Source organism: Nocardia sp. NPDC055165 (assembly GCF_053606985.1).
The window spans coordinates 1-115,343 of record NZ_JBSGSS010000008.1 but is presented as its reverse complement, the minus strand read 5'-3'; the positions used below and the strand labels follow the sequence as shown (position 1 = coordinate 115,343).

102 protein-coding genes and 2 pseudogenes (1 of these 104 running past the window's edge) are annotated in these 115,343 nt (G+C 67.7%); 51 read left to right on the top strand and 53 right to left on the bottom strand.

Features of this window, described 5'->3' with window-relative positions:
• Nucleotides 1-1,617, top strand: partial view of an AMP-binding protein gene (locus ACWFRF_RS18240; RefSeq protein WP_452451357.1) — the 3' portion only. 6 nt of this gene lie to the left of the window's left edge; only the last 1,617 of its 1,623 coding nucleotides appear in the window; its start codon lies beyond the left edge, outside the window; the stop codon is at nt 1,615-1,617.
• Nucleotides 1,618-1,638: 21 nt separating this feature from the next.
• Here the strand turns inward: ACWFRF_RS18240 and ACWFRF_RS18235 are convergent, their stop codons facing one another.
• Nucleotides 1,639-2,301 carry a TetR/AcrR family transcriptional regulator gene (locus ACWFRF_RS18235; RefSeq protein WP_452451106.1) on the bottom strand — a complete coding sequence of 221 codons (663 nt, stop codon included), beginning with the start codon at nt 2,299-2,301 and terminating at the stop codon, nt 1,639-1,641.
• Nucleotides 2,298-2,618, bottom strand: coding sequence for a hypothetical protein (locus tag ACWFRF_RS18230; RefSeq protein ID WP_452451104.1), 321 nt, complete (start codon nt 2,616-2,618; stop codon nt 2,298-2,300). The genes ACWFRF_RS18235 and ACWFRF_RS18230 overlap by 4 nt, the downstream gene beginning before the upstream one ends.
• Nucleotides 2,619-2,850: 232 nt before the next feature.
• On the opposite strand from ACWFRF_RS18230, the gene ACWFRF_RS18225 reads away from it, so the two are divergent.
• On the top strand, nt 2,851-4,035 hold the full coding sequence (locus ACWFRF_RS18225) for an LLM class flavin-dependent oxidoreductase (protein WP_379312318.1): 1,185 nt from the start codon (nt 2,851-2,853) through the stop codon (nt 4,033-4,035).
• A gap of 2 nt (nt 4,036-4,037) precedes the next feature.
• Complete coding sequence (locus tag ACWFRF_RS18220; RefSeq protein WP_452451102.1) at nt 4,038-5,060, top strand: alcohol dehydrogenase catalytic domain-containing protein; 1,023 nt, start codon at nt 4,038-4,040, stop codon at nt 5,058-5,060.
• A 92-nt stretch (nt 5,061-5,152) separates the two neighbouring features.
• Here the strand turns inward: ACWFRF_RS18220 and ACWFRF_RS18215 are convergent, their stop codons facing one another.
• From ACWFRF_RS18215 to ACWFRF_RS18195, 5 genes and pseudogenes are all read right to left on the bottom strand, one after another.
• A complete protein-coding gene (locus tag ACWFRF_RS18215; RefSeq protein WP_452451100.1) occupies nt 5,153-5,926 on the bottom strand; it encodes an SDR family NAD(P)-dependent oxidoreductase in 774 nt (257 codons plus the stop codon).
• Between the two features lie 73 nt (nt 5,927-5,999).
• Nucleotides 6,000-6,831: pseudogene (locus ACWFRF_RS18210) on the bottom strand (SDR family NAD(P)-dependent oxidoreductase).
• A gap of 8 nt (nt 6,832-6,839) precedes the next feature.
• Complete coding sequence (locus tag ACWFRF_RS18205) at nt 6,840-7,334, bottom strand: nuclear transport factor 2 family protein (protein ID WP_452451099.1); 495 nt, start codon at nt 7,332-7,334, stop codon at nt 6,840-6,842.
• Between the two features lie 157 nt (nt 7,335-7,491).
• Nucleotides 7,492-7,878: a beta-sandwich lipoprotein gene (locus ACWFRF_RS18200; protein ID WP_378991765.1), complete on the bottom strand. Its 387-nt coding sequence runs from the start codon at nt 7,876-7,878 to the stop codon at nt 7,492-7,494.
• 174 nt (nt 7,879-8,052) lie between these two features.
• The gene (locus ACWFRF_RS18195; RefSeq protein WP_452451098.1) at nt 8,053-9,279 is read right to left on the bottom strand and encodes a PucR family transcriptional regulator; all 1,227 of its coding nucleotides are present in this window, start codon (nt 9,277-9,279) and stop codon (nt 8,053-8,055) included.
• A gap of 263 nt (nt 9,280-9,542) precedes the next feature.
• Between ACWFRF_RS18195 and ACWFRF_RS18190 the strand changes: the two genes are divergently transcribed.
• The 4 genes from ACWFRF_RS18190 (at nt 9,543) to ACWFRF_RS18175 (ending at nt 29,037) form a co-directional block, all read left to right on the top strand.
• Nucleotides 9,543-25,997 (top strand): amino acid adenylation domain-containing protein, encoded by a 16,455-nt coding sequence (locus tag ACWFRF_RS18190; RefSeq protein WP_452451096.1) that lies wholly within the window; start codon nt 9,543-9,545, stop codon nt 25,995-25,997.
• Between the two features lie 180 nt (nt 25,998-26,177).
• Nucleotides 26,178-26,924, top strand: a complete 747-nt coding sequence (locus tag ACWFRF_RS18185; RefSeq protein WP_452451094.1) for an alpha/beta hydrolase family protein — start codon at nt 26,178-26,180, stop codon at nt 26,922-26,924.
• A 98-nt stretch (nt 26,925-27,022) separates the two neighbouring features.
• On the top strand, nt 27,023-28,144 hold the full coding sequence (locus tag ACWFRF_RS18180) for a serine hydrolase domain-containing protein (protein ID WP_452451092.1): 1,122 nt from the start codon (nt 27,023-27,025) through the stop codon (nt 28,142-28,144).
• Nucleotides 28,145-28,257: 113 nt separating this feature from the next.
• Nucleotides 28,258-29,037 carry a MerR family transcriptional regulator gene (locus tag ACWFRF_RS18175; protein ID WP_452451090.1) on the top strand — a complete coding sequence of 260 codons (780 nt, stop codon included), beginning with the start codon at nt 28,258-28,260 and terminating at the stop codon, nt 29,035-29,037.
• Nucleotides 29,038-29,046: 9 nt separating this feature from the next.
• On the opposite strand, the gene ACWFRF_RS18170 is transcribed toward ACWFRF_RS18175, so the two are convergent.
• From ACWFRF_RS18170 to ACWFRF_RS18145, 6 genes are all read right to left on the bottom strand, one after another.
• Nucleotides 29,047-29,538 carry a hypothetical protein gene (locus tag ACWFRF_RS18170; RefSeq protein ID WP_452451089.1) on the bottom strand — a complete coding sequence of 164 codons (492 nt, stop codon included), beginning with the start codon at nt 29,536-29,538 and terminating at the stop codon, nt 29,047-29,049.
• Nucleotides 29,535-29,945: an NUDIX hydrolase gene (locus ACWFRF_RS18165; protein ID WP_452451356.1), complete on the bottom strand. Its 411-nt coding sequence runs from the start codon at nt 29,943-29,945 to the stop codon at nt 29,535-29,537. The genes ACWFRF_RS18170 and ACWFRF_RS18165 overlap by 4 nt, the downstream gene beginning before the upstream one ends.
• A gap of 98 nt (nt 29,946-30,043) precedes the next feature.
• On the bottom strand, nt 30,044-30,523 hold the full coding sequence (locus ACWFRF_RS18160) for a carboxymuconolactone decarboxylase family protein (protein ID WP_378991755.1): 480 nt from the start codon (nt 30,521-30,523) through the stop codon (nt 30,044-30,046).
• Nucleotides 30,520-31,599 carry an NAD(P)H-dependent amine dehydrogenase family protein gene (locus ACWFRF_RS18155; RefSeq protein WP_378991753.1) on the bottom strand — a complete coding sequence of 360 codons (1,080 nt, stop codon included), beginning with the start codon at nt 31,597-31,599 and terminating at the stop codon, nt 30,520-30,522. Before ACWFRF_RS18155 ends, ACWFRF_RS18160 begins: the two co-directional genes overlap by 4 nt.
• A gap of 49 nt (nt 31,600-31,648) precedes the next feature.
• Nucleotides 31,649-32,761 (bottom strand): winged helix DNA-binding domain-containing protein, encoded by a 1,113-nt coding sequence (locus tag ACWFRF_RS18150; protein WP_452451086.1) that lies wholly within the window; start codon nt 32,759-32,761, stop codon nt 31,649-31,651.
• A 66-nt stretch (nt 32,762-32,827) separates the two neighbouring features.
• Nucleotides 32,828-33,205, bottom strand: a complete 378-nt coding sequence (locus tag ACWFRF_RS18145) for a BlaI/MecI/CopY family transcriptional regulator (protein WP_378991750.1) — start codon at nt 33,203-33,205, stop codon at nt 32,828-32,830.
• A 215-nt stretch (nt 33,206-33,420) separates the two neighbouring features.
• Here ACWFRF_RS18145 and rox point away from each other — a divergent pair, with 215 nt between their 5' ends.
• The 5 genes from rox (at nt 33,421) to ACWFRF_RS18120 (ending at nt 38,104) form a co-directional block, all read left to right on the top strand.
• Nucleotides 33,421-34,860: a rifampin monooxygenase gene (rox, locus tag ACWFRF_RS18140; protein WP_452451084.1), complete on the top strand. Its 1,440-nt coding sequence runs from the start codon at nt 33,421-33,423 to the stop codon at nt 34,858-34,860.
• Nucleotides 34,861-34,965: 105 nt separating this feature from the next.
• Nucleotides 34,966-35,856 carry an RNA polymerase sigma-70 factor gene (locus ACWFRF_RS18135; protein WP_452451083.1) on the top strand — a complete coding sequence of 297 codons (891 nt, stop codon included), beginning with the start codon at nt 34,966-34,968 and terminating at the stop codon, nt 35,854-35,856.
• A gap of 91 nt (nt 35,857-35,947) precedes the next feature.
• Nucleotides 35,948-36,421: a flavodoxin family protein gene (locus ACWFRF_RS18130; RefSeq protein WP_452451081.1), complete on the top strand. Its 474-nt coding sequence runs from the start codon at nt 35,948-35,950 to the stop codon at nt 36,419-36,421.
• 33 nt (nt 36,422-36,454) lie between these two features.
• Nucleotides 36,455-37,690, top strand: coding sequence for a DNA polymerase IV (gene dinB / locus ACWFRF_RS18125; RefSeq protein WP_452451079.1), 1,236 nt, complete (start codon nt 36,455-36,457; stop codon nt 37,688-37,690).
• Between the two features lie 60 nt (nt 37,691-37,750).
• Complete coding sequence (locus tag ACWFRF_RS18120) at nt 37,751-38,104, top strand: PLD nuclease N-terminal domain-containing protein (RefSeq protein WP_378652648.1); 354 nt, start codon at nt 37,751-37,753, stop codon at nt 38,102-38,104.
• Nucleotides 38,105-38,135: 31 nt separating this feature from the next.
• Here the strand turns inward: ACWFRF_RS18120 and ACWFRF_RS18115 are convergent, their stop codons facing one another.
• Complete coding sequence (locus ACWFRF_RS18115; protein ID WP_378991739.1) at nt 38,136-39,215, bottom strand: class 1 fructose-bisphosphatase; 1,080 nt, start codon at nt 39,213-39,215, stop codon at nt 38,136-38,138.
• 126 nt (nt 39,216-39,341) lie between these two features.
• Between ACWFRF_RS18115 and ACWFRF_RS18110 the strand changes: the two genes are divergently transcribed.
• The 18 genes from ACWFRF_RS18110 to ACWFRF_RS18025 all read left to right on the top strand — a co-directional run bounded on the left by ACWFRF_RS18110 (nt 39,342) and on the right by ACWFRF_RS18025 (nt 58,394).
• Nucleotides 39,342-39,815, top strand: a complete 474-nt coding sequence (locus ACWFRF_RS18110) for a MerR family transcriptional regulator (RefSeq protein ID WP_378991738.1) — start codon at nt 39,342-39,344, stop codon at nt 39,813-39,815.
• Complete coding sequence (locus tag ACWFRF_RS18105) at nt 39,812-40,159, top strand: thioredoxin family protein (RefSeq protein ID WP_452451076.1); 348 nt, start codon at nt 39,812-39,814, stop codon at nt 40,157-40,159. Before ACWFRF_RS18110 ends, ACWFRF_RS18105 begins: the two co-directional genes overlap by 4 nt.
• A 69-nt stretch (nt 40,160-40,228) precedes the next feature.
• Entirely contained in the window at nt 40,229-41,371 is a 1,143-nt protein-coding gene (locus ACWFRF_RS18100; protein ID WP_452451075.1) for a hypothetical protein, read from the top strand.
• A 92-nt stretch (nt 41,372-41,463) separates the two neighbouring features.
• Entirely contained in the window at nt 41,464-41,865 is a 402-nt protein-coding gene (locus ACWFRF_RS18095) for an Rv3143 family two-component system response regulator (protein ID WP_378991733.1), read from the top strand.
• Between the two features lie 372 nt (nt 41,866-42,237).
• Nucleotides 42,238-42,618: an NADH-quinone oxidoreductase subunit A gene (locus ACWFRF_RS18090; RefSeq protein ID WP_452451073.1), complete on the top strand. Its 381-nt coding sequence runs from the start codon at nt 42,238-42,240 to the stop codon at nt 42,616-42,618.
• A 10-nt stretch (nt 42,619-42,628) separates the two neighbouring features.
• Complete coding sequence (locus ACWFRF_RS18085; protein ID WP_019047013.1) at nt 42,629-43,183, top strand: NuoB/complex I 20 kDa subunit family protein; 555 nt, start codon at nt 42,629-42,631, stop codon at nt 43,181-43,183.
• Nucleotides 43,180-43,932, top strand: coding sequence for an NADH-quinone oxidoreductase subunit C (locus ACWFRF_RS18080; RefSeq protein WP_452451071.1), 753 nt, complete (start codon nt 43,180-43,182; stop codon nt 43,930-43,932). The genes ACWFRF_RS18085 and ACWFRF_RS18080 overlap by 4 nt, the downstream gene beginning before the upstream one ends.
• A complete protein-coding gene (nuoD, locus tag ACWFRF_RS18075; protein WP_378629165.1) occupies nt 43,932-45,245 on the top strand; it encodes an NADH dehydrogenase (quinone) subunit D in 1,314 nt (437 codons plus the stop codon). The genes ACWFRF_RS18080 and nuoD overlap by 1 nt, the downstream gene beginning before the upstream one ends.
• A complete protein-coding gene (nuoE, locus tag ACWFRF_RS18070) occupies nt 45,242-45,958 on the top strand; it encodes an NADH-quinone oxidoreductase subunit NuoE (RefSeq protein WP_452451069.1) in 717 nt (238 codons plus the stop codon). The genes nuoD and nuoE overlap by 4 nt, the downstream gene beginning before the upstream one ends.
• On the top strand, nt 45,958-47,277 hold the full coding sequence (gene nuoF, locus ACWFRF_RS18065) for an NADH-quinone oxidoreductase subunit NuoF (protein ID WP_378992045.1): 1,320 nt from the start codon (nt 45,958-45,960) through the stop codon (nt 47,275-47,277). Before nuoE ends, nuoF begins: the two co-directional genes overlap by 1 nt.
• A complete protein-coding gene (locus ACWFRF_RS18060; protein ID WP_452451068.1) occupies nt 47,274-49,733 on the top strand; it encodes an NADH-quinone oxidoreductase subunit G in 2,460 nt (819 codons plus the stop codon). The genes nuoF and ACWFRF_RS18060 overlap by 4 nt, the downstream gene beginning before the upstream one ends.
• On the top strand, nt 49,726-51,516 hold the full coding sequence (gene nuoH, locus ACWFRF_RS18055; protein ID WP_452451067.1) for an NADH-quinone oxidoreductase subunit NuoH: 1,791 nt from the start codon (nt 49,726-49,728) through the stop codon (nt 51,514-51,516). Before ACWFRF_RS18060 ends, nuoH begins: the two co-directional genes overlap by 8 nt.
• Complete coding sequence (locus ACWFRF_RS18050) at nt 51,513-52,334, top strand: NADH-quinone oxidoreductase subunit J (RefSeq protein ID WP_379312089.1); 822 nt, start codon at nt 51,513-51,515, stop codon at nt 52,332-52,334. Before nuoH ends, ACWFRF_RS18050 begins: the two co-directional genes overlap by 4 nt.
• Entirely contained in the window at nt 52,331-52,630 is a 300-nt protein-coding gene (gene nuoK / locus ACWFRF_RS18045; protein ID WP_378991725.1) for an NADH-quinone oxidoreductase subunit NuoK, read from the top strand. The genes ACWFRF_RS18050 and nuoK overlap by 4 nt, the downstream gene beginning before the upstream one ends.
• Nucleotide 52,631: 1 nt before the next feature.
• Nucleotides 52,632-54,518: an NADH-quinone oxidoreductase subunit L gene (nuoL, locus tag ACWFRF_RS18040; protein ID WP_452451065.1), complete on the top strand. Its 1,887-nt coding sequence runs from the start codon at nt 52,632-52,634 to the stop codon at nt 54,516-54,518.
• Entirely contained in the window at nt 54,515-56,137 is a 1,623-nt protein-coding gene (locus tag ACWFRF_RS18035; RefSeq protein ID WP_452451063.1) for an NADH-quinone oxidoreductase subunit M, read from the top strand. Before nuoL ends, ACWFRF_RS18035 begins: the two co-directional genes overlap by 4 nt.
• Nucleotides 56,134-57,756, top strand: a complete 1,623-nt coding sequence (nuoN, locus tag ACWFRF_RS18030) for an NADH-quinone oxidoreductase subunit NuoN (protein ID WP_452451061.1) — start codon at nt 56,134-56,136, stop codon at nt 57,754-57,756. Before ACWFRF_RS18035 ends, nuoN begins: the two co-directional genes overlap by 4 nt.
• Nucleotides 57,756-58,394, top strand: coding sequence for a class I SAM-dependent methyltransferase (locus ACWFRF_RS18025; RefSeq protein WP_452451060.1), 639 nt, complete (start codon nt 57,756-57,758; stop codon nt 58,392-58,394). The genes nuoN and ACWFRF_RS18025 overlap by 1 nt, the downstream gene beginning before the upstream one ends.
• Nucleotides 58,395-58,551: 157 nt before the next feature.
• Here the strand turns inward: ACWFRF_RS18025 and ACWFRF_RS18020 are convergent, their stop codons facing one another.
• Complete coding sequence (locus tag ACWFRF_RS18020; RefSeq protein ID WP_379312084.1) at nt 58,552-59,034, bottom strand: GNAT family N-acetyltransferase; 483 nt, start codon at nt 59,032-59,034, stop codon at nt 58,552-58,554.
• 132 nt (nt 59,035-59,166) lie between these two features.
• Here ACWFRF_RS18020 and ACWFRF_RS18015 point away from each other — a divergent pair, with 132 nt between their 5' ends.
• Nucleotides 59,167-59,559, top strand: coding sequence for a VOC family protein (locus ACWFRF_RS18015; RefSeq protein ID WP_452451058.1), 393 nt, complete (start codon nt 59,167-59,169; stop codon nt 59,557-59,559).
• A gap of 56 nt (nt 59,560-59,615) precedes the next feature.
• Here ACWFRF_RS18015 and ACWFRF_RS18010 read toward each other — a convergent pair whose 3' ends face one another.
• The 3 genes from ACWFRF_RS18010 to ACWFRF_RS18000 form a co-directional block, all read right to left on the bottom strand.
• Nucleotides 59,616-61,124, bottom strand: coding sequence for a carboxylesterase/lipase family protein (locus ACWFRF_RS18010; protein ID WP_452451056.1), 1,509 nt, complete (start codon nt 61,122-61,124; stop codon nt 59,616-59,618).
• Between the two features lie 20 nt (nt 61,125-61,144).
• Nucleotides 61,145-62,584 (bottom strand): ArnT family glycosyltransferase, encoded by a 1,440-nt coding sequence (locus ACWFRF_RS18005; RefSeq protein WP_452451055.1) that lies wholly within the window; start codon nt 62,582-62,584, stop codon nt 61,145-61,147.
• A 249-nt stretch (nt 62,585-62,833) separates the two neighbouring features.
• Complete coding sequence (locus ACWFRF_RS18000; protein WP_452451054.1) at nt 62,834-63,415, bottom strand: TetR/AcrR family transcriptional regulator; 582 nt, start codon at nt 63,413-63,415, stop codon at nt 62,834-62,836.
• A gap of 80 nt (nt 63,416-63,495) precedes the next feature.
• On the opposite strand from ACWFRF_RS18000, the gene ACWFRF_RS17995 reads away from it, so the two are divergent.
• A complete protein-coding gene (locus ACWFRF_RS17995; RefSeq protein WP_452451052.1) occupies nt 63,496-64,530 on the top strand; it encodes a saccharopine dehydrogenase in 1,035 nt (344 codons plus the stop codon).
• A gap of 18 nt (nt 64,531-64,548) precedes the next feature.
• Here ACWFRF_RS17995 and ACWFRF_RS17990 read toward each other — a convergent pair whose 3' ends face one another.
• Nucleotides 64,549-65,685 (bottom strand): epoxide hydrolase family protein, encoded by a 1,137-nt coding sequence (locus ACWFRF_RS17990; protein ID WP_452451051.1) that lies wholly within the window; start codon nt 65,683-65,685, stop codon nt 64,549-64,551.
• Nucleotides 65,686-65,747: 62 nt separating this feature from the next.
• Between ACWFRF_RS17990 and ACWFRF_RS17985 the strand changes: the two genes are divergently transcribed.
• The gene (locus tag ACWFRF_RS17985; RefSeq protein WP_452451049.1) at nt 65,748-66,740 is read left to right on the top strand and encodes a helix-turn-helix transcriptional regulator; all 993 of its coding nucleotides are present in this window, start codon (nt 65,748-65,750) and stop codon (nt 66,738-66,740) included.
• A gap of 63 nt (nt 66,741-66,803) precedes the next feature.
• On the opposite strand, the gene ACWFRF_RS17980 is transcribed toward ACWFRF_RS17985, so the two are convergent.
• From ACWFRF_RS17980 to ACWFRF_RS17910, 15 genes are all read right to left on the bottom strand, one after another.
• Entirely contained in the window at nt 66,804-67,919 is a 1,116-nt protein-coding gene (locus ACWFRF_RS17980) for a serine hydrolase domain-containing protein (RefSeq protein ID WP_452451047.1), read from the bottom strand.
• A gap of 117 nt (nt 67,920-68,036) precedes the next feature.
• A complete protein-coding gene (locus tag ACWFRF_RS17975) occupies nt 68,037-68,465 on the bottom strand; it encodes a nitroreductase/quinone reductase family protein (RefSeq protein WP_379312107.1) in 429 nt (142 codons plus the stop codon).
• Between the two features lie 46 nt (nt 68,466-68,511).
• Nucleotides 68,512-69,339: an alpha/beta fold hydrolase gene (locus ACWFRF_RS17970; RefSeq protein ID WP_379312106.1), complete on the bottom strand. Its 828-nt coding sequence runs from the start codon at nt 69,337-69,339 to the stop codon at nt 68,512-68,514.
• A 287-nt stretch (nt 69,340-69,626) separates the two neighbouring features.
• Nucleotides 69,627-69,962 (bottom strand): hypothetical protein, encoded by a 336-nt coding sequence (locus ACWFRF_RS17965; RefSeq protein WP_379312105.1) that lies wholly within the window; start codon nt 69,960-69,962, stop codon nt 69,627-69,629.
• 91 nt (nt 69,963-70,053) lie between these two features.
• A complete protein-coding gene (locus tag ACWFRF_RS17960) occupies nt 70,054-70,254 on the bottom strand; it encodes a hypothetical protein (RefSeq protein WP_378629218.1) in 201 nt (66 codons plus the stop codon).
• Between the two features lie 224 nt (nt 70,255-70,478).
• Nucleotides 70,479-71,900: a three-helix bundle dimerization domain-containing protein gene (locus ACWFRF_RS17955; protein ID WP_452451046.1), complete on the bottom strand. Its 1,422-nt coding sequence runs from the start codon at nt 71,898-71,900 to the stop codon at nt 70,479-70,481.
• A 219-nt stretch (nt 71,901-72,119) separates the two neighbouring features.
• Complete coding sequence (locus tag ACWFRF_RS17950; RefSeq protein ID WP_452451044.1) at nt 72,120-72,710, bottom strand: DUF308 domain-containing protein; 591 nt, start codon at nt 72,708-72,710, stop codon at nt 72,120-72,122.
• Entirely contained in the window at nt 72,707-75,016 is a 2,310-nt protein-coding gene (locus ACWFRF_RS17945; protein ID WP_452451353.1) for an ATP-binding cassette domain-containing protein, read from the bottom strand. The genes ACWFRF_RS17950 and ACWFRF_RS17945 overlap by 4 nt, the downstream gene beginning before the upstream one ends.
• 139 nt (nt 75,017-75,155) lie before the next feature.
• Entirely contained in the window at nt 75,156-76,361 is a 1,206-nt protein-coding gene (locus ACWFRF_RS17940; RefSeq protein WP_452451042.1) for a GNAT family N-acetyltransferase, read from the bottom strand.
• A gap of 87 nt (nt 76,362-76,448) precedes the next feature.
• Nucleotides 76,449-77,060: a maltokinase N-terminal cap-like domain-containing protein gene (locus ACWFRF_RS17935; protein WP_449962460.1), complete on the bottom strand. Its 612-nt coding sequence runs from the start codon at nt 77,058-77,060 to the stop codon at nt 76,449-76,451.
• Between the two features lie 8 nt (nt 77,061-77,068).
• Entirely contained in the window at nt 77,069-78,517 is a 1,449-nt protein-coding gene (locus ACWFRF_RS17930) for a S8 family serine peptidase (RefSeq protein WP_379312100.1), read from the bottom strand.
• A 69-nt stretch (nt 78,518-78,586) separates the two neighbouring features.
• Nucleotides 78,587-78,859 (bottom strand): hypothetical protein, encoded by a 273-nt coding sequence (locus ACWFRF_RS17925; protein ID WP_378991692.1) that lies wholly within the window; start codon nt 78,857-78,859, stop codon nt 78,587-78,589.
• Nucleotides 78,856-80,406 carry a radical SAM protein gene (locus ACWFRF_RS17920; RefSeq protein ID WP_452451351.1) on the bottom strand — a complete coding sequence of 517 codons (1,551 nt, stop codon included), beginning with the start codon at nt 80,404-80,406 and terminating at the stop codon, nt 78,856-78,858. Before ACWFRF_RS17920 ends, ACWFRF_RS17925 begins: the two co-directional genes overlap by 4 nt.
• Before the next feature lie 5 nt (nt 80,407-80,411).
• Complete coding sequence (locus ACWFRF_RS17915; protein ID WP_378991691.1) at nt 80,412-80,810, bottom strand: hypothetical protein; 399 nt, start codon at nt 80,808-80,810, stop codon at nt 80,412-80,414.
• Nucleotides 80,807-81,562: a prolipoprotein diacylglyceryl transferase gene (locus ACWFRF_RS17910; protein ID WP_379312098.1), complete on the bottom strand. Its 756-nt coding sequence runs from the start codon at nt 81,560-81,562 to the stop codon at nt 80,807-80,809. The genes ACWFRF_RS17915 and ACWFRF_RS17910 overlap by 4 nt, the downstream gene beginning before the upstream one ends.
• A gap of 233 nt (nt 81,563-81,795) precedes the next feature.
• On the opposite strand from ACWFRF_RS17910, the gene ACWFRF_RS17905 reads away from it, so the two are divergent.
• Nucleotides 81,796-83,508, top strand: coding sequence for a glycoside hydrolase domain-containing protein (locus ACWFRF_RS17905; RefSeq protein ID WP_452451041.1), 1,713 nt, complete (start codon nt 81,796-81,798; stop codon nt 83,506-83,508).
• A gap of 4 nt (nt 83,509-83,512) precedes the next feature.
• On the opposite strand, the gene ACWFRF_RS17900 is transcribed toward ACWFRF_RS17905, so the two are convergent.
• Both ACWFRF_RS17900 and ACWFRF_RS17895 read right to left on the bottom strand, forming a co-directional pair.
• Nucleotides 83,513-83,698 (bottom strand): hypothetical protein, encoded by a 186-nt coding sequence (locus tag ACWFRF_RS17900; protein ID WP_378991687.1) that lies wholly within the window; start codon nt 83,696-83,698, stop codon nt 83,513-83,515.
• 10 nt (nt 83,699-83,708) lie between these two features.
• Nucleotides 83,709-84,698: a hypothetical protein gene (locus tag ACWFRF_RS17895; protein ID WP_452451039.1), complete on the bottom strand. Its 990-nt coding sequence runs from the start codon at nt 84,696-84,698 to the stop codon at nt 83,709-83,711.
• Nucleotides 84,699-85,469: 771 nt separating this feature from the next.
• Here ACWFRF_RS17895 and ACWFRF_RS17890 point away from each other — a divergent pair.
• Entirely contained in the window at nt 85,470-85,676 is a 207-nt protein-coding gene (locus ACWFRF_RS17890) for a hypothetical protein (RefSeq protein ID WP_452451038.1), read from the top strand.
• A gap of 96 nt (nt 85,677-85,772) precedes the next feature.
• Here the strand turns inward: ACWFRF_RS17890 and ACWFRF_RS17885 are convergent, their stop codons facing one another.
• Complete coding sequence (locus ACWFRF_RS17885; RefSeq protein WP_452451350.1) at nt 85,773-87,230, bottom strand: FUSC family protein; 1,458 nt, start codon at nt 87,228-87,230, stop codon at nt 85,773-85,775.
• 77 nt (nt 87,231-87,307) lie between these two features.
• On the opposite strand from ACWFRF_RS17885, the pseudogene ACWFRF_RS17880 reads away from it, so the two are divergent.
• Nucleotides 87,308-87,834: pseudogene (locus ACWFRF_RS17880) on the top strand (MarR family winged helix-turn-helix transcriptional regulator).
• A 73-nt stretch (nt 87,835-87,907) separates the two neighbouring features.
• Here ACWFRF_RS17880 and ACWFRF_RS17875 read toward each other — a convergent pair.
• On the bottom strand, nt 87,908-88,252 hold the full coding sequence (locus tag ACWFRF_RS17875) for a DUF1330 domain-containing protein (protein WP_449962480.1): 345 nt from the start codon (nt 88,250-88,252) through the stop codon (nt 87,908-87,910).
• Nucleotides 88,253-88,373: 121 nt separating this feature from the next.
• Nucleotides 88,374-89,825 (bottom strand): amidase, encoded by a 1,452-nt coding sequence (locus ACWFRF_RS17870; RefSeq protein WP_452451036.1) that lies wholly within the window; start codon nt 89,823-89,825, stop codon nt 88,374-88,376.
• 375 nt (nt 89,826-90,200) lie between these two features.
• Between ACWFRF_RS17870 and ACWFRF_RS17865 the strand changes: the two genes are divergently transcribed.
• Nucleotides 90,201-90,482 carry a hypothetical protein gene (locus ACWFRF_RS17865; RefSeq protein ID WP_378991678.1) on the top strand — a complete coding sequence of 94 codons (282 nt, stop codon included), beginning with the start codon at nt 90,201-90,203 and terminating at the stop codon, nt 90,480-90,482.
• A gap of 186 nt (nt 90,483-90,668) precedes the next feature.
• Complete coding sequence (locus tag ACWFRF_RS17860) at nt 90,669-91,403, top strand: ferritin-like domain-containing protein (RefSeq protein ID WP_452451035.1); 735 nt, start codon at nt 90,669-90,671, stop codon at nt 91,401-91,403.
• A gap of 1 nt (nt 91,404) precedes the next feature.
• Here ACWFRF_RS17860 and ACWFRF_RS17855 read toward each other — a convergent pair whose 3' ends face one another.
• A complete protein-coding gene (locus ACWFRF_RS17855; RefSeq protein ID WP_452451033.1) occupies nt 91,405-92,574 on the bottom strand; it encodes a macrolide family glycosyltransferase in 1,170 nt (389 codons plus the stop codon).
• 5 nt (nt 92,575-92,579) lie between these two features.
• On the bottom strand, nt 92,580-93,188 hold the full coding sequence (locus ACWFRF_RS17850; RefSeq protein ID WP_452451348.1) for a CatB-related O-acetyltransferase: 609 nt from the start codon (nt 93,186-93,188) through the stop codon (nt 92,580-92,582).
• A 176-nt stretch (nt 93,189-93,364) separates the two neighbouring features.
• On the opposite strand from ACWFRF_RS17850, the gene ACWFRF_RS17845 reads away from it, so the two are divergent.
• A complete protein-coding gene (locus ACWFRF_RS17845) occupies nt 93,365-93,985 on the top strand; it encodes a TetR/AcrR family transcriptional regulator (RefSeq protein ID WP_452451031.1) in 621 nt (206 codons plus the stop codon).
• Nucleotides 93,986-94,076: 91 nt separating this feature from the next.
• Here the strand turns inward: ACWFRF_RS17845 and ACWFRF_RS17840 are convergent, their stop codons facing one another.
• Together ACWFRF_RS17840 and ACWFRF_RS17835 are read right to left on the bottom strand one after the other, a co-directional pair.
• Complete coding sequence (locus tag ACWFRF_RS17840) at nt 94,077-94,721, bottom strand: DUF4097 family beta strand repeat-containing protein (RefSeq protein ID WP_452451029.1); 645 nt, start codon at nt 94,719-94,721, stop codon at nt 94,077-94,079.
• Between the two features lie 115 nt (nt 94,722-94,836).
• Nucleotides 94,837-95,355 carry a pyridoxamine 5'-phosphate oxidase family protein gene (locus ACWFRF_RS17835; RefSeq protein ID WP_452451028.1) on the bottom strand — a complete coding sequence of 173 codons (519 nt, stop codon included), beginning with the start codon at nt 95,353-95,355 and terminating at the stop codon, nt 94,837-94,839.
• 267 nt (nt 95,356-95,622) lie between these two features.
• On the opposite strand from ACWFRF_RS17835, the gene ACWFRF_RS17830 reads away from it, so the two are divergent.
• On the top strand, nt 95,623-96,519 hold the full coding sequence (locus tag ACWFRF_RS17830) for a sterol desaturase family protein (RefSeq protein ID WP_452451027.1): 897 nt from the start codon (nt 95,623-95,625) through the stop codon (nt 96,517-96,519).
• The gene (locus ACWFRF_RS17825; RefSeq protein WP_452451025.1) at nt 96,516-96,677 is read left to right on the top strand and encodes a hypothetical protein; all 162 of its coding nucleotides are present in this window, start codon (nt 96,516-96,518) and stop codon (nt 96,675-96,677) included. Before ACWFRF_RS17830 ends, ACWFRF_RS17825 begins: the two co-directional genes overlap by 4 nt.
• Nucleotides 96,678-96,766: 89 nt before the next feature.
• Here ACWFRF_RS17825 and ACWFRF_RS17820 read toward each other — a convergent pair whose 3' ends face one another.
• On the bottom strand, nt 96,767-97,849 hold the full coding sequence (locus ACWFRF_RS17820) for an epoxide hydrolase family protein (protein WP_452451023.1): 1,083 nt from the start codon (nt 97,847-97,849) through the stop codon (nt 96,767-96,769).
• 102 nt (nt 97,850-97,951) lie between these two features.
• On the opposite strand from ACWFRF_RS17820, the gene ACWFRF_RS17815 reads away from it, so the two are divergent.
• Entirely contained in the window at nt 97,952-98,431 is a 480-nt protein-coding gene (locus ACWFRF_RS17815; protein ID WP_449962505.1) for a MarR family winged helix-turn-helix transcriptional regulator, read from the top strand.
• 105 nt (nt 98,432-98,536) lie between these two features.
• Here ACWFRF_RS17815 and ACWFRF_RS17810 read toward each other — a convergent pair whose 3' ends face one another.
• The gene (locus ACWFRF_RS17810; protein ID WP_452451022.1) at nt 98,537-100,258 is read right to left on the bottom strand and encodes an N-acyl-D-amino-acid deacylase family protein; all 1,722 of its coding nucleotides are present in this window, start codon (nt 100,256-100,258) and stop codon (nt 98,537-98,539) included.
• Between the two features lie 60 nt (nt 100,259-100,318).
• On the opposite strand from ACWFRF_RS17810, the gene ACWFRF_RS17805 reads away from it, so the two are divergent.
• The gene (locus tag ACWFRF_RS17805; protein ID WP_452451020.1) at nt 100,319-100,906 is read left to right on the top strand and encodes a TetR/AcrR family transcriptional regulator; all 588 of its coding nucleotides are present in this window, start codon (nt 100,319-100,321) and stop codon (nt 100,904-100,906) included.
• 14 nt (nt 100,907-100,920) lie between these two features.
• Here ACWFRF_RS17805 and ACWFRF_RS17800 read toward each other — a convergent pair whose 3' ends face one another.
• The gene (locus ACWFRF_RS17800) at nt 100,921-101,634 is read right to left on the bottom strand and encodes a hypothetical protein (protein WP_452451018.1); all 714 of its coding nucleotides are present in this window, start codon (nt 101,632-101,634) and stop codon (nt 100,921-100,923) included.
• A gap of 309 nt (nt 101,635-101,943) precedes the next feature.
• On the opposite strand from ACWFRF_RS17800, the gene ACWFRF_RS17795 reads away from it, so the two are divergent.
• Nucleotides 101,944-102,384: a hypothetical protein gene (locus ACWFRF_RS17795; RefSeq protein ID WP_378991663.1), complete on the top strand. Its 441-nt coding sequence runs from the start codon at nt 101,944-101,946 to the stop codon at nt 102,382-102,384.
• A 36-nt stretch (nt 102,385-102,420) separates the two neighbouring features.
• Here the strand turns inward: ACWFRF_RS17795 and ACWFRF_RS17790 are convergent, their stop codons facing one another.
• Nucleotides 102,421-103,542, bottom strand: coding sequence for an acyl-CoA dehydrogenase family protein (locus ACWFRF_RS17790; protein WP_452451016.1), 1,122 nt, complete (start codon nt 103,540-103,542; stop codon nt 102,421-102,423).
• Nucleotides 103,543-103,659: 117 nt separating this feature from the next.
• Here ACWFRF_RS17790 and ACWFRF_RS17785 point away from each other — a divergent pair, with 117 nt between their 5' ends.
• Nucleotides 103,660-104,358 carry a winged helix-turn-helix transcriptional regulator gene (locus tag ACWFRF_RS17785; protein ID WP_452451014.1) on the top strand — a complete coding sequence of 233 codons (699 nt, stop codon included), beginning with the start codon at nt 103,660-103,662 and terminating at the stop codon, nt 104,356-104,358.
• 18 nt (nt 104,359-104,376) lie between these two features.
• Here ACWFRF_RS17785 and ACWFRF_RS17780 read toward each other — a convergent pair whose 3' ends face one another.
• A complete protein-coding gene (locus tag ACWFRF_RS17780; RefSeq protein WP_452451013.1) occupies nt 104,377-104,928 on the bottom strand; it encodes a hypothetical protein in 552 nt (183 codons plus the stop codon).
• A 174-nt stretch (nt 104,929-105,102) separates the two neighbouring features.
• Between ACWFRF_RS17780 and ACWFRF_RS17775 the strand changes: the two genes are divergently transcribed.
• Complete coding sequence (locus ACWFRF_RS17775) at nt 105,103-105,297, top strand: hypothetical protein (RefSeq protein WP_379314812.1); 195 nt, start codon at nt 105,103-105,105, stop codon at nt 105,295-105,297.
• Between the two features lie 76 nt (nt 105,298-105,373).
• On the top strand, nt 105,374-106,576 hold the full coding sequence (locus ACWFRF_RS17770) for a site-specific integrase (RefSeq protein WP_452451011.1): 1,203 nt from the start codon (nt 105,374-105,376) through the stop codon (nt 106,574-106,576).
• Between the two features lie 80 nt (nt 106,577-106,656).
• Here ACWFRF_RS17770 and ACWFRF_RS17765 read toward each other — a convergent pair whose 3' ends face one another.
• Nucleotides 106,657-107,139 (bottom strand): nitroreductase family deazaflavin-dependent oxidoreductase, encoded by a 483-nt coding sequence (locus tag ACWFRF_RS17765; protein WP_378991654.1) that lies wholly within the window; start codon nt 107,137-107,139, stop codon nt 106,657-106,659.
• Between the two features lie 110 nt (nt 107,140-107,249).
• Between ACWFRF_RS17765 and ACWFRF_RS17760 the strand changes: the two genes are divergently transcribed.
• From ACWFRF_RS17760 to ACWFRF_RS17750, 3 genes are all read left to right on the top strand, one after another.
• Nucleotides 107,250-107,795, top strand: coding sequence for a nitroreductase/quinone reductase family protein (locus ACWFRF_RS17760; RefSeq protein ID WP_452451009.1), 546 nt, complete (start codon nt 107,250-107,252; stop codon nt 107,793-107,795).
• Nucleotides 107,796-108,030: 235 nt separating this feature from the next.
• Nucleotides 108,031-109,353, top strand: coding sequence for a family 1 glycosylhydrolase (locus ACWFRF_RS17755; RefSeq protein ID WP_452451007.1), 1,323 nt, complete (start codon nt 108,031-108,033; stop codon nt 109,351-109,353).
• Between the two features lie 38 nt (nt 109,354-109,391).
• Entirely contained in the window at nt 109,392-110,114 is a 723-nt protein-coding gene (locus ACWFRF_RS17750; protein ID WP_452451006.1) for a TetR/AcrR family transcriptional regulator, read from the top strand.
• Nucleotides 110,115-110,132: 18 nt separating this feature from the next.
• On the opposite strand, the gene ACWFRF_RS17745 is transcribed toward ACWFRF_RS17750, so the two are convergent.
• The 4 genes from ACWFRF_RS17745 to ACWFRF_RS17730 all read right to left on the bottom strand — a co-directional run bounded on the left by ACWFRF_RS17745 (nt 110,133) and on the right by ACWFRF_RS17730 (nt 113,392).
• Nucleotides 110,133-111,131: an AurF N-oxygenase family protein gene (locus ACWFRF_RS17745; protein ID WP_452451005.1), complete on the bottom strand. Its 999-nt coding sequence runs from the start codon at nt 111,129-111,131 to the stop codon at nt 110,133-110,135.
• 121 nt (nt 111,132-111,252) lie between these two features.
• Entirely contained in the window at nt 111,253-111,846 is a 594-nt protein-coding gene (locus ACWFRF_RS17740) for a hypothetical protein (RefSeq protein ID WP_378991646.1), read from the bottom strand.
• A gap of 84 nt (nt 111,847-111,930) precedes the next feature.
• Nucleotides 111,931-112,671, bottom strand: coding sequence for a TetR/AcrR family transcriptional regulator (locus tag ACWFRF_RS17735; RefSeq protein WP_452451003.1), 741 nt, complete (start codon nt 112,669-112,671; stop codon nt 111,931-111,933).
• 7 nt (nt 112,672-112,678) lie between these two features.
• Nucleotides 112,679-113,392, bottom strand: a complete 714-nt coding sequence (locus tag ACWFRF_RS17730) for a MerR family transcriptional regulator (protein WP_452451002.1) — start codon at nt 113,390-113,392, stop codon at nt 112,679-112,681.
• Between the two features lie 99 nt (nt 113,393-113,491).
• On the opposite strand from ACWFRF_RS17730, the gene ACWFRF_RS17725 reads away from it, so the two are divergent.
• On the top strand, nt 113,492-115,219 hold the full coding sequence (locus tag ACWFRF_RS17725) for a GMC oxidoreductase (protein ID WP_378991642.1): 1,728 nt from the start codon (nt 113,492-113,494) through the stop codon (nt 115,217-115,219).
• Nucleotides 115,220-115,343 lie beyond the last annotated feature (124 nt).

The following is a 115,343-nucleotide window of genomic DNA, read 5'->3' as shown; positions in this document are numbered from 1 at the left end:
CTCGACCGGCTCGGCGACCAGCGGCTCGGCCTGCGCACCCGCGACGCAGAGTGGAGCTGGGATGCGGTGGTCCGGGAGTCGGCTGCCCGTGCGGAGCTTGCCCGCACCCTGCGCCGCGACGGCCCGTTCCATATCGGGGTGCTGTTGGACAATGTGCCCGATTTCGTCTTCTGGCTGGGCGCGGCGGCTTTGGCGGGTGCGACGGTGGCGGGTCTCAATCCGACCCGGGGCGACGCCCAATTGGCTGCCGATATCGGGTATGTCGACTGTCAGTTGATCGTCACCGATGCCGCGGGGATGGCGCGGCATCGGCAGCTGGATCTCGATCTGGCCGAGGATCGGTTCCTGCTGGTCGATGATCCAGGCTATGGCGCCCGGATCGATGCCTGCCGGGTGCCGCCTGCGGCGGTGGGTGGGCCGGACTCGCTGCTGCTGTTGCTGTTCACGTCCGGCACCACCGGTGCGTCGAAGGCGGTGCGGTGCACTCAGCGCCGTCTGTCGGTGGTTGCCTACGCGGCGACGGCCAAGTTCGGGCATGTGCGCGAGGACGTGGACTACTGCTGTATGCCGCTGTTTCACGGCAATGCGATCATGGCGTTGTGGGCGCCTGCGTTGTCGGTCGGTGCGACGGTCTGCCTGACGCCGAAATTCTCTGCGTCGCAGTTCCTTCCGGATGTTCGGTACTTCGGGGCGACCTATTTCACCTATGTCGGCAAGGCGCTGGGGTATCTGCTGGCCACGCCCGAAACCGCAACGGATTCCGACAATTCGCTGGTGCGCGGATTCGGTACCGAGGCGTCGGTGGCCGATCAGGACGAGTTCCGGCGCCGTTTCGACGCGCAGCTGTTCGAGGGGTACGGCTCCAGCGAGGGCCCGAGCCTGGCCGCCCTGGATCCGGCCGCGCCGCCCGCTGCGCTCGGCAGGCCGGCGCATCCCGGTGTGGCGGTGGTGAATCCGGATTCGTTGCGGGAGTGCGCACGGGCCGAGCTCGACGAGTACGGCCGGGTACTCAACCCTGATGAGGCCATCGGGGAGATGATCGACAAGGCCGGTGCGCTCGCGTTCGAGGGCTACTACAAGAACGAGGTCGCCGACGCCGACCGTCTGCGCAACGGCTGGTATTGGACCGGGGATCTGGGCTATATCGACACCGGTGGATTCCTGTACTTCGCCGGTCGCAAGGGCGACTGGATCCGGGTGGACGGCGAGAACACCTCGGCGCTGATGATCGAGCAGGTTCTGCGCCGTCATCCCGCTGTCATCGCCGCCGCCGTGTTCGGGGTGCCCGATCCGCGTTCGGGCGATCAGGTGATGGCCGCCGTCGAGGTCGCCGATCCGGGTGGTTTCGATGTCGACGCGTTCACCGAATTCCTCTGTGCGCAATCCGATCTCGGCGGCAAAGGTCTCCCCCGGCTGCTGCGCGTCTCGGCGAATCTTCCGGTGACGGGGTCGAACAAGGTGCTCAAACGCGAACTGCAAGAGCAGGCGTGGCGCACCGATGAACCGGTGTACCGGTGGGTGGGGCGTGGCCGACCGGTCTACGGGCGCATGACCGAGGCGGACCGGCGGTCGGTGGAGTCGGAGTTCGCCGCGCACGGCAGGCAGCGCATGCTGTGACCAGCTCGCGCCTGCGAGACCTCAGGTGAGTAGCCGGATCAGGCCGCCTGCCAGGTAGGTCACCTGGTCGTCGAAGAAGTGGACCAGGTCGTCGGCGCTGGGGATCGCGCCGCGGCGGTGGTTCCATTCCTCGGCTCGGCTCAGTGCCTGGAGGAAGACCATGAGCGCGGTGGCCCAGCGCTGTTCGAGCCGGATGGGGTCGGTGTCGGGAAAGGTGCGCCGGACCTGGTGCAGCAGCACCGCGCGCAGGTCTTGTTCGGCGGCGTCGAGCGCGGGGTGGTTCTGTGCCGACATCTGGGCGACGATAGCGATCCAGCGCATGCCGCGAGTGCGGTGGCGCGAGAGCAGTTCCCGGTACGGGTCGGTGACGGCGCCGACGAGTTCGTCGACGGTCGGCGCGTGCTCGCGGTCGGCGAGCGCGTCGACGTTGGCGCGGATGCGGTCGCGCACACCGGCTCCGAGGTCCAGCAGCACCGCGGCCAGCAGGTCGTCTTTCGTGCCGAAGTGGTAGTTGACCGAGGCGGGGCCCAGCCCGGCGGCGGCGTTGACCGCGCGGACCGAGACCGCGTCGACGCCGTGTGTGGCGAAGAGTCGCTCTGCGGTCTTCACCAAACGCGTGCGCGTCGCGTTTCCCTGGCGATTGGCGACCGGAGCGGTCGGATTCGTGTCGACTGTGCCGGTCATAGGGTCTGCCAGCGGCAGTGCGCGCGGACGCTCAGGCCGGACTCGTCGAACCAGCCCTGGGCCAGGGCGTAGTCGAGCATGGCGGTGAATCGTTCCCGCCAGGTCAGGTCGGTGCCGAAGTGGTCGCCGAGTTCGTCTTCGAGGCGCTGCGTGCTCAGCCACACGTGGGTGCCGTCGAATTCGCCCCAGCCGAGGAGTACATCGTGGAGGCGCACTGTTTCGGGTGTCGCGTGGACGAGTACCGACAGCGAGTCGAAGTCGGTGGACTGGGCCAGCGTGACCGGTGGCTTCCGCCGCGGATCGATGTCGAGAAACATGGTCGGACTCCTCGCGAATCGGCGCCGGTGACCGCCGGGAAAATTGGATCAACTGATCCAATCATCGACATCTGACACGGCCGGTGTCAACAGTCGGATCGGTTGCTTCTTCGGTGAATCGCAGCATTTCCCGCTGATCGGGAGAAGCACTTCTGGATCAGTTGATCCAAGTCGAAGCTGAGGACGACGCCGTGAGCCCGCTCACCGCACCGTTTCGATGAGGAGACGCACCATGTGGAGCCCCAGTTCGATCAGATTCGGCGCCTTTCTGGCTCCCTATCACCCGCTCGACGCCGACCCAGCCCTGCAGCTGCGTCGCGACATCGACCTGATGGAGCACCTCGACCATCTCGGATTCGATGAGGCGTGGATGGGCGAGCACCATTCCACCGGCGCCGAGATCGTGCCCGCGCCGGACCTTTTCATCGCCGCGTCGGCCGAACGCACCCACCGCATCCGGTTCGGTACCGGGGTGGTGTCGCTGCCCTACCATCACCCGCTGGTCACCGTCGACCGCATCACCCAACTCGACCTGCAGACCCGCGGCCGGGTCATCTTCGGCACGGGGCCGGGCAAGATCCCCCTCGACGCGCACATGATGGGCATCAACCCATCCGATCAGCGCCGTCGCCAGGGCGAAGCACTCGAGGCGATCCTGGGGCTGCTTCGTGGCGATGTCGTCGACATGCAGACCGACTGGTTCACCCTGCGCGATGCACGGGCCCAGCTGCCCACCTACGACCCGGCCGGTATCGAGGTGGCCACCGCGTCCACCATCTCCCCGAACGGATCGGTCCTGGCGGGAACGCACGGATTGTCGTTGCTGTCACTGGCCGCGGGTTCGCCGACCGGTTTCGCGGCGCTGGAACGCAATTGGGGCGTGTACGAGAAAACCTGTGCCGAGCACGGTCATCTCGCCGATCGGGCGAACTGGCGGCTGGTCACCCCGATGTTCTTGGCCGAATCGCGCGCCGATGCCGAGCGCGCGGTCTCGCGGCGCATCGGGTCCATGGCTGCTTACGTCAACCGGCAGACCGGGCAGCGCCCGGACTGGGCGCGGACCTCTCACGGGATCGTCGAGCAGTGGCGCAACGACACGCTCGGTGAGTTCGGGCAGGCCGTCATCGGCACACCGGACGAGGCCATCGCGCAGATCCAGCGGTTGATCGACAAGACCGGCGGATTCGGCACGTTGCTGATCCTGCACGTGGACATGGCCGATTGGGAGGACACCAAACGCAGCTACGACCTGTTCGCCTCCGAGGTCGTCCCACACTTCAAGAATCGCAATGCCGGACGCCGGGCCAGCCTCCAGTTCGCCGAGGATCACCGCGAGTTGCTGATCGGGCAGCTGGTCACCGCGATCACCGAGGCCACCACCGACTACTACGGCGCCGACGCCGTGACGGGAGCGTGAGGATGCGCGCCGTGCGATTCCTCGACGGAGAATTCACCGTCGGCGAGGTACCCGAACTGCCCGAGACCGGTCCCGGCCAGGTTCGCATAGCGGTGGCTGCCTGCGGAATCTGTGGCAGTGACCTGTCGGTGTCCAAGGATGCGTGCCGCTTCGTCGAAGTCGCCGAGGCGGGCGGGTACCCGCTGGCCGCGTTCGACACCGAACGACCGGTGGTGCTCGGGCACGAGTACGCCGGGGTGATCACCGAGCTCGGTGCCGGGGTCACCGATTTCGCGGTGGGCGACCGGGTGGCGGGTATCGGCTTGGCCACCGATGCCGCGACCGGTATCCCGACGATCATCGGCTACTCCAACACCTACCACGGGGCGTTCGGTGAGGCGATCATCGTCGATGCGTGCTGGGTGCGCGCAGTCCCCGACGACCTGCGACTGGACCATGCGACCCTCGCCGAGCCCCTGCACGTGGGTGAGATGCACGTCCAGCAGTCGGGGCTCACCGCCGCGGACTCGGCGCTGGTGATCGGCTGTGGGACCATCGGTTTGGGCGCCGTCGTCGCGGCCAAGGCTCGTGGCGCGAGGATGGTGATCGCCTCCGAGCCCTCGCCTCGGCGCCGGGAACTGGCGACGCTCATGGGCGCCGACATCGTCGTCGATCCGACCGAGCAGAATCCCATCGAGGTGTGGAACGCCCTGGTCGCCGACGCCGGCTCCGTTGTCGGTGCGGCCGCGAACGGAATCCTGATCGCCTACGAATGCAGTGGGCGTGCCGGGATACTGAACGAGCTCACCCATCAGATGCCGTTCAATTCGCGGATCCAGGTGCTCGCCGCCGGATTCACGGCCGAAACCATCACCCCGGTCGTGCCCCAATTCCGGCGCATCGCCGTCAATTTCGGTCACGGGCCCTACCAGGACGCCTATGACATCACGCTGCGGCGGCTGGCGGCCGGGTCGATCGACGCGGAGGCGATCATCACCGCGCGTGGATCTCGGCGGTGTCGCGGACGCGTTCACGACCCTGCGTAGCCCACAGGATCACGTGAAGATCATCGTCCGGCCCGGTCTTTCCGCGGACTGACGCCACCGTACGCGGGCAGACCGGGTCTGCCCGCGTCAGTTCAGATGCCGAAACCGCCGGAGACCGACAGTTGCTGACCGGTGATGTACCCGGCCTGTTCGGAGGCCAGGAACACGCAGGCGGCGCCGATGTCGGCCGCCGTGCCCCATCGCTTCATCGGCACGAAGCGGCGGGCTTCGGCCTCCCAGGCCGCGTCGACCACGCCCGTGGCTTTCAGCTCGAGGAACATGCCTGCCTCGATGACGCCGACCAGCACCGAATTGGCGCGGATATTGTGCCTGCCTTCCTCTTTCGCGATGCCGCGGACCAGCGCCTCGTTGGCGGCCTTGGGCAGCACGGACAGACCATCGAGCCGGGGCCACCACCGGTCACCGGCGGAGCCGAGGTGGATCACCGAGCCGCCGCCGTGTTCGCGCAGATGCGGCAGCACGGCGTGCACGGCGGTGAACATGCCGAGCGCTTCCACCTCGATCGACTGCCGGTAGCGGTCGGGTTCGGTGTCGGCGAGGGTGATCTGGTCGACGACCGGGCCGGCACCCCACACCAGCGTGCGGATCCGTCCGTGCTCGGCGACCACCTCCGCGATCACCCGGTCGACGGCGGCCGGGTCGCGGACATCGACCTGATGGGCGCTGGCCCGCACGCCGAGCGCACGCAATTCGGCCACGGTGGTCTCGGCCACGGATTGTTTGCTGCGGTAGCAGATCGCCACGTCACCGCCCGCCCGTGCGAAGTCCGCGGCGACGGCGCGGCCGAGGCCGCCACTGCCACCGAAGACCAGTGTGACACCGTCGAGAAGAGTCAGTTGCATCATGGGGGAAAGCATGCGGCGCCGTGTCTTTCGCCGCATGCGGGTCTCCCGCCCAGCGGGAGCCACGACTGCCGCCTCAACGGACGCCGAAGAGCGCACCGCCACCGAATGCCGCGCGATGCGAGACCGGTTGTCCGCCATCGATATCGGTGATCCCGTAGTCGACGGCGGCCTCGGCCGTGATCACCGTACTGCCGCTGCGCGCGCCGACCTCGGGATCGGTGGCCAGAGCCAGGACGACCCGGCCGACGAATTCCGGTGTCTCCGCGTCGGCGATCGGGAACCCCTCGATGTCCTCGACACCCAGTGCCAGGACCTGCTCGGTGCGCACGATGCCGGGGCCACAGCGACAGCGTGCTCACGCCGGTGTCGCGCAGTTCTACGGCCATGTCGGCCGCCATCTTGTCCAGGCCGGCCTTCGACATTCCGTACAGCACCGAGTGCAGGTAGCCGCGGGTGCCGAACGAGGAGATGTTGGCGATGACGCCGCTTCCGCGAGGCACCATGAGCCGTGCCGCTTCGACCGAGGCCACGTAGTGTGCCCGCAGGCCGACACCGATCAGGGTGTCCCAGTCGGCGACGGGCCGTCGCCAGAACGGATCACTGAATCCGGCGAAACCGTCGGGATTGGCCCAGACGTTGTTGACCAGCAGGTCGAGCCCGCCCTGCTGGGCGGTGATGCGAGTGAACACCGCGGCGATCTGCGCGTCGTCGCGGTGGTCGCAGCGCACGGCGATGCCGGCGCCACCTCGAGCGCTCACCTCAGCGGCCGCGACTTCCAGGGGGCCGCCGTCACCTTCGGTGCCGCGCCCGGTCAGATACACCGTCCAGCCTGCTGCGCCCAGTGCCAGCGCGATTCCCTTGCCGACGCCACGGCTGGCGCCGGTCACCAGAGCGATCTTCGACATGTCCGCTCCTACTGCGCGATCCGGGTGGCGTCATCGAGGGGGCGGGTGATCGCCCACAACTGGTGGAACGTGCATGTCGCGATCTTCCAGTGCCCGTCCTGCACCCGGTATTCGTCGGCGTACTCACCGGTGGCGACGGTTTCGGTGCACTCGATCAGGTTGACCTGGCGAAAGCGCAGTGTCCACCGGCCGCTGGCCGTGCCGTCCTCGCGCACGGTGATGTCGGGGTGCACGCCGTGGTGCATGTCGAGGATCGCGTTCTTGCCGTCCACCTGCTGCAGCGCGATCGACGCGAAGACCGCGGCCATGCCGTCGGCGTCGGTCGTACCGAGCGTGCCGTAGTCCAGCACCGAGCCGGCCGCGACGAAACAGTCACGGAACCCGGCCGGGTCTTTGGCATCGCAGGCACGGAAATAGCGGTGCTTGAGCGCGGTGATCGACTCGATCGCCGCCAACCGTGCGAGGTGGCGGGCCGGGTCGTCGGACGGCGGTGTTGCAGACATCGAGCTCCTTGGTCGAATCGACAGATCAGACGTGAAGAAGCTCGAGTGGCTGTGAGCGTCCGCTACGTCCCGCGGTCGCCACCGTAGGCCCGGAACGCGGTCACCGCCTGCCTGTCTTCCCGCTCATCGGGAACGCCCGCGGGCCTGTTGTACACGCTCAGGGGCGGTCGACGTCGGCGATGATGACCTCGGGCTTGAAGATGACCTTGTAGTGGTAGCGACTCACCTCGGCGGCCTCGAGCTGTTCGACGAAGTAGCTCACGTTGTCCGAGAGGCCGAGAAAGTGCTTCTTGTATTCGTCATCGCCGGTCTTGCACGTCACCTCGAGCTGGTTGTTCTCGTCCTTGATCGAGCACTTGCCCTCGATGGACAGCAGGTACTTGTCGGTGATCCCGTTGAAGAACACCACGCGTCGGTTGATCTTGAACTGGTCCGATTCCTTGGACAGGTTCTTGGAGACCACGTCGGCGTCGCTCGAGCACCCGGTCACTGCGATGGCACCCGCGAACAGCGCCGCGACAGCGGCGATCAGTTTCTTGTTCATTCCCCCACCTCGTTCGTCCTTCTTCAGACCATCATGAGTGTCTGCGGTCGAGATCGCCACTGTCAGTGCCATTCCCACCCGATTCGGGCGATGGCACGTCGTACGGCGTCGAGCTGATCACCGACCCGATGGTTGCACCCACCCGGCTGTGCATCCCGCACAAACCAGCTGGGCTCAGATTGTCCGAGTCAGGACGTGGGGGTACCAGCGGCAGATGCCCAGGGCGAAGCGTAGTTCGAAGGTGTCGGTGTCGACGGCGATGCCGTAGCGGCCGGTGACCTGTTGGATGCGGTACTGGACGGTGTTGCGGTGGACGTCGAGGACGCGGGCGGTGCGCGAGTAGCTGGCGCCTTCGGCGAGGAACACCTCGAGGGTGTTGCGCAAAAGTTCCACTTTGGCGCCGTCGCCTGCCAGCGATCCGAGGACGCGGTGGACGAGGCCGGTCAGCTCGTCGGGATCGTCGGACAGCAGCGCGAAGGGCGCGATCGTGTCGTAGTCGACCACAGTGGGCGCGGTCTCCCCGGCCGAGACGACGAGCGCCTTGGCCCGTGCCGCGCTGCGGGCCGAGCGCCGGAAGCCCGGCAGCCCCTCGCCGACCGGCCCGAGCGCTACCCGTATCGGCAAGCCGGAAGCCGCGAGCTGGGCGGTGAGTTCCTCGACCGCGCAGGGCTGTCCGGTCGGGAACCACAGGCACATGGCGCGGTCTCCCGACGCGGCGACCAATTCGGCGCCACCGGTACCCATCGCCGCGGCGAGCAGCTGTCGGGCCTGCTCGAGCGCGCGCACAGCCTCCGCGCCGGTGACCGTCGACCACACTTCAGTGGCGTAGTGCCACTGATCGAGTTGGTAGCCCAGCACTTCCTGGGCGGCGGCGACATCGACATCGTCGTTGTCGAGCAACCGTGCGATCCATTGCTGGCGTGCGGCTTGGCGGCTGCTGAGCCAGCGGTCCCGTTCGGCCTCGTAGATCCGCCCCATCGACGAATTGAGGCGATCCAGGTAGGTGCCCGCGAATTTGAGCAGTTCGGCGATCCGGGCCGGCTGATCAGGGCCGGGAACGGCCAGGACGAGCCCGATCGCGGCGTCGAGGATCCGGTACTGCCCCAGACCGTAGGCGCGCAGCAGGATCGTCAGCGGCACACCGCGCCGGGCCAGCCGTTGGGCGTAGGCGGCGGCCCCGGGGGGCGGGCCTGCGGTGGCCGGGTCGATGCCGTTCGCCAGCACGTACTGCACGGCGGCGATGTTCTCGGCGATGCTGGCGGCTCGCATCTCGGCCAGATCGGCGGCGACGTCGTTGAGCGGGATCATCTGCTCGGTCACCCGGATGAGGTCGGCGGTGATGGCGTCGACGCGCGGGCCCAGGGCCTGTCCCACCCACACCAGGGATCCGTATGCCGCCATGCGCGCTTCCGTCCGTTGAACAAAAACTGTCGACGGCATTGTGCCATCCGCACAAATTTCTGGTCGATTCGGTCTCGGCGTCGATAAACAAACCGGTCATGTGGTCGTGACAGCGTGACATGTGGTGTCATGGTCGCCGAACGCCCCGATATCGACTCCTTCTTGCTTGTTCGACACTGGTCCGCCCCGGTAGGCCGAATCCGACAGGGTTCGTGGGTCATCGCAGAGCTGTGGGCCGGTTAGCTGAAGGATGTTGTACTCGAATGCGTGAAGCGCGCACCTCTCCACGTGAAGTTCGTCGTGCGCCGCGCGGTCGAGGCAACCGAAAGTCGAGTGCTCCCCTCTTCCCTCAGCTGCTGACCGCGGCGGTCGACACCGCCGGTGATGCCGTCGCTGTGTCCTGTACCCCTGTCGACGGCGCACGCCGCGAACTCACCTACACCCAACTCGACGAGTACTCGTCCCAACTGGCCAGAGACCTGATCGCGCGCGGCATCGGTCCCGGCGATGTAGTCGCGCTCGGATTCACCCGGTCGATCGAGTCGGTGGCGGCGGTGTGGGCGGTGGCCAAGACCGGCGCTGCCTATGTCCCTGTCGATCCGGCGCTGCCCGCCGAGCGGATCGCCTATCTTCTCGAAGACTCCGGCGCCGTCCTCGGTCTCACCGGCACGCCACATCGGGAGATGCTGGGCGATTCGGTCGACTGGCTCGACATCGACGCCCCGGCCCAGCGCGACCGCATCGCCACCTACCCCGCCCACCCGATCTCCTACCTCGACCGAGTTCGTCCGCTGATCGATCAGCACCCGGCCTATGTCATCTATACCTCCGGTTCGACCGGGCGTCCCAAAGGCGTGGTCGTCACCCACACCGGTCTCGGTGCCTTGGTCGCGGCCGCCCGGGAACGCTATTCGGTCGACGAAGGCGACCGCGTGCTGCACGTGTGTTCGCCGAACTTCGACGTCTCGGTACTCGAGCTGCTGGTGGCATTCAACTCCGGTGCCACGCTGGTGGTCTCACCGGCGACGGTCTTCGGCGGCCCCGAACTCGCCGAGCTGCTGCGCCACGAACGCGTGACCCACCTGCTGATCACCCCGGCGGCGTTGGAATCTGTCGACCCCCGCGACCTGGATGCCCTGCGTGTCGTCGTCGTCGCGGGCGATGCTTTCGGCCCGACCCTGGTCGAGCGCTGGGCCGACGGGCGTGCCTTCTTCAACGGCTACGGCCCGACCGAGGCCACCATCCTCGCCACCGGCACCACCGCACTGCGGCCCGGACAGCCCATCACGATCGGCACGGCATTCGCCGGAGTCGGTGCGACAGTGCTGGATTCGCGCCTGCGCCCGGTTCCCGCGGGCGTGGCGGGTGAGCTGTATCTGTTCGGGCCCGCGCTGGCCCAGAGTTATCGGGGCAGGCCCGCGCTCACCGCTGAACGATTCGTCGCGTCACCTTTCACCGATTCCCGCATGTACCGGACCGGCGACCTGGTCCGGCGCACCGCCGACGGTGACATCGAATACCTCGGCCGCTCCGATTTCCAGGTCAAGATCCGCGGTTTCCGCGTCGAACTCGGCGAGATCGACGCCGCGCTCACCGCCCACCCCGACATCGAGTACGCGGTCACCCTCGGCACGAAAGCCGACTCGGGCGCGACCGTGCTGGTGTCGTATGTGCTTGCCCAGCAAGGCAAGTCGATCGACGCCGACGCGGTAGCGCGCTTCGTGGGCACCTCCCTGCCCGCCCATATGGTGCCGACCGTCCTGATGACCCTCGACGAGATCCCGTTGACCCCCAACGGCAAACTCGACCGCAACGCCCTGCCCGCACCGGTTTTCGGGGCTGTGGGTTCGCGTGAACCCGAGGGCCCGGTCGAGACCGCCATCGCCGAACTGTTCACCCAGATCCTGGGTCTGGAGCAGATCGGTGCCGAGGATTCGTTCTTCGCCGCCGGTGGCGACAGCATTCTGTCCATCCAGCTCGTGTCGCGCGCGCGCAATGCCGGCATCACGTTCACCCCGCAGGCCGTGTTCGAACACCGCACCGTCGCCGGGCTGGCGCGGGTGGCGGTGGTGGGTACCGAGTCCGCGCCCACGTTGACCGAACTGCCCGGCGGCGGTGTGGGCATGATGCCGTTGACGCCGGTGCTGGCCGCGTCGCTGGCCGGTGGGCGGGTGTTCGGCCGGTTCACCCAGCAGATGGTGTTGGCCCTGCCTGCCGGTATCGACCGAAATGCCCTGGTGGACACCCTCACCGCGGTGATCGACCACCACGACATGCTGCGGGCCGGTCTGCGACAGGTCGACGGGCAGTGGGAGCTGCACACTCTGCCGCCGGGCGCGGTGGACGTGGGCGACCTGCTCCAGCGCGTCGATGTCCCGGCGGGCACCGACGCGCTCGGTGAGATCGCCGACGCCGCGATGGATTCCGTGCTCGCGGCGCTGGACCCGCAGGCGTACCGGATGATCGGCTTCGCGTGGCTCGCTCGTCCGGACGGCCCCGACGGTTTGATCGTCGCGGCCAACCACGCGGCGATCGACGGAGTGTCGTGGCGAATCCTGTTGTCGGACCTGGTCGCCGCGGGGGCCCAGGTCGGCCGACGTGTCGTCCTGCCCCCGGTCGGCACGTCGTTTCGTCGCTGGGCGCACGGCCTGACCGAGGCGGCGCCGAACAGGCGCGAGGAACTCGACCACTGGCGCCGGACCCTGTCGGTACCCGACCCGCTGCTCGGCGATCGCCCGCTCGACTCCCGCGATACCGCCTCGACGGTGCGAACCATCAACGTCGAAGTTCGCGCCGACATCACCCAGGCGATCCTGACCGACCTGCCCACCCGGTACCGCGCGGGCGCCGAGGACGGCTTGCTCGCCGCCCTGGCCATGGCTGTGCGCACGTGGCGAGCCCGGCGCGGTGTCGACGCCCCCACGACCCGCGTCCGTCTGGAAGGCCACGGCCGCGAACAGTCCGCGGTCGACGGCGCCGATCTGACCCGCACGGTCGGCTGGTTCACCAGCATGTATCCGATCGCCCTCGACCTGAGCGAGGTCGAGGGCGACGCCGCGTGGCACGGTGGCGACGCCACGGCCGCCGTCGTCAAGGCCATCAAGGAACAGCTGCGTGCGGTGCCGCACAAGGGCATCGGTTTCGGCATGCTCCGCCATCTGGACCCGGAATCGGCATCGCGGCTCGACGGCCCCCTCGGCCAGGTCGGCTTCAACTATCTGGGCCGGATCACCGCGGGCGATCTCGGCGATACCGACCACAGCTGGCTACCCACCGCCGGGTGGGGCGAGCCCGTCGCCGAACAAGACCCCGATCTGCCCGCTGCCGCCGTCATCGACATCAACGCCCTGGCCACCGGTACCGACGCCGGCCTGACTTTGCGCGCGTCGTTCTCCTACGCTTCCGGCATCATCGACGAGGCGTCGGTGCGCGAACTGGCCGACTGCTGGACCGCGGCCCTGACGATCCTCGCCGAACACCTGCGCGATCCGGCAGCCGGTGGGCTCTCGCCCGCCGACGTGCCGCTGGTCCAGGTCACCCAGGCAGAACTCGACACCTGGCATCGCGAACGCCCGCACCTGACCGATGTGCTGCCCTTGGCGCCGCTGCAGCTCGGTCTGTTCTTCCTCGCCCAGGTGTCGCCGGCCGACCCGTATCTGGTCCAGCTCGCGGTCGAGCTGACCGGCGAGGTCGACACCGACCGCCTGCGCCGAGCCGCCCGAACCGTCCTCGACCGCCACGCGATCCTGCGCACGGCCTTCGGATCGTCGGCGGCGGGCACGCCGGTCGGTTTCGTGGCCGAGGGTGTTGCGGTGCCGTGGCAGATCATCGACACCGAACTCGACGATGCCGACGAGTTCCTGGCCGCCGAGGCGCGGATCGGTTTCGAACTCTCCACTGCGCCGCTGCTGCGCTTCACGCTGTACCGCCGCACCCACGGCATGCATCTGGTGTTGACCGCGCACCACCTTCTCGTCGACGGCTGGTCGATGCCGTTGCTGATGCAGGAACTACTGCTCTGCTACGCCACCGACGGCGCCCCGGCGGTGCTGCCGCGGGTACGCCCCTACCGTGACTACCTCGCCTGGCTCGCGGGCCGAGACCGTTCCGCCGCGTTGCGCGGCTGGCGCGAGGCGTTGACCGGGCACACCCCGACCCTGCTGACCACCGTGGTCGCGCCGCCGACCGAGCCGTGCGAGGGCCACGGGATGTGCACCGTCGAGCTGTCACCGGCGGAGGCCGGGGACTTGGCGGCCTGCGCCGCGGCCAACGACGTCACGGTCAACACCCTGTTCCAGGCGGCATGGGGTGTGGTGCTGGCCGGTGCGTTCGGCCGCGACGACGTGGTGTTCGGTGCGGTGGTCTCGGGTCGCCCGCCACAGTTGGACGGCGTCGACACCATGGTCGGACTCTTCGCCAACACCATCCCCGTTCGCGTCCGTGTCACCGAGTCCGAGCCGTTGCGGAACATGTTGTCGCAGCTACAGTCCGAGCAGATCGCCGTGCTGGACGGCCATCACCTCGGTCTCGCCGAGATCCAGCGGGCCGCGGGCACGGGCGAACTGTTCGACACGCTCATGGCCTACGAGTCCTATCCGGTCGACACCGAGGGAATGCGACGCGCGCACGGCTCCATCGACGGCCTCGAGATCGTCGATATTCGAGCCGCCAACGCCACGCACTACCCGGTGGCTGTGGGTGTCGAGGTGGGCGAGGGGATTCGCGTCGGCCTCCAGTACCGCCTGGACCTGATCGACACCGGCATCGCACAAGCTCTCGCGCACCGCCTCCGCGCCACCCTCGACGCCTTCGTCCACACACCCGACCAGACCGCCACACAGCTCCTGGACACCCTCGACCAGCACAACGATCCGATCGCGGAGGCCGGCTACTGGCATCGCGTCCTCGCGGACCTGCCTGCCGAACTGAACCTTCCGACAGATCGCACCCGGCCCGCGAGCCTCGTGTCGGCCGACGCCCGCGTCGGCTTCGAGATCCCCGCCGAACTTCATGACCGCATGCGGAATTTCGCCGATTCCCGCGACACGACGGTCTTCAGCCTCGTGCACACGGCCTTCGCGGTGCTGCTGGCCCGGCTGGCCAACACCGAAGACATCGCGATCGACACCCCGTGCCCGCAGTCTCCGGATGCCCGCCTGGTGTTGCGACTGCCGGTGTGCGGCGCGACCTGTGTCGACGAGCTGCTGGCTGAGGCGACCACGGTCGCCCGGCGAGCATTCAGGCGAAACGGGTTGTCGCACAGTAATCTCCAGGCCGTCGGCGACGCGGCGGGGCCACTGGTGCGGGTCACTGTGATGTCGGACGAATGCCCGACTGTGGCTGCCGTGGAGCGCGACCTCGTGCTGTCGCTGCGCGCCCCGAGCTCCGACGACCATCGACGATCAGGCGTCGCGGATGACCACCGACCAGGTGTCGCCGCCGCCAGCGACCGCCCGGCCGGTCCCATCACCGCCGAATTCGTTTACGCGAGTGCGCTGTTCGACCGGGCAACGGTCGACGTGTTCGCGCAGCGCCTGATTCGCCTGCTGGCGGACGCGATCGAGCGCCCGGACACCGCTGTCGGTGATCTCACCATCCTCGATGCCGCGGAAGAATCGGCCCTCACAGCGCGCAACACCGACACCGACACCGCCCTGTTCCCCGACCTGATCGCACGCGGCAACGCGCTGGGCCTCGACAGGATCGCCGTCCGGCACGAGGGCCGTTCGATCACCTACGGCGAACTGACCGAGCGGACAACCCGCTGGGCCCGCGAACTGATCGCACAGGGCGTCGGCCCCGAAGTCGCTGTCGCCGTTGCCCTTCCCCGGTCCTACGACATGGTCGCGGCCGCGCTCGCCATCGCCGCGGCGGGTGGGGTGTATGTGCCGATGGACCCGCGCAATCCCACACGTCGCCTCCAGCACCTGGTCACCGACTCGGGCGCGATACTCGGCATCACCGCCGCCGCGCACCTCGGCGACCTGCCCGACGAGCCCGCCTGGTTCACACCCGACGACCTCGACCGAGTCACCGCCACCCACCCGACGACACCGATCACCGACGCCGACCGCCGCGCACCCCTGCGCGTCGACCACCCCGCCTACCTCATCTACACCTCCGGCTCCACCGGTCTGCCCAAGGGCGTCACCGTGACCCACGCCGGTCTGGCACCGCTGGTCGAGGAGGCGGTCCGCCGCTACCGCCTCGAATCCGAGCACCGCTTCCTGCACATCTGCGCCCCCTGGTTCGACCCCTCCGTGCTCGAATGGCTGTGCGCCTTCACCACCGGCGCGACGCTGGTCGTCGTCGGGTCCGACATCGCGGGTGGGATCGAACTCGCGGATCTGCTGGCCGCCGAGTCCGTCACCCACGCCATCATCACCCCCGCGGTCCTGGGCACCCTCGACCCGGCCGGTCTGCACGCACTGGAGTCGTTGTCCGTCGGCGGCGACGTGAGCACCCCGGAACTGCTCGCGAAATGGCAGCCCGGCCGCCGCTACCTCAACGGTTACGGCCCCACCGAGACCACGATCATCTCGTCCTACGCCGAACTCACTGCCGGACACCCGATCTCGATCGGCGCCCCCGTGCGCGGCACACACGCGATGATCCTGGACGCCCGCCTGAACCCGGTCCCGCGGGGTGTCACCGGCGAGCTCTATCTGAGCGGGCGCGCGTTGGCGCGCGGCTACCGCAATCAGCCGACGACGACCTCGGCCCGATTCGTCCCCGACCCGTGGGGTGCGCCCGGCACCCGCATGTACCGCACCGGCGATCTGGTGCGCCTGCGCGACACCGGCGAGATCGACTACCTCGGCCGTGCCGACACCCAGGTGAAGGTGCGCGGTTTCCGGATCGAACCGGGCGAGATCGATGCCGTGCTCGTCAGCCACCCCGATGTCGAATTCGCGGTGACCGTCGGACGTCGGAGCCCCGCCGGATCGACCACGCTGGTGTCCTATGTGCTCGCGGCACCGGATCGTTGCGCCGACCCCCTCGTCCTCACCGCGTACGCCACCGACCGCCTGGCCGCGCACGCGGTGCCGTCGGCGATCGTGGTGCTCGACGCGCTGCCCCTGACCTCCAACGGCAAACTCGACCGCAACGCCCTGCCCGAACCGGTCGTCGCCACCGCGCCCACCGCGGCACCCATCGGTGCGAGTCAAACCCTGCTGGCCGAGCTGTTCGCCCGCGTCCTCGGTATACCGCGCGTCGGCGTGCACGATTCGTTCTTCGCGCTCGGTGGCGACAGCATCCTGTCGATCCAGCTGGTGTCGCTGGCCCGCGCCGCGGGCATCGTCTTCACCACCCGTGACGTGTTCGAACACCGCACCGTGGCAAAGCTGTCCGACATCGCCGCGCTCGACAGCCCCCAGTCGCCCGTGCTGGCGGAACTGCCCGGCGGGGGCATCGGCGATATCGCGTTGACGCCGGTCCTTGCCGAGTTCCTGACCACCGGTTCCAGCGACCGTTTCGCCCAGACCATGGTCCTGGCACTCCCCGAGAACATCGACCGCCCAGCTCTGGTCGCCATCATCGCCGCGGTCCTGCGCCACCACGACATGCTGCGCTCGCGCCTGCGACGCGACAGCGACGACTGGCAGTTCGAAGTCCTGCCACCCCATCGTGTCGACGCGGACTCTCTGATCACCGAGATCGACGCGTTCTCAGCGCTCACACCGGATGAGCTGACCCGAATCGGCACGGCCGCCATGGATTCGGCGCTCTCGGCGCTGGATCCCGCCACCGCCCGCATGATCGCCTTCACCTGGATCCGCAGGCACGGCGCTCGCGATGTCCTGGCGGTCGCCGCCCACCACTACGTCATCGACGGTGTCTCCTGGCGGATCCTGCTCCCCGACCTGGTCGTGGCCTGGGCCCAGTACGCAGCAGGTCAGCGGATCGCCCTGCCGCCGGTCGGTACGTCGTTCCGCCGGTGGGCGCACGGCCTCGCCACCGCCGAGCGCACCGCCGAACTCGACCACTGGCAACAGGTCCTGTCCACCCCTGACCCGCTGCTCGGCGCCCGCGCGGTCGACAGCAGCCTCGATACCGAGGCGACGATGCGGTCGATCACCGTGCAGATCCCCGCCGAGATCACCGAACCCCTGCTCACGACGCTGCCCGCGCAATACCGGGCAGGCGCCGATCACCCGCTGCTCGCCGCCTTGGCCTTGGCTGTGCGGGTCTGGCGTGCCCGGCGCGGTGTCGACGCTCCCACTCTGCGATTGCGACTCGAAGGCCACGGCCGCCAGGAGGACGCCGTCCCCGGCGCGGATCTGACCCGCACCGTCGGCTGGTTCACCACCGTCTACCCCGTTGCCCTGGACCTGTCCGCGATCACACCGGCGGTCTTCGACGACGAAGCCCTCGCCGCGACGGTGCGCACCGTCAAAGAACAGCTGCTGGCCGTGCCGGACAACGGTATCGGCTTCGGTGTGCTGCGCCGGAACCCGCACACCCGAAACCGGTTGTCCGGCACCATCGGCCAGATCGGCTTCAACTACCTGGGTCGCGCGAGCACCGCGGCCCGGACCACCGACGAGACCGCGTGGCTGCCCACCGCCGACCTCGGTGACATCGCCGTCGACTACGACCCCACCCTGCCCGCGCACACCGTTCTCGACATCAACGCGATCGCCGTCACCACCGACACCGGGCCGCGACTGCGGGCGGACTTCCGCTACGCCACCGGCATCCTGTCCGAGTCCGAGGTCCAGGAGCTGGCCGACGACTGGACGAGCTGGCTCACCGCACTGGCCGACCACACCCTCCACCCGTCCGCGGGCGGGTTGACCCCCTCCGATGTTGCCCTGGTACAGGTTTCGCAAAACGACCTCGACACCTGGCGCACGACCCACCCGGGTCTGTCGGATGTGCTGCCGCTGTCGCCGTTGCAGCACTCGTTGCTCGCGCTGGGCGAGATGCTCGACGAGTCGGTCCACGCCTATGTCATCCAGCTCATGGCCGAATTGACCGGCGAGCTCGACATCGACCGGCTTCGCCACGCGGCCGCGACGGTGCTGAACCGGCACGCCAACCTGCGCTCGGCCTTCGTCACCACCCCCGACGGCACCCCCGTTCAGCTCGTCGCCGACGCCGTCGAGGCACCGTTGCGGATCGTCGAAGCCACCGACACCGAGCTGCCCGCGCTGCTCGCCGCCGATCAACAGGCAGGTTTCGACCCCACGATCGCGCCGCTGCTGCGATTCACGGTGTACACCATCGGTTCCGGGCGCAGCCATCTCGTCCTGACCGGCCATCACATCCTCCTCGACGGCTGGTCCATGCCGCTGCTGATGAAGGAACTGCTCGTCCTCTACGCCACCCACGGCGACGCGACCCCGCTGCCGCCGGTGCGCCCCTACCGCGACTACCTCGCCTGGCTCACCCGCCAGGACCGCACCGCCGCGGAGCGCGCGTGGTCGGAGGTCCTCGACGGGGTGTCGGCGACGATGATCGCCCCCGAGCTCACCTGGCCGCCGGCGACCGGCCACGGCTACGGCCTGTGCGAGTTCGAACTCGACGCCGCGCGGACGTCCGCGCTGACCGCCGTCGCCGCGGCCGCCGAGGTCACCGCGAACACCGTGTTCCAAACAGCCTGGGGCCTGGTCGTCGCCGCGAGCACCGCACGCGAGGATGTCGTGTTCGGTGCGACCGTGTCCGGGCGCCCGCCCCAGCTGGACGGCGTCGGCGACATGATCGGACTGTTCGTCGACGCGGTCCCGGTGCGGGTGCGCATCGACCCCACCGCCACCGTCGGTGACCTGATCCGCGCCGTCCAAGCCGAGCAGGCCTCCCTGCTCGATCACCACCACCTCGGCCTCGGCGCGATCCAGCGCGTCGCGGGACCGGGCGAACTCTTCGACACCATGCTCGCTTTCGAGTCCTACCCCGTCGACGTCGAAGGTCTCCAACAGGCCGGCGGCGCGCTCGACGACCTGAGCATCGACGACCTGCACGGCGCCGACCACACCCACTACCCGATCACGGTCCTGGTCTTCCTCGGTGCCCGCACCCAGGTGCAGATCAAGTACCGCCGCGACCTCGTCTCCGATCCCGCGGCCCGCGCGCTCACCGACCGTCTCCGCACGGCGATCGACAATCTCGTCGCCGCCCCGACCACGGCTGTCGTCGACCTCGCCCACCAGCTCACCACCGACCCCGCCGACCCGATCACCCGATCCCGCTACTGGCGCCAGACGTTGGCCGACCTGCCGGCTCGCCTGGTCCTGCCCACCGACCACGTGGTCGTCGGCGGCGCACGCCCCGACCTCTCGCGCGTGCAGCGTGAGCACGGCGACAGTCGCCTCGGCGCCGAGCACGGTTGTGCCAGATCGACCGTCCCGACGACGGTGCACCGAGCCCTCCATGAACTCGCCGACACCGCGAACGTGAGCAGGCAATCGCTGGTCGGCACCGCCTTGGCTGTACTCCTCGCGCGACTCACGGCATCCGACGACATCGTGATCCGAACCCGCACTCCTGATCTGTTGCTGCGCATCACCATCGATCTCGCGGCGCCCTTCCTCGATCTGCTCACGCGGGCACACGAGGCCGAGACGCTGGCGCTGGCTCATGCGGGAATCCCGCTCGCGGACTTCGCCGAGCTGCTCGGCGTCGAGCCCCGCGCGCTGGGACAGGTGTCGCTGGAAGTACGGTCCACCGGCTCATCGGACGCCCCGTTGCCCGTGCCCGCCGCGGCGACGACCGCAGCCGGTTCGGATGCGCGGCACACCCTGCCCGGGGACGACGCCGTGACAGCCGGCGAACTCCTCGTGACGGTGCTCGAGACGACGTCGGGCGCGGCGATCGAGATGTCGTTCGCCCGAACCGTTTTCGATGACCACGAAGCGGACACGTTCGTGCGGCGCCTGGCCCGGCTGCTCACCGCGATCGCCGCCGACCCACGGATCCCGGCCGGTGATCTACCGCTGTCCGATCACGCCGAGTACACCTTCTTGACTCATCTCGGCGACGGCCCGACTCCGTCGGCCACCTCCACCCTGCCCGAGCTGCTCGTGCGCGGCACCGGCTACGGCCAGCATCGAATCGCCGTGCGCGACACCGCGAATACTTACACCTACGGCACCCTCGACGCCGATTCCTCACGTTTGGCCCGAGTCCTCATCGACGAGGGAATCGGCCCGGAAACAGTCGTCGCCTCGGCGATCCCGCGCTCCTACGAGTCGATCCTCGCGTTCTGGGCCATCGCCAAGGCGGGTGGCGTGTACCTCCCCGTCGACCCGAACTACCCCGAAGACCGTGTCCGTCACATGATCGCCGACTCCGGCGCCACCATCGGCCTCACCGTCGCCGCCAGGGCGAACAGCCTGCCCGGCTCGCTGCGCTGGCTGGCGCTGGACGAACCGGCCGCCCGGGCCCGTATCGCCGCCCGCTCGTCGACCCCGGTACGCGACCGTGACCGCCGAGCACCCCTGCGCCGCGACAACATCGCCTACGTGATCTACACCTCCGGCTCCACCGGCACACCCAAGGGCGTCTCGGTCACCCATGCGGGACTCGGCGCCCTCGTCACCCACTCGGCGGCCCTGATGCGCCTGCGCCACGACCACCGCATGCTGCACGTCTGCTCACCCAGCTTCGACCAGTCGATCGAGGAACTCGCCACCGCCTTCCACCACGGCGCCACCCTGGTCATCGCCCCGCCCGACACCCTGGGCGGCATCGACCTCGACGACCTGCTGCGCACCGAACAGGTGACGCACACGATCATCACCCCCGCCCTGCTGAGCACCCTGAACCCGGCCACCCTGCCCGACCTGCAGTGCGTGTCCGCCGGCGGCGAAGCCACCGCCCCCGAACTGCTGGCCACGTGGCAACCGGGCCGCAGCTTCCTCAACGGCTACGGTCCCACCGAGGCAACCATCGGCGCGACCTACTCGGTGCTGCGTGCCGGGGACCGCGTCACGATCGGTCGCCCCGTGCCGGGCATGCGGGCCGTGGTCCTCGACGCCCGTCTGCACCCGGTGCCGGTGGGCGCCACCGGTGAGCTCTATCTCGCGGGTCCCGCACTCGCACGCGGGTACCGTGGCCGCCCCGCCGCCACCGCGGATCGTTTCGTCGCCTGCCCCTGGGCCGGACCCGGCGCACGCATGTACCGCACCGGCGACCTCGTCCGCTGGGTGCACGGCGACACCTACGAGCTGGAATACCTGGGCCGCACCGACTTCCAGATCAAGATCCGCGGCTTCCGGATCGAGCCCGGTGAGATCGACGCCGTCCTGCTGCGGCACCCGCAGGTGAGTTTCGCTCTCACGCTCGGCACGCAGAACCCCGCCGGGGACACCGTGCTGGTCTCGTATGTGACAGGCCGCGAGATCGACCCCGGCGCCATCACACGGTGGTCCGCGTCGATGCTGCCCGCGCACATGGTCCCGGCCGCCGTCGTCGTCCTGGACCGTATCCCGCTCTCGGCCGCCGGAAAGATCGACCGGACTGCGCTGCCCGCACCGGAGTTCGTGACGCGCACCTACCGTGCGCCCGCGGCCGGGCTGGAACGTACCGTCGCCGAGGCGTTCGCCGAGGTGCTCGGTGCCGAACGCGTCGGCGCCGACGACAGCTTCTTCGATCTGGGCGGCAACTCGCTGCTCGCCACCCGCCTGACCGCTCGGATCGGTGCCGCACTCGACATCCGGGTGCCGGTGCGCGTGCTGTTCGCCGCACCCACCGTCGCCGAATGCGCGCACGAGATCGCCGGATTGGCCCGCGCGGCCCGTCGACCCGCCCTGCGGGCGCGCCCACGACCTGATCACATCCCCCTCTCGCCCGCCCAGCAGCGCATGTGGTTCCTCAACCGCTTCGATACCGGAACCGCCGCCTACAACATCCCGGTCGTGCTCCGCCTGACCGGCTACCTCGACACCACCGCGATGCGGCAGGCCTTCACCGATCTCGTCGCACGCCACGAGATCCTGCGCACGATCTACCCGACTGTCGACCAGGTACCGGCCCAGATCGTTCTGCCTCCGGACCACCCGGATGTACCGCGCCTGCACGTCACCACGATCGCCCCGGACGTCGACGAAAGCCTGACCCCCGCTGTGACAGCACTGGTGTCGACCGTTTTCGATGTCACCCGAGAAGTGCCCTTGCGTGCCACCCTGTTCGAACTCGGCCCGGCCGACCACGTCCTGGCCATGGCCGTGCACCACATCGCCGGTGACGGCTTCTCCGGCGGACCCCTCACCCGCGACCTCGTCATCGCCTACACCGCACGCGCGCAAGGACAGAGCCCCACCTGGGCACCGCTGCCCGTGCAGTACGCCGACTACGCGATCTGGCAGCAGACCCTGCTCGGCGACGAAACCGATCCCACCTCGGTGTCGGCCACCCAGCTCGCCTACTGGCGGCAAGCTCTGGCCGAGCTGCCCGACCAACTCGAACTACCCCGCGACCGGCCACGACCGGCGATCCAGTCCTACGCGGGCGGCCGGGTTCCGTTCACCGTCGACACCGCCACCCACGCCGCCCTCGCCGAACTGTCGCGGACCCACGGCGCGACCCTGTTCATGGCCGTGCACACCGCCTTCGCGGTGGTACTCGCCGAGCTGTCGGGCACCACCGACATCGCCATCGGCACACCGGTCGCCGGCCGCGGCGACGCCGCCCTCGACGACCTGATCGGGATGTTCGTCAACACCCTGGTCTTCCGCACCCGCGTCGACGCGGGTGCGAGCTTCGCCGCACAGCTCACCCGCCAGCGCGACACCGACCTGGCTGCCTTCGCCCACGCCGACATCCCGTTCGAACGGCTGGTGGAAGTCCTCAACCCGGCCCGCTCCACCGCCCGCCACCCCCTGTTCCAGGTCGGTTTGTCGTTCCAGAACCTGGCCGAGGTGCGCATGGACCTGCCCGGCACGAGTGTGTCGTCGGTAGAACTCGATCGGGAGCTGTCCCAGTTCGACCTGCACCTGATCGTGGCCGACCGCTACACCGCCGAGGGTTCTCCGGCGGGCATCACCGGCTACTGCACCTACGCCGCCGACCTGTTCGACGCGGCCACGGTCGCAGGTTTCCTGGCTCGGCTCACCCGCCTGATCACCGCGGTGGTCACCGACCCGGGCGCACCGCTGTACAGCATCGATCTGCTCGCCCCCGCCGAACGAGTCCGGATCCTCGACACCTGGAATCACACAGCGCGACAGGCAGATCCGGCCGCGACCCTCGCCTCGATGTTCGATGCGACCGTCTCGCGCGCCCCGGACGCCCTGGCCCTCGTCGCCGACGACACCCGGCTGACCTACGCCGATCTCGACGACCGGGTCAACCGCCTGGCCCGTTACCTCATCGCCGCGGGCGTCGGCCCGGAAACCCGGGTGGCACTGGCGATGCGGCGATCGATCGACCTGGTCGTGGCGATGTACGCGGTCAGCACCGCGGGCGGGGTGTACGTGCCGGTCGACCCCGACCACCCTCGATCGCGCACCGACTACATCCTGGACACGGCCGCCCCGCTGCTCGTCCTCACCAATGCCGACACCTGGCTCGGCGCGGCCGAGGACCTCGCGACAACCCGTGTTCGATGTGTCGAGCAGGTGGACCTCGCCGCACACAGCCCCGCCCCGATCACCGACCGTGATCGCCGCGCGCCCTTGCGGCCCGCGAACACCGCCTACGTGATCTTCACGTCGGGATCGACGGGCCGCCCGAAGGGTGTCGCCGTCTCCCACGCCGCGATCGTCAACCAGTTGCGCTGGAAGACAGCTGAATTCGGTCTCACCGCACAGGACAGCGTGCTCCTCAAGACCGCGGCCACCTTCGACCTGTCAGTTTGGGAGTTCTGGTCCGCGGCGATCTGCGGTGGTCGACTGGTCCTCGCCGCGCCCGACGGCCACCGGGATCCGGCCTATCTCGCCGACCTGATGCGCCGCGAAGAAGTGACAACTCTGCACGTCGTGCCGTCGATGCTCGACACCTTGGTCACCGAGCAACTCCCCTCCTCGCTGCGCCGCGTCCTGGCCATCGGTGAGACTCTGCCGGTCGCACTGACCCGCCGATTCGCCACCGCGGCGCCGAACACCGCCCTGTTCAACGTCTACGGCCCGACCGAGGCCGCGGTCTCGATCACCTGCCACCGGGTGAGCGCCGCCGACGCGACCACCGTCGCGATCGGCACACCGGTCTGGAACAGCCAGGTCTACGTCCTGGACGCACGGCTACGCCCGGTCCCCGTCGGTGTCCCGGGCGAGCTGTACCTCGCGGGTACTCAGCTGGCCACCGGCTACCTGGGCCGTCCCGATCTCACCGCCGAACGCTTCGTCGCCAACCCGTTCCACGCGGGCACCCGCCTGTACCGCACCGGCGACCTGGCCGCCTGGCGCGCCGACGGCGAACTCGAATACCGCGGCCGCACCGACTTCCAGCTCAAGATCCGCGGCTTCCGCATCGAACTCCAGGAGATCGATGCGGTGCTGGCTTCCCATCCCGACGTCGGCTTCGCCGTCACCGTCGGTCGTGAGAACCAGGCCGGGGAAACAGTTCTGGTGTCCTACGTGGTGGCCTCGCACGGCCACGAGGCCGACGTGGACAGTGTCGCGCGATGGGCGGCTCAGGCACTGCCCACCCACATGATTCCGGCCACGATCACGGTGCTCGACGAAGTCCCCCTGTCCCACACCGGCAAACTCGACCGCGCCGCGCTGCCCGCGCCCGCACTCGCCACCCGCGCCTATCGGGCCCCGGACACGGCCATCGAACACACCGTCGCCGCAATCTTCGCCGATGTCCTGCGCCTGGACCGCGTCGGCATGGACGACCACTTCTTCGAACTCGGCGGCACCTCACTGAGCGCCACCCGCCTGTCGACCCAGCTGGGTGCCGCGACGGCCGCGACCGTCCCCGTCACCTGGATCTTCACCACCCCCACCCCGGCGGGCATCGTCGCGGCATTGCGCGCCGAGGGCACCGACAGCGCGGGCATCGACGCCGCTTTCGACGTCCTGCTGCCTTTGCGCACCGAAGGCACCGGCGAACCGCTGTTCTGCGTCCACCCCATCAGCGGTATCGCCTGGTCCTTCAGCGGCCTCGCAGCCCACCTCGACCGCCCGCTGTACGGTCTCCAGTCACCGGCGCTGAGTTCGAGCGAGCCGCTGCCGGATTCGATCGAGGAATGGGCGCTGCGCTACCTCAAGGAGATTCGCGCGGTGCAGGCCGAAGGTCCGTACCATCTGCTCGGCTGGTCCCTGGGCGGTGTCATCGCGCACGCCATGGCGGTGCAACTCCAGGAGGACGGCGAGCAGGTGGCGGTGCTGGCCATGCTGGACAGCACCCTGTCGTCGGCTTCGACGGCTGTCGCGACGACGGTGACCGCCGCCGACCTGCTCGGCGGATTCGCCGGCACCGAGCAGGTGGACCTCGCCGACCCTGTCGACATCCACCAGCTCGCCCGGACGCTGTTCGAGCGCTCCGCACCACAAGCCGCGGTCGACCCGTCCCGTATCGACCGGATCGTCGACGCGGCGACCACCTCGGTCGCCCTCGACGCCGCCTACCACCCCCGACGTTTCGACGGCACCATCACCTATTTCACCGCGGCCCACAGTGATCCGACCGGAACCACCGGTGCGTCGTCCTGGTCCGAGGCGGTGACCGGCACCGTCGACAATCATGCGGTGGCCGCAACCCACTGGCGCATGACCGAAGACCACGCCCTCACCGTCATCGCCGACACGCTCCGCAAGGAACTGGGCTAGCCGAAACCGAGTGTGGCGCGGCGCTGTCGGCCTGGTAGCGTCGCGGTGTCCGTGACATCGCAGGAGGAGGTGAGACCCATCAACGCAGTAGTCCATGGGTGCTCCCGCCCAGCACGGTCGGCCGCCTGACGCCAAGGTCGCCGGGAGCGCCCCCACAAGGCACTCCCGAAGGGCACAATCATGCATTTCACCGCACACACATCGTTGAACGGTGTCGCCGAACGCCATTTCACCCTGGGTGAGATCACCGGCGTCCTCTGGTCTCGCGCAGCCGATTCCGGCACCATCGCCCCGGTGGTGCTGATGGGCCACGGCGGCGGTCAGCACAAGCAGGCACCGGGCATCGTGGCGCGTGCTCAGCATTTCGTCACCGCCTGCGGCTTCACCGTGGTCGCGATCGACGCTCCGGGCCACGGTGGTAGGCCACGAACTCCCGCGGACGACGACCTCATTGCCGCGCTGCGACATGCCCGAGCTGCGGGCGAGCCCGTCGCACCGATCATCGTGGAATACAACGCTTCGCTGGCCGCGCGCGCCGTCCCCGAATGGCAGGCAACCCTCGACGCAGTGCAGCAACTTCCGAGCATCGGCGTCGACGCCCCCGTCGCGTACTGCGGCACCGCGCTGGGTACCGCCATCGGTGTCGCGCTGACCGCGGCGGACCCCCGGATCTCCGCCGCCGTCTTCGGCCTGCTCGGTCACCGATCCCTGATCGAGGCGGCCGCCTCGATCACCGTCCCCGTCGAGTTCCTGCTCCAGTGGAACGACGAATACGTCGACCGTGACAGCGCGCTCGCCTTGTTCGACGCGTTCGGCTCGGCGGAGAAGACCTTGCACGCCAACCCCGGTGGACACGCCCAGGTCCCGGCGTTCCAGCTGATCACCACCACCGAATTCCTGACCCGCCACCTGGCCCGAACAGCCTGACACCGGCGTGTCCGGGTCCGGCACGATCAGACCCGGACACGCTGAGTGACCCAGATCACTCTTGCGGTTGACCTTGGGTCAACGTGGACGCTCATCTCATGACTTCGAACGCGAACACCACAGCGAGCACCACCGCAACCGCTGCCGCACACCACTATTCGACCCTGCAGCAGACCATCGAGGAGATCGTCGCCACCGGATTCGTCGGCCTGCACGTGCGAGTCGACGACGCGCAGGGCGTGTGGGTCGGCAGCGCCGGGCGCAGCGAGCTGGGCCAGAGCGCACCACCGCCGATCAACGGGCGCGTCCGGATCGGCAGCAATACCAAGACTTTCGTCGCGACCGTGGTCCTGCAACTGGTAGCCGAGGGCACGATCGCCCTCGACGCTCCCGTCGTCGACTACCTGCCCCGGTTCGAGTTGGATCCGCGCGTCACCGTCCGCATGCTGTTGCAGCACACCAGCGGGATCTTCAACTTCACCGGCGAGTTCTACGAAGACGGGACGAGCGCGCCGGGAGTCGTCGCCTGGAGTGGCAAAGACTGGGTGGACAACCGTTTCCAGACCCACCACACCGACGAGCTGGTGCGGCGGGCATTGGCAAAGCCCGCGCGGTTCGAACCGGGCACGGACTGGAGCTACGCCAACACCAATTACGCGCTCGCCAAGCTGTTGATCGAAGCGGTCACCGGTCACTCGCTGGCCGAGGAGATGCAGCGACTGATCCTGGGCCCGCTCGGGCTCTGCGACACCGTCGTGCCGGAGACCTCGACCGAGATCGGCGGACCGCACGCCCACGCCTACTACCGCTATGACGACGCCGGGGTGGAGCAGACGATCGACGTCACCTCCCAGAACCCGTCCTGGATTTCCAGCGGCGGCGACATGATCTCGACCAGCAAGGACCTGCACACCTTCCTCTCCGCACTGCTGCACGGCACGCTGCTGCCCGCCCCGCTGCTGGCCGAGATGCTCACCCCCGAAGCCAAGGTCGGCTACGGCCTTGGGGTGTTCGTCCAGCAGACCGAGACCGGCACCGTCATCACCCACAACGGCGGCCACGGTGGCCATGCTGCGCTGATGTACAGCACGCTCGACGGCACCAAGACCATGACCGCCGCACTCAACTACATCGACGACGCCGACCTGTCGATGTCGGCGACGTTCCAGGCCGCGACGCAGCGACTGCTCGACGAAGTGTTCGGTGCCGCTACGGCCTGAACGCACCTTCCGGGGTCGCGCCCAGCTGCTCGCGGCCCCGGATGCTTGACCTCGACGCACCATCAAGGTCAACTTTCTGAGTAGGACTACCTCGAACAAGGCGGACTGAGCAGATGATGAACGGCGTCACGATCGGCCAGGCCGCGGTTTTCGCCGGTGTCACGATCAAGACCGTGCGGCACTACGAGAAGAACGGTCTACTCGACGAACCGGCCCGCGACAGCTCCGGCTACCGGCGCTACGGTTCGGCCGAACTGTTACGGTTGGTGCAGGTCAGAACCCTCGCCGCCGCCGGAGTTCCGCTGGCCGAGATCGGATCGCTGCTCGACGCCGACGCCGACGCGTTCGCCACCGAGCTCGCCGACGTCGAACGGCGTCTCACCGAGCGGATCGAGGAACTGATCGTGCGCCGAGACACGCTGCACCGGCTGGCCGACGGCGACCGCACGCTGCTGCCCGACCGCGCGGTGGAGCTGCTCGCTCGCCTACCCGGCCTAAGCTTTCCCCCGGCGGAGGTGGCAGCGGCCAGGGAAGGGTGGGTGCTGGCCAGAGCGCTGGTCCCGGAGGGCTTCGACGATTACCTCACCAATGTCGAGAACGCCCTCGAAGACACCGAGTTCCTCGCCCTGAGCAGGCGCGCCTCGGAATCGGCCAGCTGGGAACCGGACGACCCGCGCGTCGAGGAAGTGGCTACCGCGCTGGCCGAGCACTATCTCGCCCACCCCGACCAGCTGAAGATCGTGACGGGCCTGCAAGCCCGCACAGACGCCGCGACACGCTACAAATTGATCCGCCACCACGGTGAAGAGCAGGAATCGGCCCCGGCCCGGCTCTCGGCCCTTGTCGAGGCGAAGCTGCGGGCCGCCGGCGTCTACATCCCCGGATCTCGCTGACCCGCACGCTCAGATCTGCCGCACCCACGCGACGAAGAACAACCCGCCCGCCGCCACGAGAACCAGGGCGACCGGAATCGCCCACCACGACCGGTCACCGCCGAGCACAGTCCGCGTCACCCGCAGCTGTAACCGGCCGCACAGGGCGATCACCGCGACGAATGCCGGCGCGATCAACGCACCCGACACCGCGTGCACCAGCCACGCGCCCGCCAGCGTCGGCCCGCCCCACGAGGTCTGGTAACTGTCGGCGGCGACCAACGGATAGGCGAACCCACGCACCAGAACCAGCACGCTGAGCATCGCGAGGAACCAGCCGAGCAGCCCGACACCACCGGAGAGCACCGATTGGATCAGGCAGCGTCGCAGGGAAATGTCGTGGGCGCCGACAGGTTCGCGCAAGAGCAGTCGCGGCACCCGCAGCCGGGTCCGCACCCGGGTGAAGGCCAGTGGCAGTGCCAGCAGTTCGTAGATCGCCGACCGTGCCACCGTGCCGATCACCGCAGCGACCCGGCCGCCGCGAGGTCGTCGAACAACAACTGGTCGACCGGGGGAACCAGATCGCGGTCCCCGAATCCGAACCAGGCCAGCGCCTCGATCTCGCTGCTTGCCGTGAGCACCCCGCGATAGTCGGCGGTGTAGCACGCCATCCGGACGACGGTGTCGTGCCCGTCGGCGATCGCGGCCTCATAGGTGCCGACGTGGGTGGCGCTCTCGGGCGTGAGCTCGACGGTCAGTTCTTCGGCGATCTCGCGGACCAAGGTCTGCAGGTCGGTCTCGACGCCTTCCCGTTTGCCGCCGGGGATGAAGAACACGTCCTTGCCGCGCGGGCGGGCACACAGGATGCGACCGTTCTCGATCAGTACCCAGGCCACCGTATCGATGAGCTGCTGTCTCGCAGGTTCCATCACGGCCCGCAGCTTAATCGGCGCGGGCGCGACGGTGTTGCCCAGTCCCTGGCGCCCGGCCGCCGGCGAGGCGGTGCTACCTCTGGCGCATCCGGCGGTCAGTGGCCGGGCAGCACGCACACGGTGTCCAGCCCGAGGACCCGGTTGAGGCGGCCGAACGCCAGCCAGGAACCGATGCTCATGCTCAGCTCCACCACCTCGGCCTGGGAGTATTCGGCGAACATCCTGGCCCAGAATTCGTCGTCGAGGCCGTGGTGGTCGGTGGCGTAGCGCTCGGCGTATTCGGCGGCGAGGCGGGTCCGTTCGTCGAACCGGTCGGTGTCACGCCAGTGGGTGACGGCATCGGGGAATTCCGCTTCGACCTTCTGTCCGTCGCGTTCGGTGCGCCAGTCCTGACAGAACAGGCAGCCGTTGATCTGGGCGATCCGCAACCGGGCCGCTTCGAATTCACGCAGGCCGAGGGTGGAGTGCTCGTAGACCGACAGCGAGAATGCCGCTGCGGCGACGCCGATGCCGGGCACCATCTCGCCCCACACGTAGCCGATGGGATCTTTGCCCTCGGGAATGTCGATGATCATCGTGGTGTCCTTCCGAGTTTGCCGACCGCGGCGCGCAGCGGCACATCGAGTGCGTCATAGAGACCGGGCGGCGCCTCGACCAGCCAGTCGATGGCATTGACCAAACGTCCCACCGCCGTGGCATTTCCGCCCGCCGCGCGATTGCCGCCTTCATCGGTCGCTTCGACGCTGACCTCGATGCGTGGCGAACCCTCGATGATCACCCGGTGGGCACCGTCACCGTCGGGTGGTGTCGGCCAGTCCGGTGCGCAGCTGGGATGGATGCGGGTGACGTGCTCGATCACGATGCGCGCCTGCCCGTCGACGATGCCTTGCACCTCGAACCGCACCGCCCCCTGTGTGCCCGCGTCGAACGCCCCCATCTGGGTGGTCTGCACTGTCGCGTCGAGGGCGCGCCGGTCGACGGTTTCGCGGATCTCGTCGAGTTCGACACCCAATGCTCTGGCCATCAGCCGGATCTGGCCGCCCCACACCATCGTCGGCACGCTCGCCATCAGCATCGGCGGCTGGTAGTCCATCGGCTGTCCCATCCCGACGAGGTAGCGCACCGAGTCGGGTTGGTCGTAAGTGGAGTAGTCGAAGATCTCCTGGCAGCGCACCACGTCGATGGTGGCGGCGAGCCCGCTGATCAACAGCGGCAGCACATCGTTGCCCCAGCCGGGATCCACCCCGGAGACGAACAGCGAACCACCGCCCGCGGCAATGGCTTCCAGCACCGGCTCGCGCATTTCGGCCGGTGCGTTGCGCGGGTCGTAGAGGGCGTAGAGGGCCGGGGTGACCACGACGGCGCCGGCCCGGATCGCCCGCACGATGTCGGCGAGCGCGTCGTCGGGCCGGATGTCTCCGGACGCCGCGTACACCACCGCCTGGGGTCCGGTGGCGAGTAGCGCGTCGATGTCGTCGACGGCGGCCACCCCCAATTCGGTGTCGAGGCCTGCGAGCGTGCCCGCGTCTCGGCCGACTTTGTCGGGGTTGTGCACGAGCACCCCGGTGAGAACCAGCGCCGGATGGGCAGCCACGGCACGGATGGCCGCGCGGCCGACGTTTCCGGTGCCCCAGACGATCGTGGGGATCATCGAGCCACCGTAGCAAGCGCTTGGTTCGTCGTCTGGCGTATCCGAAATCTCAGCTCGCGCGGACGCCCAGCCCTGGTGTGCCGGTAGCCGCTGCCAGCCGGTTCACCGCTGCGGTCAGGGCGCGCTCGGGGAGCTCGCGCGCGTCGAACGTCGACACGACGACCGTGTCGTCGACCTGTTCCCACGTGCCCATGATGCGACCGTCGACCAGCACCAGCGGCGAGATCCAGCCCGCCGTCCTGCTCACCTTCGACCGGTGCTCGGCGGGCAGCAGCACGGTGTCGGCGGTACCGGGTCCCAGTACGTACTGGTCGAACGGACCGAGCAGATGGACACCGCCGTCGAGAGTCGCCGCGGCGAGATCGTCGGCGAACTCGCTCGGAATCCAGCCGATCCGTCCTTCGACGTCGACCTCGGTCAGCGCGTCACCCATCGCCGCGAACCACCCGCGCAGCACGGCTTTGCGCACGCTGTTGCGACTGAGCCACGCGTCGAAGGCCGCCGGGGTCGCGGGACCGTACGCGCCGAGATAAGCGCGGATCAGCGCCGGTGCGGCGATATCGGGTTCCGGGATGCCCTTCCACCCGGGAGTCAGGTCGCCCGGCGCGGTGAAGGTGACCTTGCTCCCGCGCGCGGGACCGTGGCACAGCGCGCCCTGCCAGGCCAACGGCTTGAGCACCGCACCCCAGCCGGAGCGCAACTGCTCACCGAGGTGGGCGAAGCCGGGTTCGGCGAGGACCGCCTCGACCAGTTCGTCCCGGGTCAGGACCTGACCGGCCAGGACTCCCGACACCACCTCCACCAGACCGGCCACCTGCGCCGGGGTCGCGCCGAACGTCTTCTGCCACGACGGTTTCTCCCACGTCCGCGCCGATCCGATCAGCGACAGCGCAGCCGCGGCCTGCTCGGGCACCATCGCGTGCAGCGTGCCGCGCATCGCCCAAGTCTTGATCAACGTGCCCGCGGCCAACGCCGCACCGACACCGAGGCCGCGGGAATCGGGACTGCGCACCGCCACAGCCATCTCCGCCGCCGACGCCACCTGCGCCTGCACCCCGGCCAACCGGGTCGCGACATCCTCGGCAGAACCCGCGGTCGGTGCCGCGACGAACTGGCGGCCCAGCCGCCAGGCGAACACCTGATCCCATCCGACACTCAGCATGCGTCCCGTCCCCGTGACCGATCCCATCGGTGTCCCATCAGATCAGATCACTCCGACACGATCGGGCTAACTCGCCTCGGTCCGCCGGGTGGCGACACGGCGCAACGCGGCTCGCAATCCCGCGAATTCGTCGTCGCTGATCCGGTCGACGAAATAGTTGAGGACGAGGTCGGAGCGCCCGCCCACACCGAGCGCCTCGTGCATGAGCCGGGCGCTGTGTTCCTCGCGGGTCACCGTCGGCCAATACCGGTACGCGCGGCCCTCACGCTCGCGGGCCAGCCAGCCTTTGCGGTGCAGATTGTCCATCGTCGACATCACGGTGGTGTAGGCGATGTCGCGCTCGGTCGCCAACTCGTCGAACAGCTCGCGCACCGTGGTCGTGTCCACATCGCGGTCCCACAGCCGATCCATCAGCACTGCCTCGAGATCCCCGAAACCACGCACCGCCGACCGACTCCTTCACCTTGCCCGAACCGCTTCACAGTACCGGCACCGCCTCGGTGAGAGTCGCGAGCATGGCAAAGGCAAGGAGGGAAAACCACTCCTTGCCACCTCTAACATATAGCGCACCCCGGGGCTTGCGGCAAGACCCCGGTGATGCCGCACAATCTCTCGGCGAGCCCGCAACCTGCGGGAATCTTGTCGAAGGGGAGTAGTCGATGATCGACGTGATCGTGGTCGGCGGTGGACCGACCGGCATGATGCTGGCCGCCGAATTGAGGCTGCACGCGGTGCGGGTGGTCGTGCTGGAGAAGGACGCGGAGCCGACGAAGATCGTCCGCTCGCTCGGCCTGCACGCGCGCAGTATCGAGATCATGGATCAGCGCGGCCTGCTCGACCGGTTCCTCGCGCTCGGACGCCGGCATCCGCTCGGCGGGTTCTTCGCCGGCATCCCCACACCGGCGCCCGAGCGACTCGACACCGCCCACCCCTATGTCCTGGCCATCCCGCAACCCCGCACCGATCAGCTGCTGAGCGAGCACGCCACCGAACTCGGTGCCGAGATCCGGCGCGGCACCGAAGTGGTCGGCGTGAACCAGCGCGACGACGCGGTCACCGTCGAACTGGCCGACGGCACCCGGTTGCGTGCGCGCTATCTCGTCGGCTGCGACGGTGGCCGCAGCACCGTGCGCAGGCTGCTCGGTGTCGCGTTCCCCGGAGAGCCGAGCCGGGTCGAGACCCTGCTCGGCGAAATGGCATTGACCGCGTCACCGGAAACGATCACCGAGGTGATGACCGAAGTCCGCAAGACCCAGCTGCGATTCGGCGCGATGCCCCTGGCAGACGGGGTCTACCGCGTCCTCGCCCCCGCGGCCGGAGTCGCCGAGGACCGGGCTGTCGCGCCCACCCTCGAGGAAATGAAACAACAGCTCATCGCCACCGCGGGCACCGACTTCGGCGCGCACTCGCCGCGGTGGCTGTCGCGTTTCGGCGACGGCACCCGCCAAGCCGAGCACTACCGCGTCGGCCGCGTGCTGCTGGCAGGCGACGCCGCCCACATCCACCCGCCCACCGGCGGACAGGGCCTGAACCTGGGCGTGCAGGACGCGTTCAACCTCGGCTGGAAACTGGCCGCCGAGATCAACGGCTGGGCGCCGCCGGGCTTGCTCGACACCTACCAGACCGAACGCCACCCCGTGGCCGCCGACGTGCTCGACAACACCCGCGCCCAGATGGAGCTGATGTCGCTGGACGCGGGACCACAGGCGGTACGCAGGCTGGTATCTCAGCTGATGGAATTCGACGAGGTGAGCCGCTGTCTCACCGAGAAGATCATCGCCATCGCGATACGCTACGACTTCGGCGAGGGCGACCCACTGCTCGGTCGGCGATTGCGCGATATCGCCCTGAAACGCGGTCGCCTCTACGCGCACATGCACGCGGGCCGTGGACTGCTGCTCGACCAGACCGGCCACCTCTGTGTGCGGGGATGGGCGGACCGGGTCGACCACATCGTCGACGTCAGCGAAGAACTCGACGCCCCCGCGGTACTGCTTCGCCCTGACGGGCATGTGGCATGGGTCGGTCGAGAGCAGCAGGACCTACTCGACCACCTGCCTGTCTGGTTCGGTCGGCGCGACAGCACCGCAGCGATATGAGGTGTCGTCCGCAGCATCGACGGGGATCGTCTGCGCGACAGCGTGGTTGCGCTGACTCGCTGTCGCCCGGAATCATCGGTGTATGAGGCGCGCAGGGGTGGCCCGATGACCGAGTCCGACACATTCGCCACATTCCGGCCACTGCTGTTCACGATCGCCTACGAAATCCTGGGCTGTGCCGCCGACGCCGAGGACGTGTTGCAGGACAGCTACCTTCGCTGGCGCGACGCGACGGAGGTGACGCATCCGCGCGCGTATCTGGTGCAGATCGTCACCCGTCAGGCGATCAATCATCTCCGCACGGTCCGGCGTCGCCGCGAGGATTACGTCGGCACCTGGCTGCCCGAACCGATCCGTACCGCGCCCGACGCGGGGCAGGATGTGTTGCTGGCCGAATCGGTGTCGATGGCGATGCTGCTCGTGCTGGAAACTCTCGGTCCCACCGAGCGCGCGGTGTTCGTGCTGTCGGAGGTGTTCGGACACAGCCATCGCGAGATCGCGCGGATGATCGATAAATCCGACACCGCCGTGCGGCAGATCGCCCACCGGGCCCGCGCGCATGTCGCGTCGCGGCGACGGCGCTTCCAACCGGACTCCGACACCAGCCGCGCGGTGATCGGCCGCTTCCTGCTGGCCACCAACACCGGCGACGTCAGCGCCCTCATGGCGGTACTCGCGCCCGACGTCCTCCAGATCTCCGACGGCGGTGGCCGTGTGAGTGCCGCGCGCCGCCCGATCATCGGCGCCGAGCCCGTGGCGCGGTTCCTGATCGGGCTGACCCAGAACTCGATGGCGGGCGCGACAGTCGAATTCGGCAGCTTCAACGCGCAGCCCACGGTGATCGCCCGATCGAAGAACGGCGATCTGGATACCGTGCTGGTGGTCGAGCTGACCGACGACCTCATCACCGGGCTGTATGCGGTCCGCAACCCCGACAAACTGCAGTCCATCGATGTCGTGCGCATTCTCGACATCGCGGCCGAACGCACGCTGTGACGGAGGGCACAGCACTTGGGTGTCACGCTGGGAACCTGAGCGGTGTCTCCGAGGGTGTCCAGCAACGCAGCGGAACGAAAGGACCATCCCCATGAAGGTCATCCTCGTGTGCAAGTCGGTGTCGCACGGCAACACCCAGCGCGTCGCCGAAGCCATCGGCCAGGTGCTCGGCGGCCGGGTCGTCGCCCCCGCCGACATCGATCCGGCCGGGCTCGCCGACTACGACCTCGTCGGCTTCGGCTCGGGCATCTACAACATGGCTTTCCATCCGGAACTGCGCCGGTTCATCGCCTCCCTGCCGGCCGGACACGGGGGCAAGGCGTTCGTGTTCCGCACCAGTGGATTCCCGGAACCGCCGTTTCGCCGCTACGTCACCACCTTGACCCGCGACATCGAGAACAAGGGCTTCGACGTTGTCGACGCCTTCGACTGCCGGGGCTTCGACACCTGGCTGCCGCTGCGCCTGGTGGGCGGTATCCGCAAAGGCCGGCCCGACGCCATCGACCTCACCGCCGCGCGCGAGTTCGCCGAAAACCTGCAGGCCAGGACTATCTCCACACCCTGAAAGGCCGAACTCGTCGGACCCCGATGCGAACATATGTTCGTGTCCGATTCCGCCGCCCCGCGTCGCCCGCGTATCCAGTCCCGCACCGAGGCCTCGATCCTGCATGCCGACCTCGACTCGTTCTACGCCTCGGTCGAGCAGCGTGACCAGCCGTGGCTGCGTGGCAAACCGGTCATCGTGGGTGGCGGGGTGGTGTTGGCGGCCAGCTACGAGGCCAAGGCGTTCGGGATCCGCACGCCGATGAACGCGGGCCAGGCGCTGCGCCTGTGTCCGCACGCGATCGTGGTGCCGCCACGGATGTCGGCCTATGCCGAGGCAAGCAAAGCGGTGTTCGCGGTATTCCACGACACCACCCCGGTGGTGGAGGGGATCTCGATCGATGAGGCGTTCCTCGACGTCAGCGGGTTACGCCGGATCAGCGGCGAACCGATCGACATCGGGCACCGGCTGCGCGCGCAGGTGGCCGACCGGGTGGGCCTGCCCATCTCCGTGGGCATCGCACGCAACAAATTCCTCGCCAAGGTCGCCTCCGCCGTCGCCAAACCCGACGGGTTACGCCTTGTCGAACCCGGCAAAGAACTCGACTTCCTGCATCCACTGCCGGTGGAGCGATTATGGGGCGTCGGCAAAGTCACCTCGGCGACATTGCACGCCAACGGCATCACCCGCATCGGCCAGCTCGCCGAACTCGGCGAACCCCACCTGCGCGCCATCCTCGGCCCCGCCGCGGCCCGTCACCTGTTCGCCCTGTCCTTGGCTCGCGATCCACGCCGCGTGGAAACCGGCAAACGACGGCGCTCGATCGGCGCCCAACGCGCCCTCGGCCGCCGCCCGTGTGACCCCGACGAGATCGCCGCCTATCTCGACGGCCTCACCGACCGCCTCGGTCGCCGCCTGCGCGCCGCCGACCGCGTCTGCCGAACGGTGGTGCTGCGCTTACGCTTCGACGATTTCACCCGCGCCACCCGATCGCACACCCTCGTCGAAGCCACCGATGCCTCCACCGCGATCCGCCACGCCGCCCGCCTGCTGCTGCACGCCGCTCAACCGCTGATCATCGAACGCGGCATCACCCTGATCGGCATCTCGCTGACCAACCTCGACGACGCCGACACCATGCAACTCACCCTGCCGCTGGACGCGCGTGCCGAGAACACCCTCGACGCCACTCTCGACGACCTGCGCCGCCGCTTCGGTTCCACCGCCGTCACCCGCGCCGCACTCCTGCGCAGCGGCGAAGGCCTCTCGGTCCCGCTCCTGCCCGACTGACGTCGGTGGTCACCGACCACTACGGATCCACTGTGTGAGTGGGCGTGGAATAATCGCCGAATGCCTTACGCCGTCATCGGCTTTCTGACTCTCGCCCTGTGGGTGTATTGCCTGGTCGACATCATCACCAGCCCCGACGCGGGCATCCGGCACCTACCGAAGATGGGGTGGATCATTGTCGTCGTGCTGATCCCGACGATCGGTGCGCTGCTGTGGTTGTTCGCGGGCAGGCCGGTCGGCGAGTCAGGACCTGTCTCGAATACCCGGTTCGGTGAATACGATCGCCCCGGTCGCCGGGTCGCGTCGAATCCCGACGACGACGAGGCCTTCCTGCGCGGCTTGCGCGAGCGTGCCGAACAGCAACGTCGCGAGGCCCGCAGGCAACAGCAAGAACGCGACCAGGACCCGGCCTGATCACCCGCGAAGCACTGTGCCGATCGCGCATCTACGTGCGCTGATCGTGTTTGGCGGGCCGGAACAATGACCGCGTTCCGAACAGTGAACTGTCGAACCGCTTGCCCGCGTCCGGTTCCCGGTGATACCGCTCGATGCGCAGCACCTCGTTGCGGGAACCGAAGATGAACGGCACCCGCTGATGCACCTGGGCCGGGGGAACCTCCATCATGCGCTCGTGCCCGGTGGTGGCCGCCCCGCCCGCCTGCTCGACGATGAACGCGATCGGGTTCGCCCCGTACAGCAGCGAGACTCGGCCCGGCTGTGCGGGATTGCGCGTATCGCGCGGGTACAGATACAGCCCGCCCCTGGTCAGGATGTGGAAGGTATCGGCCACCAGTGACGCCACCCACCGCATATTGAAATCGCGCCCGCGTGGCCCTTCGACTCCCTCCAAGCACTCGAGCACATACCGGCGCACGGGCCGCTCCCAGAACCGCTCGTTGGCGGCATTGATCGCGAAACCCGAGGTGTCCTCCGGGATTCGCATCTGCGGATGAGTCAGCACGAACGCACCGATCTCCCGATCGAGGGTGAACCCGTCGACGCCACTGCCCGTGGTGAGGACCAACATCGTGGCGGGCCCGTACAGGGTGAACCCCGCACAGACCTGCTCCACTCCTGGCTGCAGGAAGTCGGTGTCGGCAGGTTCGGCGTCGCCGGCGACCACCGCTTCCGGCGCCCGCAGAATGCTGAAAATCGAACCGACAGGCAGATTCACGTCGATATTGCTCGACCCGTCCAACGCGTCATACGCCAGCAGGTACTTCCCCCGGCGCTGCGTCGCGGGCAGCACCGTCGCATGCTGCTCGGACAGCAACCCGGACAGATGCCCCGACCACTGCGTCTGCCCCACCATGATCTCATCGGTCAACACATCGAGCCGCCCACTCACCGACGTCTCGTCCTCGACCCCCGACCCGATGATCGCCCCGCGAGTCACCTGATTGGCAATGATCTTCGCCGCCGTTGCCACCACATTCACCAGCGCGGAGAATTCCCCCGACGAACCGGGATGCCGATGCTCTTCCTCGATCGTGTACCGCGTCAGCGTTTTCGGTCCATTCGGCATTCGGTCACGACCCCCTGCGAAATCCGGTGCGTCCCTTGCCCTTTTCAGAATGGCTCACCGACCGCCGATAGGCAATGTGAACTCTCACTTGACCTTGCCCCTGGGGGCAGCGTTTACATTCGCTGCATGAGGATCGGAGAGCTCGCGCGGCTGGCTCAGCTCAGCCCCAAGGCCATCAGGCGGTACGAGGCACTCGGGCTGGTCGCACCCGAACGGCACCCCAACGGCTTCCGCGAATACGACGACCACACCGTCCGCCTGGTGCGCGAAATCCGATCCCTGAACCGTCTGGGCATCCCGGTAGAGGAGACTCGGCCATTTCTGGACTGCCTGGCAACCGGCAGCGAACACGTCGACGACTGTCCCGCCTCCCTGGCCGAATACCAGCGGACCATCGACGCACTGACCGCGGAAATCGACGCCCTCACCGCCCGCAGAGACGCCCTCACCGATCGCCTCCGCGAGGCCGCACACCGCCACAGCACCACCCGAAGGCTTCCGTGGCCGACGGCCGTCTCCGTTCTGCAGCCCTCCGATGCGGCGACCCAGCAGGCCGAGCGAACACACGACATCCCCACCGAACAAGAGGAATCCCGATGACCCTGAGTTCTGCGATCGCCGGCACCATCGCGGTGACCGATGAGACATTCGACCACGACGTGCTCGCCCACCCCGGCCTCGTTCTCGTGGACGTCTGGGCCACGTGGTGCCCTTCGTGCAAAATGATCGCCCCCGTGCTGGCCGACGTTGCCCGCGAACGTGCGGCCACACTCGCCGTTCGCACGCTCAATGCCGATGAGAACCCACTCACGGCCCGCACCTACCAGGTCATGGCCGCTCCGACGCTGCTGCTCTTCCGCGATGGCCAACTCCTGCGCACCCTCGTCGGCGCCCGCTCCAAGGCCCGGCTCCTCGCCGAGTTGGACGACGCAGTGCGTCACTGATCCCGAAACCTCCGCCCCCACACGAACACCCATCGATCGCTGTCGGTGGGCTGTGCCACGATCTCACGCGTGACCGAACCCTCCCATCTCCTCGCCGAGCATCGACTGGAACTGACGCTCGATTACGGCCAGTTCATCCTGCACGGAGGGGAGGGTGAGGAGGACGTAGAGCTCGCGCTGCTCGACGCCGCGCATGCGGACAGGCCCTCGGCAGGCGACGGACACACCGTGGTGGTGCTCAGCCCGCACCAGAACAACTTCGACATGCCGATGCACATACAGGTGTGGGATCGGCGACCGGCCGACGAGGGCGAGTGGCAGCAGGTCAGCGAAGCCCGGCTACACATCGGCGAGCACGGCCTGACCATCAGTTCACCCGTCGACGGCTGGGCCGACGCACCCGTGCCGCCCGGCGACTACCTTGCCGAGATCGCCGGAACGGGTTTCGCGAACTACGGCTGGCCTGGCGACACCACCCCCGGCGACCACTGGCGAATCCGGCTCTGGCCCGACGACGGCACCGCTCCTCGACCCGCCCGGCAGTGGGACATGCCCGGCTACGGCATTCCCGCCAACAGCGCCGCACCGCCGACCGAGCCTGCCCCGAATCTGCCCGAGCCCGAATCGGACCGGCAGCGAGAGCTCCGCACACAAGCCCAGGCCAGAGACCGCGAGGGATGGGGCGGCGACCCGATACCAGCCTTCGCCGGTACCTATCACGGACGCGAACTCGCGAGCTACGACCGTGCGTTGGCCGAGTCGATAGCCGCCATGAGTGCCACGCGATTGCGTCGACTGGCCGAGTACTGCGCACAGCGCGCCTACGACCTCGCCGGTCTCAGCGAACGCGTCTGGGTGCGCCCCGCGTTGGACGCGCTCGCATCCGGCGCACCGCTGCCCGAACCCTTCCACGACAACGACGCCGCGTTCGCGCGACTGGACAAAGACCAGTACGGACCCGACGAGGCGAGCTTCCAGAGCAGCGTCGTGCGGGAAGTGGCGCAGGCCCTCAGCCCGACGCCGAACCCGTACGACCGCGGCAACATCAGTCGCCCCCACTTCGCCCTCAACACGGTTTTCCATGCGCGGCATACCGATCCGTTGCAGGGCGCGCTCTCCGCGATCACCGAAGCCGCGATCACCTTCGGCCCAGACGTCGAGAGCCTGTTCACCGGCATCCGCGGCGAGTTCGATCTACCTCCGCGGTCGTGAGCGCCGGGCCCGCTGTCATCGATACCACTGCGCGACTGGTCGATCCGGCGAACCTGCCACGGTGGCGCCACCCTCGGACGTACGATCCGAGCGTGGCCGAATCCCATGGTTCCACCCCTCTGCGTGTGCTGGTCTACAGCAACGATGCCGATACCCGCCAACAGGTGATCCTCGCGCTGGGCCGTAAGCCGCGCGCCGACCTACCGGAGCTCGAATTCTTCGAGGTCGCTACCGCGCCGGTGGTCATCGAGCAGATGGATGCCGGTGGGATCGATCTGGCGATCCTCGACGGTGAATCCGCCCCGACGGGTGGACTCGGTATCGCCAAACAGCTCAAAGACGAGATCGATCAGTGCCCGCCGGTGGTCGTGCTCACCGGCCGACCCGATGACGCCTGGTTGGCCAACTGGTCGCGCGCCGAGGCCGCCGTCTCCCACCCGATCGACGCCATGCAGCTCACCAACGCGGTCGCGGGCATCCTGCTCGCCCGCTGAACAGGACCATCCGGGCATCGTCCCGACCTGTCGGATAGTCCGCTTCGCACCTTTCTATCTATCACCACTGGTAACGCCAGTGGTTCGCTGCCGCATGCCCGGAGCTGATTACCCCCGTATCGCTCATGAATCGCGGTACCGATATCGATCAAACCCCACCCCGGAAACGTGCGGCGGACCCCCGAAACGGCGGTAGTCTGTGCTCTAGCTCACACGAGCACGGGCTCTTGTATAACGCTCCGCCATCGCTGCACAGCCTTGCGCGAGCCCCGGTTCGGCGGACAACGTTGTCGGCCCCGTCTCGCCGAAAGCTGCCGTCCGCGGCCGGGCCACACGGCTCGGCCTGCTCCAGCGAGGAGGGGAAGTGCAGTCGTGAACATCGAGGTGCCCGCACTCGTACTCGGCGCCATCGCCGCGGCGTTCGCGGTGTTCTCCGTCATCATGGCGGCGCTCATCGGCCCGAAACGCTACAACCGGGCCAAACTCGAACCCTATGAATGCGGCATCGAGCCGACCCCGCACGCCATCGCCGGCGGTCCGGGAAACGCAGCGGGACAGCGCTTTCCGGTGAAGTACTACCTCACGGCGATGCTGTTCATCATCTTCGACATCGAGATCGTGTTCCTGTACCCGTGGGCCGTGCATTTCGACACGCTCGGGCTGTTCGGTCTCGCCGCGATGGCGCTGTTCATCGTCAACGTGTCTGTCGCCTACGCCTACGAGTGGCGTCGCGGCGGCCTCAGCTGGGAATGAGTGGGAAATAATGGGTCTCGAAGAGAAACTGCCCAGCGGGTTCCTGCTGAGCACGGTCGAGGATTTCGCCGGCTACCTGCGTAAGGGCTCCGTCTGGCCCGCCACGTTCGGGTTGGCGTGCTGCGCGATCGAGATGATGGCCACCGGCGCCGGACGGTTCGACATCGCCCGCTTCGGCATGGAAGCGTTCCGCGCCTCCCCACGCCAGGCCGACCTGATGATCGTGGCGGGCCGGGTGAGCCAGAAGATGGCGCCGGTGCTGCGCCAGGTCTACGACCAGATGACCGAACCGAAATGGGTGCTGGCCATGGGGGTCTGCGCGTCCTCGGGCGGCATGTTCAACAACTACGCCATCGTGCAGGGCGTCGACCACATCGTCCCGGTCGACATCTACCTGCCCGGCTGCCCGCCCCGCCCGGAGATGCTGCTCAACGCGATTCTGGCGCTGCACGCGAAAATCGCCGAGATGCCGATGGGCGTCAATCGCGAGGAAGCGATCCGCGCCGCCGAGCAGGCCGCACTGGCCAGCACGCCGACCATCCGGATGGAGGGCCTGCTGCGATGACATTCGACTCCCCCGACAACACCGACAACCCTGCGGGACACCCGGTTCCGGAGGAATCGCCCGCGCAGGCGCAACCCAAACCGCCACAGGACGAGGTGATCGGCACCCGGCGCGGCATGTTCGGCGTCAGCGGCACCGGTGACACCTCCGGCTACGGCGGCCTGGTCACCCCCGTCGCCCTGCCCGCGGGCACACCTCCCCCGTACGGCAGCTGGTTCGACGCCTTCGTCGGCACCTTGCGCGCCGCACTCGTGGGCCGGGTCATCGCCTTCGATACCGTGATCGAGAGGATCATGGTCTTCCGCGACGAACTCACCCTGCACGTGAAGCGCGAACACCTCGTCGCGGTCGCGAGCGCGTTGCGCGATGACAGCACACTGCGATTCGAACTGTGCCTGGGTGTCAACGGCGTGCACTACCCCGACGACGACGGCCGCGAACTGCACGCGGTCTATCACCTGAAATCGATCACACACGGACGCCGTGTGCGGCTGGAAGTGTCCGCGCCCGATGCCGATCCACACATTCCGTCCCTGTTCTCGGTCTATCCGACGACCGACTGGCACGAACGCGAAACCTACGACTTCTTCGGCATCCTCTTCGACGGTCACCCCTCCCTGACCCGCATCACCATGCCCGACGACTGGCGCGGGCATCCGCAGCGCAAGGACTACCCGCTCGGCGGGATCCCGGTGGAGTACAAGGGCGCGCGCATACCGCCGCCCGACGAGCGGAGGACCTACAGCTGATGACCGACACCGACTTCCGCCGCGACGAACCACCGGTAGTGACCGTCGCAGGCCAGGACTGGGACCAGGTCAGCGAAGTGATCGACGGCGGCGCCGAAGAACGCATCGTGGTGAACATGGGCCCCCAACATCCGTCCACGCACGGGGTGCTGCGCCTGATCCTCGAAATCGAAGGTGAAACCGTCACCGAGGCCCGCTGCGGCATCGGCTACCTCCACACCGGCATCGAGAAGAACCTGGAATTCCGCAACTGGACCCAGGGCGTCACCTTCGTGACCCGGATGGACTACCTGTCCCCGTTCTTCAACGAAACCGCCTACTGCCTCGGCGTGGAGAAACTCCTCGACATCACCGACCAGATCCCCGAGCGCGCCACCGTGGTGCGCGTGCTGCTGATGGAGCTCAACCGCATCTCCTCGCATCTGGTCGCCCTCGCGACCGGCGGCATGGAACTGGGCGCGCTCACCCCGATGCTGTTCGGTTTCCGTGAACGCGAACTCATCCTCGACGTCTTCGAGAACATCACCGGCTTGCGGATGAACCATGCCTACATCCGTCCCGGCGGCTTGGCGCAGGATCTGCCCGCCGACGGCGTCACCAAGGTCAGGGAACTGCTCGACCTGCTGCCCGGACGCCTGCGCGACATGGAGCACCTGCTCAGCGCGAACCCGATCTGGAAGAAGCGCACTCAGGACATCGGCTACCTCGATCTCACCGGCTGCATGGCCCTCGGCATCACCGGGCCGGTCCTTCGCGCCACGGGCCTGCCGCACGATCTGCGCAAATCAGATCCGTACTGCGGGTACGAGAACTACGAATTCGACATCCCGACGACCACCGGCTGTGACTGCTACGGCCGCTACATCATCCGGATCGCCGAGATGACCGAGTCGATCAAGATCGTCGAACAGTGCCTGGACAAGCTGCGCCCGGGACCGGTGATGATCGACGACAAGAAGATCGCCTGGCCCGCCGACCTGGAACTGGGCCCCGACGGTCTGGGCAACTCACCCAAGCACATCGGCAAGATCATGGGCACCTCCATGGAATCGCTGATCCACCACTTCAAGCTCGTCACCGAGGGCATCAGAGTGCCTGCGGGACAGGTGTATTCGGCAGTGGAATCCCCCCGCGGGGAACTGGGTGTGCACATGGTCAGCGACGGCAGCACCCAGCCCTACCGGGTGCACTACCGCGACCCCTCGTTCACCAACCTGCAAGCGGTGGCCGCGATGTGCGAGGGCGGCATGGTCGCCGACGTGATCGCCTCGGTCGCCAGCATCGACCCGGTCATGGGCGGAGTGGACAGATGACAATCGACAACCCCACCAGCACACCGATTCTCCTCAGCCTGAGCACTCGTCCCGAACCGTTTCCGCCGCATGTGCGCGAACGTCTCGAACTGGACGCCAAAGAGATCATCACCCGCTACCCGCACCCCCGCTCGGCCCTGCTCCCCCTGCTGCACCTGGTGCAGGCAGAAGAGGGGTACGTGACGGGCACCGGCATCGACTTCTGCGCCGATCACCTGAATCTCACCGGCGCCGAGGTGACCGCGGTCGCCACGTTCTACTCGATGTACCGGCGCACCCCCACCGGCGACTACCACGTCGGGGTCTGCACCAACACCCTCTGCGCGATCCTCGGCGGCGACGCCATCTACGAAGCACTGCAACAACATCTGGCCGTCGAGCACGGCGAAACCACATCCGACGGGGCCATCACCCTCGAACACATCGAATGCAACGCCGCCTGCGACTACGCCCCGGTCATGATGGTGAACTGGGAATTCTTCGACAACCAGACTCCCGAATCAGCAGTCGCGATCACCGACGCCCTCCGAGCGGGCCACCAGGTCCGCCCCACCCGTGGCGCACCGCTGTGCACGTTCCGCGAGACCGCCCGCATCCTCGCCGGATTCCCCGACGAGCGTCCCGGCGCGCTCGAAGGAACCCCGGGCGCCCCCACCTTGGCAGGGCTCGACATCGCTGCCGCAGAAGAGGACTCGGCAGGAGATTCGCGATGATGACCCTCACCCCGGTACTCAGCGAACACTGGGCCACCCCGCGGTCCTGGACCCTGGAAAGCTATCGCGCGACCGGTGGCTACGACGGTCTCCGCGCCGCCTTACGCAAGACGCCCGACGAGGTGATCCACACCGTCAAGGACGCGGGTCTGCGTGGTCGTGGTGGGGCGGGCTTTCCCACCGGGATGAAGTGGTCGTTCATCCCGCAGGGTCCCGGCCCCGACGGCACCACGAAACCGCACTACCTCGTCGTCAACGCCGACGAATCCGAACCCGGCACCTGCAAAGACATCCCGTTGATGCTGGCCACCCCGCACACCCTCATCGAAGGCATCGTGATCGCCGCCTACGCGATCCGGGCCGCGACCGCGTTCATCTACGTGCGCGGCGAAGTGGTGCCGGTATTGCGCCGACTGCAAGCCGCCGTCGCCGAGGCCTACGCGGCCGGCCTGCTCGGCCACGACATCCTGGGCTCGGGATTCGACCTGGACCTGATCGTGCACGCCGGCGCGGGCGCCTACATCTGCGGCGAGGAAACCGCGCTGCTCGATTCCCTCGAAGGCAGGCGCGGACAGCCCCGTCTGCGCCCACCGTTCCCCGCCGTCGCGGGCCTCTACGCGTGCCCGACGGTCGTGAACAATGTGGAATCCATTGCCAGCGTGCCCTCGATCCTGCGCAACGGCACCGAGTGGTTCCGCTCGATGGGCAGCGAGAAGTCACCCGGCTTCACCCTGTACTCCCTGTCGGGGCATGTGGCCCGGCCCGGCCAGTACGAGGCTCCACTGGGCATCACCTTGCGCGAGCTGCTCGATTACGCGGGCGGTGTGCGAGCCGGGCACACCCTCAAGTTCTGGACCCCCGGCGGTTCCTCGACCCCGATGTTCACCGACGAACACCTCGACGTCGCCCTCGACTACGAGGGTGTCGCCGCCGCCGGATCCATGCTGGGCACCAAGGCCTTACAGATCTTCGACGACACCACCTGCGTGGTGCGCGCGGTCCTGCGCTGGACCGAGTTCTACGCCCACGAATCCTGCGGCAAATGCACACCGTGCCGCGAAGGCACCTACTGGCTGGTGCAGTTGCTGCGCCGACTCGAAGCCGGCGACGGAACCGAAGCCGACCTGGACAAGCTCGCCGACATCGCCGACAACATCAACGGCAAATCGTTCTGCGCGCTCGGTGACGGCGCGGCCAGCCCGATCTTCTCCTCGCTGAAGTACTTCCGCGACGAATACCTCGCGCATCAGCGACTCGGCGGCTGCCCGTTCGACCCGGCCGCCTCGACCGTGTGGGCACCAGCGAAAGAGGACCGATGACAGCCATCGCGCCAGGCAACAGCAGCGATGTGGTGCCCGCCGACATGGTGAGCGTCACCATCGACGACACCACGATCGAAGTTCCCGTGGGCACCTTGCTGATCCGTGCCGCCGAACTGATCGGCGTGCAGATCCCTCGCTTCTGCGATCACCCCCTGCTCGACCCGGTCGGCGCGTGCCGTCAGTGCCTCGTCGAGGTCGAAGGGCAGCGAAAGCCGGTGGCCTCCTGCACGATCCCGGTCACCGACGGCATGATCGTGCGCACCCAGGTCAGCTCTCCGGTCGCCGAAAAAGCCCAGCGCGGGGTGATGGAGCTGCTGCTCATCAACCATCCGCTGGACTGCCCGGTGTGCGACAAGGGCGGCGAGTGCCCGCTACAGAACCAGGCGATGTCCACCGGCAGCGCCGAGTCCCGATTCGACGGCGAGAAGCGGACGTATCCGAAGCCGATCCCGCTGTCCACGGCGGTGCTGCTCGATCGGGAGCGGTGCGTGCTGTGCGCACGCTGTACCCGGTTCTCCCAGCAGGTCGCCGGCGACCCGTTCATCGAACTGATGGATCGTGGTGCGCTGCAACAGGTCGGCATCGCTCGAGCCGAACCCCTCGACTCCTACTTCTCCGGCAACACCGTCCAGATCTGTCCCGTGGGCGCTCTCACCGGTACCTCCTACCGTTTCCGGGCCCGCCCGTTCGACCTGGTCTCCACCCCGAGCGTGTGCGAGCACTGCGCCTCCGGATGCGCACAACGCACCGATCACCGCCGCGGAAAAGTGTTGCGCCGCTTGGCCGGTGACGACCCGCAGGTCAACGAAGAATGGAACTGCGACAAGGGTCGCTGGGCCTTCGCCTACGCCACCGAGCGCGACCGCCTCACCACGCCGATGGTGCGCGGCTGGGACGGCGTTCTCGCCGCGGCCTCCTGGCCCGAAGCTCTCGCCGCCGCCGGAGCGGGCCTGAGCGCGGCGATCGGCAATGCCGGAGTGCTCGTCGGCGGCCGCGTCACCGAGGAAGAAGCGTACGCGTACAGCAAGTTCGCGCGCATGGTCCTCGCGACCAACGACATCGATTTCCGCAGCCGGGTGCATTCGGAGGAGGAAGAACGATTCCTTGCCGCCCGCATCGCCGGACGCGGTGTGCGGGTCGACTTCGCCGCGCTCGACCGAGCCCCCGTCGTGCTGCTGGTCGGGTTCGAACCGGAAGAGGAATCGCCCATCGTCTACCTGCGGCTGCGCAAGGCCGCACGGACCCGCGGGCAACGGGTGGTGTCGCTGGCACCGTTCGCCTCCCGCGGCCTCGAACGTATGTCGGGCGCGCTCATCCAAACCCCGCCGTGCGGGGAAGCCGACGTGATCACCTCGATCATGGCCGAAACGTCCGCCGACGCCGCCGAACTCGTGACGATGCTGAACACGCCCGGCGCGGTCATCATGGCGGGCGAGCGGCTCGCGGGCAGCCCCGGCGCGCTGTCGGCGGTGACCCGCCTGGCCGATGCCACCGGCGCGGCACTGGCGTGGGTGCCCCGTCGTGCGGGCGAACGCGGCGCGCTGGAAGCCGGTGCCCTGCCCAGCCTGTTGCCCGGCGGCAGGCCTGTCGTGGATCCTTCGGCGCGTCAACAGGTTCGGCATCGGTGGCAGGCCGGTGAACTCCCCGTCACCGTCGGCCGTGACGCCAACGCGATCCTGGCCGGCGCCGCCCAACTGGGTGCGCTGGTCATCGGCGGCGTCGACCCGGCCGACCTGCCCGACCCGGCCGCCGCCCTGGCCGCGATCGACGCGGCCCGGTTCGTCGTCAGCCTCGAAATGCGGCACAGCGCCGTCACCGAACGCGCCGACGTCGTGTTCCCGGTGGCGACCGCGATGGAGAAGTCCGGCACCTTCCGCACCTGGGAAGGCCGCCCGCGCCCCTTCGCCGCGGCCTCGCTCGACACCACCCGCCGCGTCGCCGCTCCCCTGTCGGACCTGCGGGTGCTCAACTCGCTGGCCGCGCAGATGGGCGTCCCGATCAACCTGGCCGACCCCGCCGCCGCCCGCACCGAACTCGACGGGCTCGGCGCCTGGAACGGTGAGCCCATCCCCGCTCCGGAGCTGACCAGCCAGACCCGACCCGTGCCCGGGCCAGGAACGGCGGTGCTCGCCGGATGGCGGATGCTGCTCGACGCCGGCCGCATGCAAGACGGTGAACCCAATCTCGCCGGTGTCGCCCGCCCGCCGGTCGCACGGCTCTCGGCCGCGACCGCCGCCGAGATCGAAGCCGACGATGCCGATCACGTCATCGTCTCCACCGACCGCGGCGAGATCTCGGTGCCGTTGATGATCACGGACCTGCCCGACCGGGTGGTGTGGCTGCCGCTGCACTCACCCGGTTCGACGGTCGCCGCCGAACTCGGTGTGACACCCGGCGCCGTGGTGCGCCTGCGTCGCGCCGACGACAGGATGAAGGAACACCGTCATGAGTGATCGAGTCCTACTCCTCGCGGCCGACGCCGGACCTGTCTTCGGCACCGATCCGCTGTGGCTGGTGGTCGTCAAGGCACTCGGCGTGTTCATCTACCTGATGCTGGTGCCGTTGATCGCGGTCTACGCCGAACGCAAAGTCGTCGCGTGGATGCAGATGCGGATCGGGCCCAACCGGATCGGTCCCGGCGGCATGCTCCAGTCGATCGCCGACGGCGTGAAGATGGCGCTCAAGGAAGACATCATCCCGGCGATCGTGGACAAGCCGATCTTCGTGCTCGCTCCGATCATCTCGGTGATCCCGGCGTTCATGGCCTTCGCGGTGATCCCGATGGGCCCGGAGGTCTCGATCTTCGGCACCCACACCGCGTTGCAGCTCACCGACATGCCCGTCGCGGTGCTCTACATCCTCGCCATCACCTCTATCGGCGTGTACGGCATCGTGCTCGCCGGCTGGTCCTCGGGTTCGACCTATCCGCTGCTCGGCGGCCTGCGCTCGACCGCGCAGGTCATCTCCTACGAGATCGCGATGGCGCTGACCTTCGCCACGGTGTTCCTGCTGTCGGGCACCATGGCGACCTCCGAGATCGTGAGCGCACAGGAGGGCACCTGGTATGTGTTCCTGCTGCTGCCCTCGTTCCTCATCTACTGCGTGTCGATGGTCGGCGAGACCAACCGGGCACCCTTCGACCTACCCGAAGCCGAAGGTGAACTGGTCGGCGGTTTCCACACCGAGTACTCGTCGCTGAAGTTCGCGATGTTCATGCTCGCCGAATACGTGAACATGGCCACGGTGTCCGCCCTGGCGACGACGCTGTTCCTCGGCGGCTGGCGGGCGCCGTTCCCGATCAGCCTGTGGGAGGGCGCCAACTCCGGATGGTGGCCGCTGCTGTGGTTCACCCTCAAGGTGTGGACGTTCCTGTTCGTGTTCGTCTGGCTGCGCGGCACGCTGCCCCGCCTGCGCTACGACCAGTTCATGAACCTCGGCTGGAAACTGCTCATCCCGACCTCGCTGGTGTGGGTGATGGTCGTGGCCGCCGCACGGGTGCTCGATCTCGAGGGCATCCCCGGACAGAACTTCATCCTGGTCGGCGTGGGGCTGGTGATCACCGCGGCCATGATCGCGATGTTCCTGCGCGCAGGCCGCAGCAAGGGGCTACCGCCTTTGCCGCCGCAGGAGCCCTCGACCTCGGCGGTGTTCCTGGGTTTCCCGGTGCCGCCGATGCCGGCACGCCCCGCGAACGACCAGCCCGAGTTCGGGTTGTTCGACCCGCTCGCCGGGTTCGCGGTCACCGCGGCCACGATGTTCAAGAAGCCCAATACCGAGTCCTACCCGGAGCAGAAGGTGCCGACCGCGCCGCGCTATCACGGTCGCCACCAGCTCAACCGCTACGACGACGGACTCGAGAAGTGCATCGGCTGCGAACTGTGCGCGTGGGCGTGCCCCGCCGACGCCATCTTCGTCGAAGGCGCCGACAACACCGAGGAGCAACGTTTCTCCCCGGGTGAGCGGTACGGCCGCGTCTACCAGATCAACTACCTGCGCTGCATCGGCTGCGGCCTGTGCATCGAGGCCTGCCCGACGCGCGCGCTGACGATGACCAACGAATACGAACTCACCGACGACAACCGCGCCGACCTCATCTACGAGAAGGACCAGCTGCTGGCCCCCATGCAACCGGGCATGACCCCCGCGCCGCACCCGATGGCACCGGGCACCGACGCGGCCGACTACTACCTCGGCCGGGTCGGTCCCGCACCGTCTGAGCAGGAGGTACTGCGATGAGCACCGCACACGTGCTGGCCGCCGAAGTCGCCCGCACCTCCACCGGTGAGGGTGTGCTGTTCTGGGTACTCGCCCCGATCGCGGTGCTCGGCGCCCTCGGCATGGTGACCGCGGCCAAGGCCGTGCATTCGGCGATGTGCCTGGCCGCCACCATGATCGCGCTCGCCGTGTTCTACATCGCGCAGGGTGCGCTGTTCCTCGGCGTCGTGCAGATCGTGGTGTACACGGGCGCGGTGATGATGCTGTTCCTGTTCGTGCTGATGCTCGTCGGCGTCGACTCCGCGGAATCGCTGCGGGAGACGTTGCGCGGTCAGCGTATCGCCGCCGCGATCGTCGGGCTCGGATTCGGGTTGCTGTTCATCGGCGGCATCGGCGCGGCCCTGCGCGACAGCGGAACCAGCTTCCCCGGCCGTGGTTTCGGCGACCGCGACGTGATCGCCGAACTCGCCGAGTTGATCTTCCTGCGCTATGTGTGGGCGTTCGAACTCACCGGCGCACTGCTGATCACCGCCACGATCGGTGCGATGGTGCTGGCCCACCGTGAACAGTTCACCCCGAAACGCGGACAGCGGGAAATGTCGCGCGATCGCTTCCGCACTGCCGGCGAACGGGCCACCCCGCTGCCGACACCGGGTGTCTACGCACGGCACAACGCCGTCGACAGCCCCGCCCAGCTTCCCGACGGTTCCTTCGCCGAACTCTCGGTGAGCACGATCCTGCGTCACCGCCGCAACCGCGCCCACACCGAAGCCGCTGTGCTCTCGGTCGGCACGGTCCGCGACGACAATCCGACGGCCGACGAGGAAGGCAAGCGGTGAACCCCCAGAACTACCTGTTCCTGTCTGCGCTGCTGTTCACCATCGGCGCCGCGGGAGTGTTGTTGCGCCGCAACGCGATCGTGGTGTTCATGTGCGTGGAGCTGATGCTCAACGCGGTGAATCTGGCGTTCGTGACCTTCGCCCGGATGCACGGCAACCTCGACGGTCAGGTGATCGCGTTCTTCACCATGGTGGTCGCCGCCGCCGAGGTCGTCGTCGGCCTGGCCATCATCATGACGATCTTCCGTGCCCGCCGGTCGACCTCGGTCGACGACGCCAACCTGCTGAAGTTCTGACATGGGTACCGCAACGCTGTGGCTGCTGCCCGCCCTCCCGCTCGCAGGCGCGATCGTTCTGCTCCTGTTCGGTCACCTCACCGACCGCTGGGGCCCCTACCTCGCCACGACGGCCGCGCTGTCCTCGTTCGTCGTCGCCGCTGTCGCGTTCTTCGGCATGCTCGGGCGCGCCGACGCCGACCGGGCCGTGCACAAGGAACTGTTCAACTGGGTGCCCGTCGGTGATCTACAGGTCGGGTTCAGCCTGCAACTGGACCAGTTGTCGATCTGCTTCGCACTGCTCATCACCGGGGTCGGGTCGCTGATCCACCTCTACTCGATCGGCTACATGAGCCACGATCCGGGCAAGCGCCGGTTCTTCGGCTATCTCAACCTGTTCCTGGCCGCGATGCTCGTCCTGGTCCTGGCCGACAACTTCCTCGTGCTCTACCTGGGCTGGGAAGGCGTGGGCCTGGCGTCCTACCTGCTGATCGGCTTCTGGTACGAGAAGCCCTCGGCCGCAACGGCAGCCAAGAAGGCGTTCGTGGTCAACCGGGTCGGCGACATGGGCCTGGCCATCGCCATGATGGTCATGTTCGCGGCATTCGGTTCCTTCGACTTCCGCACTGTGTTCGCGGCGACCCCGGGCGCGAGCGAAGGCACCCTCACCGCCATCGGTCTGCTGTTGTTGCTGGCCGCCTGCGGAAAATCCGCGCAGGTGCCCCTGCAGTCGTGGCTCGGCGACGCGATGGAAGGCCCCACTCCGGTCTCGGCGCTCATCCACGCCGCCACCATGGTCACCGCCGGTGTGTACCTGATCGCCCGCGCCAACCCGATCTACGACCTCGCGCCGAACGCGCGCACGGCGGTGCTCGCCGTCGGCGCGGTGACGTTGCTGTTCGGCGCCGTCATCGGCTGCGCCAAGGACGACATCAAGAAGGCCCTCGCGGCCTCGACGATGAGCCAGATCGGGTACATGATCCTGGCCGTCGGCCTCGGCCCGGCCGGGTACGCGTTCGCGATCATGCACCTGCTCACCCACGGCTTCTTCAAGGCAGGGCTGTTCCTCGGCGCCGGCTCGGTGATGCACGCGATGAACGACGAAACAGATATGCGCCGCTACGGCGGCCTGCGCACGCTGATGCCGATCACGTTCATCACCTTCGGCCTGGGCTATCTCGCCATCATCGGAGTGCCACCGTTGTCCGGGTTCTTCTCCAAGGACAAGATCATCGAGGCAGCCTTCGACCACGGCGGATCCACCGGAATCCTGCTCGGCGCGGTCACTCTCGTCGGCGCCGCGCTCACCGCGTTCTACATGACCCGCGTCATGCTGATGACCTTCTTCGGTGAGCGCCGCTGGAAGCCCGACACTCACCCGCACGAGTCACCGGCGGTGATGACCGGGCCGATGATCCTGCTCGCGTTCGGATCGGTCTTCGCCGGTGGTCTGTTCGTCTGGGGCTCGTCGCTGGTGAACTGGCTCGAACCCGTCGTCGGTTCTCATCACGCGGAGCCGGTGATCCCCGCGGCGGTGGTCACCGGTCTGGCATTGACCGCGGTCGCCATCGGTGTCGCCGTGGCCTACCGCAAGTACGCCGAGAGCCCGATCCCCGAGGTCGCGCCCGAGCCGGTCAGCGTGCTGACCGGGGCCGCCCGTGACGATCTCTACGGCGACAAGATCAACGAAGCCGTGTTCGAACGCCCGGGCCGCCACCTCACGAGGGCGCTGGTGTTCCTCGACGCGAAGGGCGTCGACGGGATCGTCAACGGAACCGCTGCCTCGATCGGCGGACTGTCGGCGCGAATTCGCAAGGTGCAGACGGGTTTCGTGCGCTCCTACGCCCTGTCCATGTTCACCGGCGCGGCCCTGGTGGCCGCCGCCCTGCTGGCGGTGAGGTTCTGGTGAACTCGTTTCCCTGGCTGACGACGCTCTGGCTCGCCCCCGCGATCGGGGCGGGTGTGGTGCTCGTCCTGCCCGCCGCCCGCCGCACGGTGGCGCGTAGCGTGGCGTTCGCGGTGTCGATCGGTGTGCTCGCACTGGCCGTTGTCCTTGCGGTGCGGTTCAAGCCCGGCGGTGCCCAGTACCAATTCGTCGAATCCCACGAATGGATCCCGACATTCGGTGTGGGCTACACACTCGGCCTCGACGGTATCGCCACCGCCCTGGTCCTGCTGACAGCGGTGCTGGTGCCGCTGCTGATCCTGGCAGGCTGGAACGACGACACCCCCACCGGCGACGGACCCAAGACCATCCACCTCTACATGTCGTTGATGCTGCTGGTCGAGTCGATGGTGCTGATCTCCTTCCTCGCCCTCGACATCCTGCTGTTCTACGTGTTCTTCGAAGCGATGCTGATCCCGATGTACTTCCTCATCGGCGGCTTCGGCACCCGCACCACCGACGCCGCGGTCCGCGCCCAACGCTCGCGCGCGGCGGTGAAGTTTCTGCTCTACAACCTCTTCGGTGGGCTGATCATGCTCGCCGCGGTCATCGGGTTGTACGTGCTGACCGCCCGGGCGGGCCTCGGCGAGGGATCGGCGGGGACCTTCGATCTGCGCGTCGTGGTCGCCGCGGCCAACAACGGTGAACTCGGGGGCAGCACAGCGGTTCTCAACGCCCTGTTCCTCGGGTTCATGTTCGCCTTCGCCGTGAAGGCGCCGCTGTGGCCCCTACACACGTGGCTGCCCGACGCGGCGGTCTCGGCCACCCCGTCCAGCGCGGTGCTGATGATGGCGGTGGTCGACAAGGTCGGCACCTTCGGCATGCTGCGCTACTGCCTGCTGTTGTTCCCACTGGCATCGGACACCTTCGCGCCCTTGGTGATCACCCTGGCCGTCATCGGCATCCTCTACGGCGCGCTGCTCGCCATCGGCCAAACCGATGTGATGCGCCTGATCGCCTACACCTCGATCTCGCACTTCGGGTTCATCATCCTCGGCATCTTCGCCATGACCAGCCAGTCCCAATCCGGGGCGACGCTGTACATGGTCAACCACGGACTGTCCACGGCCGCACTGTTTCTCATCGCCGGGTTCCTCGTCTCCCGGCGTGGCACCAGGATGATCGCCGAGTACGGCGGCGTGCAGAAGGTCGCGCCGGTGCTGGCGGGCACGTTCTTCATCGCGGGCCTGGCCACGCTCTCGCTGCCCGGTCTCGCGCCGTTCGTCAGCGAATTCCTGGTCCTGATCGGCACCTTCCCGAAGTACCAGGTGGCGGCGGTGATCGCGACCGGCGCACTGGTCCTGGCCGCGATCTATGTGGTGTGGCTGTATCAGCGGTTGATGACCGGCCCGCTGAAGAAGGGCAACGAACACCTGCGTGATCTGGTGCCGCGCGAGCTGGCCGTGGTGGTGCCGCTGCTGGTCGCGCTGCTGGTGCTCGGGTTCTATCCGAAACCGATCCTGGATCTGGTGGATCCCGCGGTGGGACACACTCTCTCGACGATCGGTAAGCACGATCCCGCTCCGACGGTCCCCGCTCCCGAAGCAGGTGCGGCCACCCCGCCCGCAGGCGGCCACAAATGAGGACGGACTCCGTGACCATCACCGAGCTCGCGGCCATCGCGCCCGCACCGAGCATCGAATACCACCTGCTCGCCCCGATGCTGATCGTGTTCGGGGTCGGCGTGGTGGGTGTACTCGTCGAAGCGTTCGTGCCGCGGCCCTACCGGTATCCGACGCAGTTGGTGCTCGGGTCAGCCGGCGTGGTCGGCGCTCTGGTTGCCGTGGTGCTGCTCGCGGGATCCGAGGGCACCGCGGTGGTGGGCGCGGTCGCGATCGACGGGGTCACGCTGTTCCTGCAGGGCACGATCCTGCTGGTCTCGCTGCTGGGCCTGCTGCTGATCGCCGAGCGTGGGGCGGTCCCGCGGGCGCGCAGCGGGCCGGGCACGTGGAGTCGGGCGGCGGCCGCGTTGGATCGAGGGGTCGACGCGTTCACACCGCAGGCCTCCGCGGTGCCCGGCAGCGCGCACGAGCTCGCGGCGGTCCGCTCGGGGGTTTCGACCACCGAGGTGTTCCCGCTGACGATGATCGCGGTCGGTGGTCTGCTGCTGTTTCCCGCGTCGAACGATCTGCTGACGATGTTCGTCGCGCTCGAAGTGCTGTCGCTGCCGCTGTATCTGCTGTGTGGGCTGGCTCGCCGCAGGCGGTTGCTCTCGCAAGAGGCGGCGATGAAGTACTTCCTGCTCGGTGCGTTCTCCTCGGCGTTCTTCCTCTACGGTGTCGCGCTGCTCTACGGGCAGACCGGCACGGTGTCGCTGCCGGGAATCGGTGCGGTACTGGACAAGCAGCCCGAGAACGCGACTCTGGCCCTGCTCGGTCTCGGCATGCTCGCCGTCGGGCTGCTGTTCAAGATCGGTGCAGTGCCGTTCCAGGCCTGGGTGCCCGATGTCTATCAGGGCGCTCCGACCCCGATCACCGCGTTCATGGCCGCCGCCACCAAGATCGCCGCCGTCGGGGCGACCATGAGGGTGCTGATGGTGGGAGTCGGTGCGCTGGGCTCGGATTGGCGTCCGGTGCTCGCCGCGGTCGCGGTGGCGACGATGGTCGTCGGTGCGATCATGGCGATCACCCAGACCGATGTGAAGCGCATGCTGGCCTACTCATCGATCGCGCACGCCGGTTTTCTGCTCGTCGGTGTCGTCGCCGCCGACAGCGCCGGTGTGGCCGCCGTGCTGTTCTACCTGCTGGCCTACGGCCTCGGCACCGTCGGTGCGTTCGCGGTGGTCAGTCTGGTGCGTGACGCCTCCGGTGACGAAGCGACCGCGCTGTCGCAGTGGGCGGGCCTCGGTCGCCGATCCCCGTGGCTCGCTTCGGCATTCGCCCTGTTGCTGCTGTCTTTCGCCGGTCTCCCGCTCACCAGCGGATTCGTCAGCAAGTTCGCGGTCTTCGCCGCTGCCTCCGGTGCGGGCTATACCGCCTTGGTGATCGTCGGTGTCCTTTGCAGCGCCATCGCGGCTTTCTTCTACGTCCGGGTCATCGTGCTGATGTTCTTCACCGACCCTCCGGCCGACGCGCCCATCGTGACCGCCCCGTTCGCCACCACCTTGGTCGTGGCGTTCAGCGCGGGCGCCACCGTTTTGCTCGGTCTGTTCCCCCAGCCGGTTCTCGACCTCGCCGACCGCTCCAACCTGTTCATCCGCTGATGCCGCCGAGTTCCCCGCCCGACCCCCGCCCACCGACCAGCCACGAACGCCACGCCGGTCAGCCGTGGAACGCGTCCTATCTCGACGGCCCCGCACCGTGGGACATCGGTACCCCGCAGCCCGCTGTCGTGCGGCTGGCCGAATCAGGCGGGTTCTGCGGACCGGTCCTCGATGTCGGGTGTGGCACCGGCGACAATGCCCTGTTCATCGCCGCCCGCGGGTTGCCCGTGCTGGGTGTCGACGTGGCCGAAACGGCGTTGGCCGCCGCCAGGCAGGCAGCCGACGATCGCGGGATCGAGGTGGCCTTCGCCATGGCAGACGCCCTACATCTCCAGCGCCTGTATCGCCGCTTCGAAACAGTCCTCGACTGCGGCCTGTTCCACACCTTCGACGAGTCCGAACGCACCGAGTACGCGGCAAGCCTGGCCTCGGTCACCGACTCCGGTGGCACCTTGTACGTATTGTGCTTCAGCGATACCGGTCCCGACACCGGTCCGCACCCCGTCACCAGGCAAGCCCTCACCGCACCCTTCGATGACAACCCCGCCTGGCACATCGCCGCCATCGCCCCCGAGCATCTCCGAACACGCTTCGCCGACTCGACCTCCGCCTGGCTCGCCACGATCGAACGCCGATAACAGCTCGGCCGATTTCGGGCGTGACCTGAAGGGTGTTTGAGCTCTTCACCGTTGGCGCACGAGCACGGTGCTTACCAATTCCACGGCCAGATCATGACCATCGCTGCGGCCATTCGCCCAGCAGGCCGATCCTTCGCTCACCCCTCCCGCCAGTGGCCTACGTGCGCGACTCCCCGACCGTGATCCGATACCGCCGTGCCGGACCGAGTTCGGTGTCCTGGATGCTCTCGAGGACGCCACCACAGCGCTCGATCGTCTTCACCGACCCGATATTCTCGGCCGCGCAAACAACCAGTACTCGGTCCATCCCAGCCACTCGCGCCTCAGCGATGATCTCTCCCAATGCCCACGTGGCCAGCCCTCGACGGCGCGCGGACGGCCGGATCCCGTACCCGATATGCCCGACCGTCCGCACAAGTTCAGCGTCCCCGTGCCGCAATGCGATCCCGCCGAGTACACGATCACCCTCGACTATCCAGCGATACGAGCAACGCCCGTCCCCTGACGCGGTGATGAGCCGCGCGACCCAGAGCTCGAATCCACTCGCCGAGTCGACATCGTCACTCGGCAACAAACCGAAACCGTCCTCGTGGACACCGGGCCCCCACTCGACATGCGCGTCGCGCCATTCTCCGTACATATCGACACTGGGTGAGATCAATCTGTGCCCGGACCCGACCGGAATTCCATTGGAGGTGAACACTCTTTCAATCTAGTGGGCGAACCGAATCGAACCGCCGGGAATTCGGGCCCGCTTGCTAGTCTCGCCGATGTGACCATTGCACGGAGCTTTGTGAACATCCTTAGCGACCAACTCGCTACGACGCGTGACTTCTACGTCGACCTATTGGGTTTCCAAGTCGCCTACGACAGCGATTGGTTCGTGCAACTCGTCGACTCGGGCTCGGCGACAACCATCGGCATCATGGCGCGCGATCACGAGCTGGTGCCCGACCATGTTCGTGGCGGGTTCGGCGGCTCCTACCTCACCATCGTCGTCGACGATGTGGAAACTGTCTACGCCCGTGCCAAGGACCTCGGCATTCCCATCGTCGAGGAGCCCCGGGATCTGTTCTACGGCCAAAGACGTTTGCTGGTAACCGATCCCAACCGTTTCCTCGTCGATGTATCGAGCCCGACCGTGTCACCGCCCACCGACCTCTGACGTAGCTTCTCGGAAAGGTGCGGCCGGCGCATGCCGGACGAGACCGGCTGGGTGATTCAGCTCGGGAGGTCCAGAGTGTCGAACTGGTGGGCTGACCAGATGCGGCGGGAGCCTTCTTCGGGGTAGGGCTGGGTGATGGGTTCGGCGTGGTAGACGCGCGTGGTTCGCGCCTGTGGATCGTAGGGCGCCCAGCCGGGGGTTCCCGAGGTAGCGAAATTCACCCAGTCGGTACGCATGCGGTGGGCGACATCGGTGATTTCGTTCGCGGCGTTCGGATGGGCGAAGCGGTGGGCGCGGACCTCGTCGGGACCGAGGGTGCCGAGGACGAGCAGGAAGTCCAGGCAGTGCGCGGCGCCCTGTTGCGAGTTGAAGCTCCACGCCAGTTCGCACAGCCACACGCGCCCGCCGCCCGCGTGCGCAGCATCGGCCAGATGCAGGCTCGGCATCCGGAACAGCCAGTCGGAGTTGAGGATTTCGAACAGCTGGCCAGATGTCGCCTCCGGATAGGCCGCGCGGTAGAGCCTGTCACCATCCGTGCCTGGTGCGAGGTGGCGAAAAGCTGCGGTCATGGTCTCCGGTGCCGGTTCGCTCCCCGGGCGAGATGTGTAGAGCCGGAACTCGTCACGGGTGTGGCTGACGAGCAGGTCGACGTCGCGTGCGGCACCGCCCGCGATCGCACGCCACGGCGCGCACGGCAATATCTCACCGTCGACAACAGGGGAGAACGGGGTGGGCGTGAGCGCCATCGGGCCCCAGGCATCGACGAACTCGGGCATCGCGGCGATCACCGCGGTGGTGGCGTCGGTGAGTGCGCGTGGCGGCAGCAGGGCGAGGTCTTCGACGGTGGCCTGGACGCCGAGCTGTGCGGCGATCGTGGTCGAGATCGCGGCGGCGAGGCTCGGAGTGAAATAGGTGCCGGGCATGCTCTGGCTGATCGCTCGGCGAAACAGTCCGGCCGCCATCGGCATCACCAGCAGCGCACCGATGGACGCACCGCCCGCGGACTGCCCGAAAACGGTGACGTTGGCGGGGTCGCCACCGAATACGGCGATGTTGTCCTGGACCCAGCGCAGAGCAGCGATCTGGTCGAGGATGCCGCGATTGTCCGGAGCTCCGGTAATGCGGGCGAAACCGTCGACGCCGACTCGATAGTTCATGCTGACCACCACCACGCCGGCCGCTGCGAGCAGCGCACCGTCGCAATGCGGGTTGGCGGTGTTGTTCTCGAGGTAGGTGCCGCCCTGGATCCACACCATCACCGGCAGTTTCGCGGCCCCGAGGTCGGGTGACCAGACATTCAGCGTCAAACAGTCCTCGGATCCGTCATCGGTCGAGCCGGACGCCGACGACATCACCGAACCGCCATTGCGGGCCTGGGGAACCGGAGGGCCGAACATCAGCGCGTCGCGAACGCCCTGCCACCGCTGTGCAGGCCCAGGCGCCGCGAATCGTCGTGCGCCGACCGGCGGCGCTGCATAGCTGATCCCCCGAAAGACCGCGACAGCGCCTTCCCACCGGCCGCGCACAACACCGGCGCCCGTGCGGATTTCAGGTTCGTTGCCCACTCGATACTCACTTCCTGGTGTCAGAGGCCGCGCATCGTCGACCACATCGACGACCACGGCTGAATCGGACCCACGCATTCCCAGATCGTGGCATCGGTGGTGATGCCGGGAATTCCGAGCGGGTAGTCGGTTCGGCCCGCTGGGACGACGGAGCTGAACCAGCGACGCAGATCCGCCTCGGTACCGCCGACGTAGACGACCGTGTCAGCGGTATCCGGCGGAACACCGAAGTAGCCGAAGCCGCGGTTCGGACTGAAGACCGGCGGTAGACCCGCAGTGGAACGAGCGTGATCGAGCGCTGACGCTTGCACATACCATTGCGTCACGACCACGGCCGTGCGCTGCCGGTGCGGCGGTAATGCGCGGTAGGCGTTCGCGGTAGCCGCCACCAGCTCGGGCCATCCGAGTTCGCTGTATGCCGAAGGTCCCAGTGCGGCAGCGAGATCGGGGGCAGGGGCGTAGTCCGAGGCGGCACGCCACGGCGTCACGTACACGACGGCCGCAACCATCGACAGCGCTGCCGCCTGCACCGCGACAGTGGTGAGCCAGCGTCTGGGTATCGCGGCCGATCCCACGGCCCCGGCCGCGATCACCACCGGGTAGATGCCCGCACCGTAGCCGCTGCGACCGCCGCTGATCGCGATGATCGCCACCGCCAGTAGAAACGCCACACCGAGGAACCGGTAGCGGCGCAGGAGCGGCGATCGGCACAACTGCCACACACCGCACACCACGAGCACCGCGGCGAGCGGACCCCACCATGGCAAGGTGCGCGGGACGAACCACAGCGAGCCGGCGAAACCGCCGGTCTGGCCGCGAACCACCGCCCCCATGCCCAGATGCGGCCAACCGTTCATGGCCTGCCAGATCAGCCCTGGCGCTGCCGCCAGCACCACAATGCTCGCGCTCCACCACAGCGCCGGTCGCCGCAACAACGCTCTGGGCCCCAGCCAGGCCACGGCGACGACCACCGCGATCCAGAAAATCGGGATCAGCCATTTGACCTGCACGGCAACGGCTGTCGCGAGCCCAGCCGCCCACAGCAACGCATCGTCGCGGGTCCGTACCCAGCGCACCAGCAGCCAGGTGAGCACCGCCCACAGCAAGGTATCGATGGCGTTCGTCGACAAAGTCTGCGCCTGGCCGAGTACGAACGCCGATGTCGCGCAGGCGATCGCTGTCAGTGACTGGGCTCCGCGAGCACCGCCCAGTTCGCGGGCGATGACCGCGCTCAACACCACTACGGCGAGCGACGCCGCCACTGCCAGAATGCGCAACGCGATGAACGATCCGGGAAACAGCCAGTCCATCGAGCGCGCGAGCAGCGGCACCAGTGGACCTTGGTCGGCATAGCCGAACGCAGGGTGCTTGCCCGCGGCGATGAAATACAGCTCGTCGTAGTAGTAGCCGTACCGCGTCGCGGACAGCGTCGCGACGATGCCGAAGACCACTGCCACCACCGTAACAGCGAACCCCGCGAAGGGCGGGCGCTGATCATCGGTCGTAGAAGGAGATCGAGCTGAGTCGACAACCACCCCTGGCACGGTGTCCGACACTACCGGCTCGGCGGGAACGACAAGCATGCAAACGATCCAGTCCTGGCCTACGCCACGGGTTTCGGGCCCCGGAGGCGCTGTCGCTTCGACAGGCTCCGACGCCGCCCCCCTGTCGGCAGACAACGGCATCAGCTTCGGTCTGCTGCGGTGCCGCTATCGCACACCGATGCTGCCGACGATCAGATCGGTCAGCGCCGAGATCGCTTCGTCAGGCGTGGTCGTACCCAGGTTCAGTTCCGCGGCCAGTGTTTCGGCCGCGCCGAGCACGCCGACGCAGCGCAGTCGCAGTGCTGTGGCGGTGAGTGGCGAGAACGGTTGCAGGGTGGCTGCCATCCAGTCGCGGTAGCTGTCGAGCATGTCGTGCTGGATCGCCTGGACGTCCGGATTGCCTTTCAGGGCGGCGGAAATCGCGTCGAATTCGGGCATGTCGGTGGCGCAGGTGAAGTAGGCGGTGCTCATGACGCGGGCGATCTCGTCGACGGTGGGGGTGGCGTCGCGGGCGGCTTGTTCCGAGGCCAGGCGGTGGCGTTCGTCGAGTTGACGGTAGAGCGCGAGGAGCAGTTCGGGGCGGGTACCGAAGTGGCCGTAGACGATCGGCCTACTCACGCCCGCAGCTTCGGCGAGAGTGGCCAAGGTCAGGCCGTCGGTGCCTTGCTCTCGCACCAGCGTCAAGGCGGTGCCGAGCAGCTGCTCGCGCCTGGCCGGCTTCGCCAATCTGCCCGATCGTGTGGTCATCGTCCTCCCTTGCGCCATGTCCACAGCTTAGCTACAAAGAGTAAGTTACAACTTGTAGTTTAGCGGAGAGGGATTTCAGCATGGAGCAATCGGTACTGATCTTGGGCGGGTCGGGACAGGCGGGGTCGGACACCGCCGCCCTGTTGCGTCAATGGCATCCGACCCTGCCGTTGACCATCGCGGGCCGTGATCTCGGTCGTGCGCAACGGGTCGCCGACGCCGTCGGCACTGCCACGGCGGTGACGATCGATCTGTCACGCCGCGACCTCGGTCTCGCCGACGCCGACTACTCCGCGGTCGTGGCGACCCTGTGGGACCATCGGCTCAACGGCCTGCACTACGCACAGGACCGTGGCCTGCCCTACGCACAGGACCGTGGCCTGCCCTACCTCAGCATCTCCAGCGGCCTGCTCGACATCGGCCCAGAGATCGTCGCGAGGGCACAAAGGTCCAGCGCGGCACCGGTTCTGGTCGCCAGCCACTTGATGGCGGGAATCATCGTCCTCGCCGCGCTGGATTCCGCGCGCGAGTTCGACCGGGTCGACACGGTCCGAGTCGGCGTCGCGCTCGATGACACCGACACCGGCGGACCCGCGGGAATCGCCGACCTGGAACGCTGGTCGGCCGTCACGACGGCGGGTCTCGTGCGCCGCGACGGCGTCTTCACCTGGCTCGCCGAGGCCGACGCGCAAGCCGACGTCCGCACCGTCGACGGCACCGCCCTGCCCGGCCAGAGCATCCCGGTTCTCGACGTGCCCAGCCTGGCCCTCGCTACCGGCGCACCGAACGTCCGGGTCGACTTCGCGGTCGGTGCCACCCCGAGCAGGCGGCGCGGTGAACCTGCCTCCGTCGAGGTTCGGATCGATCTCGCCGGAACCGGCCGGAACGGCGCACCGCTCAACAGAACACAGCACCTCGTCCATCAGGACGGTCAGCGACCGCTGACCGCAGTGGGGATCGCACTCGGCGTCGAACGGCTGCTCGGCCTGCGCGGCGACCGTCCCGCACCGGGCATCCACACCCCGGAGGCATTGATCGACCCCACCTACGCCGTCGAGCGGCTGAGCGAGATCGGTGCCGCGTGGCATCGAGATGGCGACGGCCCCCGGCCATAACCCGGGGGCCACCGACTCCTACCGCACCGACCGGAAGAACTCGCGCACATCCTCGATCAGCAGCTCGGGCACTTCCATCGCGGCGAAGTGGCCCCCGTGGTCGTATTCGGTCCACCGGACGAGGTTGTTCTGCTTCTCGGCGATGCCGCGAATCGTGGTGTCACCGGGGAAGACCGCGACCGCTGTGGGGACACCGGAGCTGGGCAGGTCCGCGCCCCACTGCTGGGATTCCTTGTACAGCCGCATCGAGGAGCCCGCGGTCCCGGTGAACCACAAGATCGCTGTTTCGGCGAGCATGGCGTCGCGGTCGAGGGAATCCTCGGGCAGCGCGGCGGCGGGGTCCTTGTAGGTGTTGACGACATCGACGACCCACGCGAGCAGACCTGCTGGTGAATCGGCGAGGGCGTGGGCCAGGGTGTGCGGGCGGGTGCTGTGCACACCCGCGTAGGCGGAAGTTTCGTTGCTGCTCCAATCCTGGAGCGCGGCGAGCTTTTCCTGATCCTGCTCGGTGTAGCCCGCACCGTCGTCGTTCCAGGCGGGGATGGTGATCGCGGCGTTGAGATGCACACCGGCGACCCGCTCGGTGTCGACCCGACCCACCTGTGGGGCGATGAACGAGCCCGCGTCGCTACCCTGCACGCCGTAGCGCTGGTAGCCCAATTCGCCCATCAGCCGGGCGATCAGTTCCGCGGATCGCTCGGTGGCCGCCTGGCCGGGCTGGTGGGTGGGTCCGGAGAAGCCGAATCCGGGCAGGGTCGGGATGATGAGGTCGAAGGCGTCGCGCGGGTCGCCGCCGTGCGCGCGGGGGTCGGTCAGCGGTCCGATCGTCGCACCGAAGTCGGTGAACGGCCAGCCGTGCACCAAGACCAGCGGCAATGCGCCGGATTCGGGTGAGCGCACGTGGGTGAAGTGCAGGCGCTGCCCATCGATCTCGGTGACGAACTGTGGGTGGGCGTTGCGTGCGGTTTCCGCGGCGCGCCAGTCGAACCCGGTCCGCCAGTAGTCGGCGAGCTCGCGCAGATAGGCGGTGGGCAGGCCGTAGGTCCAGGCGGTGCCGGGCAGGTCGTCGACCCAGCGGGTGCGGGCGAGCCGCTCACGCAGGTCGTCGAGGTCGGATTGCGGGATGTCGATCCGGAAGCTGTCGATGTCGCTCATACCGACAACGCTAGGCAGCACTTAGGTCAGTACTGTTCCTAAGTTCGCGGCATGATGGAGAGATGTCCGAAACATCCGCTCGGCTGCTCCGGCTGCTGTCGCTGTTGCAGACCCGCCGCGCGTGGTCGGGTGCCGAACTCGCGACCAAGCTCGATGTCACCGCGCGCACCGTGCGCCGCGACGTGGAACGGTTGCGCGGATTGGGCTATCCGGTGCAGGCATGGCAGGGCAGCGCGGGATATCGGCTGGGAGCGGGTGCGTCGATGCCGCCGCTGCTGCTCGACGACGAGGAGGCCGTGGCCGTCGCGGTCGGCTTGCGCACCACCTCGGGCGGCACGGTCACCGGTATCGAGGACGCCTCGCTACGCGCGCTCGCCAAGCTGGAACAGGTGCTCCCCTCGCGACTGCGGCACCGGCTCACCACCTTGCAGCAATCGATGGTGCGGGTCGCCGCCGAAGCACCGCGGGTGGCACCCGAGACGCTGCTGACGATCGCGCAGGCGTGTCGATGCCACGAGCGTCTGCGCTTCGACTACACCGATCACGCCGGTCGGACGTCTCGCCGCGATGTCGAACCCGATTCGCTGGTCAATGTGAGTAGGCATTGGTATCTGGTCGGGTGGGATGTCGATCGAGCCGATTGGCGGTCGTTCCGCGTCGACCGGCTCGAGCCGCGAGTGCCGACGGGCCCACGGTTCACCCCGCGACCGCTGCCCGACGGTGACGCGGCGACCTATCTGTCCCGCAGGCTCTCGGTCGCGTCGTGGCCGTGGCGCACCGTCGTCACCCTGCACGGGTCGGCCACCGAGGTGGCCGATCGGGTCTGGCCGGGCATGGGCGTCCTCAAAGCGGTCGACGATGTCAGCTGTCTGTTGTATCTGGGCGCCGATTCCCCTGCCGCACTGGCCTGGATGATCACCGCCCTGGACATCGGATTCACGGTCACCGACCCGCCTGAGCTCGTCGCGGCGCTGCGGACGGTGAGCGAGCGATGCCGTGACGCGATCGTTGATGCACCGGGTGCCGACTTGCAGCGTGTGCCATTTCCGCGTTGACGGCGTCGCGGAGTCACCTCGACCTTGCTGCACGGCGGTCGGCGCCCCGACCAGGCGAAGGATTCAGTCGCACAGCGCGTGGGTGAGCATCCCGCCGAGATCGACAGACGACGATGTGCCGGTATAGGCGATGGTGACCGCGAGGCCGGACCTGGTGGCACCGGCGACAGTGGAGAAGCCGGGGATGCCGCCGATGTGGCCGACATACTGCGCACCGCACGGCAGCTGGGTGTACCCGAGGCCGAGACCGTAGGACATGCCGTCACCGTTGCCCATGTCGATGCCTTCGAGCATCTGCGCGAGTTGGGGTTGGGGCACGACCCGACCGGCCAGCAGCGCGAGGAAGAACCGATTCACATCGGCGCCGGTGCTCACCAGCGCGCCCGATGCCCACGGCACCGACGGCTCCATCAGGGTCGTGTCGGTGAGTGTCCCGTCGACGGTGGTGTAGCCGGTCGGATGCGGTTGACGGAGACCGGTTTCGCCGGTGGCGGGCAGGTAGGTATTCGACAGGCCGAGCGGTGTCAGGATGCGGTCGCGCAGTTCGTCGGTGTAGCGATGCCCGGTCACGGCTTCGATCAGCATGCCCGCGACGATGTAGTTGATGTTGGCGTACTCGAACCGGCCGCCGGGCGCGAACTTCGCCGGATGTTCCAGGGCCAGGGCGACCTCCTGAGCCGGGGTGAAGGTGCGGCCGTTCTTCGCCGCTTCGTGTTCGTCGAGCTCCGGGGAGCGGGCCGGCTCGGGCAGGCCGCTTCGGTGGCCCAGGATCTGGCGGACGGTGATCGCGCGCCCGTCCACGCCCGCACCGGTGAGCAATCCGGGCAGATACGTGTCGACGGGCCTGTCGAGGTCGACGCGGTGTTCGGCCACCAGCTGCAACACGATCGCGGCGGTGAAGGACTTGGTGACACTGCCGACCCGGACATGTTGGGGAACATCGGTTCCGATCGGGGTCGCCGCGCCCGCGTCGGCCAGTCCGGAACCGATAACGGTGTCGGCTTCGTGCGCGGTCAGCGTGGCGATGGCTCCGACGGCACCGGAGCCGACTAGCGCGTGGAGGTCGCCGCGCACGCTGTCCCCGCGAGCCGAGGCGAGGGGATCGGCCGTGCTGGTCGTGCAGGCGGACAAGCCCAGCGCGACGGCGAATATCGGCGCAGTGAGGGTTCGAAAACGCATGATCGAACGGTAGGAAGCCGAGGCCCGCACACGCATCGGACTGCGGTACTACCCCCGCCTCGGTCTTCGGTAGCGGGGCAGGGCGGTCCGGTTGCCCTGCCCCGCTACCTCATCCGATCAGTTCCGGCGCAACGCCAGCACCGGAATGGTGCGGATGCCCTTCGTCTTCTCCTCGTATCCGGCGAAACCGGGATACCGTCGTGCCTGCTCGGCGTAGAGGCGGTCGCGTTCGTCGCCGGTCACTTCGGTAACGGTGACCGGAAAGGTCTCGGTGCCGACCTCGGCGTCGGCCGCGCCCGCCGAGATGAGGTTGTAGTACCAGTCGGGATTGGTGGGGGCACCGGCTTTGGAAGCGAAGACGTACACGAGCTTCGGGTCGTTCTCGTCGGCCAAGTACATCATCGGAGACACCAGTTGCCGGTCGGTACGCCGCCCTCGGTGATGCACCAGCACCATCGGCGCACCCTCGAACGGCCCACCGACGCGCCCTTCGTTGGCTCGGAACTCGGCGATGATCTTGCTGTTCCAGTCCTGTGATTCGCTCATGCCTGGCATCTTCTCCCCCGGCCCGCTCGTGCGCGAGCAACCACGCTCACGGCTCGTCGAGTACTTCCTGCAGGCGGGCGGCGAAGGTGACGGCATCGTTGACGAATCCGATGTGGTCGCCGGGGAACAGGACCGGGTCGACGCCCAGCGCCGATGCCAGTTCCCGCGAGGTGCGATCGCAGAACTGACCGGTGGACTCGGCACCGATCCCGACGATCACCCGGGTCGGGATCGAACGCAGCAACGGCGGGTCCGGTACCCAGGAGGTGGTCGGGCGCAGTTCATGGGCGAACCAGAAACGTTCGCTGGCGACCTGTCGGGGATCGCGGTCGCCGCCGAAGATCTCTACGAGCATCGGTTCCGGGATGGCAATAGTGGCTTGGGCGAAGAACTTTCGCCAGGCGCCGATCACATCGCCGGTGGCGTAAGTGGCGACGATGTCCTCGGTGAGTGGGCGCTGGGCTTCGGCGTCGGGGAGCAGTTCACGCAGCGGCGCCTCATGGGCCACGACAGTGGTGACCAGGTCGGGGTTGGTCTGGGCCAGGGCCAACGCGGTGACCGCGCCACCGCTGGATCCGAACACCACGGCCGGGCCCGCGCCGAGATGGGTGATGAGCTGGGCGAGGTCCCCGGCGCGGGCGAGCACCGTCGAATCCTGATTCGGGTCGTCGAGGGGGCTGCCGAAATGCCCGCGCGGATCGGTGGTGAGCACGGTGTTGGTGGTGGCGAGTTGTTCGGCGGCCGCGGCGAACGAGGCGGCGTTCATCGGGGCACCGACGAGGACGAGCAGCGGTCCCGCACCACGGACCTCGTAGTACAGGCAGGCGTCCGGCACCACGAGGGTGCCGGTGGTGACGGCGGAACTGGCGGTCATGAGGCTCTCCCGGATCTCGGCTACAGGTAGCACTCATACAGACGGTGCGCGCCGGAAGAACTCATCGCTCGCCACGAACATTCTTTTCCGACAATCTCTTCCGCAGGTCATGCGAATTTCTGCGGTGGCCCCTGGGGTGCCGACGTGCAGGCTCAGCGAGCACACGGCCAGCGCGTGGAGTGTACAGACGTGCACTGAATGCTCTCGAGCCCTCCTCGTCAAAGGACGGGCAAGTGCGCGAACATGACGGAGAGAGCCAGCCTTGGCGCGCCCGACGAGGTGATGCGTCAGGGGCGCTCGGTGGGCAGTTCGCCGTACAGCTGCCGCGCGCGAGCAGTCAGCAGCGGCAGCACAACGGTGCGCCAGGTCGGCAGGTCCACAGCTTCGGATCGCCCTTCGACCAGCACGGACGCCCCGGACAACGCGTCCGCATCGTCGACGTCGACCCCGGTCACCTGGACGATCTCACGCCGCAGCAGCGTCACGAACTCCGTCGCGGTCTCCGGCGGGACCTGCGCGCAGACCTTGTCCCGCACCGCATTCCAAGCCACCGGGTCCGCGGGCGACCCCCAGTGGCGCGGTCGCCGATCGAAGAGCCGGGCTATCTCGGAAGAATCTGGCACCCGCCGAATCCTACCGAGACCCGCTCGCCGCCGCCGCGGGGACTTCCCGCGAACGCCGCAGCGGTGTGGAGGAATCCGCGCGGGCGCGCACTCAACGGCGGCGGCGAAGCTCGTCAGCGCTGGCCCGCAGCGTTCCGGCGACCAGTTCACGTCCCTCGTGCGCCAGATCGACCACCTCGCGCGCGCTCTTGCGACCCGCGTCGCCCAAGATGGCGGCGAGCGCGGTACCGGTGCGGCGTGCCGCGATGGACAGCTCGTGGATCAGTTCTCGGCCGGGTTCGAATTTGTCCATCTCGGTGGAACTCCATTCGCAGTGCGGGCCAGCTCGGATGCCTGGCAACACATCAGTGTACAGTCGTGCGCCGAACTCGTGTCAACCCCCGAATCCGGCACTACAGTCCGCCCGTCACCTGAACACGAATCAGTGCGACGCCGCATGTCCTGAACGCGTCCTCCTGGCCACCGGAACACCGGTGCCGCGCAGCCGGGGAGCTGCGCGGCACCGGGGAGGTGAGTTCAGTTGTAGGAGTTGGCAACCCCGTCGAGCAGGTGCTCGAGGGTCTCGTAGGCCGGCACGTCGACGACGTCGATCAGATCGGCGGCCACCGGCACCGAACGTTCGGCGGCAACCGAGGTGAACTGGGCGGTGTCGCCGGTACGGAAGCCGTGTTCGGCGGCCAGGCGACGCAATTCGGCGTTGTCGGTGAGCAGTTTGCCGATCTTGTCGCCGGTGGCGTCGAGCGGGACGAGGGTGTGGCTCGACAGGACCGTCGGGGTCGGATAGGTCAGCACCATGTCCGGCTTGATCCGGCCCTTGCCCGCGGCTTCGACGAACTGCGCCTCGTAGATACAGACCAGCGGGGTCGGGCCCATGCCGTTGGTGAGGTACTGGTTGAACGGTCCGTCGCTGCTGTTGTCGGTGTAACCCTGGGCGAGGAACAGTTTCGACAGTGCCGGCAACACGTGCTGTTCGGCGGTGGCGCCGCGCACGATGGTGTGGTCGTTGGCGACATAGCTGGCGATCGAGAGGTACATGGCCGCGGAGTTCGAGCTGCGCGGGTCGGTCGTCGAGACCAGGATGTTCTTGGCGACCGGGTAGGTGGTGTTGTCGGGCAGGTCGTCCCACTGCACGCCGGTCCCGGCCAGCTCCAGGTACTTGCCCATGTCGAACGTCGCGACCGGGCCGGGCTTGATCACTCCGGCCGCTGTGAGCAGGTCCGCGATCGGCCGGTAGGTGGCGATGGCGATCGGTGACGAGAACGGCGTGTACTTGGTGGTGATGTTGCGCTGGCGCTGGATTCGCTCGGCGGCCGGAATGCTCGACGGGAACGCGAAATCGAACGCACCGAGGTCGACGGTGGTCGCGATCTGGCGCGAACCGGCCGGTTCGACCTCGACCCGAAGGCCGTTGTCGGCGAGCACCTTCGCCACGCGCTCGTCGGCGAAGAACGACATCTTCTCCGACCCCACCACCCCGCGCACCACCGTCACGGCGGCGACAGGAGCGGCGGCCGGCGCATCGGCGCCGCCGGGCAAGAGCACGACTCCGGCGACGACACCGGCCACGACCACGGCCGCGCCGATCGACAACGGCACCACCGCACGCCTGCTCACCGCACGCTTCGGCGGTTCCTCGGTGGTGTTCGACTCGCGCGCGATCAGTTCCGCGGCGCGCACGCCGGCCGCGGGGGCGGGAACCCGTACCGTCGGGTCGGGATCGGCGAGTTCGCGGCGCACGATCCGCTCGACCAGGATCGGCACGAACTCCCGGATCGGTTTACCGGTGAATCGGTGGTGCGCGGCGCCGACCGCCGACGTCACCTGGTCGACGGGGACGTTCTCGGACAGGTCTTCGACCAAACTCTCGGTCATGCGCCGCATAGCCAGCTCTTCACGCTGGACGGCATCGGCAGCTACGCCGGGGACTACGCGCGACACCACATTCTCCTGGGCTCACATTCGGGCTGCGGACGCGGCGCGCCGAACAGGGCCCTCCCCGTGCGCACGCCGCGGGCCACGCTACCGTCGCGCAGCACAGATACCCCAGCCGTGAGCGAGGGTGCACGCAGAGTTCAGCGCTCGCTCGACTGCCCGCAATGTCACGTTGTCCGTGAGTTCGCGTAAACCTCGAATCTTGAAGTCGCAGTGTGTGATTCGCTACTGCAGCTCGGTAGCGGCCCGAACCGGCGGCGGCTGTTCCTCGGTCGCGGACCCGCGCGCCGCCTGCATCGCCGCCCGCCCGAGCCCACCGGCGAGCAGTTCCATCACGGCGATCACGACCAGCCCGGCACCGGCCATCGTGGCCAGCCCGGTGACCGTCTGGAAGGTGATCGCGATGATGGCGATGCCGATCGCGGTGGTGGCGAGCCCGCACAGTTCGTGCGCCCAGCCGTCCTCGACGCTGTCGTCCCACGCGGCGACCAGCGCGTGCACCACACCGCGCACCGACCAGCCGATGCCGATCCACAGGGCCAGTAGTTCGATATTGCCGCCCTGGAAGGCCAGGCCCGCCAAGATCCCCGTCAGTGCGGCGCTGACCAGTACCAGCACCCGCAGCGGGAACGCGATCCGTGCCATGAACGCCAGGTACACCTGCACCACGGTGCTCAGGATCAGCGAGACCCCGAACAGCGTCGCCAGCGTGGATTCGTCGCGCCCGGGCCACAGCAGCAGCGCCACACCGAGCAGGAACGAACATCCGCCGGCGACGAGCATCGCGGTGCGGGCCCGATCCGCGCTGCCGGTCATGTCAGCCGCTCCAGCAGGTAGGGCGCAGTCCGGCTGACCGCACTGTCCGCCACCTGTTTCGGTGTCCCCTGCGCCACGATCCGGCCTCCCTGCCCGCCGCCGCCCGGTCCCATGTCGATCACGTGGTCGGCCCCCGCGACAACGGTCATGTCGTGTTCGACCACCACCACACTGGCGCCGCTGTCGACGAGCGAATTCAGTTGTGTCATCAGGATATCGGTGTCGGCCGGATGCAGCCCGGTAGTCGGTTCGTCGAGCAGGTAGACCGTGCCCGCGCGCCGGGCCCGCTGCAATTCGGTGGCCAGTTTCACCCGTTGGGCCTCACCGCCGGACAGTTCGGTGGCGGGTTGGCCCAGCCGCAGGTAGCCGAGGCCGACATCGCGCAGCGTGCGCAGGGCGCGCGCGACGACGTCGACGTCGTCGAGGAAGTCGGCGGCCTGGTCGACGGTCAGATCGAGCACCTCGGCAATGGTCTTGTCGCGGTAGGTGATGTCGAGGGTTTCGGGGTTGTAGCGCGCACCGTGGCAGGCCGGGCACGGACTGTAGGTGCTGGGCAGGAACAGCAGCTCCACGGTGATGTATCCCTCGCCCTGGCAGGTCGGGCAACGGCCTTCGGCGACATTGAACGAGAACCGGCCGACGCCGTATCCGCGGGCTTTGGCGGCGTCGGTCGCGGCGAAGAGTTTGCGGACCGTGTCGAACAGGCCGGTGTAGGTGGCCAGGTTCGACCGTGGGGTGCGCCCGATCGGCGCCTGATCGACTTCGACGACTCGCACGATGTCCGGGTCGGCGGCGGCGGTCGTCGACACAGCGTGCAGCAGAGTGGATTTGCCCGAACCGGAGACGCCGGTGATCGCGGTGAACACCCCGAGGGGGATGTCGGCGTCGAGGTCGTGCAGGTTGTGGCTGGTGACGGCGCGTAATCGGAGCTCGCCGGTCGGGGTGCGGGCCGCGCGCGGTGCGCGGACGATCTCGTCGAACAGGTAGGGCCGGGTGACCGAGTCGGCCACCTGCCGCAACCCCTCGACCTCACCGGCGTAGAGCACCTCACCGCCGTTCACACCGGCGCCGGGACCGATGTCGATGAGCCAGTCGGCGTGGCGGACGACGTCGAGATCGTGTTCGACCAGGAACACGCTGTTGCCCGAGCGCTTGAGCCGGTCCAGCACTGTCGTCAGTGCCGCGGTGTCGGCCGGGTGCAGTCCCGCCGAGGGTTCGTCGAGAATGTAGACGACGCCGAACAGGCCCGACCGCAACTGTCCGGCCAACCGTAATCGTTGCAGCTCACCGCCGGACAGTGTCGGGCTCTCCCGGTCGACGCTCAGATAGCCGAGCCCGAGCTCGATGAGCACATCGATGCGGGAGGTGAGGTCCTGGGTGAGTACCGCCGCGGCTTCCGTGCCGGAGGTGTAGGGGCGCAGCACCTCGACGAGTTCGCTGAGCGGCAGGTCGGCGAGCTCGGTGATGTTGTACCCGGCGAAGGTCACCGCGAGCGCTTCGGGTTTGAGTCGTCGACCCGCACACAGTCCGCAGACGGCGGTGTGCAGGTATTCGGCCGCGCGGGCCCTGGTCGCCGCGCTCTTGGATTCGGCGTGCGAGCGCAACAGCAACTGCTTGGCGCCGGTGTAGGTGCCCTGATAGGGGCGGTGGATGCGATGCGGTTCGCGCACCGGTTCCACTGTGACCACCGGCTTCTCCTCGGTGAACAGGATCCATTCGCGGGCGGCGGGTGAGAGTTCACGCCACGGGCGGTCGATGTCGTAGCCCAGCGCGCCGAGTACGTCGCGCAGATTCTTGCCCTGCCAGGCACCGGGCCACGAGGCGATCGCGCCCTCGCGGATGCTCAGCGACGGGTCCGGGACCATCGACGCCTCGGTGGCCTCGTGGACGACGCCCTGTCCGTGGCAGCGCGGGCAGGCGCCTTCGACGGTGTTCGGGGAGAACGCGTCGGAGTAGAGACGGTTGGTGCCCTCCGGGTAGTGCCCGGGGCCCGTCCTGGCCGGGGTGTCGGGATAGTCGCCTTCGCGGGACATGAGCATGCGCAGCGTGTTCGAGATCGCGGTGACGGTGCCGACCGTCGAGCGTGACGACGGCGAGGATCGGCGCTGGGCCAGGGCCACCGTCGGCGGCAGGCCGGTGACGGTGTCGACATCGGGCGCTTCCACCTGGTTCAGCAACCGGCGGGCATACGGTGCCACCGACTCCAGGTAGCGGCGTTGCGATTCCGCGTAGAGCGTGCCGAACGCCAACGAAGACTTGCCGGAACCCGACACTCCCGTGAAGGCGACCAGGGCATTTCGTGGCATGTCCGCGTCGACATCACGCAGGTTGTGGACCCGGGCGCCACGCACCCGAACCGAAGAATCGACCTCGTGCGAATCCACAGCTACCCACCGTACTCCCGGGGGAGCAACCTTCGGGGCGAACGCGCCCGTTGCCGAGATATTAGAAGAACCACCCCAATTGCGGGGCACGGTCGGTGGTGAAGGCTTCGTCGAACGCACGCAATGCCTTCGGATCCTCGACGGCGATCCGGTGCGCGGCGGCGAACGTCTTCGCGCGATGGGCACCGAAGTAGAGGGCGCCGAGAATATTGATATCGAAGCCGAGAGTCGCTGTCCGGGTGGTCGGCTCGCACTCGGCGACGCCGTCGCGGATCCGCAGGGCGAAGTTCCCGCCGGCGTCGCGGAACGGATCGCGCACCGCCACGACGGTATCGAGGTCGGCGCGGTAGGCGCGGGCGGTCAAAGCGGCGGGGACATCCATGACCCGCGCCCACAGTGCGTCACCGCGGTGGGTCATCTGCACGGTGCGCGGGTCGGTGAGCATGTAGGCGAGCGGATCGTCGTCGGCGATCTCGGCTTCCACGGTGTCGACGAGATCCATACCGAGCAGCACCCGCCACAGCGCGGCGTGCGCGTCCGGGGTGACCGCACGCAATTCCCACACCGAGGCGATGTCACGGTTCTCGCGCCGCGAGCGCCGATAGAGGGCATAGCCGTCGGCGTGCAGCAGGACGAACAGCGTCGTCGCACCGTGGCGGTGGCGTTCTATGTCGGCGAAGAACAGGTCCCACTTGGCATCCGGCCGAACCTGTGCCCCCGCCGTCACCTGCTGCCAGCGCTCGTAGATCTCGCGGATCCGCGAGGCGGCCTCGTGCAACGTTTCCAAAGTGACGCCACCGGGATCCGGTGTGGTGGAACGGAATTCGGCACGCCGCGGATCGATGGAGATCGCGGTGTCGAGGACGGCCACCTCGTAGCCGAACCGCCCGTAGATCGTGCCCTCGCTGGCGGTGAAGATCGTCAACGGCAACCCGTCGGCCTCGGTCCGAGCATGCTGGGCCCGATACAGCTCGCGCAGGATCCCCCGCCGCCGGTGCGTCGGCGCCACCGCGACCCCCGACACCCCACACGCGCGCACCGTCCGCTCCCCCGGCACCGTGATCGTCATCGTCCGATCCACCGTGTGCCCGACGATCCGGTCGCCCTCCACCGCGACCAGTGACCGTTCGACCGGAAAGACCGCTCCCCGGTATTCGTTCTCATCACTCCCGTACCGCATCCCGAACCCGGCCTCCTGCAACCCCGCGATCGCCGCGGAGTCCGCGGGAGTCGCCGTCCGAACGCACACGCTCTTCGCCGATGCCATGCTCGTACCCTGCCACGCCACCCCGCCCCGGCACATCCGGTTTTCTCCCCGGCAGAGCACGTGTCGGTCCGTCACGCACGGGCAGCGCTATGCCCAGTCGGTCACCACGCTGATCAACTCGACAACCGGGCCCAGCGCCGAGGGTGCGGCGACCGAACCGGCTCCGCCGACCCACAACGACACCGGCACCCGATGGAATCGCACGGCAGCGGACCCCCAGGGCACATCGGTGTGCGCGACGCCGTCCACAGCCAGGCCGAGGTTGCCGTCGGCCGACCCGGCCGGTGTCACAACGACCGTCGGGTCGGTCGTGTCGCTCAGACTCTGAGCCTGAGCGGTCGCGCGGCCGGTCAGCAGATCGATGACGGCGGCGATCGCGACCGGATCGCGGGTCGCGTCGTAGATCCAGCGCCGGCCGAGCACCCCGTGCTCGGCCGTGCCGATCAGCGCCGAGTCGCCGCCGTGCAGCGGTGCCCCGCGATAGGTCATCGGCACCTGATACAGCACCTGGTCGGCACCGGACCCGTCGACGAACAGCACGAATTCGATCCCGACCTCTCCGGCCGGGTCGTCGAGGCGGAAGCCACCGACTCTGTCCAGGCACGGGGTCGTGCCCAGGTACCACTGCCGACTGGGCAACCACGCCGCGACGAGATCGCGCTTGGACGGGGTGACGGTGGTCTGATGGATCACTGCCATCGGGGGCCTCAGCCTTTCGCGGTCATGGCGCGCACGTCGGGCAGGGTGCCGATGCGCTGGGTGGTCGGACGGCCGGGGGCGGCGGTTTGGGGCGAGCCGGTGGTGCGGAGCAGGGTCCGGATCTGGCCGGGGGTCGCGCGGCCGGGGCCGGTGGTGCGAATGCCCTGGTAGGCGGCGATGGCGCCGACGACGATCGGAGACGCGCTGGAGGTGCCGCTGAATTCGTCGGTGTACCAGAGGTCTTCGTCGGGACCGCCTTGCAGGTCGCCGTAGCCGGTGGTGGTGACTTCGCGACCCCAGCCCTGGGTGTCGAGGCGGGCGCCGTGGTTGGAGAAGTCCAGACGCGAGCGGGCGGGCCCGTGGTCACGGCCGTGCAGGCCCGGCGGTGGGGCGCCCGCGCCGACCAGGATGGCACCGGAATCGGCGGGGCCCGCGCGAAACGGGTTGTGCCAGGTGGCGGGAAAGTCGCCGGGACGGGTGTCGTAGACGGCGTCATCGAGGTTCTCGCCGCCGTTGCCCGCCGCTTCCACGACGACGATGCCCCGGCTCACCGCGTAGCGGATGGCGGCCAAGTCGTCGGGCCACCATTCCACGGCGATGTAGCCGCGCTGATCGGGGGTGGCCTGGTAGTCGAATCGTGGTCCGGGGCGGTGCAGTTCGATGAGCACGATGTCGCCGGGATGCAGGGCGTCGGCCGCGGAGCGGATCGCGGCGGCCGAGCCGATGCCGAAGATCGAGATGGCCCTGATGTGGGCGTCGGGTGCGATTCCGGTGACGCCGAATTCGTTGAGGTCGCCACTGATCTCGCCGGCGACGGCGGTGCCGTGGTTGCGCCATCCCAGATCGGCGGAGGCGGTACCGCCGATGACTCCGCCCTGGTTCTGTCGCAGATCTTCGTGGGTGAACCGCCACGCGCCCTCGACGTCGATCACCCGCACGCCGGTGCCGAGCCCGCCGGGCCTGCCATGGGCCCACACCGCGTCGATGCCGTGCGGTGCGGCGTCGAGATAGGCCTGTCTGACCCGGAAATCGGGTGTCACAGCGGGCGCTCGCGGTGCGACGATGTTCTCCGCGAGGGGTGCCAGCGGTGGTTCGGCCGCCGGCTTGACGTAGGCGGCGGCGACGGTGTCGTCCTCGCGCAGCCGGTGCGCGAGCTCTCCGAGGTCGCCCAGTTCACCGTGCACCGAGTAGTAGCTGAGGTACTCCCCCGCGACCGGCGCCTGCGGGGTATCGGCCAGGCGGGCCGCGAGCCGGTTGTCCGGGCCGAAGATCGGTACCAGACGCGCGGTGGCGGGCAGGAGCTCGTCGACCCTGGTGCGTACGGACCGGTTCTCGCGCAGCGCGATCGGCGTGATCTCCGGGCCGGTCGGCGTGGTGACGACGATCAGTTCGCCCGGCGGGACCGAGGGTGCGGGCACCCCGGGTCGGCGCTGCCTGCTGGATCGGGTGGAGGCCATGGCTACCAGTCAACCGTGCCCCGCGCCCGCCCGCTACCGTTCTGCCACACCGGCTTTGGCGACACGCCGCTACCACACCGCGGCGACGGCCCCGATCACGGCGATCGCCCCGACATACCCCAGCACCAGCCGGGTATCGCGCAACCAGCATCGACTGCGTTTCAACCCCGCCCGCCACGCCCGCCAGTATCCGGCGAACGCGAGCGCACCGAACCCGACCACCGCCCACGGCCCCACCAACCACGTCAGCAACGCCACCGTCGCGACCACACACAAGGTCAACGGGTCGTGCGGTTGCTGCCCGCGCATCGCCTCCTCGTAGTAGACCCCGCGTTCGCTCACCGCACCTCCACCGGCAACAACGCTCGCCCCGCCGGTGCCGCCGCCGACAACCGCTGCCGCGACAGTGCGGGCCAGGCCTGCACCGCGCAGAACGGCGCGCACTGATCGGCATCGGCACGGGTCCCCACGTGCACGCAGCACTGGGTGAGCCGTTCCTCGATCATCGTCGACATATCCATGAAGGGTTTCACCGTGATCCGCACAACGCGTTCCCCGAGCAGTGTGCGCAACCGTTGACGCCGCCCCGGCAACGCCGACGACGCCAGCGTGAGCAGCGTGGACATCCCCAGATCGCAGTTCTCGCAGATGTTGCGCCACACCCGCCCGATCTCCGGATGCGACAGCGACGACTGCTCCGAGAGCAATCCCAGCAACGATTCCTGGACCGCTACCCGCAGTTCGGCGGGCAGCGCCGAATCCGCGATCCGGTTGGACACCAGTCCCAGCTGCTGCTTCAGTCTCTCGTGCCCGATCAGCGAGACCAGCGACCGCCATTCACCCGCGTCGTCACGCAGCAGATAGCCCACCGAGCAGCAGTGTGGATGCGAGCACGGCAGTGCGGTGAGGTCACGCCAGGTCACCAATCCGTCGGTCTGGGGGCCGAGTCGGGCCAGCACACCGGTGTGGGTGAGCCGGTTCATCGGGTCGATCGTTCCCGAACGCCCGGAACCGAATTGCGGTTGGATCGAGACCCCGCCGACGAACGGTGTGTCCATGGCGGTGCGCAGGACCGCGCCGATCTCGTCGTCGTTCACACCCAGGGCCACGGTCATCACCAAGGTGGTGAAGACGGCGTTCGACGACAGCCGTTGCAGTGCCTGCTGTTTGCGGACACGCAGGTCACCGCCACGGTGATGGCGGGAGGCCTGCGCGGTTTCCCCGTCGTATTGCAGATACACCTCGACCCGGTCGCGATGGGCACACAGCAGCGCCAGCAGTTCGTCGTCGACGGCGATGCGCAGTCCGTTGGTGTTGAGCAGGATCCGGGTGATCGGCCGTGCGGTCAATTCGGTCAGCAGCCGCGCCAACTGTGGATGCAGAGTCGGTTCGCCGCCGCTGAGCATCAGCACGTCCAAGCGCCCGTTCTCGCGGGCAAGGCGCTGGTCGACATTGGCCAGCACGTCCTCGACCGACACCACCCCGCGCAGTTCGGGCGAGGAGTCGGCGAAACAGGTGGGGCAGCGCAGGTTACAGCTGTCGATGATGTCTTCGAGCAGGATGCAGGTGTGCTGGGTCTGCATCTCGGGCAGCCCCCGTAGATACGCCGAGGGCACCGGGTCGAAATTGCCCGCGGTGTCGGGCAGGTGCGCTTTGGTCGGAGCGGTCCATTCTTCGAGGTAGGCCAGGATTTCGGGGTCCTCGTCGTAGAGGGTCCGCACCATGCCGTGGGTTCGACACCCTCGTTCGAGAAAGACCTTCCCGTCGCGTTCGGCGAGCCACCCCGACAGTCTCGCGACGTCGGGCAGCGCGGTGTCGGGGTGTTCGTCGTGGCAGCGGGGACAGAACGCGGTCACGTAGCGCAGGATCCGATCGCCCCGCAACGGCATCCCGGTCATCGCGCCATCCCGAACATGCCCGTGTACAGCTCCGGGTTGATGGCCGTGCACAAACCCGCCGTGCACACCGTGACCAGCGACCACCCGATCATCAGCCCCATCCCGAACCCTTTGGGCGCGGGCCGTTTGCGCCGGATCAACAGCCAGCCACCCCCGAATGCCGCTGCCGCGCTGACCACCGCGGTCAGCCCGAACAGCGCTTTGGTCGCGGCGTCGTCATCGAGGGAGGCGACGACCATGAACACGAAGAATCCCGCCATCGCGTTCGCCACGATGAACGCCATCGCCCCCGCCAACGCCATCGCCGCGACCTGACCGCCCTGGCCCGGCGGTTTCCCGCCTTGCTGCGGCGGTGGGGGCGGCATGTTCGGTGGTGGGCCAGGAGGAAAGTTCATGCCACGACCTTTCGTCGAAGTACACCGTCGTAGTTCCCGCGCCGGTAGCCGATGCTCCAGCGCACCGCCACCAGGACCAGTCCCGGCACCAGGAACCATTGCGGGCGCGTCAGATCCAGCCATACCGTGTCGTTGGCGCGGGTGAACTCGACCAGGAACCGGAAGATCGCATACGCCCCGACGTAGAGGGTGAACAGCTCACCCGGCGTGCTGATCCGGTCTCGCAACCACCACAGTGCGCCGAAAGCGGCCAACTGGAACACGATTTCGTAGAGAAAGCTCGGATGCATCGCGACACCGGCCACGCATCCCGGGCACTGCGGCACCGTCGCGGGTGCGTGGATCGCCCATGGCAGGTTCGTCGGCCGTCCCGGTGCCTCGGTGAGCAAGCAGCCGACGCGCCCCACCGCCATGCCCAGCGCCACCGCGGGAGCGAACAGGTCACCGGTCCGTTCCCGATATCCGATGATCTTTTTCGCGATCAACACGCCCACATACGCGCCGAACAATCCGCCGAGCACGCTGCGCGCACCGAACATCCAGCTCTCGTACGGATCGAGGGTCTCGACCAGACTCGACAACCGCATGCCGATCGCCCCACCGACCAGTGCCCCGGTGACCGCGACCAGGGACTCTTCGCGCAGCGCGTCGCGGCGCCTGCACTCGGCCACGAACACCACCGCGGCCACGGCGACACCGAGCGCGACGAAGAACCCGTGCGTCGGGATCCCCCACATCAGCTGCGCCACCATGGCGAAAGGTTAGCGGGCCCACGGGCGGGCACGCGTGAGTGAAACTACTCCCGAATTCGGGTACTACCCTGTTCGTTGGTGAACGCCGGTGCAGGAGTGAGTGTTTCGTTTAGAATGATGCACGGTGAGATCCTCACCCCCCGGTGCCGCTCCTCGGGTACCAGCGTCAATCATCGCGATAGTTCCACCATCTCGGAATTCCATCGGATACGCAGCCATACAGGGGGTCAATCATGTCTACAGCTGTCGATTTCGCGGCCAGGCTCATCGAACCGCGGGCGATCGTCGCGGCGGGCCATTCGGCGGTTCTCGCCTACATCTCACCGAGCAGGCCGGGTGCGAACTTCGGCGCCAAACCGATCACCGCCGACTACGCTCGCGCACTCACCGCTGCCGGGCTCGACATCGTCTCCATCTGGCAGTACGGCAAACCCGGCGACGCGACCCCCTCCGACTGGACTACCGGTTTCGAGGGCGGTCGCCGGATGGCCGAACAGGCGCTGGCCACCCACCTGAGCGTAGGCGCGCCTGAACACGCGCCGATCTTCTTCGCCGTCGACGAGGACATCTCGCTGTCGCAGTGGAACAGCACGGCCGTGGAGTTCTTCCGGGGCGTGAACTCGGTACTGGGGACCGCCTGGACCGGGATCTACGGGCATTCGCGAGTGTGTGCGTGGGCGATCGAGGACGGGGTGGTCGGCGCACGCGGGGAATTCAGCTGGGCATGGCAGACGCGGGCCTGGTCGGGTACCGAACGGGAACCACGCGCGGTGCTCTACCAGCGGGTCATCGACACCCCGAGCAACCCCGGACCGATCATCGACGGCACCCGCGTCGACGTCAACGACATCCTCGCCCCCGACTTCGGGCAGTGGGCGCTCGACCGTTCGGTATCGATACCTCAGTTCACGGAGATCGACCGGCTCGGACCCTCCCACTCCCCGCGCGAAGGGGCTCGCATCACCAATTTCCTGTTGCACACCCAAGAGGGCAACGGCACCGCCGAATCCCTTGCCGCCTACCTCAACAACCCCGCCAACGGGGTGTCCTACCACTACACACTGCGCGACGCGGTGGTGGTGCGCGTGGTGCCCGAGGAGCTCGCGTCCTGGTCGGTACTCTCGGCGAACCCTTTCACGGTGAATCTGTGCTTCGCGGGCAGCCGGATCGCGTGGTCGCGGCAACAGTGGCTGGCCATCGACGGCGACCTGCGGATCGCGGCGTTCCTCGCTGTCCGCAGCGCGCACCGGCACGGGTACTCGACCGAGGTGATCGAGCCGGATTACCACGTCGGCGACGGGATCTCCGACCATCAGTACGTCACGAGGGCACTGGGCATCGGCTCGCATACCGATGTGGGCCCGAACTTCCCGTGGGATGTGTTCGCCGCCCACGTCGCCTCGTTCGCCGACGGGACCGGACCGAACGCGATCGATGTCCGTGCCGCCGCGTCCCCGTGGTTGGGCGCGCGGCGCACCGACGGCGAACTCAGCACACCGGACGGGGTGGGACGTTTCGCCGAATTCGAGCACGGCTACGTGTACTGGCATCCGAGCACCGATGCCCACGCCGTCCCCACCGCGGTCATGGACAAGTACGCGGAGTTGGAGTGGGAGACAGGCCCCTTGGGTTATCCGACGGCCGAGCACACCGAACTGCCCGATCCGCGCGGGTCCGGCCCCGGGCTGGCGCAAGCGTTTCAGGGCGGCATGGTCTACCGGCGCGCCGGCCAACCCGCGTACTGGGTGCACGGTGCGATCGGCGCGCGGTGGGCGGCGGCCGGGTACGAGAACGGCGAGCTCGGCTGGCCGGCCTCCGACGAGACCGCCCACGACGACGGGGCCTACCAGGCATTCGAGTTCGGCCGGATCTACTGGGTGCCCGAACAGATCGTCGCGCTGCGCAATTCCGGCGAACCCGACACTCCGCTGCCCCGGCCCGCGTGAGAGGTCAGGCCAGCAGGATCGCGAGGGTGGTGGCACCGGCGCCCAGTAGCAGTGCCACCACCACCAGGATCGCGATCAGTCGCGTCCGTGAGGTCGGTCCGGTGTAGGTTTCGTCGGCGTTCAGCATGTCGTCGATGTCGATGGCGGCGAACTCACGCGTCGATTCGAGAGGGCCGGGCTGCTCGGTCATGTGCGTGACGCTAGTCCAGGTCACTGCTCGCCGCCCCCGATACCCCCGCTCGTGTTTGCGGTAGCGGGGTGCGGGTGGTGGCGAGGAGTTCGTCGAGCTGCGCTTCGGCGCGTTCGGCACGGGCCAGCGTTTGTTTGCGGGCGTCGTCGAGCGCGGCCCACCGTTCGGCGGCTTCGGTGCGCACCTGCTCGAGTGCGGCTGCCGCTTCGTCGCGGCGTTGCTGGGTTTCGGCGGTGGTGGTACGGCGCAGCTCGGCGAGTTCGGTACGGGTGCGGTCGAGTTCACCGCGCGCGGTGTCGAGTTCGGTGCGGGCCCGGCGCCACTCCTCGCGTGCTTCGGCGGCGGCCTCCACGCGTTCGGCGGTGGCTTGTTCGGCGCGTTCGGTGGCACGGTCGGCGTCGGCGGCCCGCTGGATCGCCAGGTCCCGTTCGGCGTTCGCGGCGGCGATCCGGGCCTCGGCGTCGCGGCGCTGGTGCGCGATCTCGGTGTCGGCGCGCTGTTGGGCACGGGCCACGGTGTCGTCGGCTTCTTGTCGCGCCGCGTCGATGTCGTCGGCTGCTTGTTGGTGTGCCGCACGCACTTGCGCCTCGGCGTCGCTGCGCGCGGCGAACACATCTTCGGACGCTTGTCGGGTGAGCGCGTCGACCGAGGCCACGACTTCGTCCCTGGCCGCGAGCGCTTCCCCCACCGCCTGTTCGGCGTGTTCCGCGGCCGCCACCGCCTCTTCGGCCACCGATTCCGCCAGTGCGCGTGCCTCTTCGGCCTCGCGCCGCGCTTGTTCGGCCGCCACTGTCGCCATCTCCGCCTCGGCGATCCGGCGAGCCGCGTCGGCTTGGACCGCCTGGACCTGCGCCTCGGCCACCGACGGATCCCCGATTGTCTGCAGCTCGGCGACCGCTGCGTTCAGCGTGGTCCCCAGCTGCTCGGCCAGTCCCCGGAATTGCCCGAGCAGCTCATCGGCCCGCAGACGCGCCACCGTCACCGGCCCCTGAGCCGTCACAGTGACGGTAGGGGCCGCACTCTCGGACTCCTGTTGCTGCCGTTGCCTTTCCCGCCACGCCCGCCACCGCGTGTGGTCGGGGTGATCGCAGTACTCGGAGGGACGACCCGGCCCACCGGCGCGGGTAATGGGACGGGCACAGCCCGGATAGTTGCATACGCTCGACACGGGTGAATCGTAGCGTTGGTTTCGTCAATACGTTACGTATTACACGAAACGAAATCCGTGTCGCCCCTTCGCGAGTCAGATCCGACGATGCCCAGCCTGACCTCCGATAAGTGAACATTATCGGTGGTCAGGATCTGAGATGGTTCCGAATGACCTTGAATGATTTACGTTTACGTTTGGTCGCAGACAACGCAACGTAATAGCTACGGAACTCATGAAAAACTGTGCTCGCCTGTACGGGCGTACCAATGACCGATTCACTGTGAGCTCACGGCCGATTCAGCGGCTGCACGAAACCCGCGCCCCGGAAAATCAGATGCTCACCCTTGCCAGTCGACATAGCGTCACCCGATGGTCCGCGGCCCAAGGCAGCACACGGTTTCGAAGCTTCGGACGCCCCTGGGCGGGAGACGACCGCGCCTGTTGATGGTGGTGGTTCGTTCGGGATCGCCACCTCGGGCGTGTTCATCGCACTGGCAGCGGTCTCCCCCGTGACTGCCACCTTCTTTCGATATGCGCTGGCCGTGCCCGCACTGTGACTGCTCGCGCAGGGAACGTCGTCGGGACGGTCCACTGTCCCGGCGGCCGGTCATGGTCGCGGCGATGGCCGGGGTACTGTTCGCCGCTGACGGGCCGAGCAGCACAGTGAATGCCGCCGTCCTCATGCTGGTCCAGGTCGGCGCGCTGGGGTCGGCGGCGCTCTTCCTCGATGAAAACCCCACGCAGCTGCAGCTATTCGGCTGTGTCTGGATGCTCGGTGGCGCCTACATCGCGGCGACGCGGGATGATCACCATCGAGCGGTTGGTTGATCGGAGTCGGTGTCTGGCAGCGCTGCTCAACTCCGATCCCACGTTGCCGCACGGCGCGCTCAGACAGTCGCCCGTGCTGTGCTCGCCACCCCGATCTCAGGGACGAACGCGTGTGGCGCCTTGCCTCGTGTCGATGGCCGAGCAGGTAGGGAGATGCTGCAGATCCGAGCGGCTGATCGTCACGGCCGCGATGACCACGCCGACCGTGACGCCGATCAGGGTGTCCACGATCCGGCTGACGCCGATCTCGGGCGAGAGGTGCACCCCGAGGCCGACCATCAGCAACGCCATCGGCGTGACCGCCAGTGAGGTGAGCGCGTAGCTGCGTGCGGCCATCACTTCGGCGCTCACCTGGAAGACCACGATCACCACTGCGGTCGCCCAGTACCCCAGGCCCGCCGCGATCAGCAGCGCCCCGATGACCGCGCCGCCGACATTGCCGAGCAGTCGCTGGATTCCACGCTGCACGGTCATCGCGTACGAGACACCCTGCATCGCGGCCATCGCACCCATCGACGCCCACAGCGGATGGGTGAGCCCGGCGGCCGCCGCGAACCACCCCGCGCAGGCCGAGGCGAGCGCGATGCGCGCCGCGTTGCCGAGGACCGCGCGTGAGCGCAGTCCGGACAGGCCCGTCGCCAGGAACCCCTCGGGACGCGGCAGCGCGGACGCCCCGACTTCGGCGCCACGGTCGAAAATGATGCTGCGCCGCTTGATCTTGCGCAGTTCTGCCTCGTGCCCGACCACGTCGAGCAGTCGCGTTCGGTCCCCCGCTGTCCAGTCGTCGACCGCGGCCTCCGCCTCGTCGAGCAAGGTGATCAGGTCACGGTGGTGTCTGGCATCCCCGCCCCGAACACCGCTGAGCGCCACCTTCTCCCGCGCGTGCGCGATCGCGACGCGGGCCGGTTCGACGGACCCACCGCGATCGAGCGCGGCGACAGTCGAGAGCGCCCGGGCGACGGCCAGCCGGGCGGGCCCCAGGGGCAGCACCAGCAGTGGCACCGTCTGCGCGAGCAGTCCCACCGCGGCGCCGATCGCCGCGGCCGAGCACACGCGGACGACATCGCCGGGGGCGCTGACATATCCGATCGCCGCGGTGGCCGCGAAGACGAGGATCACCGGGCCGGGACCGGTGATCCGGAATGCCGATACCGACATCGCCGCAACCGCGGCACCGACCGACATCAACGCGACCTCGGCCCACATCGGCACGTGCGCGAGGGCGAGCAGCCCACCTCCTGCGACGAAAGCGACAACCAGCACACCGACGAGCGTCACCTTGGCAGCGACCCGAACCATCGGCTCGTGCCGGGCGAAAGCGGAGGCCAGCGCGCCGAGTACCGCGAAGCCGACGTACTGCCGCAAATCGAACAGACCACAGCCGACGAAGACCAGCGCTGCGGCAACGCCGACGCGCAACGAGGCCGCCACGGTCGCGTCGGCAGGCCGAACCTCGAACGCGCGCCGCCAGGTGGACGCGGAGACCGAGTGCGCCAACGCGCCACGGGAGTGCCGCAGCCGGGTGGCGGTGGGCGGGTTGTGTAGGTCGGACATCGCGGCAGGCACGCTGCCATCCTAAATGTATTTTACTAGTAAAGTATATATGAAATAGTGTGAGACCGATCGCTAGGATGAGTACATGGCCGACACCTCCCCCGACTTCGTCGACGGCGTTCGAGCCGAATGGGCCGAGACCTATCCCGAGGTGGACACCTCCACGATCGAGGTGATCGGGCGGATCAACCGGATCAGTTCGCTGGCGCTGCACCAGCTCGACCGGGCACTCGCGCCGAGGGGCGTCAACCGCGGCGAATTCGACATCCTGTGCGCCCTGGCCCGCGCCGGCCGCCCACTGCGCGCCAGCGAAGTGACCGCGAGGACCATGACCAGCGGCGCTTCGACCACCAAGCACGCCGACCGGCTGACCAAGATCGGACTGGTCGAACGGCTGCCGTTCGAGCGCGACGGCCGGGTGGTGCTGCTGCAGCTGACCGCGGCCGGGCGCGATCTCGTCGACACCGAACTGCCCAGCCGCGTAGCACGCGACCATCGGCTGCTGGAGGGACTCGATGAGCAGGAGCGGCAAACGCTCGCGACCCTGCTCCGCCGGGTATCGCGCAACACCGACGCGGCCGCCTGGCCGGCCCCCGGATCCTGAGCCTTCCCGGCCGCCTTGGCCGTCACAGCTGCGCACCGCGTCGGAGGGTGATCACACCGGGACTGCTCGGACCTCAGCCGCTCAGCGCGGCACGCATGGCCTCGGCGGTGGTGGCGGGATCGTAGTCCTCGGCGACCCCGCCGACCAGGATGATGTCGCCCTCGATGTGCCGCGAGCGCAACGGCGCGATCTCCTGGTACGCCGGTGAGTCCCACCAGGCGCGCGCCTGGTCGATCCCCGGGAAGCCGATCATCACGATGCCCCCGCTCCAGCTGCCTTCCTTCACTTCGTGCGGTGTCACGTGCACGAGAAAGCGGCCTCCGTAAGGCTCGAAGGTGGCGGGAATGCGCTCGATGTAGTCGGCGATGTCCGCGTGCAGCGGGGCGTCCTGCAATCTGGCGATGGCGTAGGCGGTCATGATTCTCCTCGGCTCCGTTGCGGCTCGATGCTCGAAATCGCGTTGTCGTCACCAAGTTAGGTGGCCGACAGCGATCCGGAATCTGTCGTCTATAGGTACTGAGGAGACAGCCGCCACGGCTCTACTGCGGCGCCTGGAAGCCGCCGATCTTCTGTTCGAGCAGTTCGGCAAGCCGCAGTGGGGTGCGGTCCTCGAACTGCGGGCCGATCAGCTGCACCCCGACCGGTAGGCCCTCGGGTGAGCGTCCCGCCGGGATGGCGGTGGCGGGCAAGCCGGGCATCGTGGCAACACCGGCCCAGACAAGCTGGTCGAGATACGGGTGATCCGCACCGTCGATGTCGAGCCGGCGGCCCAGCAGGTCGGGGTCGTGATCGTGGGCGAACGCGGGCGTGGGCGTGATCGGGCACACGACGGCATCGAATTCGGTGAACAGTCGCCGCCAGCCGGCGCGGTGGAGTTCGCGACTGTTGTTCGCTTCGAGCCAGTCGCGGTGGCTGAACACCAGCGCGCGTTGGCGCACCGCGACGAGACTACGATCGTCGACGCTCAGCTGTGCGACTCGGGTCCGCAGTTGCTCGTAGGCGTCGACGGGAAAACGCGCGCCCGCGCCGGCGAACAGCAACTGCATGTAGACCGTCGCGGCTTCGGTGAGATCAGGCAGCAGTGAACTGTGCCGTTGCACGCGGGCGCCACTGTCGACCAGCGCGTCGGCCACCCGGTTCACACCTGCGCGCACCGCGGATCCGGTCGGGATGAGCGGATGCTCGTCGAGGATCAGGACACGGAAGTCTGCGAGTCGCTCGTGGCGCGAAGGTGGTAGTGCCAGGTCGTATGCCACACCGTTCGTCAGCGGGTCCGGTCCCGCCATGACGTCGAGGAGCAGGGTGAGGTCGCGAGCCGTACGCGCCATCGGACCGACGACCGCGAGGTCGAGATCGGTCGGCAATGCCGTCGCGGGCGGTGCGACCATGCCGCGGGTCGCTGCCAGCCCGAGTGTCGGCTTGTGTGCGTAGATGCCGCAGAAATGCGCGGGGGTGCGCAGCGAACCGCCGATGTCGGACCCGATGGACAGCGCACCGAATCCGGACGCCAGTGCCGCCGCGGACCCACCGGAGGATCCACCAGGGGTGCGAGCGTGATCCCACGGGTTGTTGGTGGTGCCGTAGATCTCGTTGAAGCTCTGCACGTCCTGCAGTCCCAGCGGCACATTGGTCTTGCCGAGCACCACCGCGCCCGCAGCGGCGAGCCGCGACACCTGCACCGCGTCCGCGGGCGGAGAGTAGTTCGCGAATTGCGGCATGCCCCAGGTCGTGGGAAGCCCGGCGATGTTGTAGGACTCTTTGACCGTCACCGGAATTCCGAGCAGTGCGCTGTCGGCACCGCGGGCGCGTGCCTGGTCGGCACGGTGTGCGGCCTGCCTCGCACGGTCGAAATCACGCACACAGATCGCATTGATCGCCGTGTCGTCACGCTCGATACGGCCGATTGCCTCCTCGGTCAATTCCACCGATGACACCGCACCCGCCCGCAGCGCGGAGACGAGTTGTTCGGCCGATTGAAAGCTCCACTCCATGAATCCGACCGTACCGAGCTGTCGTGGGCTCTCGCTCTCGCTGCGCACGCCCCTGTCCGCCAGATATGGCCAACGGTTCACCCGCACTGAGGAATTCGCGTCCAGGTTGTGCCGACCACAGAGAATCATCCCAGTTCACAGCACCGACGCCACAGGGCACAGGCGCACGTCGGCCACGAAATACCGCTGCGCACAACGCGAGGGATGTCTCACTGCGCATCTCGACGATCGAGGTTTTCGACAGTGGGTGTCCTGGGTAGTTCGTTCAGGGCAGTCGCCCCGCCCTCAACGGATGGACCGCGCTGCCGCGGTGCCGACGGTCGTCCGCCGACTGATCGGCACCGGAATCTCGCCGAATCAACTGCCAGGAGAAAAATGCGTTCTGTCACAGCCGGTGCCGTCGCGGTAGCCGTCGCCGCCACCATCGCCTGCCTCGCCGGGCCGGCCAATGCCGTCGACAACCCCGCGGAGCCCAACGAGATCATCACCATCGACCTCAATCTGCTCGGGTGCTCCATCGGTGCCGGGCTCGGTGGTGAACTCGCCGCCGCGTTCACCGGAGCTACGACGGGCTCGGCCACCGGATCGAGCAGCAGCGTCGACACCGGCTTCGCCTCCCGCCTGCGTGCGGCCGGCTGCTTGCCGTCCTGGAAGTAGCCAGACGAACACCGACGCCGAGTCACCGGGAAGCTGTCCTGCTGGTGACTCGGCGTCGGTCTCGTACAGGGTCCGCTGGCGGCCGACTCCCGCTTCGGGTACGACTGGAGGCGAGCAGAGGGGGAAGCTGTGCGGGAATCGAAAAGCGCGACATCAGCGATCGGTCACGGGGCAGGTGGGCGAAGAGTGCGTTCCACCGAGGAATGGCTCGCCTACTTCCAGCAGAATGCGCTCCGGCAGCGTGAGATTCCGTGGCAATCGAACGGGGTCGGGGCATCTCCCGCCGAGATGGCACCCCTTCGCCGGTCGCTGCAGGCCTGGCAGCTCGGCGAGACATCGGATGGACAGCATCTGGCGGCGTCCGCTGACCGATTTGCCACTGCCACCGACGATCCCGCGTATCGCGATGTCATCGACCTGTTCATCCGTGAGGAGCAACGCCACGGCGCGCTGCTGGGCCGGATCTTGGACGATGCGGGCATCCCACGGCGACACGCTGATTGGGGCGACACACTCTTTCGCAGACTTCGGTACAGCATCACCGACATCGAGGTCTGGACCACCCCCGTGGTCATGGTCGAAGTTCTGGCGATGGTCTATTACAACGCGATCCGTCGGGCTACCGGCTCACCGGTCCTGCGTGCGGTCTGCGCCCAGATCCTCGCCGACGAAGTGCCCCATGTGCGGTTGCAATGTGAGCGACTCGCGGTGCTGCTGCACACCCGCTCCCGCACCCGCTACCGCTGCACCATGCTCGCCCACCGTGTCCTGTTCCTCGCAGTGATGCTCCTGGTGTGGGTCGGTCACCACCGCGCGCTGCGCGCCGGCGGCTACACATGGACGCACTACCGCCGGGCCGCCTACACCACGATGAACCGAGCATGGCGACGCATGGATCCGCAACGCTACGTCTGGACCTGATTCAGCCCAGCAGCTTTTCGATGAGGTCGGTCGCGCGCACCGTCCCGCCTTCGGCGTGTGCGTCGGCGCGCAGCCGAGCGCAGCGGCGAGCGACGTCCGGATCTGTGACCATGTCGTGCAGAGCCTTGCGGAGGTTCGCGGCGGTGGCGTCCGCGGTGTCGATGCGGCGCGCAACCCCCAGTTCCACGAGCCGGTCCGCGTTCATGAACTGCTCGGCGCCCTGGGGCACGGCGATCATCGGGACACCCGCCAGCAGTCCCTCGCCGCAGCCGCCCATGCCGGCGTGGGTGACGAAGGCGTCCGCGCGTTCCAGGATCGCCCGCTGGGGAACCCAGGAGTGCACTTCGACATTGGCGGCGATGTCGCCGAGCTCGCTCGGGTCGGTGTGTTTGCCGATCTGCAGAACGACGTGCCAGCCGGGGAGGTCGCCGAAGGCTTGGAGGCACTGGCGGTAGAACTCGGGCCGGCGGGTGTATGCCGAGCCCAGGGAGATCAGCAGGACCTTCTCGGCGTGGGCGGGGCGGTCCCAGCCCGCTGACGGGCGGGTGTCGAAGCAGGGGCCGACGAAAGTCACTGTGCCGGAATCGACTCGGTCGGCGTGCGGTTGCATCGCTCGGGGAATCAGCGCCAGCGCCTGGTCGGGCACGCCGGAGAAGTCGTCGACATCGGTGGTCGCGGCACCGCAGTCGGCGAGCCAGCGTGCGAATCTCGCCTGGTAGGAGTCGGCGCCCGGCAGCTGCCGCAACGGTGCCGCGACTTCGTGGTCGTAGCCCTTCCACGCTACGAAAGTGGGCGAGAGCTGGATCATGCGGCGGTGTTGGGTTTCGGCGAGGGCGCGGCCGGCGTAGGCGCCGATGTCGTAGAGATAGAGATCTGCGGGGTCGTGGTCGTAGGCCGCGCGTAGCTGAGGCAGCGCGAGCTGGGCATTGTCGAGGAACAGGTTCATCACCGCGACAGGGTCTTCGGGCCAGGTGTTGTCGGCCACCGGCAGCGAGGTGCACGCGATCAGCTCGGCGCCGGCTTCGGTGATCAGGTCCGCGACGGCCGGGTCGTTGGCGTAGGTGACGCGATGGCCCCGAGCCACCAGCTCACGGATCACTTCCAGGCTCGGCAGGACATGGCTGACGATGGGGATGCCGATCATCGCGATATGGGCTGGACGAGAAGGCATTTCGCTCACTTCGAGGATTCGGCGGCGGCTTCGAGGTCGTCGATGCTGCCGGACATGATCGTCGGCACGTGTGCGGTGATGTGCTCGGCGGGCCAGTCCCACCACGCGACTGCCAGCAGGCGGGCGATGTCGCGGTCGCCGAAGCGGGTGCGGATGAGGCGGGCGGGATTTCCGCCGACGATGCCGTAGTCGGGGACGTCGCCGGTGACGACGGAGCCGGTGCTGATGATGGCGCCGTGGCCGATCCGCACGCCGGGCATCACCGTCGCGCCGTTGCCGAACCAGACGTCGTTGCCCACAACGGTGTCGCCTCGCCCCGGCAGGCCGGTGAGCAGGTCGAAGTGGTCCGACCAGGAACCGCCCATGGTGGGAAACGGGAAAGTCGACGGGCCGTCCATGCGGTGGTTGGCCCCGTTCATGATGAACCGCGTTCCGGTGCCCAGGGCGCAGAACTTCCCGATGATCAGTTTCTCCGGACCGTAGTGGTAGAGGACGTTGCGGGTTTCGAAGGCGGTCGGGTCGTCGGGATCGTCGTAGTAGGAGTACTCGCCGACTTCGATGAGCGGTGAGGTGATCAGCGGCTTCAACAGTACGACTCGCGGCTGCTCGGGCATGGGGTGCAGCACGGTCGGGTCGGCGGGAACAGGCGAGTGATCGTGCTGCACAGCGGAACTCCTTCGGCGCGTGGGCTATCCGGTGGAGGCCGAACACCTACGGCTTCCTAATACGACAACTGTCGCACTAAGCTACGACGGTAGTACTGTCCCGTCAAGCGATCGGATTGCCGACAATGAGATCCGCATCGGATGCTTCCGAACCCCCTTCCCCGGCACGCTCGCGTCCCGGTGGCCGAACCGCCCGCATCCGAACCCAAGTGCTCGACGCCGTCACCGCCGAGCTGGCCGAACACGGCTACGACGCGCTCAGCATGGACGCGGTCGCGGCCCGCGCGAACGTCCACCGCGCCACGGTGTATCGCCGCTGGCAAGACGTCGGCGGCCTGCTCGCCGACCTCTTCGACGCGGCGGGCGGCCGGCAATGGCACCCCCGCGACACCGGCTCCCTACGCGGTGACCTCGCCGCACTCAACCACGAGATCCAGGATTCGTTCACCGAGGAGCCCTCGCTCGCGATGGCGCTGATCGCCGCCTCGTTCCGATCCGAGGAAGCCGCCCGAGCACTGCGTCGCCTCTGGGATGACCGCTACACCCAGTCCGAGATCATCGTCGAGCGCGCGATCGGTCGCGGCGAGCTGCCATCCGAGGTCGACGCACGAGCCCTCCTGATCGCCGCGACCGCACCGATCTACCACCACCTGGTCCTGTTACGCACCCCACCCGGTCCTCATCTGCCCGACCTCGCGGCGACCAGCGCCACCCTCGCAGCAGACGCGGGCGCATTCACCCGATAACCCACTCCCACCGATCGGGGACGCGGTCGCTGCGAGGACGGCGAGGTGGCACGCGAACGGCTTCGGGCACACCAGTGTCGAAACCCTCGGCCTATACGAGGGTTCCGTGGCCGACGATGACGTTGCCGTAGAGGTTGCGCGCGAAAACCTGAACGGCCTCCCCGCTCACCTTCGACTGATCGACGGGTTCCATCCGGTTCTGCACACTGCCGTGCGGGGCGTTGACCTCCAGCCGCGCCGCGCTACCCGGCCGGATGCCGACCTCGAGATCGCCCATCGACGTCTCCAGTCGCAGCACCCCCCGCGCGGCCTCGTCGACGCGGATGTTGCCCTTGGCGGTCTTCGCGCTGACCGAACCGCTCGGGCGTTCGACCGCGATGTCACCGGCGGACACTTCGAGATCGCACCGGTCGAATTCGCCGACGCTCACCAGTCGACCCATCGCGAGGGTCGCGTCGAGAGCGGAGCCGATCGGCACCTCGACGGTCACCGAGACCGACGGGTTGCCACCGAACGGGGTGAAGGACTTCCACCTCTTCGGAGCCTCGACCGTGAGCTTGCCGTCGACGAACTCGACCCGAAGCTGTTCGGCGGCACGGACATCAGCCTTGCTGGAGGTATCAACCGGGCGGACCTCGACCACAGTGTCGGCGCGATCGGAGGCGACCACGGTGACGTCACCACAGGGCACATCGACGGCGACGGCGACCGGCTGCGGCGTCTGGAAAGTAGGCATCTGTACTCCTAGGCTACAAAGGTTGTACGTAGATGTATACGTACATTGCGTGCTCTCACTATAAGTAGATGTATACGTATAGCGCAAGCGCGAGTTTCCGCCTGTGCACAGATGATCAGGGAGCGAGCCTCGCGACATCGGGCGCGTAGACCGTCATCCAATGTGGACGCAGGCGGTAGTAGACCACCTCGCTGTCCCAGTCGAAGGCGTCGCCGCCGTAGAAATCCTGGAAGTACGCCAGCAGTTCCGGCCAGCCCGCGCCGGGCTCACCGCCCAGCGGGTTGAGGATCTCGACCGTGCCGTGGGTGAACACGCCCAAGTTCTCACCGCGCAAGTGTGCGACGCTGGCAGCGGGCCTGGCCGCGAGGTGGCGCGCCTTCGCGGCAGTGCGCGCCGTGCCGAAGTGCCATTGTCCGTGCAGGAAATGTCCGTCTACCGCGCTGATCCGAGGTTCGCCCTTCGCCGTCACGGTGGACAGCGCGAGGGTGCACATGCCGGTGAGGGTCTGGGTCAGTTCCGCTGCGGTCAGCGTGTTCTCGGCGTCGATGATCGATCGCAAGTGTGATGTGGCACTGGTGAGCGAGGCGTCGAGAAGCGACTGAAGTGCTGCGAGATCTTCTGGAGTTTCACGCAAGGCGGTCCCTTATCTGTGGATGGTGCGGCAACGGACGATTCCCATCCTCGACCACAACCTTGACATCTTGTGTCATGTTTCCGCCCGATCTTCGCCGTCCGACAGGCAGATCGACGTTGCCCGGCGAGGGCGTGCATCAACGTCTTCGCGTCGGGGAGTCGGTCGAGGTCCAGCTCCTGACAGCGGCGGCGAGACGGCCGTTGGACAGGCGTTGACAGTGAATTTACTATTTTGTAAATTACTCATACGTCAATAAGAGGAGTCGGCTTGCTGTCCGTGTTCTGGGACCACATCAACAACCCTTTGATCTACGCAGTTCCGTTCTTTCTCGTCTTCATCGCCATCGAAGCGCTGAGTCTGCGCCACGCGAACGCCGAGGACACACCGCGGGCCTACTCGCCCATCGACTCGCGCACCAGCATCACGATGGGTTTCGGTGCGATGGGCGCGATGGCACTGTTCAAGCTCGCGACGCTGTTCGTTTTCGTGATCCTCTACGCCGAGCTGGCGCCGTGGAAGTTGCCCACCGGCTCCTGGTGGTACTGGCCGCTGTTGCTGGTGGTCGTCGATATCGCCTGGTACTGCAATCACCGGTTCTCCCACCGTGTCCGCATCGGCTGGGCCGCACATCAGGCACATCACTCGAGTGAGTACTTCAACCTCGGCACCGCCCTGCGACAGAAGTGGAACCCCTGGTCGGAGGCGATCTTCTGGGCGCCGCTACCCCTGCTGGGCTTCGCACCGTGGACGATCTATGTGGCCTTCGCCTTCAACCTGATATACCAGTTCTTCACCCACACCGAGACGATCGACAAGATGTGGCGCCCGCTCGAATTCGTGTTCAACACCCCGTCCCACCATCGCGTCCATCACGGCAGCGACCCTGAATACCTGGACCGCAACTACGGCGGCATCCTGATCATCTGGGACCGCATGTTCGGCACCTTCCAGGCGGAACTGCACACTCCCACCTACGGTCTCACCACCCCGGTCGGCACCTACAACGTGCTGCGCCTGCAGTACCACGAGTACGCCAACATCGTCCGCGACGTTCGCCGTGCGAGCCGGTGGCGTGACCGGCTCGGCTACGTCTTCGCGCCGCCCGGGTGGCAACCGGCTACGCGGAAACCCGTGGGGAGTGTCGCGAAGAAGCAGGCGGCATGAATCCCGTCGACGCCGCGGCCCTCGTTCTCCGGCTCACCCTCGGCACCGTCGTCCTCGCTCACGGCATCAATCACGCCTGGGGTGACGGCAAGCTGACCGGCACGGCGGGTCGGTTGATCATCTGGTCGGCATTGCGATGGACGGCACAGCGCCGCTGATGATCTCGGTCGTGCTCGGCGGCGTCTCTGCGACGCTGCTGCTCGGTGTCTTCTGGCGGCCCACACCGCGCGACAGCCGCTGAGCGAGGTCAGCCCTCCTTGATGCTTTTCAGGAAGAACTCTCGGATATCGGTGGCGAGCAGGTCGGGAACCTCCATCGCGGCGAAGTGACCGCCTCGGTCGAATTCCGACCAGTGCCTGATGTCGTAGAGCTGCTCGGCCAGCGGGCGCACCGACTGGGTGATGTCATGGGCGAAGACGGCGACGCCCAGAGGCACCGGGCACGGCGCGCTCCCCCTCGCCGATTCGCGGTGTAGCCGTGCCGAGGATGCCGCGGTGGCGGTGAGCCAGTACAGGGAGATGTCGGTGAGCATCCGGTCGTCGCTGATCGGTGAGCGTGGGTCTGTCCATTGCGCGAAACGTTCGGCGATCCAAGCGAGTTGGCCGACGGGCGAGTCGGTGAGCGCGTAGCCGATGGTCTGCGGGGTGGCGGCCTGGAGCGCCTGGTAGGGCGGTCGGTTCACCATCAGCTGTTTGATCTTGCCAAGTCGCGCTTCGTCGGCGTCGGAGAGTTCGACATCCGGGTTCGGCCGCGTCGGCAGGTAGTTCACATGGACGCCGACAACGTTGTCCGGCGCCACCGCTGCGAGCGACTGGGAGATACCCGAGCCGAAGTCGCCACCCTGCGCGCCGTAACGCTCGTAGCCGAGCCGCCGCATCAACTCGGCCCACGCGCGCGCCACCCGGACGATGTCCCAGCCGCGCTCGTGGGTCGGCCCGGAGAACCCATAGCCCGGAATGGACGGGATCACCAGATGGAAGTCGCGCGACAGCGGTTCGATCACGTCGAGGAATTCCAGGAACGAGCCGGGCCAGCCGTGGGTGAGGACCAGGGCGAGCGCGTCCGGCTTCGGCGAGCGGACATGGACGAAATGGATGTTCTGGCCGTCGATTTCGGTGGTGAAGTGCGCGAGTTCGTTGAGTCTCGCCTCGTGCGCTCGCCAGTCGTAGCCGGTGCGCCAGTATTCGGCGAGTTCCTTCAGCCGCGCCAGCGGGAAGCCGTAGTCCCAGCCGGCATCGGCGAGCTCGTTGGGCCAGCGGGTGCGGGCGAGGCGGTCGTTGAGGTCGTCGATATCAGCCTGGGGGATGTCGACGCGGAACCGCTCGATCATGTTCTCAACTCCTTCGTCTACCCAACGTTCGGGCGACTAATGTTTGTGTGACCAACGATATCGCGATCGTTGGTCACACAAACGATTTGTTAGAGTTGTCACATGGAACACCCACCCGAGCCGACCCCAGCCAGGTGGAAAAACCTGCCCACCTGGTTACTCACCCAAACAGCGAACCACGCCCACCGCCTGGTCAGCGATGGTTTCGCGGCCGCCGACGCCCGCGGCTACCACTACCGGATCCTGGCCACCCTCGACGAATTCGGCCCAGCCAGCCAAGCCACCCTCGGTCGCCGCAGCGGCATCCACGTCAGCGACATGGTCGCCACCATCAACGAACTCGCCGAACTCGACCTCGTCGACCGCACCCCCGACCCCACCGACCGCCGTCGCAACGTCATCACTCTCACCACCCCGGGAAAACGCCAACTCCGCCGCCTGGAAAAACAACTCGCCCACAGCCAAGAAGAACTCCTCGACCCGCTCTCCCCCGCAGAGCGAGACCAACTGACGGAGCTGCTCTCGAAGCTGCTGGACCACCACGATCAACAAACCGGGAACTCGGACCAGCCGCCGCACTGAATGACCACGGCACACCAATGATGGACACACGCGCAGTGGCGGTCGAGCAACAGCACTGGTTGCGCCTCGTTCGGTGCGGACAGCCGAGCAGGCCGCGCTGAGCGACTACCTGGCTTGCAGGAACTGCCCGGCGTGCACCCTGGTGCCGAATCCTTCGGCGAAAACACCGTATTCGTAGAGCACGTGCCCGGCCACGATCGTGGCCGCGACGGCGCGGTCGTTGCGGTTGACCATGCGGTCGACCCCGTCGAGGCCGGGCATGGGCGATTCGGCGTAGGCGGCACTGGAACCGTCGAAGCCGGCAGGGTCGATGATCGCGATATCGGCGCGCGACCCGAGGGTCAGGTGTCCGGCGTCGAGCCCGTACCAATCGGCCAACTCGCCGGTGAGGCGATGCACCGCGGCCTCGAGGGGCATGAATTTGCGGGTGTGTACCCGCTCGAGCATCCGGACCCCGAAGTTGTAGAAGGCCATATTGCGCAGGTGGGCGCCGGAATCAGCGAACCCGACCTGCACTTGGGCCGATTGCTGGAGTCGATCGAGCACATCGTCGCGGTCATTGGCGATGGTGGTGCGCCAGCGCAGGTCCGTACCGTAGGCCACCGCCAGATCCAGCAGCGCGTCGACCGGGGAGACGCCCCGCTCGACGGCGACCGAACCGAACGACTTTCCCACCACCGAGGCGTCCGGGCAGGCCACGATCTCGGCGTCGTGCAGGTCGCGATGCCATACCTTGAAGCCGCTCGCCGTCATCTCCTCGCGGAAGCACTCTCGGAAGGTTTCATCGTCCAGCAGTTCGCCGCGGGCGATGACCTCACGAATGTTCAACGCCGCTGCACCGGAACCGAATTCCTCGAACACGACCACGTCGATACCGTCGGCATAGACCTCGAACGGGACCGGTAGGTGCTGCCAGCGGAACCCGTCACCGCCGAGTGTGTTGACGATCTTCGCCGCGGCGATCGCCATGCGTACCACGGTCCGGTCGGCCTTGACGTCGGCGGCACTGATGATGGTGGTCTTGAGCGGCTTGCGCTTTCGGCCCATGCTCTGGGCGAAGTAGCGCGCCATCTCCGAGCGTTTGGCGAGATTGGGTGTGCTCTGATGGATCCGGCCACGCGCGCGCAGCAGCGCGTTGAGCGCACCGAATTCGCGCCAACTGGCATAGGTCGAGGGCAGCAACCGTGCCGGCCAGCGGGTCCCCTCCAGCTTGGAGAACGAGCTGCGGATCGTGGAAAGACCGACGAATCCGGCATCGAGGGCGGCGGTCAGCATGGCTTTCATCCGTGCCAGCTCGGCGTCGGTGGGGACGACACCCGACGAGGTCGCGCGATCCAAACCCATGACCGCGGCACGGATGTCGGAGTGCCCGAGAAATCCGGCGATATTGCAACCGAGCGGTAGTGCGTTGATGGCATCGACGTAGGACTGGGGATCGGTCCAGGTCTTGTGCTCCTTGACCGCGGAATGCACTGCGTCCCAAGGCAATGCCTCGACGCGGGCGAACAGGTCGGCGCAGTCGTCGGCGTCGGCATAGACAGTCGAGAGCGAACAATTGCCGAGCACGACCGAGGTGACTCCGTGCCGCACGCTCTCACCCAGGCCCGGCGATCCCAGGACCTCGGCGTCGTAGTGGGTGTGTACATCGAGCATGCCGGGGATCACCCATTTGCCGGTGGCGTCGATCTCGCGCTCGGCAGTCGCCGGCTCGATGATCCCGAGCGCGACGATCTTGCCTTCACGCACGCCGATATCAGTGCGAACGGGTGCCGACCCCGCACCGTCGAACACGGTGCCGTTGCGGATGACGAGCGAATAATGCGACATCAGAACCCCTCGATACTGGCGAGTATTGAAATTTCGATACTCGCGAGTATCGTCAGCGTGGTGACCACAGTCAACCCCCGAATCCGCACTCCTCGCGCCGAAGTACGGGAACGAGTCCTGGCCGCGGCCCTGTCCGAGTTCGCAGGCAAAGGGTTCGTCGGCACCACGATCGACGCGATCGCCGACGTCGCCGGATTCACCAAGGGCGCCGTCTACTCCAACTTCGGCTCCAAAGACGACTTGTTCTTCGCGCTGCTCGACCAGCAGATCAGTCGACGGATCGAGGCGGTCACCGCGCTGGCCGACGCCGCAGCCACTCGCCCCACGATCACAGCGATCGGCGATCTGCTGATGCAGGGCATGCTCGACAACCGAGACTGGCAGCTGCTGTTCACCGAATACTGGCTGCGCGCGCTCCGAGACGAGTCGGTCCGCGAGAGATTCGTACAGCACCGTCGTATCGTCCGCGCCGCGATCGCGGAGGCGGTCGAGCGCTTGGATCTCGGAACCGAGATCGACCCCGCCACGACCGCCGTCCTGGTGCTGGCACTCAACAGCGGGCTCTCGATAGAGGAATTCACCGAACCCGGTGTCGTGCCCGCAGACCTGTTCGGCACCGTCCTGCAAGCCGTCACAGCACAGCGATGACATGAGCCCGCCGACTACCTCGGCACCTGGCAGACCAGCATCTCGTTGGCACCCGCCTGAAATTCGTAGTCGACCTCCGCGATTCGGCTGCTGATACCTGATTCGGCAAGATCGGCGAGCAACTTCTCGAGCTGCGGGTAGCGCTCCGACGAACCGATGGGAGTCAGGGGAAACAGCCGGATCTCGGTGGTGGCGACGCGTGCGAGTTCCATGATGGATTGGTGATGGAAGGTGTAGTCGAGGTCGTCGGCGTAGCTGAAGAGCAGATGGGAGCTCAGGGCCAGGTCGAAGGTGTTGTCGGCGAACGGGAGTGTGGGCAGGCGGCCCGGGATGTAGTGGTGGGGGGAGGTGCGGGTGTGGGTGGCGAAGTGTTGTGCCGACTCGCGGCGGGCGCGGTGGTGTTCGTCGGGGTCGGCGAAGAAGGTCCAGCGGTAGGCGTCGGCGTGCTCGCGGACGTATCTGTTGCCGCGGTCGGCTTCGGCGACCGCGGTGGCGGCCACTCGGTCGAGACCATCGTCGAAATAGGCTACATCGCAGGCGGTGACATCACCGCCGCGTCGACTGACCTCGGCGGCGAAGCCGGCCGCCCCACCCGGGCAGTCCAGAATTCGGCGCCCGAGATCGTCGTCGGTGAGCGCGAACATCGCCCGGTACTCGTGCAGGGAGCGCGAGCTGACGAGGATCTCGCCGAACCCTCCGGTCCCCGTAGACGCGTCGTTGTCGATCATGGTCGTCCTTCCGTTCCAGGACCGCCCGTGGGGCCGGAACAGATGTCGTCACGACAGATCTGGCCACCCTCGGGGCGGCCGCGCACAACTCGGTCAGCCGCTAGGTCAGCGGCCACCACTGTTGCGCGAACATCATCACCCGGTGATTGAACCACGTGGAAGTTCGCTCGAGTAGGAGATTTTCACCGCCGTAGCGGATCATGTGGCGGTGAATCAAGATCGATTGAGGGTCAGGGCGACGGAATTCGCCGGCACACTCGAGGTCCGGATGCTGGTGTGGCGTCCGGTCGTGGTGATCTGCGGTCTGACATGAATCCGACCGAGCTCGCAGCGGATCTGGATGAGCGACAGTTCGCCCGGTACGAATGTCCCTGCTGCGAAGAGCCGATCGAGCGCACCTGGAACATGGTCACCCGCGACGGAATCGCCTACGCGGCGTACTTCGCCAACAGCTACCACCACACCGACCAGGCCCATGACACCTGGATCGACGTCATCCTGGGAACCTGGGATACCGAATCCGCAGACGATCATGTGACTTTCGGTTGTCGCGTCGGCCCGGTCCAGAGCAACCCGTACCCGGCGGCGACCCTGGTCCAGGCCTGCTTGGACGGATCCGCCGACGACGTCCACGGAGTGGTGCTCTCGCGCGCGGACGGCTTGGTCCACCCCCGCCTCCCGGAGTTCTGGGACGTCGTCGACTTCGTCTTGGCCAACGACCCGACCGTCACCGCACACCTGTACCAGTAGACAAGGGGTCACCCGGTGTGGATGACCCCTCGCCGCTCAGCCGAGTGGACTGTGCCCCAGCAGAACTCGGCCGCTGAAGCGGGTCTGCTTCGCGCGAGGCAGTGGGTGGAATTGGCAGCCGTGGATGTCACGGTAGAGGCGTTCGAGGTCGCAGGCGCGGGAATAGCCTGCGCCGCCGGTGGTTTCGATCGCCAGGCGGACGGTGGTGATGAGCGCGTCGGCCGCGACGGTCTTGCGGCTGAGGGTGCGGGCGGCGTAGGCATCGGTGTTGGGGAAGCTCAGGTTCTCCGAGGCGGTGAACATGGCGGCGACGAGGTCCTCGGCGGTGGTGTAGGCGTTGAGCATCTCACCCGCCGACTGGACCGTGTGGGCGCCGGAACGGCCTTCCAGCAGACGCGCGGTGAGCTCGACAGCAGCGTCCGCGACACCGAGATAGGCGGCCAGCACCAGCGGAAGCGCCGCACCGATCACCACATTCAGCACCGGCGGCCACGGACCCGCCGGGCGAGTCATCGAGATCGCGGCATCGGGCACGAACACCTCGTCGAGCACGACCGTGTGCGACCCACTCGCCCGCAAACCGAACGAATCCCAGGTCTTGTCGATGCTCACGCCCGCGGCGGCCAACGGGATCGCGAAATGCAGCACCTCACCGTCGCAGCGGACACTGGTGACGAGCACATCACCCACCTCACACCCACTCGCGGGCGCCTTACGCGCACTCACCCGATACCCACCCTCGACGCGCACCGCCTGCCCGTTGGAATCGACCCAATCCGAGGCGCCCGTACTGACCAGAATCGCACCGCCGGCCACCTTCGCGAACACCGCCGAAGCGTCCACCCCATGGTTGTGCCGCCACACCTGCGCGGCCACCAGGTGTGAGTGCATCGCGAACGCGACCGCCGTCGACGGATCGTGCCTGCCGAGTTCGCGCAGGATCTCCCCCATCTCCCGATGAGAGGCGCCCCCACCGCCGAACTCGACCGGCACGAGCGCCGCGGACAGTCCGCTCGCTCGCAATCGATCGAACGCGGCGACAGAGATTTCGCCGGTGCGGTCCCGCTCAGGGACCTCGAGACGCAAGGTTTCACCGATCTCGCGGGCCACCGATACCCGGTCGGTGCTGGACGTGGTGTCAGAAATTGTGGAAGTCATGTTTCGAAGTTAGAAAGCGCCGCGATAACCAGATAGTCCAGAAAGTGGACTCTCCCGGTCCAGAAAGTGGACCCCGTCGGTGTGACGGAGGAGCAATTGCCGACCGCTGAGGTGCCCATGACAATCACGACCGCAGGCTATGGCCAGTACTGTCCGATCTCGCGTGCTCTCGACGTGCTCGGCGAACGCTGGTCGTTGCTCATCCTGCGCGACCTGTTCCTCGGCACCACCCGCTTCAACGACCTCGCCCGCGGGCTGCCGGGGCTGTCGCGCAGCCTGCTCGCCAAACGCCTGCGCCAGTTCGAACGGGCCGGACTCATCGAGAAACTCGGCACCGAACACCTGCTCACCGAAGCCGGCGGCCAGCTCGAGCCCATTCTGTTCGGCCTCGGCGAATGGGGCGCACGCTGGACCTTCGGCGCGCCACAGGAGGAAGAACTCGACGCCGCCCTGCTCGTGTGGTGGATGCACACCCGCGTCGACACCTCCATGCTGCCAGGCCGACGGCAGGTGCTGCACGTCCGGTTCACCGACGACGTTCGTCGCTTCTGGATCGTGGTCGAAGGCGCGGTGCCCTCGGTGTGTGAGACCGATCCGGGCTATCCCGTCGACGTCACGATCAGCGCGGATGTCGCTGGGCTCTACGAAGTGTGGTTGGGGCGCATGCCGCTCACCCACGCGCAACGCACCGGGCGGATCACCTTCACCGGCCCGCCCGCGCTGACCCGCCGCATGCCCGCGGTGTTGCGGTTGAGTCCGGTGGCCGGATATGTCGCGGCAACTGCGCGCCCCGATCCGCAAGCACGCGCCTCATGAGCCGAAAGGTCTTGCCGTTCAGGTGGATCCGGCTCGCCCGGCGATGCTCATCGCCCAGCGGTACAGCTCTACCGGATCTCCCAGCGTCGCCTGCGATTCAGGCCGCACGAGGACGCCGTTCGCCGCTGACAACAGATCGTACAAACCCAGATACACCCACTCCCACAGCATGCTGTCGAAGTTGTAGGACATCATCGCCCGTTCGACGCGCCCACGGATCTCGGCGATCTCCTTCGACTCCAGTCCCACCCCGTGCAACCGTGCTTCGGTCGCCCGCTGGTCCTCGGCATCGAACCAGGTGTCGAGGAACGGCTCGAGCAGATCAGCCCAGATATCGAGACGTCGATGGATCGCGATCGCGTTGCGTCGGCAGAACTCGTCCAGCCCGGGACGATGCTCAGCGTGCACGAACAGCGTCTCACCGGTGACGGTACGCAGGTATGGGCGTATCGCGCCCGGATCGGCTTCGCTGATCGCGGATACCGCGATCACGCCGTAGGGATACACCGACGCGTCCGCGAAAGGGTAGTCGACGAACCGGATTTCCGTGTCGGCGATGACCACCTGCATCGGTCCATGATGTCGGCTGGCGCAGGCTCCGACCGGGTGCCATGAACTATATGGAACAAAACGTGGCGGTAATCACTACTTGCCACGTCATGTTGGCAGCCGCCGTAATCAAAACGTTAGGATTCGACCATGGTGCGTACCGGAGCAGTAACCTCAGAGCCGTACGAACCGAATGTGCCTCTGCCCCAACAGCATCCGGCCCGTCTCGAACTGGTCAGCGAAGCTCCCGAGACTGCCTCGGCGCCTGATCGCGAGGTCGACGACCACTTCCCGCGCCTGGGCGATACCAGCTTCCTCACCGGCGCGGCCCGCCACCGCCTCGCGGCCTACATCCACACCCAGCTCGCCGAACTCGAAGAGATGCCGTGACCGCACGCCGATGACATAAGCTGCGACACCGGCAATCATCGGCGGCAGAGGCGATTCACGCGGAGGAGTGGCGAGCTTGAGCGACGCATCGGTGGTGCTTCCCGAGCAGGTCCGCACCGAACTACGCCGCGGAGTGCGCAGCGTCCTCGTCGACACCGCAGCCCTGCGCCTGGTCCGCGAACGCTTCGACGACACCCAGGCAGGCGCACTGCGCCGCTACCTCGAAGCGTCCCAATCGGCGAACACTCTGCGCGCCTACCGAACCGACTGGATCGCCTGGGCAGGCTGGTGCGCGGCCGAACACCGACAGGCCCTGCCCGCCGACCCACTCGACGTAGCCGTCTACCTGGCCGCCTCCGCCGACGCCCGACGCGAAAACGGCACATGGGCGTTCAGCCCGGCCACCCTGGATCGCAAGTCCGCCGCCATCGCCGCAGTCCACGCCGCCAACGGACTCCCCTCACCGACCCGCTCCGACGTCGTGCGACTCACCCTGCGCGGCATCCGCCGCACCCGCCGCACCCCGCCGACCCGGAAACGCCCGGTCCTGCTGCACACCCTCGACCAACTTCTCGCCGAACTCCCCGCACCCGCCTGGCCCACTGAACCCGCGCGCCGGCGAGACGGTCTGGCGTTGCTGGTCGGCTTCGCCGGCGCACTGCGGCGCAGCGAACTCGCGGGCCTGCGCATCAGCGACGTACACGTACGCACCGACCACACCACCGGCGAACCGCTGCTCGTCGTGCACCTGCCGACAACCAAGACCGACCCGACCGGCATCGCCGAACAGCGCATCGCTCTACCCCGCGGCAAACACCCACGCACCTGCCCGATCTGCGCGTTCGCCGACTGGGTCCGCCTGCTGGAAGTCCACGCCGACACCGGCGACGAGGGCACACGATCCTGGACGGCGAACAACCTCGCCGCCGACACCGCGATCCATCGCTGCCACGGCTTCACCGGCACCCGGCTCAGCACCGACACCGACCGCGCGCTGTTCCCCACCATCAACCGGCACGGCTCGATCGGCGACACCGCGCTGTCCGGCCGGGCCGTGGCCGAACTGGTCAAGCGCTACGCGGCTCGCGCGGGCCTCGACCCCGACCTGTTCTCCGGGCATTCCCTGCGCGCGGGCTTCGCCACCCAGGCCGCCCTCGGCGGCGCCAGCGACCGCGAGATCATGCGCCAGGGACGCTGGGCCAACCCCCGCACCGTCCACGGCTACATCCGCACCGCGAATCCGCTCGAAGACAACGCCGTCACCAAACTCGGCCTCTGAACCAGCCCGTGCGGCGGCAATCGGCCGTCAGCGCCGCACAACGCGATCGAAGCTCGCGAGCCACCGACAATGCCCTCTGATCAGACGATCCGGTCGAGTCGGAAGATGCGGAACTCGCGACCTCCCGAGCGCTGGAACTCCATCTCGTAGCCCGGCCAGAATTCCACGGCCTGGTCCCACACCCGCTTACGCTCGACACCGGCGATCTCGGTGACCGACACCGGGAACGCGGAGCTGCCGTCGAAGCGCGCCGATGCCGTGCGGGCCGCGCGCAGGTTCGCCGACCAGGCCGGATGCTCCGGCTTGCCCCAGTTCGAGCCAACCAGATAGAAGCCGTCGCCGTCGGGCACACACAGCAGCGAGGTGGTGCGCGGCTGTCCCGACTTGCGCCCGACCACCGTGATCTCGATCGACGGGAGCCCGGCCAGATCGAGCACACCCCACCGACCGCCGCTGAGCCTGCGCAACAGCCGCTCGGTCGGCAGAACAACGCCGGCGCCACGCATCACCCAGGGCTGCGACGCGAACACGCGCGCAAAGCCCGGCAAGGGATTCCAAACCATCCCCGAATCCTGGCTCGAGCGAACCCGGTTCGCCCACTCACGACGGTGTGCTGAGAGCCAACTCACTCGGTGTGCTGGACGACCGATCGCCGCAGGCGGACCATAGGGGCATGGACGAGGCCCGAAACGAAGCCCGGCGCATCGCGGCGCAGGCCGAAATCGGCAAACACGGGCGGCTCGTTCGCGGCCCTCGCGACGGCAAGCTGCTCAGCGCGGGCATGCTGCCGTTCTTCCGCCGCCGCACACCGCGTGGGTACGGGATTCTGACCACCACGGGGCGCAAGACCGGTCTTCCGCGCCCGAAGTGCGTCCGGATCCTGCGCGACGGCGATCGCGCGTACCTGGTCCAGTTGATGCCGCCGCACGTGACGGTTGAGCAGCCCGGCGCGGTCAATTCCTGGCTGCTCAACGTCCGCGCCGATCCGCACGTCACAGTGAAGCTGCCCGACGGCACCCACAGCGGAATTGCCAGGGAGATCACCGACCCGGCCGAACTCGCCACCGCGCGCGCTCTGCTGTGCGACACCGTCGTGCTGGTCGACTTCGGCGAATGCACGCTTCACCTGCGCGGTATGCCCTCACGGGCAAAGATCCGGCGACTGCACGAGTACTGGTTCGACACCGGCCGTGCGGTAGCCGTCGACCTCGCGGTCTAACGGAAGCCCCTCCCCTGTCTGTGCTGGTGAGTTTATCTTTTCGTTAGAACATGTCGTGGATTGAGCGATGTTTGGGGTCATGATGAGGTGACACCTAAGTAGATGCGCATATCTACGTAACCACATGTGATTATGGTGACGTTCCAGCCTCGCCGCTCCGCCTTAATTCCCCGCACCGTTCCCCTCGATGTCGCACACTGATCTCACTCCCCTCCCCTAGCCCGCCAGGAGTGCCATGCCCTCCCCCAGTGGTCGACGCATCCTCGCTACGTTCGCTGTGGCCGCTTCGGCCCTGCTCACAACCGGCCCCTCCCCCGCTCTCGCCCGACCACCCGCACCGGCTCACCTGGCGCCCCTCGGACCCGAATTCCTGTGGGGCGTGGCAGCTTCCGGCTTTCAGGCCGAAGGTGATGCGCCGGACAGCAATTGGCGCCGCTATGTCGAATCGGGGAGCACGGCCGACCCCTACCTGAACTCGGTCGACTTCCGCGCTCGATACCGCTCCGACATCGCCCTTGCCGCGAAACTCGGTGTGCGGGTATACCGCATCGGCATCGAGTGGGCCCGGGTTCAACCGCAACCCGGAATCTGGGACGACGCGGCGCTCGCGTTCTACGACGATGTCATCGCGGCCGTCACCGAGGCCGGAATGCGGCCGATGCTGACCCTCGACCACTGGGTGTACCCGGGCTGGGCAGCCGACCGCGGCGGCTGGCGCGATCCGGAGATCGTGGCGAACTGGCTGTCCAACGCCCGCCGCGTCGTCGACCGGTACGCCGGCACCGACCCGTTGTGGGTGACGTTCAACGAGCCCACGTTCTATCTGGTCAACGATCTGCGGCACGGCGGCATCGGCGCGGCCGACGTACTGACGATGGGTGAACGAATCACCCAGGCCCACAACAGCATCTACGACTACATCCACGCCGTACACCCCGGCGCTCAGGTGACCAGCAACGTCGCCTACATCCCCAGCGTCGACGACGCGGTCAGCGGACCCCTGCTCGACCGGATCTCCGCCCGCCTGGACTACATCGGCATCGACTACTACTACGGTTTCTCCCCCGCACAGCTGCAAGTCCCCGATCCTGACCGCCTCTGGACGATTCCGCTGCAACCCGAAGGCATCTACTACGCGCTCGACCACTACGCGCGGAAGTTCCCCGGCCGCCCGCTCTACATCGTCGAAAACGGCATCCCCACCGAGAACGGCCGCCCGCGCGCCGACGGCTACACCCGCGCGGATTCGCTCCGCGACACCGTCTACTGGCTGCAGCGCGCCGCCGCCGACGGCATCCCGGTGATGGGCTACAACTACTGGAGCCTGACCGACAACTACGAATGGGGCTCCTACACACCACGTTTCGGCCTTTACACCGTCGACGTGCTCACCGACCCGACGCTGACCCGCACACCGACCGACGCGGTCGCGGCCTACCGGGCGATCACCACGGCGGGAGGCGTCGGCCCCGACTACCGGCCGACGCGCCCCGTCGCTGCGTGCTCGCTCGTCGACGGACTCGACAGTTGCACCGATCCGGTGTCGGTCCCCCGGTAGGGGTTTGAAGCGTCAACGTTTGCTCTACACTCGGGCGGGTGTCGAGCACAGCGTCACGCCCCTCCAGCGCCGTGAGCGGCAGGCAAGCCCGATGGCAGCCGCACAACGACAGCCGCCGGGAGCGGATCGTGCTGGCCGCGGTCGAGCTGATCGAACAGGCGCCCGCCGGCGTCGAGGTGCCGATCATCCAGATCGCCGAGCACGCGGGGCTCGCGAAATCGGTGGTCTACCGGCAGTTCGCCGGTCGCGACGAGCTGGATCGCCGGATCAGGAGCGAGATCGCCGACCGTTTCGTCGCCGACATCGAGGATGCCCTCGACATCGCCGAGGGATCGATCCACGAAATCCTGGTTCGCACGATCGGCGGCGTCGTCGATTGGATCCAGGACCATCCCCGGCTACACGAGTTCCTGCGGACAGGACCATCGGAGGCCGATCCCGATATCGACGCGATGAGCGCGCTGATCGACACCCTCGCGGGTTCGACCAGGGCGCTCGTCACCGGCCTGGCCGGTGTCGTGGGCGTGACCGACGAAGCCTCGGCCGACACGATGACCTTCGCCATCGTGTCGATGACCGAGGCCACCGTCACCCGCTGGGCCAACGACCCCGAGCCCGCGCTCACCAGGGATCAGCTCATCGAGGAAGTCGCCTCCTACGCCTGGCACGTGGTCGACGGCGTCGCCCGCCGCCACGGCCTGAACCTCGATCCCGATCAGCAACTCACCGAGATCATCACCCAGCTCGTCGCCGGCAACTGAATCGCCGCCGGGATCCGCTCAGGCGGCGCGCCGCGCGCTGCGTTCGGGCTCGCTGCGGTAGCGCGACGCCGGCCCGTCGATACCGAACTTGCGCCACAGCCACTTGGCGGTCGGGTTCATCAGACCAAGGTCGTTGGCCAGTTTGCGCATGTCGCCGAAGTAGCCCGACAGGATCTGCTGGGAATGCTCCGACTTCCAGAACGCCTGCTCGATGACCTCGCGCGGAATGTCGAACTCGCTCTCGAACGACCGCGGCGGCGCCATGATCTCGTTGGCCAGCCAGCGCATCGCAATCGGGAAGGCCACCGAGCAGACGCCGCGATTGAACTTGCCCATCCGCCCGATGTGCGCGGTGAGGAAGTCACCGGCGAAGGAGATGTGACGCGCTTCCTCGGCGATATGGATCTCCATGGTGCGCAACACCATCGGCGGCATCGTCGCGCCCGCGCGGATCACGGCCTTCTGGTAGTGATCGATCGGTTCCTCGCCGCCGAGGATGCCGATGAACAGGATCGTGTGGGCGTAGCCGCCCGCCACACCGATCAGCGGCGACAACGCGCGAAACAACGGCCGCATGCCGGGCACGTCGACGTCGATGCGGTTGACCAGCTCCTGGAACATCTGGATGTGGTTGCACTCTTCGGTCATCTCGTGCAAGCAGTACCGGAACTCGGGCGACCCGTTCGGCAGCTTCATAATATATTGCATCATGCCGCGGATCAGGATGCTCTCGAAGGCTGCGCCGACCTTGATCGAATTGGCTGTGCGCCATTTGCCGATCTCGATGCGCCGGTCCAGCGGTTGATCGCGGTACCACTGCGTAGCGCCGAGCGGGTCGATCTCCGGCGAGAGGACCCACCGCACGTCGTTCGGGTCAAGGGCGAGCTCGGGCGAATCCCAGTCGATATCGAGGTAGGGATCGAAATGACGGTCGACAGAACCCTGTGACAGGGTTGCCAGCGCCTCTCGGTACTCCTCGGTGATGGGTCCGCCACGGCTCGATTCGGTCAGCGTCATCGGTGCCTCCTCGGTTCGCGTCCGGCGCGCACGGCACTGTTATCGCCGTCACACCGTTCCCCGAGAATAACTGAGACCGTCAGTCCCACACAACCCTGGCGCGATAACGTTTTCTCCCCGCCTATTCGACGAGCAGCACCACCAACTGACGAGCCAGCTCGACATCACCGGGACCACCGAGCCAGATCAGTGGGCGACGTTGATCGAGATGGTCCAGCGCTTCGGGCAGGGATACGAAGACGCGATCGGCGCGCACGACGCAGACCTGGGGCACGGACTCCGAGACGGCGGGTCCACCATCGACATCGAGTGCCAGCGAACCGGTCGAGGCGTCGCCTGCCACCGCATCGCGAACCACCGCGTCACCGGACTCGACCGAATCCGAACCGCTGTGCACGACCTGATGACCCGGCGCGCCGGCCCAGTGATCCAGCCACGCCGGACCCGGCTCGACCGCGGCGAGCACCGTCTGCACGCTCATGCCGTAGAGGACGTCGGCGACCGCGGCGGGTAGGCCCGCTACATCGACGGTGCGCACCAGCGATCCGTACTCGCGCAATCGGTCGACGAACCGCTCGAGCACCTCGGCCCGCTCGGTCGGATCCACGATCGCGTGCCTGCCCGCGGATCGACGCATGGGTACCCGGCGCTCGTCCTCGGGCAGGTCGAGCAGCCCGTCACGGACTCGGCGCAAGATCTCCTCGCGAGAATTCACTCGGGCACTCTCCTTCGTTGGCGACGCCGATGTCGCCGTTCACACATTCCCTCTCCCCACATACCGCGGGAACTCTTCAATTCGCTACCGTACCGACCGGTCCACATGATCCGGGCGCGGCACGACGAAGCCCAGCAGAAGCAGAAGCTGGTCGATGTTCAGGTCGAAGATCTCCGCCCGATCAGCGAAGGTGTCGCGCCCGTACATGTCGAACACGTCGAAGTTCACGGCACCGAAGAGCGTGGTCCACGCGGTGAGGGCGGACGCGATCACCCGATCAGGGGCGGCGAGGCCGAACTGCTCGCGGATCGTCGCGAAATCGGCAGCCGTCCGCGGAGAGATCGCGGGCTCGAGCACGGGGCCGTTGAGCTGACCCAGTCGGTAGGCACCGTCGACGATGCCCAGCAGAATCGCGATCACGCGCACGCCCGGCGCTTCCGTGTCGGCCGCCGGTGCGGCATAGCCGGGGACGGGGGTACCGAAGAGCAGGCCGTACCAGGCGGGTTCGGCCAACGCCCACTCCCGTACCGCTCGCGCGACGACCCGGAATCGGGTCGCGGGGTCGTCGGGTGCGTCGAGCAGGGCCGCGTCCACCGCGTCGCCCAGTGCGTTGTAGCCGTCGACCACCAGCATGGTCAGCAGTTCTTCGCGGCTGCGGACATACCGGTACACCGCCGACGACACCACGCCCAGATCGCGGGCAACCGCGCGCAACGACAACGCCGCCGCACCCTGCGTGGCCAGATGCTCGCGGCCGATGCGTTTGATGTCGGCGATCGTCTGCGCGCGGGCCAGTGCGCGCGGACCCGGCTGGTCGGAGCTCATCGTCCGATCATCGCCCACTCACGGCGCGGGCCGGATCCCGGCGTCCGGCCGTGTCGTCCTCGGCGGCGGCGCGTTCGATCTCGGCGGCCAAGGTCGCGCCGCCGACCGCCCAGGCCGTCGCCAGCAATCGGTCGCGGAAGCGGCTCAGGTCCACGCCCACCCCTTCACCGCCGTACCCGGTGCCCGAGGCGTCGCGCACCGTGCCGACCACCTCGTCGGCGAGATCGGCGATGCGCGACTGGATCAGCGTCCGCAAGACCCCGCTGAGCGTGACGTCGATACCCACGTCGTAGAGGACCAGTGCGGCCTTGAGCATCGTGCGGTCTGCGACGAACCATCGGTGGCCGCGTCGTTCCAGGTACCCCGCCGCGGCGAGTTCGGTGAGCACATCGGTGCCACGCTCCCCCAGCATCGCGGCGAGTTCGACATCGTCGAGGTAGGACGAGCGTTCGATCGACTGTCCCGCGCGCGGATCGAACAGCGTGCGCCAGTCGCCTGCCTGCGGTTCGGTGTCGAATACCTCACGGATGGCGTCCAGCCGCAGCCCGCGTGCCTGCATGGCGACGATGTCGCGCAGCCGGTCCAAGTGCTCGTCGGTGTAGACGACTTCCTTGCCCGCTCGGCCGGGTTTCGGCAGCACGCCGAGCGAGTGGTAGTAGCGGATGGTGCGCGACGCCACGCCGCTGACGTCGGCGAGTTCCGCTCGGGTGTATCGGGCCACCCGACCAGCATAGGTGGGCTCGGAGCCAACGTTGACAGCTCTGGCTGTCGCCATTAGCGTTACCCGCGTCACTGTCGACACCGATCGAGGAGCTCCCCCATGCCCGAGCGCACCACCGATTTCGACGTTCTGATCGTCGGCTCCGGTTTCGGTGGCAGTGTCACCGCACTGCGACTGGTGGAGAAGGGCTACAAGGTCGGCGTCATCGAAGCCGGTCGCCGCTTCGCCGATGACGAACTGCCCAAGACCAGCTGGGACCTGCGCAAATTCGTGTGGGCGCCCAAGCTCGGCTGCTACGGCATCCAGCGCATCCACCCGCTGCGCGACGTCCTGATCCTGGGCGGCGCCGGCGTCGGCGGTGGCTCGCTGAACTACGCCAACACTCTCTACGTGCCGCCGGAGCCGTTCTTCCAGGACCCGCAGTGGCGCGAGATCACCGACTGGCGCAGCGAGCTCACTCCTTATTACGAGCAAGCGAAGAAGATGCTCGGTGTGGTGACAAATCCCCACATGACTCCCGCCGACGAGATCTTCAAGGCCGTCGCCGAGGACATGGGTGTGGGCGAGACGTTCGTGCAGACGCCCGTCGGGGTGTTCTTCGGTACGCCCGGCAAGACCGAGGCCGACCCCTACTTCGGTGGTGCCGGCCCCGAGCGCACCGGCTGCGTGGAATGCGGCGACTGCATGGTCGGCTGTAAGTTCGGCGCCAAGAACACCCTGGTGAAGAACTACCTCTATCTCGCGGAACAGGCCGGCGCACAGGTCATTCCGATGACCACGGTGTCGTCGCTGCGACCGCTGCCCGACGGCACCTGGGATGTGGCCACCGAGCGCACCGGCGCCTGGGTGCGCAAGGCGCCCAAGACCGTGACCGCCAAGCATGTCGTCCTCGCGGCGGGCACGCTCGGCACGCAGAAGTTGCTGCACGCGATGCGCGACGAAGGTGCGCTGCCGAACCTCTCGGACAAGCTCGGCCTGCTCACCCGCACGAACTCCGAGTCGATCGTCGGTGCCGCCACCAAGACGCTCGGGCCCGACCAGGACTTCACCAAGGGCGTCGCGATCACCTCGTCGATCCACCCCACCCCCGACACCCACGTCGAGCCGGTGCGCTACGGCAAGGGCTCGAACTCGATGGGCATGCTGCAAACGCTCATGGTCGACGGCGGCGGGCGGGTGCCGCGATGGCTGCGGTTCCTGGGCCTCGTGCTGTCCAATCCCCTGATATTCCTGCGCTTCATGAGTGTGAAGAACTGGAGCGAGCGCACGATCATCTCCCTCGTCATGCAGCACCTGGACAACTCGATCACCACCTACACCAAGCGCGGACTGTTCGGTGGCCGCAAGCTGACCTCCAAACAGGGCCACGGACAACCGAACCCGACCTGGATCCCGGCGGGCAACGATGTGACCCGCCGGGTCGCGGAGAAGATCGGCGGCGTCGCGGGTGGTACCTGGGGTGATGTGTTCAATGTGCCGATGACCGCGCACTTCCTCGGCGGCGCGGCGATCGGCGCCGACCGTGAGCACGGCGTGATCGACGCCTACCATCGCGTGTACGGCTACCCGACGCTCAGCGTCGTCGACGGAGCCGCCGTGTCGGCCAACCTCGGCGTGAACCCGTCGCTCACCATCACCGCGCAGGCCGAGCGCGCGGCCGCCTACTGGCCGAACAAGGGCGAACTCGACACCCGCCCCGAACAGGACGCCGGCTACACCAAGATCGCCCCGGTCCGCCCCAACCAGCCGGTCGTGCCCGCGGGCGCACCTGCCGCCCTGGTCCTGCCGATCGTCGAGATCCGCAGCTCGGAGAAGACCGCGGGCTGATCAGAACGAACCCGGCCCCGGCCCCGCGGTCACCCACCGCGGGGCTGGACACCGAGTCGTGAGGAGAGATCATGGCGGCCGGATGGCGGTTCGTCCATCTCGCGGTGCTGCGGCCGCTGCTCAC

Excerpts from the sequence above, each read along its gene's own strand:
- ACWFRF_RS17950 (WP_452451044.1), bottom strand. The coding sequence starts at position 72,710 with ATGACCGGCAGCGCGGATCGGGCCCGCACCGCGATGCTCGTCGCCGGC.
- ACWFRF_RS17970 (WP_379312106.1), bottom strand. The coding sequence starts at position 69,339 with ATGACCGCCAGTTCCGCCGTCACCACCGGCACCCTCGTGGTGCCGGAC.
- ACWFRF_RS18180 (WP_452451092.1), top strand. The coding sequence starts at position 27,023 with ATGACTTCGAACGCGAACACCACAGCGAGCACCACCGCAACCGCTGCC.
- ACWFRF_RS18195 (WP_452451098.1), bottom strand. The coding sequence starts at position 9,279 with ATGGCGGCATACGGATCCCTGGTGTGGGTGGGACAGGCCCTGGGCCCG.
- ACWFRF_RS17890 (WP_452451038.1), top strand. The coding sequence starts at position 85,470 with ATGGCCGGGGTACTGTTCGCCGCTGACGGGCCGAGCAGCACAGTGAAT.
- ACWFRF_RS17985 (WP_452451049.1), top strand. The coding sequence starts at position 65,748 with ATGTCCGAAACATCCGCTCGGCTGCTCCGGCTGCTGTCGCTGTTGCAG.
- ACWFRF_RS18080 (WP_452451071.1), top strand. The coding sequence starts at position 43,180 with ATGACATTCGACTCCCCCGACAACACCGACAACCCTGCGGGACACCCG.
- ACWFRF_RS18230 (WP_452451104.1), bottom strand. The coding sequence starts at position 2,618 with ATGTTTCTCGACATCGATCCGCGGCGGAAGCCACCGGTCACGCTGGCC.
- ACWFRF_RS18200 (WP_378991765.1), bottom strand. The coding sequence starts at position 7,878 with ATGAACAAGAAACTGATCGCCGCTGTCGCGGCGCTGTTCGCGGGTGCC.
- ACWFRF_RS17960 (WP_378629218.1), bottom strand. The coding sequence starts at position 70,254 with ATGGACAAATTCGAACCCGGCCGAGAACTGATCCACGAGCTGTCCATC.
- ACWFRF_RS17820 (WP_452451023.1), bottom strand. The coding sequence starts at position 97,849 with ATGATCGAGCGGTTCCGCGTCGACATCCCCCAGGCTGATATCGACGAC.
- ACWFRF_RS18185 (WP_452451094.1), top strand. The coding sequence starts at position 26,178 with ATGCATTTCACCGCACACACATCGTTGAACGGTGTCGCCGAACGCCAT.
- nuoE (WP_452451069.1), top strand. The coding sequence starts at position 45,242 with ATGACAATCGACAACCCCACCAGCACACCGATTCTCCTCAGCCTGAGC.
- ACWFRF_RS18110 (WP_378991738.1), top strand. The coding sequence starts at position 39,342 with ATGAGGATCGGAGAGCTCGCGCGGCTGGCTCAGCTCAGCCCCAAGGCC.
- ACWFRF_RS18175 (WP_452451090.1), top strand. The coding sequence starts at position 28,258 with ATGATGAACGGCGTCACGATCGGCCAGGCCGCGGTTTTCGCCGGTGTC.
- ACWFRF_RS18130 (WP_452451081.1), top strand. The coding sequence starts at position 35,948 with ATGAAGGTCATCCTCGTGTGCAAGTCGGTGTCGCACGGCAACACCCAG.
- ACWFRF_RS18105 (WP_452451076.1), top strand. The coding sequence starts at position 39,812 with ATGACCCTGAGTTCTGCGATCGCCGGCACCATCGCGGTGACCGATGAG.
- ACWFRF_RS17755 (WP_452451007.1), top strand. The coding sequence starts at position 108,031 with ATGCCCTCCCCCAGTGGTCGACGCATCCTCGCTACGTTCGCTGTGGCC.
- nuoH (WP_452451067.1), top strand. The coding sequence starts at position 49,726 with ATGAGTGATCGAGTCCTACTCCTCGCGGCCGACGCCGGACCTGTCTTC.
- ACWFRF_RS18115 (WP_378991739.1), bottom strand. The coding sequence starts at position 39,215 with ATGCCGAATGGACCGAAAACGCTGACGCGGTACACGATCGAGGAAGAG.
- ACWFRF_RS18135 (WP_452451083.1), top strand. The coding sequence starts at position 34,966 with ATGACCGAGTCCGACACATTCGCCACATTCCGGCCACTGCTGTTCACG.
- ACWFRF_RS17850 (WP_452451348.1), bottom strand. The coding sequence starts at position 93,188 with ATGCCCGAGCAGCCGCGAGTCGTACTGTTGAAGCCGCTGATCACCTCA.
- ACWFRF_RS18025 (WP_452451060.1), top strand. The coding sequence starts at position 57,756 with ATGCCGCCGAGTTCCCCGCCCGACCCCCGCCCACCGACCAGCCACGAA.
- ACWFRF_RS18150 (WP_452451086.1), bottom strand. The coding sequence starts at position 32,761 with ATGCTGAGTGTCGGATGGGATCAGGTGTTCGCCTGGCGGCTGGGCCGC.
- ACWFRF_RS17900 (WP_378991687.1), bottom strand. The coding sequence starts at position 83,698 with ATGACCGAGCAGCCCGGCCCTCTCGAATCGACGCGTGAGTTCGCCGCC.
- dinB (WP_452451079.1), top strand. The coding sequence starts at position 36,455 with ATGTTCGTGTCCGATTCCGCCGCCCCGCGTCGCCCGCGTATCCAGTCC.
- ACWFRF_RS18155 (WP_378991753.1), bottom strand. The coding sequence starts at position 31,599 with ATGATCCCCACGATCGTCTGGGGCACCGGAAACGTCGGCCGCGCGGCC.
- ACWFRF_RS18220 (WP_452451102.1), top strand. The coding sequence starts at position 4,038 with ATGCGCGCCGTGCGATTCCTCGACGGAGAATTCACCGTCGGCGAGGTA.
- ACWFRF_RS17935 (WP_449962460.1), bottom strand. The coding sequence starts at position 77,060 with ATGGCAGTGATCCATCAGACCACCGTCACCCCGTCCAAGCGCGATCTC.
- ACWFRF_RS18000 (WP_452451054.1), bottom strand. The coding sequence starts at position 63,415 with ATGACCACACGATCGGGCAGATTGGCGAAGCCGGCCAGGCGCGAGCAG.
- ACWFRF_RS17865 (WP_378991678.1), top strand. The coding sequence starts at position 90,201 with ATGCGTTCTGTCACAGCCGGTGCCGTCGCGGTAGCCGTCGCCGCCACC.
- nuoL (WP_452451065.1), top strand. The coding sequence starts at position 52,632 with ATGGGTACCGCAACGCTGTGGCTGCTGCCCGCCCTCCCGCTCGCAGGC.
- ACWFRF_RS17735 (WP_452451003.1), bottom strand. The coding sequence starts at position 112,671 with ATGAGCTCCGACCAGCCGGGTCCGCGCGCACTGGCCCGCGCGCAGACG.
- ACWFRF_RS17800 (WP_452451018.1), bottom strand. The coding sequence starts at position 101,634 with ATGATCGACAACGACGCGTCTACGGGGACCGGAGGGTTCGGCGAGATC.
- ACWFRF_RS17810 (WP_452451022.1), bottom strand. The coding sequence starts at position 100,258 with ATGTCGCATTATTCGCTCGTCATCCGCAACGGCACCGTGTTCGACGGT.
- ACWFRF_RS18215 (WP_452451100.1), bottom strand. The coding sequence starts at position 5,926 with ATGATGCAACTGACTCTTCTCGACGGTGTCACACTGGTCTTCGGTGGC.
- nuoF (WP_378992045.1), top strand. The coding sequence starts at position 45,958 with ATGACCCTCACCCCGGTACTCAGCGAACACTGGGCCACCCCGCGGTCC.
- ACWFRF_RS18060 (WP_452451068.1), top strand. The coding sequence starts at position 47,274 with ATGACAGCCATCGCGCCAGGCAACAGCAGCGATGTGGTGCCCGCCGAC.
- ACWFRF_RS18205 (WP_452451099.1), bottom strand. The coding sequence starts at position 7,334 with ATGTCTGCAACACCGCCGTCCGACGACCCGGCCCGCCACCTCGCACGG.
- ACWFRF_RS17870 (WP_452451036.1), bottom strand. The coding sequence starts at position 89,825 with ATGGAGTGGAGCTTTCAATCGGCCGAACAACTCGTCTCCGCGCTGCGG.
- ACWFRF_RS17995 (WP_452451052.1), top strand. The coding sequence starts at position 63,496 with ATGGAGCAATCGGTACTGATCTTGGGCGGGTCGGGACAGGCGGGGTCG.
- ACWFRF_RS18190 (WP_452451096.1), top strand. The coding sequence starts at position 9,543 with ATGCGTGAAGCGCGCACCTCTCCACGTGAAGTTCGTCGTGCGCCGCGC.
- ACWFRF_RS17825 (WP_452451025.1), top strand. The coding sequence starts at position 96,516 with ATGAATCCCGTCGACGCCGCGGCCCTCGTTCTCCGGCTCACCCTCGGC.
- ACWFRF_RS18020 (WP_379312084.1), bottom strand. The coding sequence starts at position 59,034 with ATGTACGGAGAATGGCGCGACGCGCATGTCGAGTGGGGGCCCGGTGTC.
- ACWFRF_RS17765 (WP_378991654.1), bottom strand. The coding sequence starts at position 107,139 with ATGGTTTGGAATCCCTTGCCGGGCTTTGCGCGCGTGTTCGCGTCGCAG.
- ACWFRF_RS17930 (WP_379312100.1), bottom strand. The coding sequence starts at position 78,517 with ATGGCCTCCACCCGATCCAGCAGGCAGCGCCGACCCGGGGTGCCCGCA.
- ACWFRF_RS17840 (WP_452451029.1), bottom strand. The coding sequence starts at position 94,721 with ATGCCTACTTTCCAGACGCCGCAGCCGGTCGCCGTCGCCGTCGATGTG.
- ACWFRF_RS17780 (WP_452451013.1), bottom strand. The coding sequence starts at position 104,928 with ATGCAGGTGGTCATCGCCGACACGGAAATCCGGTTCGTCGACTACCCT.
- ACWFRF_RS17760 (WP_452451009.1), top strand. The coding sequence starts at position 107,250 with ATGGACGAGGCCCGAAACGAAGCCCGGCGCATCGCGGCGCAGGCCGAA.
- ACWFRF_RS18165 (WP_452451356.1), bottom strand. The coding sequence starts at position 29,945 with ATGGAACCTGCGAGACAGCAGCTCATCGATACGGTGGCCTGGGTACTG.
- nuoD (WP_378629165.1), top strand. The coding sequence starts at position 43,932 with ATGACCGACACCGACTTCCGCCGCGACGAACCACCGGTAGTGACCGTC.
- ACWFRF_RS17845 (WP_452451031.1), top strand. The coding sequence starts at position 93,365 with ATGAGATCCGCATCGGATGCTTCCGAACCCCCTTCCCCGGCACGCTCG.
- ACWFRF_RS17980 (WP_452451047.1), bottom strand. The coding sequence starts at position 67,919 with ATGCGTTTTCGAACCCTCACTGCGCCGATATTCGCCGTCGCGCTGGGC.
- ACWFRF_RS17915 (WP_378991691.1), bottom strand. The coding sequence starts at position 80,810 with ATGAACTTTCCTCCTGGCCCACCACCGAACATGCCGCCCCCACCGCCG.
- ACWFRF_RS17725 (WP_378991642.1), top strand. The coding sequence starts at position 113,492 with ATGCCCGAGCGCACCACCGATTTCGACGTTCTGATCGTCGGCTCCGGT.
- ACWFRF_RS18085 (WP_019047013.1), top strand. The coding sequence starts at position 42,629 with ATGGGTCTCGAAGAGAAACTGCCCAGCGGGTTCCTGCTGAGCACGGTC.
- nuoN (WP_452451061.1), top strand. The coding sequence starts at position 56,134 with ATGAGGACGGACTCCGTGACCATCACCGAGCTCGCGGCCATCGCGCCC.
- ACWFRF_RS17945 (WP_452451353.1), bottom strand. The coding sequence starts at position 75,016 with ATGCCACGAAATGCCCTGGTCGCCTTCACGGGAGTGTCGGGTTCCGGC.
- ACWFRF_RS17990 (WP_452451051.1), bottom strand. The coding sequence starts at position 65,685 with ATGAGCGACATCGACAGCTTCCGGATCGACATCCCGCAATCCGACCTC.
- ACWFRF_RS17745 (WP_452451005.1), bottom strand. The coding sequence starts at position 111,131 with ATGACGCTGACCGAATCGAGCCGTGGCGGACCCATCACCGAGGAGTAC.
- ACWFRF_RS17905 (WP_452451041.1), top strand. The coding sequence starts at position 81,796 with ATGTCTACAGCTGTCGATTTCGCGGCCAGGCTCATCGAACCGCGGGCG.
- ACWFRF_RS17855 (WP_452451033.1), bottom strand. The coding sequence starts at position 92,574 with ATGCCTTCTCGTCCAGCCCATATCGCGATGATCGGCATCCCCATCGTC.
- ACWFRF_RS17920 (WP_452451351.1), bottom strand. The coding sequence starts at position 80,406 with ATGCCGTTGCGGGGCGATCGGATCCTGCGCTACGTGACCGCGTTCTGT.
- rox (WP_452451084.1), top strand. The coding sequence starts at position 33,421 with ATGATCGACGTGATCGTGGTCGGCGGTGGACCGACCGGCATGATGCTG.
- ACWFRF_RS17875 (WP_449962480.1), bottom strand. The coding sequence starts at position 88,252 with ATGACCGCCTACGCCATCGCCAGATTGCAGGACGCCCCGCTGCACGCG.
- ACWFRF_RS17940 (WP_452451042.1), bottom strand. The coding sequence starts at position 76,361 with ATGGCATCGGCGAAGAGCGTGTGCGTTCGGACGGCGACTCCCGCGGAC.
- ACWFRF_RS17790 (WP_452451016.1), bottom strand. The coding sequence starts at position 103,542 with ATGACTTCCACAATTTCTGACACCACGTCCAGCACCGACCGGGTATCG.
- ACWFRF_RS18235 (WP_452451106.1), bottom strand. The coding sequence starts at position 2,301 with ATGACCGGCACAGTCGACACGAATCCGACCGCTCCGGTCGCCAATCGC.
- ACWFRF_RS18120 (WP_378652648.1), top strand. The coding sequence starts at position 37,751 with ATGCCTTACGCCGTCATCGGCTTTCTGACTCTCGCCCTGTGGGTGTAT.
- ACWFRF_RS17785 (WP_452451014.1), top strand. The coding sequence starts at position 103,660 with ATGACAATCACGACCGCAGGCTATGGCCAGTACTGTCCGATCTCGCGT.
- ACWFRF_RS17795 (WP_378991663.1), top strand. The coding sequence starts at position 101,944 with ATGAATCCGACCGAGCTCGCAGCGGATCTGGATGAGCGACAGTTCGCC.
- ACWFRF_RS17815 (WP_449962505.1), top strand. The coding sequence starts at position 97,952 with ATGGAACACCCACCCGAGCCGACCCCAGCCAGGTGGAAAAACCTGCCC.
- ACWFRF_RS18160 (WP_378991755.1), bottom strand. The coding sequence starts at position 30,523 with ATGATCATCGACATTCCCGAGGGCAAAGATCCCATCGGCTACGTGTGG.
- ACWFRF_RS17975 (WP_379312107.1), bottom strand. The coding sequence starts at position 68,465 with ATGAGCGAATCACAGGACTGGAACAGCAAGATCATCGCCGAGTTCCGA.
- ACWFRF_RS18050 (WP_379312089.1), top strand. The coding sequence starts at position 51,513 with ATGAGCACCGCACACGTGCTGGCCGCCGAAGTCGCCCGCACCTCCACC.
- ACWFRF_RS17885 (WP_452451350.1), bottom strand. The coding sequence starts at position 87,230 with ATGTCCGACCTACACAACCCGCCCACCGCCACCCGGCTGCGGCACTCC.
- ACWFRF_RS18225 (WP_379312318.1), top strand. The coding sequence starts at position 2,851 with ATGTGGAGCCCCAGTTCGATCAGATTCGGCGCCTTTCTGGCTCCCTAT.
- ACWFRF_RS17910 (WP_379312098.1), bottom strand. The coding sequence starts at position 81,562 with ATGGTGGCGCAGCTGATGTGGGGGATCCCGACGCACGGGTTCTTCGTC.